This is a genomic window from Kitasatospora sp. NPDC059408 (assembly GCF_042751525.1).
GTDB lineage: Bacteria > Actinomycetota > Actinomycetes > Streptomycetales > Streptomycetaceae > Kitasatospora.
The window spans coordinates 71,824-187,166 of the sequence record NZ_JBHYWI010000006.1 but is presented as its reverse complement, the minus strand read 5'-3'; the positions used below and the strand labels follow the sequence as shown (position 1 = coordinate 187,166).

The 115,343-nt window shown below is 74.8% G+C and carries 32 protein-coding genes and 1 pseudogene (1 of these 33 running past the window's edge); 19 read left to right on the top strand and 14 right to left on the bottom strand.

The window, feature by feature from the left end; translation table 11 throughout:
• Window positions 1-1,554: the 5' portion of a hypothetical protein gene (locus ACFXDE_RS06900; protein WP_380491583.1), read on the bottom strand. Its footprint begins 777 nt before the window's first position; the window shows 1,554 of its 2,331 coding nt (coding positions 1-1,554); the start codon lies at window positions 1,552-1,554; its stop codon lies off the left edge, out of view.
• A 267-nt stretch (window positions 1,555-1,821) separates the two neighbouring features.
• Here ACFXDE_RS06900 and ACFXDE_RS06895 point away from each other — a divergent pair, with 267 nt between their 5' ends.
• The gene (locus tag ACFXDE_RS06895; RefSeq protein WP_380491581.1) at window positions 1,822-3,765 is read left to right on the top strand and encodes an Ig domain-containing protein; all 1,944 of its coding nucleotides are present in this window, start codon (window positions 1,822-1,824) and stop codon (window positions 3,763-3,765) included.
• Between the two features lie 155 nt (window positions 3,766-3,920).
• The gene (locus ACFXDE_RS06890; RefSeq protein ID WP_380491579.1) at window positions 3,921-4,598 is read left to right on the top strand and encodes an RICIN domain-containing protein; all 678 of its coding nucleotides are present in this window, start codon (window positions 3,921-3,923) and stop codon (window positions 4,596-4,598) included.
• Between the two features lie 95 nt (window positions 4,599-4,693).
• On the opposite strand, the gene ACFXDE_RS06885 is transcribed toward ACFXDE_RS06890, so the two are convergent.
• The 3 genes from ACFXDE_RS06885 to ACFXDE_RS06875 all read right to left on the bottom strand — a co-directional run bounded on the left by ACFXDE_RS06885 (window position 4,694) and on the right by ACFXDE_RS06875 (window position 6,461).
• Window positions 4,694-5,260, bottom strand: a complete 567-nt coding sequence (locus ACFXDE_RS06885) for a rhodanese-like domain-containing protein (RefSeq protein ID WP_380491577.1) — start codon at window positions 5,258-5,260, stop codon at window positions 4,694-4,696.
• 92 nt (window positions 5,261-5,352) lie between these two features.
• Window positions 5,353-6,105, bottom strand: a complete 753-nt coding sequence (locus ACFXDE_RS06880) for a sulfite exporter TauE/SafE family protein (RefSeq protein WP_380491575.1) — start codon at window positions 6,103-6,105, stop codon at window positions 5,353-5,355.
• Window positions 6,102-6,461: a rhodanese-like domain-containing protein gene (locus ACFXDE_RS06875; protein WP_380447422.1), complete on the bottom strand. Its 360-nt coding sequence runs from the start codon at window positions 6,459-6,461 to the stop codon at window positions 6,102-6,104. Before ACFXDE_RS06875 ends, ACFXDE_RS06880 begins: the two co-directional genes overlap by 4 nt.
• Before the next feature lie 227 nt (window positions 6,462-6,688).
• On the opposite strand from ACFXDE_RS06875, the gene ACFXDE_RS06870 reads away from it, so the two are divergent.
• On the top strand, window positions 6,689-8,065 hold the full coding sequence (locus ACFXDE_RS06870; protein WP_380491572.1) for a rhodanese-like domain-containing protein: 1,377 nt from the start codon (window positions 6,689-6,691) through the stop codon (window positions 8,063-8,065).
• A 112-nt stretch (window positions 8,066-8,177) separates the two neighbouring features.
• Here the strand turns inward: ACFXDE_RS06870 and ACFXDE_RS06865 are convergent, their stop codons facing one another.
• Entirely contained in the window at window positions 8,178-8,369 is a 192-nt protein-coding gene (locus ACFXDE_RS06865; RefSeq protein WP_380491570.1) for a helix-turn-helix domain-containing protein, read from the bottom strand.
• Window positions 8,370-8,776: 407 nt separating this feature from the next.
• Here ACFXDE_RS06865 and ACFXDE_RS06860 point away from each other — a divergent pair, with 407 nt between their 5' ends.
• The gene (locus ACFXDE_RS06860) at window positions 8,777-9,391 is read left to right on the top strand and encodes a hypothetical protein (RefSeq protein ID WP_380491568.1); all 615 of its coding nucleotides are present in this window, start codon (window positions 8,777-8,779) and stop codon (window positions 9,389-9,391) included.
• A 137-nt stretch (window positions 9,392-9,528) separates the two neighbouring features.
• Here the strand turns inward: ACFXDE_RS06860 and ACFXDE_RS06855 are convergent, their stop codons facing one another.
• The gene (locus ACFXDE_RS06855; RefSeq protein WP_380491566.1) at window positions 9,529-9,918 is read right to left on the bottom strand and encodes a hypothetical protein; all 390 of its coding nucleotides are present in this window, start codon (window positions 9,916-9,918) and stop codon (window positions 9,529-9,531) included.
• 409 nt (window positions 9,919-10,327) lie between these two features.
• Entirely contained in the window at window positions 10,328-10,807 is a 480-nt protein-coding gene (locus ACFXDE_RS06850) for a hypothetical protein (protein WP_380491564.1), read from the bottom strand.
• An 83-nt stretch (window positions 10,808-10,890) separates the two neighbouring features.
• Between ACFXDE_RS06850 and ACFXDE_RS06845 the strand changes: the two genes are divergently transcribed.
• Window positions 10,891-11,289: a heavy metal-responsive transcriptional regulator gene (locus ACFXDE_RS06845; RefSeq protein WP_380491563.1), complete on the top strand. Its 399-nt coding sequence runs from the start codon at window positions 10,891-10,893 to the stop codon at window positions 11,287-11,289.
• 281 nt (window positions 11,290-11,570) lie between these two features.
• Here the strand turns inward: ACFXDE_RS06845 and ACFXDE_RS06840 are convergent, their stop codons facing one another.
• The 3 genes and pseudogenes from ACFXDE_RS06840 to ACFXDE_RS06830 form a co-directional block, all read right to left on the bottom strand.
• Entirely contained in the window at window positions 11,571-12,191 is a 621-nt protein-coding gene (locus tag ACFXDE_RS06840) for a class I SAM-dependent methyltransferase (protein ID WP_380491561.1), read from the bottom strand.
• 325 nt (window positions 12,192-12,516) lie between these two features.
• Window positions 12,517-12,756 (bottom strand): annotated as a pseudogene (gene ilvN / locus ACFXDE_RS06835) (acetolactate synthase small subunit); the annotation flags it as partial.
• Window positions 12,753-14,483 (bottom strand): acetolactate synthase large subunit, encoded by a 1,731-nt coding sequence (locus ACFXDE_RS06830; protein WP_380447406.1) that lies wholly within the window; start codon window positions 14,481-14,483, stop codon window positions 12,753-12,755. The pseudogene ilvN and the gene ACFXDE_RS06830, both read right to left, overlap by 4 nt.
• Window positions 14,484-15,416: 933 nt before the next feature.
• On the opposite strand from ACFXDE_RS06830, the gene ACFXDE_RS06825 reads away from it, so the two are divergent.
• From ACFXDE_RS06825 to ACFXDE_RS06790, 8 genes are all read left to right on the top strand, one after another.
• A complete protein-coding gene (locus ACFXDE_RS06825) occupies window positions 15,417-16,253 on the top strand; it encodes a sugar phosphate isomerase/epimerase family protein (RefSeq protein ID WP_380447404.1) in 837 nt (278 codons plus the stop codon).
• 48 nt (window positions 16,254-16,301) lie between these two features.
• Window positions 16,302-16,973, top strand: a complete 672-nt coding sequence (locus ACFXDE_RS06820; protein ID WP_380491558.1) for a cupin domain-containing protein — start codon at window positions 16,302-16,304, stop codon at window positions 16,971-16,973.
• Window positions 16,974-17,022: 49 nt separating this feature from the next.
• Window positions 17,023-18,183 carry an FAD-dependent monooxygenase gene (locus tag ACFXDE_RS06815; protein ID WP_380491556.1) on the top strand — a complete coding sequence of 387 codons (1,161 nt, stop codon included), beginning with the start codon at window positions 17,023-17,025 and terminating at the stop codon, window positions 18,181-18,183.
• A gap of 33 nt (window positions 18,184-18,216) precedes the next feature.
• Window positions 18,217-19,983, top strand: coding sequence for an FAD-dependent oxidoreductase (locus ACFXDE_RS06810; RefSeq protein ID WP_380447398.1), 1,767 nt, complete (start codon window positions 18,217-18,219; stop codon window positions 19,981-19,983).
• Between the two features lie 70 nt (window positions 19,984-20,053).
• Complete coding sequence (locus ACFXDE_RS06805; protein WP_380491554.1) at window positions 20,054-21,121, top strand: methyltransferase; 1,068 nt, start codon at window positions 20,054-20,056, stop codon at window positions 21,119-21,121.
• A 29-nt stretch (window positions 21,122-21,150) separates the two neighbouring features.
• Entirely contained in the window at window positions 21,151-22,365 is a 1,215-nt protein-coding gene (locus tag ACFXDE_RS06800) for an MFS transporter (RefSeq protein WP_380491552.1), read from the top strand.
• A gap of 255 nt (window positions 22,366-22,620) precedes the next feature.
• Entirely contained in the window at window positions 22,621-23,010 is a 390-nt protein-coding gene (locus tag ACFXDE_RS06795) for a ribonuclease domain-containing protein (protein ID WP_380491550.1), read from the top strand.
• A 193-nt stretch (window positions 23,011-23,203) separates the two neighbouring features.
• Window positions 23,204-23,605 (top strand): VOC family protein, encoded by a 402-nt coding sequence (locus tag ACFXDE_RS06790; RefSeq protein ID WP_380491548.1) that lies wholly within the window; start codon window positions 23,204-23,206, stop codon window positions 23,603-23,605.
• A gap of 61 nt (window positions 23,606-23,666) precedes the next feature.
• On the opposite strand, the gene ACFXDE_RS06785 is transcribed toward ACFXDE_RS06790, so the two are convergent.
• From ACFXDE_RS06785 to ACFXDE_RS06775, 3 genes are all read right to left on the bottom strand, one after another.
• Window positions 23,667-25,961 carry a condensation domain-containing protein gene (locus tag ACFXDE_RS06785; RefSeq protein ID WP_380491546.1) on the bottom strand — a complete coding sequence of 765 codons (2,295 nt, stop codon included), beginning with the start codon at window positions 25,959-25,961 and terminating at the stop codon, window positions 23,667-23,669.
• A gap of 68 nt (window positions 25,962-26,029) precedes the next feature.
• Complete coding sequence (locus ACFXDE_RS06780) at window positions 26,030-26,818, bottom strand: SDR family NAD(P)-dependent oxidoreductase (protein WP_380491544.1); 789 nt, start codon at window positions 26,816-26,818, stop codon at window positions 26,030-26,032.
• 31 nt (window positions 26,819-26,849) lie between these two features.
• Window positions 26,850-27,698: a BTAD domain-containing putative transcriptional regulator gene (locus ACFXDE_RS06775; protein WP_380491542.1), complete on the bottom strand. Its 849-nt coding sequence runs from the start codon at window positions 27,696-27,698 to the stop codon at window positions 26,850-26,852.
• A 285-nt stretch (window positions 27,699-27,983) separates the two neighbouring features.
• Here ACFXDE_RS06775 and ACFXDE_RS06770 point away from each other — a divergent pair, with 285 nt between their 5' ends.
• On the top strand, window positions 27,984-29,021 hold the full coding sequence (locus ACFXDE_RS06770) for a GDP-mannose 4,6-dehydratase (protein ID WP_380445997.1): 1,038 nt from the start codon (window positions 27,984-27,986) through the stop codon (window positions 29,019-29,021).
• 50 nt (window positions 29,022-29,071) lie between these two features.
• Here ACFXDE_RS06770 and ACFXDE_RS06765 read toward each other — a convergent pair whose 3' ends face one another.
• Entirely contained in the window at window positions 29,072-29,395 is a 324-nt protein-coding gene (locus ACFXDE_RS06765; RefSeq protein ID WP_380445998.1) for a hypothetical protein, read from the bottom strand.
• 316 nt (window positions 29,396-29,711) lie between these two features.
• Between ACFXDE_RS06765 and ACFXDE_RS06760 the strand changes: the two genes are divergently transcribed.
• The 5 genes from ACFXDE_RS06760 to ACFXDE_RS06740 all read left to right on the top strand — a co-directional run.
• A complete protein-coding gene (locus ACFXDE_RS06760; RefSeq protein WP_380491595.1) occupies window positions 29,712-57,797 on the top strand; it encodes a type I polyketide synthase in 28,086 nt (9,361 codons plus the stop codon).
• Between the two features lie 12 nt (window positions 57,798-57,809).
• Window positions 57,810-67,964 carry an SDR family NAD(P)-dependent oxidoreductase gene (locus tag ACFXDE_RS06755; RefSeq protein ID WP_380491539.1) on the top strand — a complete coding sequence of 3,385 codons (10,155 nt, stop codon included), beginning with the start codon at window positions 57,810-57,812 and terminating at the stop codon, window positions 67,962-67,964.
• 36 nt (window positions 67,965-68,000) lie between these two features.
• Window positions 68,001-84,245: a type I polyketide synthase gene (locus ACFXDE_RS06750; RefSeq protein WP_380491537.1), complete on the top strand. Its 16,245-nt coding sequence runs from the start codon at window positions 68,001-68,003 to the stop codon at window positions 84,243-84,245.
• Between the two features lie 244 nt (window positions 84,246-84,489).
• Window positions 84,490-100,899 (top strand): SDR family NAD(P)-dependent oxidoreductase, encoded by a 16,410-nt coding sequence (locus ACFXDE_RS06745; protein WP_380491535.1) that lies wholly within the window; start codon window positions 84,490-84,492, stop codon window positions 100,897-100,899.
• Between the two features lie 40 nt (window positions 100,900-100,939).
• Window positions 100,940-115,343: SDR family NAD(P)-dependent oxidoreductase (locus tag ACFXDE_RS06740; RefSeq protein WP_380491593.1), on the top strand; the 14,404-nt coding region annotated here is incomplete at its 3' end.

Genomic DNA, 115,343 nt, shown 5'->3' with positions numbered 1-115,343 from the left:
GAGGGTCGCGGCGGCGAGGTAGGCCTGGTACTGGGCGCCGAGGGCGTCGCCCGCCTCGGCGTACGTGGTGGTGGCGTTCTCGGCGTAGCTCGCGGTGCCCTTGAAGATGTTGCGGCTGGCGGCCTGCGGGATCGGGACGCCGCCGTTGTCGAGGGGCCCGGGGTGGCGGGCGATGTACGGGCCGAGGGTGCCGCGGACGTAGCGGGTGAGGACGGGGTCGTCGGTGTAGTCGCGGTCGCCGGTCCAGCGGTAGGCCTCGCCGGTCTTCTCCACGAGCTCGAAGGGGGCGGGGAGTTCCCGGACGAAGCTGCTCGGGCTGCGGTAGTCGATGCTGCCCGGGGTCTTGGCGTCGAAGTTGACGGACCACACCGGGTCCAGCCCGTTGGCGTCGGTCGCGGAGGCGGCGAAGGCGCGCAGCATGGTCTTGTTCTGGGCGTCGAGCCCCAACAGGTGGGCGCCGACGAGCTGGTGGGCGAAGTCGCGGCTGTAGAAGTCGGACCGGAACGGGTAGCCGGCCCAGTAGGTGGTGTCGTAGGCCGCGGTGCCCGTGCCGTCGGGGTGGTTCTCGTCGAGGTTGAGGATGCCGGGGGCGCCGGCCTGCTGGACCCAGCTGTTGGCCTTGGTCTTGGCCCAGTCGAACAGGGCGACGACCTCGGGGTCGGAGGAGTCGATCAGCGGGTCGTTCGGGGCGGAGGGAGCGACGGCGGCCTCGTCGACGTTGACCCAGCCGGTGGGGGAGGAGCCGAAGGCGAGCGTCAGCCGGTCACCGGGCGAGAGGTGGATGCGGGGGAGGGTGTACTTGGCGTAGACGGGCTGGCCGGGGAGGGCGAGTTGGCGGACGACTGTGCCGTTGACGGTGGCCGAGAAGGTGCCGCCCGCTGCTCCGCTCGCGATCCACGCGGACAGGTCGTACGTCCCGTCGGTGACGGCGGTGACCTCCTGGCTCACCCGGTAACCGGTGCCCGCGTCGAGGTAGGCGAGGCGGGTACCGGTGTGCGGGTTGTTGGTGGCGAGGCCGGTGTGGGCGGTGAACGTCCAGCCGTCGGCGCCCAGTTCGAAGCCGGGGTTGGCGAGGAGGAGCGGCTCGGTGCGGGTGAGCGTCCAGCGCTGGGCGGGGCTCGGGGTGCAGGGCTGGACGCGGACCGGGCCGTCGTGGTGGGGCGTGAGGCAGCGGCCGCCCGTCGCGAGGGTGTGGCCGCCGGGCACGGGGGAGACGGTGAGGCGCGCTGCGCTGCCGCAGTCGGCGGCGGTGAGGTCGGCGGCGAGGCAGCGCCCGGTCGCGGCGTCGGCGAGGAGGTAGCCGTCGGCGCCGCGGCGCAGTTGCCACCGCTGGCTGAGCAGGCCCTGGCAGGCGGCGGTGACGGCGGGCGTGCCGAGGGCCGGCCGGGCGAACCGCGGGCCCAGGCAACTGCCGTCCACGGATGACGAGATGACGTAGGTGCCGCCGTCCACCGGATCGTCTCCGGCGGCGGAGGCGGGGGCCGCCCCCGCGATGACGGCGAGGGCGGCGAGGGCGGAGAAGCTGGACAGGACGGTGTTGTGCACGGGAGGCATGAGCGGCTCCTGGGCGTACGTCGGGGGCGCTTGGTCAGTGGAGTGTTGAACGTTCAAATCGCGGCGGGACGGGTGGGACAAGTGCGGGCGCGAACCTCAGGCCGAAGGGCTTGACCCATGTGATCGGTGACATGTGTCATTTCACATGGCGTCCTGAGGGCCCGTCAACGGGCGCGCAAGGGCGGCCATCGCTTTCCCGTTCCCTCTCCCCGTTCCTCGTTCCCCTTCCTCGTTCCCCTTCCTCCGACCGAGAGTCAGGACCTCCCTGTGCCTACCGCACGTTCACGTCTCGCCGGATCGCTCCGGAAACTCCTGCTCGGGGCGCTCGTCCTCGGGCTCGCCGGCACCGGCACCGCCGGTACGGCCCTCGCCCAGGGCGAGCGGCAGCCCGGGCCGGCGGGCAGCGCCGCGCCCGCCGATCCGCACCCGGCCGCCGAGGGCTGGCGGCAGATCGACGGCACCTGGGTGCAGGTCGGCGCCACCCGGCCGCACGTGATGCCCAACGCCACCACCTTCGCCCAGCGGCAGGCGGCGAAGACCACTGCGGCCGCCGCCCCGCGCAACAACTACGACCTGCAGATGACCTACCGGGGCGGCCAGGACTCGATCGGCGTCACCACGGGCCAGCCGAAGGTGTACCTGATCTACTGGGGTAGCCAGTGGGGCACCCCCGGCACCGACGCGACGACCGGAAACCTCACCCTCTCGGGTGACCCGGACGCCGCCGCGCCCTACCAGCAGGACTTCTTCAAGGGCCTGGGCAGCACGACCGACACGTGGTCCCGCGTGATGACCCAGTACTGCGAGGGCATCGCGCCCGGTTCGTCCTACTGCCCGCCCGACGCCAACCACGTCGGCATGCCGGTGGCCGGCCAGACGCTCGCGGGCGTGTGGGTGGACAACGCGGCGCCCGCGCCGAAGGCCGCCACCGAGCCGGAGATCGCGGCCGAAGTCGTCGCCGCCGCCAAGCACTTCGGCAACACGGACCCGAACCAGAACCGGGACGTGCAGTACATCATCAACACCGGCCAGGGCCTGGACTCCGACAAGTGGAAGGAGCTCGGCTACTGCGCCTGGCACACCTTCATGCGCAGCTCGGCCGGCACCCTCGCCTACACGCTCATGCCGTACCTGACCGACGTGCCCGCGTGCGGTACCAACTGGATCAACCCGGGCGCGCGCGGCCGCCTCGACGGCTACGGGATCATCGGCGGTCACGAGTACGCCGAGACGATCACCGACCAGAACGCCTCCGGCGCCTGGACGGACGCGACCGGCCAGGAGAACGGCGACAAGTGCTCCTGGATCCCGGTCGGCCGCAACGGCGGGATGTTCAACCTCCAGCTCTCGACCGGGAGTTTTCCGGTGCAGACCACGTGGTCGAACTACGACCACCTGTGCACGGGCGACGACCCGGTCTTCGCCAACGCGCAGCTCCTCGTGACCCGTCCGTGCGAGCAGACGGTCGAGAGCGGCAAGCCCGTCGACCTCGCCGTCCTCGCCTCCGACCGCGCCGGGCGCCCGATCACGTACGGCGCCAAGGGCCTGCCCGCCGGGCTGCGGATCGACGCGGCGACCGGCCGCATCACCGGGACGACGCACGCGACCGGCTGGCGCACGATCACCGTGACCGGCCGCGACGACCGGGGCAACACGCAGAGCCAGACCTTCCGGGCCGGCTTCTTCCGCGGCCCGCAGACCGGCTGCACCCCGATCGAGCAGCTCAACGACCCGGGCTTCGAGAACGGCACCGCCGACCACGGCGTGTGGAACCCGTCCGGCTACAACATCATCACGCCGTCCACCGCCCACCAGGCGCACGGCGGCGCGACGTACGCGTGGCTCGGGCAGAACACTGCGAGCGACGACTCGATCGTCCAGTGGGTCGAGACGACCCCGGGCTACACCCAGGAGCACCTGTCCTTCTGGCTGAACGTCACGGGCAGCGCCCAGGGCGCCTCCGCGCCCGGCGGCTCGGCGGTGGACACGCTCTCGCTGGAGCTGTACGACCAGTGGAGCGGCACCTACATGGCGACCGTCAAGACCTGGAGCAACCTGGACGCGACGAACGGCTACCGACTGCAGTCCTTCGACCTGACGCCGTACGTGGCGGCCGAGTTCGGCTCGACGGTGGGCATCAAGCTGGTCGCGCACTCGACGAGCGGGAAGACCGCCTTCCTGGTGGACGACGCGTCGGTGAAGCTGACCTGATTCCGCCGTTCGGCGCAGCCCTCCGGCCCCGGCCCCGGTCCCGGCCCTGGTCCCGGTCCCGGTCCCGGCCGGGGCCGGAGGGCGATCGGGAAGGGGATGTGCCACTTGTGGTGCGTCCCTTCCGAGGCGGGCTCGGACTCCCTAGCGTTGTGCGCATGACAAAATTTGGTGCGTCGGTAGCCGCTGTTCTCACCGCCCTCGCGCTCGCCGCCCCGGCCACGGCGGCCCGTGCCGAGGCGGGGCCGGCCGCGAACCCGGCCGCGAACCCGGCCGCAGGCCCCGCGGCGACCGCGACCGTCACCGCCCAGCAGGCCCTCGACCAGGTGCTGGCCGCGGCCCGCGACGGGAAGCCCGCCCTCGCGGGTGCGGCCCTCGCCGACTCGGGGCCGTTCTACTTCCACGTCCGTGCCTACGGGGACGGCTACTGCCTCGACAACTTCGCCAGCGGCGGCGGTGCGAACAACTCGCCCGCCGGCTTCTGGGCCTGCAACAACGGGCCCACCGAGCAGTGGCGGTGGCGCGTGTACGACGCGGGGGCCTTCTACGGGCTCGAACTCGTCAACAACGCCTCCGGCCGCTGCCTGGACTACCCCGAGTCGTGGGGCAACACGGTGGGCGCGCAGTTCAACGTCTACGACTGCAAGGACGGCGGCGCCCCGGGGCAGACCTTCCACTCCTACGTCGACGGTGCCGACATCTCGCTCACCTCGCCCAAGACCAGCAGCGTCGTCGCCCTCGACGGATACTCGTCGCGCTGGCAGGGCAACGGGAGCCCGGTCGGCCTGTGGTACGCGGACACCAACAACTTCAACGCCTGGCAGCGCTGGTACTGAGGCGCTCGCCGATTCCCTCCGGCCCCGGTCCGCAGCCAGCGGACCGGGGCCGGACGGGCGTCGCGGCGGGCGTCTGGGCGGGCGTCTGGCGCGGATCAGCGCCGCAGGGCGGCGAGGGTGTCGTCGAGGGTCGGGGCGCCCGGGCGGGGACGGTTGTGCGGGAGGCGGCCGAGCAGGTTGCCCATCGCGCAGGTGTTACTGAGGGCTGAGACCACCAGCCCGCCGCCGACCGCTGCCGCGAGCCAGCGGGCGCCCGGGCGGACCAGGTCCGTCAGCATGGCGCCGAGGACCAGCGAGCCTGCCACCAGCCGGACTTGACGGTCCATCGCCCACACCGCGCGGGCTCCCTCCAGCCGGTTGAGCGGGTGGCCGGCACTCGCCCAGGCGCCGGTGCCGCCGATCACCGGCACGGCCGGGATGCCGGCGGCCGTCAGGCGTTCGACCGCGGTGGTCGCGCGCGGGCCGGACGCGCAGGTGACGGCGAGTTCGCCGCGCGCGGCGGCGTCGCGCAGGGCAGTGAGGGCGTCGTCGAGGCGGTCGAGGGGGATGTTGAGCGCGCCGGGAATGTGGCCGGCGGCGTACTCGCCGGGGGAGCGGACGTCGATGAGGGTGAGCTGCTCCAGGCGGGGGCGGAGCTGCTCGACGGTCAGCGGCGTGGTCATGGGGGCCTTCCAAGGGGGGAGTTGTGTGCGGGTGAGCTGTGTGCGGGTGAGCTGTGCGCGGGGGAGTTGTGTGCGGGGGTCGGAGCGGAGCTTCAGTGCAGGGCAGTCACGAGCATGAGGCCTGCGACGCCCAACAGCGCGAAGGCGAAGGCCTTCTGGAGTGTCCGGCCGCTGAGGCGGTCGGCGAGCCGCTTGCCGTCCCACGCGCCGAGGATCGCGGCGCCGGTGAAGGGGGCGGCGACGGCCCAGTCGATAGCGGCGGTGGCACCGAGCCGGGGGACGAGGGCGGCCAGGGAGTTGGCGGTGATCACCAGCAGGCTGGTGCCGACCGCCTCGGCCATGGTGAAGGCGAGCACGGACACCAGTGCGGGGACGGCGAGGAAGCCCCCGCCGACGCCGAGCAGCCCGGTGACGGCGCCCAGGCCAGCGCCCGCCGCCGTCGAGCGGGCCGGACCGGCGGCGGAGCGCTCCTCCTCCCCGGCGTCGCGCCGCGGGGCGAGCATCCGCCAGGCGGCGAGTGCGGCCAGCACCGCGAAGGCGGCGGTGAGCAGCGCGGACGGCACGTGCGCGGAGAGCGCCCCGGCCGCGGCGGCGGCCGGCAGTCCGGCGGCGGCGAACAGGGCGCCGGTGCGCCAGCGCACCCGGCCGGCCCGGGCGTGCGCGACCAGGCCGGTCAGTGAGGTGGCGGCGACGATCAGCAGGCTGGCGGTGGTGGCCCGGGCCGGGCTGAAGCCGAGCAGGTAGACCAGCGCGGGCACGGCCAGCATGCTGCCGCCGCCGCCCAGGCCGCCGAGCGCGAGGCCGACGACGGCGCCGGCGGCGAGGGCGAGGATCAGGGCGGTCATATGACGAGTCCCGCGTCACCGCCCGGCGTGGTCACGGGCAGGCCCGCGTGCGCCCACGCGGTCATGCCGCCGGTGACGTTCAGGACGGTGGCCCCGCGCGCGGTGAGCAGCTCGGCGGCCCGCTGGGAGCGGTTGCCGGAGCGACAGATCGCGAGGACGGTCCGCCCCTCGAACACGGGCGGGAGCGGCGCGCCCGCGGCGAGGGCGACGAGGGGCAGGTGGACGGCGCCGGGGGCGTGGCCCGCGGCGTACTCGGCCGCGTCGCGGACGTCGAGCAGGACGGCCCCGGCGCTGCGGGCGAGGTCGTGGGCATCCGCGGCGGTGGTCTGCCCGGGGGCGGGCGGCTGTGCGGGCATGGGCTTCTCCAGAGGTGGGTGACTGTGTCGACGGCCCCGTACGGCTCTCGGCGACGGCGGCCGGATCCCCCCTGCGGCTCACCATAGTACCCCCGGGGGTATTATCGAAACCGTTCGGCGATACCCCTCCCGGTATTCGGCCATGGCGGCCCTATGCTGGTAGGCATACCGAGGGGGGTATCGAGATCGTCTCGCGGCGCCACTGTCGCGCCGCCCAGGAGGTGCCCGTGTACTTCGCCCAGTTCTACCTCGACTGTCTCTCGCAGGCCTCGTACCTGATCGCCGACGAGGGCACCGGCCGTGCCGTCGTCGTCGACCCGCGCCGCGACGTCGACGAGTACGTCGCCGACGCCGAGGCGCGCGGTCTGACCGTCGTCGGCGTGATCAACACCCACTTCCACGCCGACTTCCTGGCCGGCCACCTGGAGCTGGCCGACCGCACCGGCGCGTGGATCGGCTACGGGCGCCGGGCCGAGACCGAGTACCCGATTCGCCACCTCGCCGACGGCGAGCGGATCACGCTGGGCGACGTCACCCTCCAGATCATGGAGACCCCCGGACACACCCCCGAGTCGATCAGCGTCCTCGTCTACGAGCACGCCGACGACGAGGCCCCTTACGGCGTCCTCACGGGCGATGCCCTGTTCATCGGCGACGTCGGCCGCCCCGACCTGCTCGCCTCCGCCGGTGTCACCGCCGAGGACCTCGGCGCCATGCTCTACGACTCCGTCCACCGCAAGCTCATGGCCCTGCCCGACGCCGTCCGGGTCTTCCCCGCCCACGGCGCCGGGTCGGCCTGCGGCAAGAACCTCTCCACCGAGAAGCAGTCCACCATCGGCGCGCAGCGCCTGACCAACTACGCCTGCCAGCCCATGGACCAGGACACCTTCGTCCGCATCGTCACCGCCGGCCAGTCCGCCGCCCCCGCCTACTTCGGCCACGACGCCGCCCTCAACCGGCAGCACCACCCCCTGCTCGACCGCACCAACCCCGCCCGCCCCCTGTGCCCCGAGGCCTTCCAGGAGGCCCGCACCGCGGGTGCCGTCGTCCTCGACGCCCGCAACCCCCAGGACTTCGGCGCAGGACACCTCCACGGCGCCATCAACGTCCCCCTCGACGGCCGCTTCGCCGAACAGGCCGGCACCGTCCTCACCCCCGACCACGACCTCGCGATCATCGCCCCGCAAGACCGCGAGGACGAGGTCGTCACCCGCCTCGCCCGCATCGGCTTCGACCACATCGCCGGCTACCTGCGCAACCCCGCCACCGCCCTGACCGCCCTCGCCGACGACCTCACCCCCGCCAGCCGCCTCACCGCCGACCAACTCCGCACCGCCCTCACCACCGAACAGCCCCCCACCGTCCTCGACGTCCGCACCTGCGGCGAACGCGAAACAGGCTCCATCGAAGGATCCCTCCACATCCCCCTCGCCGAACTCCCCACCCGCCTGGACGAGATCCCCACCGACCACCCCCTCGTCATCCACTGCGCCAGCGGCCACCGCTCCTCCATCGCCGCCAGCCTCCTGCGCCACCACGGCCGCACCGATGTCTCCGACCTCCTCGGCGGCTACGGCGCCTGGCACACCCTCACCGACGCCTGATCACCGGAGCCGAGGCGGTCGCCCGGATGCGACCCAGCCGCGAAAGCCCTGGCCGCGGAAAACGCGCGAGGGGTCTGCCCTCATGGACACGCCCCTCGCAACCGCCATGGACCTACCCTCCAGACAGTCGCTGCTGCCGCACCCAGGCCTGCACCTCGGACACCTTGAACTGCAACTTCGCATTCGCACCGGCACCGAACCGATAAGGAACCAGCCCCACACGCTGCGCCTCGCGATACACCCACGCAACGGACATGTTCAGATACTCGGCAGCCTGCCTGACGCTCATGAACTGCTCGGACACGGCTTCTCCTCGGTGACCAGGTGGATCCAGCGGACCCCGAAGATCAGCGACAACGCACGATTTGGCTGCGCTGTAACCTCGTGGGAGCGAAGCCATCCCGGCGGCACTGTCGGGCGGTCAGGGCGATGTCCGAGCGTGTCAGCCAACGGAGTACCTCAGGCTGGCTCGTATCACCGGCGCGCGGTGGAGAGCGGGCCGCCGAAGGCAGGTTCGAAGGCGTTCGGGGTTGCCTTCGAGGGGGTCGTCCATCGCGCGGCCGGCCCCGGTCGGGCCGAGTGCCATGCAGACGCACTTCAGCGCGGCCCGGGTGAGTTTTCGGGGTTTCGGTGGCGTACGACCGGGGACTGCGGGATCCTCGTTCCCCGTCCCCGAAGAGGGCAGGGGCAGAAGGTCGTTGGAGGAATGCCATGAGTGAGCGGGAGACGTGGTCGACGGACGAGTTCGGCGCCCTGCATACAGGTGAGGTCGGTGTACTCCTGGCCGACGGCACCGTTCCGCGCCCAGTCATCTACGACACGAGCAGCAGTGGGGCAGCGCACTCCGTTTCGCACTGGAGCGTCTACGACGGGACTCTCCGTGCGCCGCGAGCGCACGCGCTGCGCGGGGTGTGCTCCTGCGGTTGGACAGGCCCTGAGCGCCTGCTGGACTGGGACGAGACCGATGACCCGAAGTTGGACCGGGCGCGTGTCGGCATGGCGATCCAATGCGAGAGCGACTGGTGGGACACGCACCTTGTCGAGGTGGAGGCGTCCGCGGTGCCTCTGCCCGAGACGATCACCGACCTGCTGAGCCGGCTGGGAGAGGAGATCGAGAAACTGGGGCACACCCAACCGCTGGCGGCCGTACGCGCGGCCCGCAAGCTGGAGATTACCGCCGGGGACGTCGCCCTCTGGCCCGCCCGCAACGCCTGGAACGACAACAGCACCGTACAGATCGCCACTGCCCTTGGTCTCAACGAAGCCGACGCCCGCCATCTGCTGCACCGCTACAGCCGCTACAGCCGTCACAACCGTTACAGCTGAGATCTCCGCGCCTGGCCATCGGCTGACCGGGGCCCGCGCCAGGTGGGCCCCACGCTCACCCGCGCAGCGAGCGGACGGGGGGCGCTTCATGGCGAGCGAGGGATCGCGCTCAGCAACCGGTGATGACGACCGGCCCTTCAGACCGTGAACCACTCCTTGCCCTCGGCGGAGCTGTACGCCAGGACGATGATGCCCGCGATCGCCATGCCGGCCAGCGAGATGATCGAGCCGGAGAAGAGCTGTCTCACGCCGGCGACGATCGTGAGCCACTCGATCACCAGCACGGTCTTCCGGGTCCACCGGGCCCCACCCGGCGCCACGGCCGCGCAGGTGCCGAGCAGGATGCCGATCAGGATCGAGAGGAAGGCGATGAACGTCACCAGGACGAGACCGTCACCGTGCCGGCCGTGAATCAGTGCGAGTAGGAAGATTCCAGCGGCGACGTTGATGACGGCGTGCAGCCAGACCCCCGCTACCACCCACTTGAGTGATGTCGGCATCCGCTCGTCCGCCAACTGGTTCGTCATCGGTGACCACCCCCGGATCGTCGGTGCGGCCGGGGCCGGTGGCCGGGCCGTAGGGGAGAGGATCCGGGTGGCCGGGTCTGCCGTCAATGGCCACGTCCGCCGCCCTTTCTCCGGTTGGCCGAAAGCTGTCGACACTCCGATGGGCAGGTTATATTGACGAAGAATCAGGTGATCCCCTTTGTCCAGTGGCACTCTGGATGCGGAGGTTGGTGAATCGCCCTCCGGCAGCGCAGCCGGGTCGCGGCGCCGCGGTTGGTGGTGTAGCTGCTGGAGAGCATCTGCCGGGCCGCGTACCGAAGGGCGCGGTTGTCGGCGCGTTCGGCGCGGACGTGGGAGCGGGATGCCTGTTCGAAGGTCCGTGCCGCGGCCAGGGGCTGGGTCCTGGTGTCGGCAGGTGCGCGGACGGCGATCACGTCGAGGATCTCGATCTCGCCGGCAGCCGGGCTGAGGGCGCCCGCGCACTGCCTGCTGGACGGCGCGCAGGCCGCCCTCCGTCGGGGTCAGTCGCCCCGCGCCCGGCACGGCCGGTCGGATCCAGTACGTCGACGTCCTCCACCGCAGCCGTTTCCGTCACCGGGGCGACGGGCTGCCCGGCGTCCTCCAGGGCCCGCCGCAGGTCGGCGACGCTCGGGGCGCCGGCGATGCGGCCTTCGGCGTCGCGGTACAGGCGGCAGGACACACTCGCGGGCGCACCGGGCACGGCGAAGGGGTCCACCCCGTCCAGCAGCACGGTGGGCGAGCCGGTCATCCCCCATCGTTCCGCTTGCGCGGTGTCGGTGACCTCGACGAACTCCACCGCTGCCTCCCGCTCGCCGAGCGCGGCCGTCAGCCGCTGCCCGACCACGGGCGCGTTCGGGCAGTCGGGAACGGTCAGTACCCGGATTCGCATCGCGCCGTCCTCCCAGCTCACACGTCCTGCTGCCGAGGCTAGACCTTCCACTGCACTGGAAGGTCAAGACGTAGGCTGGAGGCATGCGCATCGGCGACCTCGCGGCCGGCAGTGGCCTGACGGCCAAGACCATCCGCTTCTACGAGCAGGCCGGGCTGCTGCCCGACCCTCCCCGCACCCAGGGCGGATACCGGGACTACCCGCCCCAGGCCGCGGACCGGCTCGGCTTCATCCGCCAGGCCCAGGCCGCCGGGCTCACCCTCGCCGAGATCCGCTCGATCCTGGAGCTGCGCGACGGCGGCGACGCGCCCTGCACCCACGTCGCCGGCCTCATCCAGCAGCACCTCGCCGACATCGAGCACCGCCTGGCGGAGTTGCGCAAGACCCGTGCGGCGCTGCGGGAGCTGGCCGAGCGTGCAGCAGACACCGATCCGGCCGCCTGCACGGAGACCGCCATCTGCACCATCCTCAACCACACGTAGGCCGTCTACCGAAGCCCTCGCCCCGGAGAAGCACGACCATGCCGACGCCGGGGCTCAAGCCTCGCGGCCTTGTTCGGCGCGATCCCACGCGGCGCGCAGCGACTCCGCCAGGCGTCGGGGTTCGATCCGGTGGGGTGGGCCGAAGTGGTGCCGGTCTTCGAACGTCCCGAGTTGGAAATCCGGGAACACCTTCGACAACCGGACCGCCACGTCCCCGTAGTCCTCGGGGTGGCGCGGCCGTTCGAGCCCGTCGTTTCCGGGGGATGACGCTAGGAATGACGCTAGGCAGCCACGGCGGTCCCGAGGGAGTCGGCGCCCATGGACTTCGGGCCGCCCTTCTCGTAGAAGACGTCGAGGCTGGTGATGGTGAAGCCGGCGCCGGTGAGCATGTCGACGATCGGCCGGGTCAGATGGCATCCGTCGAAGAGCCGCTCCTGCAGGGGTTCGAGACGTTCCTGCCAGCGTACGACCTTCTCGTCGGGGGCCAGTCCGTGCTCGACGAAGTGCAGGGTCCCTCCGGGCTTCAGCACGCGCCGCACCTCGCGCAGGGCGGTGTCGGCGTCCGGGATGGTGCAGAGCGTCCAGGTCGACAGCGCGGCGTCGTAGGTGTGGTCCGCGAAGGGCAGCGACTGGCCGTCCAGCCCCGCTCGCTGCACGGGGACGGTCGTCGCCGCGAGCCGCTTGCCCGCCAGCTTCCAGCCGACGTCGGACGGTTCGACCGCGTCCACCCTGGTGACCGCCGCCGGGTAGAAGGGAACGTTGAGCCCGGAGCCGAACCCGATCTCCAGGACCTCGCCCTCCAGCCCCTCGCAGACCCGGCGTCGCAGCTCTTCGGCCTCCTTCATCCCGCAGAGGACGTTGATGATCCGCGGGACGACCTGCTCGCCGTAGAACCCCATCATGGCCTCCGTCGCTCAGGATCGCGGCCGTCCCCCGACCGGGACGACGGCATCACTGGAGAACTGGGTGCCCAGTCCCCGCCGGCTCATGCACGCGCTCGACAAGAGAGTGTGCTCGGTCGCGGACCCTTGACACCATCCACGCCTGATCGCAGCCACTTCGGTACCAGGGAGCGCCCAGGCACTCCCCACAGCGCCTGTCTCCGGTGATGCCGCTGCCTTCCGCGCCCGTGGGAAGGCAGGGCGCGGAAGGCAGTTTTCGACGGGGTGAGTGCTACGTCCCCGGCGCGGCTCAGTTCGTCACTGATGCGTACACGGCCTCCAGCTGCGCACGGTCGACCTCCGTGACGCTCAGCACGTTGATGAGCTTGTCGAGCTGCTTGGTCACCTGCTCCAGTGCCGTGTCGTCCGCGTTGACCACGAGGGTGACCCGGGAGAAGCCGCGCTCCTCGGCCGGGACGACGGCGAGGGAGTCGATGTTGAAGCCGCGCCGGCTGAAGAGGGCGGTGATCCGGGTGAGCGCGCTGGGCTTGTCCTCGACGAGGACCGACAACGTGTGCTTGCTCATGAGTTGTCACTCTCCCACTTCGGAGTCATGTCCCGGGCGATCATGATGTCGTCGTTGCTGGTCCCGGAGGGGACGAAGGGCCAGACCATCGCGTCCTCGTGGACCACGAAGTCGATGACCACCGGCACGTCGTTGATCTCCATCGCCTTGGCGATCGTGTCGTCCACGTCCTCGGGCCGGGTGCACCGCAGACTGACGCAGCCGTAGGCCTCCCCGAGCTTCACGAAGTCGGGGACGCGCTGGGCCGTCTGCAGATCGCTGTTGGAGTACCGCTCGCCGTAGAACAGCCCCTGCCACTGGCGGATCATGCCGAGGTTGCCGTTGTTGATGACCGCGACCTTGATCGGCACACCTTCGACCGTGCAGGTGGCCAGCTCCTGATTGGTCATCTGGAAGCAGCCGTCCCCGTCGATCGCCCAGACCACGGTGTCCGGCCGGCCCATCTTGGCGCCCATCGCGGCGGGCACGGCGAAACCCATCGTGCCCAGGCCGCCGGAGGTGATGAAGGAGCCGGGCTTCTCGAAGCCGATGAACTGGGACGCCCACATCTGGTGCTGGCCGACGCCGGCCACGTAGAGGGCGTCCGGCCCGACGAGGGAGCCGAGCCTCTCCAGGACGTACTGCGGAGCCAGCGAGCCGTCCGCGAAGTCCTCATACCCCAGCGGGTAGGTCTCCTTCAGCCCGTCGAGCAGCGCGCGCCACTTGACGTAGTCACCGGGGCGGTCGATCGCGTGGACGAGGGCGCCGATGACCTCCTTGCAGTCACCCACGATCGGCACGTCCGCCACCCGGTTCTTGGAGATCTCCGCCGGGTCGATGTCCGCGTGGATGACCTTGGCCCGCGGGGCGAACGACGCCAGCTGCCCGGTGACCCGGTCGTCGAACCGCACGCCCAGGGCGATGAGCAGGTCCGACTTCTGCAGTGCGCCCACCGCCGGGACGCTGCCGTGCATGCCGGGCATCCCCATGTGGAGCGGGTGGTCGTCGGGGAAGGTGCCCCTGGCCATCAGCGTGGTGACGACCGGAATGCCGGTCAGCTCCGCCAGGCTGAGGAGTTCCGCCGAGGCGCCGGCCTTGTGCACGCCGCCGCCGACGTACAGCACCGGGCACTCGGCCTCGGAGATGAGCCTGGCCGCTTCCTGGATCTGCTTGGCGTGCGGCCGGGTGACCGGCCGGTAGCCCGGCAGCTGCGTCGTCGGTTCCCAGTGGAATTCGGTGCGGGCCTGCAACGCGTCCTTGGAGATGTCGACCAGTACCGGACCGGGCCGGCCCGTGGAGGCGATGTGGAAGGCGTCCGCGATGGCGCGCGGGATGTCGTCGGCGTCGGTCACCAGGAAGTTGTGCTTGGTGATCGGAAGGGTGATGCCGCAGATGTCGGCTTCCTGGAAGGCGTCCGTGCCGATCATGCTGCTCGACACCTGGCCGGTGATGGCCACCATCGGGATGGAGTCCATGTACGCGTCGGCGATCGGGGTGACCAGGTTGGTGGCGCCCGGCCCGGAGGTGGCCATGCAGACACCGACCTTGCCGGTCGCCTGGGCGTACCCCTCCGCCGCGTGTCCGGCGCCCTGCTCGTGCCGCACCAGTACGTGGCGGATCTTGCTCGAATCGTAGAGCGCATCGTAGGCGGGCAGGATCTGGCCGCCGGGAAATCCGAACACGGTGTCGACTCCGGCGTGCTCCAAAGCCCTGACCAGAGCTTGAGCACCTGTCATCTGTTCGGTCATCTGCTCGTTCCTGTTGACTTGGCTCGAATGCTGGGCGTGCCTGCTGACCCGAGTTGTGCTGAGGGGAATGACGCCCGTTCGCAAGGCTGATTCGAAGGGCAGCGCGCAGCACCCGGCAGTTCCCGGACCGTGAGTCCGGGAAGTACGACGAGGTGGCGCGCTAAGAGCGGTGTCGGGTGACGACAACGCGCCCAGCGGCTCCGAGGGATCAGAACTCCCGTCGGAGCAGAGCAAGTCCGTTCGTGACGGCCCAAGCAAGTTCCCGCAGCAAGCCGCGAGAAGGTTCGGCCGCAGCCTAACTTCCCGCCGTGTGGCGGTGCAAGTCCCACGGGCTCTGGCCAGCCACTCCGCCACGTCGGCCGACAGTCGGTCAGATCTGCTCGGCTGTATCGCAGTTGGCACTGCCGCGACCTGTTCGAGAACCCCCGCCAGCCACCGCGTCGACGGACGCGCCGTCCACGCCCGCGCCGACATTACTGACGAGGTGTCAGTCGACACCTTGGCCCACCGACCCCCGGAGCCGACAACATCGCCCAAACCACCCGGCCGATCCGCGACAACCCCGACTGAGCACTCCCACTCCTGGGTATCACCGACAATCCAGACACCAACAGATCTTGACCGAGTCATGCCTTGCGCCGGCCACCTGGGTGAATTAACTTTGCGATGCATCGGCGTTGGGGGGATCTGACGTCGCCGCCCCCGGGGCCCACCCGCAGCCCGCACCGGGACCGTCACGAATGTCTTATTCAAGGCCACGGCCTCGGGCAGCTTCCCATCAGCTGCGCCGTGCGTTCCATGGACGCCCTTGGCCTTCCGCTTCGCTGCCGAGGACGGCTGCACCCGGATGACCCTCAATGCTCCACGCGACGGCAGAAGCAGTTATCGACCTGCTCTGTGACGTGTCATTCCGCTATCAAGGGGGAAGCGAAGTTGGACTACGGTATTGCCACCGTCACCTTAGGTGGCGCCCTGCCGGACAAAATCAAGGCAATCGCCGACGCCGGCTTTTCCGGTTTCGAATTAATGGAATGGGACCTGCAAGGATCCTCGGTGTCCGCCGCCCGGGCCATGGCGGACGATCTCGGCCTGAAAATCCTGAACTATCAGCCGCTCAGGGACTTCGAAGGCGGCCCCAGGGACCAGCTGGTGCCCAAGCTGGACCGGATCGAGCGGATCTTCGACCGCATGGAGCAGCTGAGGACGAGCACGCTGCTCCTGTGCAGTAACGTCACCGACGTTTCGGACCTCGACGACGGTGCCGTCGCCGATGACCTGGCGCGCCTGGGCGAACGGGCCGCGGCCAGAGGGTTTTCGATCGGCTACGAAGCCCTGTCCTGGGGCATACGCGTCAACACGTTCCGCCAGGCCTGGAGAATGATCGAGCGTTCCGGTGCCGGCAACATCGGTCTGGTGCTGGACAGCTTTCACACTCTTGCCCTGGACGACCCTTTCGAAGACCTGGCCGACGTGCCCGCCGATCGCATCACGCTGATACAGGTGTCGGACGCTCCCCGGATGGACCTGGATGTGAAGTCCTGGAGCCGGCACCACCGCTGTCTGCCGGGCGAGGGGGATTTCGACGTAGCCGCGTTCCTGGCGCCCGTGCTGGCCAACGGCTACGACGGCCCGATTTCACTCGAGATATTCAACGATCATTACAAGGCGCTGCCTCCTGCGCCGCTGGCACGGCACGGCATGACCGCGTTGCGCGACGTCACGTCGGCGGCGATGAATCCGGCAACCAGGGCAGCGACTACGAGCCCGTGATGCTACGACGGCATGTGAAATCCGGCACTTCCTGAGAAGAAAGGGAACATGGTGAGCGTAGATTACGAGGTGTTCGAGTTCCCGGAGGTCAAGCCCGGCCCGGAGAAGCCATTGGTGCTCGGCCCGGCCGGCGAGGTCTTCAACTTCGTGCAGACCGGCGAGAGCAACGGCGGCAAGTACCTGTTCTCCAAGCTGACCGTACCGCCGCACGTCGGCCCGCCGCCGCACATCCATCACCGCACCGATGAATGGTTCTATGCGCCGAACGGCGGATTCAGCATCTTCATGGGGCCCAACGAGTTCCCCGACCTGGACATCACGCCGGGCGATGGTGCCGACAAGGAAACGGTCACCATGCTGCCGATGCGCCCGAAGGAGCTGCTCTACGTTCCGCGCAACTACGTGCACGGTTTCGTCAACACCAGCGGCGTGAACCAGGAGATGTGGCTGGTCTGGTCGCCGGACACGCCCGAGAGCTCGATACTCCCGTATTTCATGAACGCGGGCAAGGTCGTGACCAGCAAGGAAGAGCTCACGGAGCCGGATTTTCTGTCCCGCATCCGCCTTGTCTCGATGGCCCGCAACTACGGCATTAATCAGAGTGCCGACTTCTGGGATTTCGTCAAGGACGTCGTCGAAGACCGGCCCGCGTGGCTGCCGGGCGACCGGCGCGCGACGCTGCTGAACCTGATCCACGATGAGATCGAGGCCCAGGCGTAGTTCCACGCCGTCGAGTCCGGGAGAAATCGCATGAAGGGTCGAGAGCTCCATGGGAATCGGTAGCAAGGATTCCATCGCCATCGTCGGCGGCGGATTGGGCGGAGCCGCGACCGCCGCGTTGCTGCAGCAGGCCGGCCATTCCGTGACGGTATTCGAGCAGGCACAGAAGTTCGAGCCCGCCGGCGCCGGGATCCATCTGACTCCCAATGTGATGCGCATCTTGGGCCACATGGGGATCGGTTCCGCACTCGTCAGGTCCGGATGCCGGCCCGAATCATTCACCAGCCGGAACCTGATGTCGAATTCCGTCAGGTGCGCGCTGCCGCTCGGTGACCGGGCGGAGGAGCGGTACGGAGCTCCCTATCTCACCGTCGGCCGCGGCGTTCTCCACCGAGAACTGATCAATGCCCTGCGGCCGGGCAGCGTGCGGTACGGCAAGCGACTGGTCCGGGTCGATGACTGCGGTGAGGCGGTGCGGATGCGCTTTGCCGATGGAAGCACCGCCGAAGCCTCCTGCGTCATCGGTGCCGATGGTCTGGGTTCTCAGGTCCGTGAAGTGATGTACGGCGCTGAGCGTCCCAGCTTTTCCGGCCAGATCGCGTACCGGGCGATCGTGCCCGCGGGCACCCGAATCCCTGTCGACAGGCGGTGCATCACCAAGTGGTGGGCTGACGACAGCTTTGTCATCGGCTACCCGACCGATTCCCAGAGCGACGACTACTACTTCGTCGCCGGCACGGTGGCCGATGCGTGGACGCATCCGCAGTCCTGGGTCGACGGCGACAAGGACGAGATGCTGGAGGCCTTCACCGGCTCTTGCGACGAAGTCCTCGGTCTGCTGAACGCGGCCGAATCCTTGAGCAAGTGGCCGCTCTTCGAGCGTCCGCCGTTGCAGGAATGGGGCCGAGGGCGAATCGCGCTCCTGGGCGACGCCTGTCATCCCATGAGGCCGCACATGGCCCAAGGGGCGGCCATGGCCATCGAGGACGGCGTGCTGCTGCTGCGTTGTCTCGAAGCCGAGGACGAGATCGAGGAAGCGTTCCGGCGTTACGCCGAGAATCGCAGGCAGCGTACCGGTCGGATCCAAGCCGTGTCGGCCGAGAACTCGTGGCTCAAGGAGCCCGAAGACCCGACCTGGGTCTTCGGCCATGACGCGATGACCATTGATCTGGTACCGCGCCGGCGGTCCAGCAGCCTCACCGTCACATGAAACGGTTGATCATGAATTCGGGGGACATTCCACGTGTACGACACTGAGGTCCTGATCGTCGGGAGCGGTCCGGCGGGGTCATCCGCAGCACTGATGCTGAGCACTCTCGGCATCGACAACCTCGTGATCACGAAGCACCGCTGGCTCGCCGACAGTCCGCGTGCGCATTACAAGAACCAGCGCACGATGGAGATCTTCCGAGACCTGGACGTGGCGGACGAAATTCTTGCCAAGGCCTCGCCCAAAGAGGTGATGGGCAATGTCGTCTTCTGCACCAGCCTGGTAGGCGATGAACTGGGTCGACTGCCCTACGGCGCCAACAGACCGCAACGGCAGAGCGACTACGCGTCGGCCAGCCCCGCCGAACACTGTGACCTGCCGCAGAACCTGCTCGAACCCATCCTGTTGTCCAATGCCGCCGAGCGCGGCAGCCACGTGCGATTCGACACGCAATTCCTGCGGCTCGAACAGGACGAGCACGGTGTCACCGCGCACGTCCTGGACAGATTGAAGGGCGAGCCCTACCAGATCCGGGCCAAGTACCTGATCGGGGCGGACGGCGGCAACAGTCTCGTGGCGGAGCAGATCGGCCTCCCCATGGAAGGCGGCATGGGGCTCGCCGGCAGCATCAGCATCATTCTGCAGGCGGACCTCTCCCACCTCGTGGCACACCGTCCCGGCTATCTCTGGTGGATCATGCAGCCGGGGGCCAATGTCGGGGGCATCGGCATGGGCCTGCTTCGCATGGTCAGGCCGTGGAACGAGTGGCAGATCGTGTGGGGCTACGACATGAGCGCGGGCGAGCCCGATGTCTCCGAAATCGACGCGGTCGGCATCGCCCGTCAACTGATCGGCGACGACTCGGTGGACATCACCATACGCTCGGTCTCGACGTGGACCGTGAATCAGATGTACGCCACGAAGTACTCCCAGGGGCGGGTGTTCTGTATGGGCGATGCGGTGCACCGTCATCCGCCGTCCAACGGCCTGGGCTCGAACACGTCGATTCAGGACGCCTACAATCTGACGTGGAAGATGGCCATGGTTCTGAAGGGGCAGGCTTCGGACCGCCTGCTGCGTACGTACGACCAGGAACGCGCGCCGATCGGCAAGCAGATCGTCGAACGTGCGAACAAGAGCATCGAGGAGTTCGGCGGAATCTTCTCCGCACTCGGACTGGACGCGAACCTGGACGCGGACCGGATGCGCGCCAACATGTCCGTCCTGAAGGAGGCCTCCGCGGCGGGCGCCGCACAACGCAAAATGCTGCGTGAGGCCATCGAGCTCAAATCCTATGAGTTCGCCACGCAAGGCGTCGAACTCAATCAGCGCTATGAATCCGACGCGGTCCGCCCGGACGGCACGGCGGAGCCCGCATGGCTGCGCGATCCCGAACTCTACTACCAGGCGTCCAGCCGGCCCGGCGCGCGCCTGCCGCATGCGTGGCTCAACCGGCAGGGTACGCAGGTTTCGAGCCTGGACGTGGTGGGCAAGGGGAAATTCACCTTGCTGACGGGGCTGAACGGGCAGATTTGGTTCGATGTCGCCAAGCGCCTTTCGGACAAGTTGAACATCGAGATTGCTGCGCATGTGATCGGCCCCGGCCATGCCGTGCAGGATCTCTACGGCGATTGGGCGGATGTCTCGGAGGTGCCGGAGGACGGCTGTCTGCTGGTGCGGCCGGATGCGTTCGTCGCCTGGCGCAAGGCGGATTCCACTGCGGCCGAGGACTCGCTGCACGCTGCCCTGCGCGAGATTCTCGGGCTGGGTTCGGAAGAGCAGACGATCGGGATGGGCTGATTCGCCCTGGCGACGAGTGGGCCTCAGCGGCTTGTCCAGGCATGGCGATGAACGAGTAGAAGAGGTGCGTATGACTGTCCAGACGTCCTTCCCGGAGGAGCCTTTCGTGCACGAAGATGCCGAGGTCGAGGCACCGGCGGCCGACAGCATCCGGAGGATGCAGGAACTGATTCGCGGCATGGCGGTCACGCAGATGATCGCCGCGGCCTGCGAAGTCGGACTGCCCGATGCGGTGGCCGGCGACGGAACGTCGCTGACTTCTCTGTCCGAGCGACTGAAGGTCGATGCGGACGTCCTGACTCGGCTTGCCCGAGCACTGTCGTCCCATGGCATATTCGAGGTCGAGGCGGACGGCGGAATCCGCCACAACGAGGCCTCGCGCCTGCTGAGGACCACGACGGCCGGCCCCTCGCTCCACTGGGCTGCACGATTCTGGGCGATGCCGGGCATCTGGCGGTCCTGGGGGGCGCTGGGTCATTGCGTCGTCACCGGCGAGGAAGCGTTCTCGCATGTCAATGATCAGGACTTCTTCTCGTACATGAACGGAAGTCCTGAAGAGGAAGCTCTCTATCAGCGTTACATGGCAAGCGGTTATCCGGGGCGCTACGCGGCGATCGCCGATGTGCTCACCGTGGCTCCGGGTGAAAGGGTGATCGACGTCGGTGGGGGAACCGGCAGCCTGGCGCGGGCGATTCTGGAGCGGAACCCGGACGCGCACGCGGTGGTGTACGACCAGGCCAGCGTGATTTCGGCCGGGCCCGGGGCCTCCGGAAACGATCGACTCAGCACGCAGGAGGGTAGTTTCTTCGACGAGGTGCCGCCGGGAGGAGACGTCTACGTCCTGTCGTGGATTCTTCACGACTGGCCGGACGAGAAGGCGGAGTCCATTCTTCGCAACTGCCGCAAGGCGATGGACGCCGGCGCCCGGCTCGTTGTCGTGGACCGCGTGCTGCAGGAGGCGCCGCAGGAGTGCGATCCGCTCGACCTTGTGCTGGATCTGCAAATGCTGGTATTGCATGGAGGGCGTGAGCGCACACTGGACGACTTCGAGAGACTTCTGAAAGCGGCAGGCTTCTCCGCTCCGCAGGTACTGTCCGCCCGTCCGGAGTTTTCGGTCATCCAGACACGTGCCGTGTAAACGTCGAGTCCCTATGTATCGAGAGAACGATGAAAACTGAGAGCGCAACCAGCCGAACGGCGCACCCGAGCATCTCGCGCGGGCTGACCTTCCTGATCGCCCTGGCCTGCGGCGCGGTCGCGGCCAACATCTATTACGCGCAGCCCGTGGTGGGTCTGATCGGCCCCGACGTGGGCCTGAGCGCGAGTGCCTACAGCCTTGTCGTGACCCTCACCCAGATCGGCTACGGCGTCGGCCTCATCGTGCTGGTTCCGTTGGGCGACATCTTCGAGAACCGCCGCCTCATCACGGTCACCCTGGTGGCCTGCATGGCGGCGCTCCTGGGTGGGGCCGTCGCATCGAACGCCGCTGTGTTCCTTGCCACTTCGCTGGTCATCGGTCTGAGTTCGGTCGTGGTGCAGATGCTGGTGCCCTTCGCGGCGCACCTCGCCCCGGACGAAACCCGTGGGCAGGTCGTCGGCAACGTCATGAGCGGCCTGCTGATGGGAATCCTGCTCGCACGGCCCATCTCCAGCATGACGACCGACCTGCTCGGCTGGCGTGCGGTGTTCGCCATCTCCGCCGGACTGATGCTGGTGCTCGCCGTGACCTTGCGCTCGGTCCTTCCGGAACGGAAGCCGAGCACGTCCGTCCACTACCCGGTGTTGCTGCGGTCGATGGGTCAGCTGCTCGTCCGCACGCCGATCCTGCGGCGACGGGCGTTCTACCACGCCTTGCTGTTCGGGGCGTTCAGCCTGTTCTGGACCGCCGTGCCGCTGATCCTGGCGAGCCCGGAGTGCGGCCTGAGCCAGGTCGACATTGCCCTGTTCTCGCTGGCGGCGGTGGCAGGAGCCTTCGTCGCGCCGATCGCGGGCCGGGTGGCCGACCGTGGTCTGACGAAGCCTGCGACGGCCTTTGCGATCCTGACCGTCGTGGCCTGTTTCCTCCTGGTGTTCGCGAGTGGCGGACACGTTGTCGCGGTCCTGTTCGTCGCGGCGCTCCTGCTCGACGTCGGGATCTCGTGCAACCTGGTGCTGGGGCAGCGTTCGATCTTCGCGCTGGGGGCGGAGATCCGCAGTCGGCTGAACGGCCTCTACATGGCGATCTTCTTCTGTGGAGGTGCGGTCGGGTCGGCCGTGGCCAGCGTGGTGTACGCGACGTACGGTTGGGTGGGCATCGCATGGTGCGGCATCGCCTTCCCGCTGGTGGCGCTCCTCTACTTCCTGACGGAGATGGTGCCGGGGCGTCCCGCGACGGCTGAGTGATCCGGACGCCACGACGGGCCGCCCGAGGGGGCGGCCCGTCGTGGTGCACTGCGCCGGCGGCCAGCGACCGCCGAGAGCCTGCCGCGCCGCCAGGGGCACCGGGAGGTCGACGACCCGTTGGAGCGGCGACAATCGGATTTCCGGCCGGCTCGTCGCTGACGTGCTCAAGTCGCCCGCGGGTAGCTTGAGTTACCCGGAAGTGAAGACTTGTCACGGGGCTTCCGTGGCGGCCGGGGGCTCGCCACACTCGTTGACATGACCAGCACTCTACGCGCGTGGAAGACTGCTGCCTCCGCCGCCACCGTCGCCCTGATCGCCCTCGCCCCCGTCGTCGCCGCCACCGGGGCGAACGCCGCCGTGAGCGGCACCGTGTGCGTCTCCGCCCTGCCCCCGCAGGCCAGAACGACGCTCAACCTCATCGCCTCCAACGGGCCGTTCCCGTACCGCCAGGACGGGATCGTGTTCCAGAACAACGGCGGCGTGCTGCCGCGCCAGTCGTACGGCTACTACCACGAGTACACCGTGGTGACCCCGGGCGCGCCGACGCGCGGCGCCCGGCGGATCGTCACCGGCAAGCGGGCCCAGGAGGACTACTACACGAGCGACCACTACGCGACCTTCCGGCTGATCAACTTCGGCTGCTGACACCGGCACCGCTCCTCGGCCCCGGCGTGGCCCCCGGCCCGCCGGGGCCGTTCGCGTGCCCGCCGGGGCCGCGCGGGGCGCTCGACGATCAGCGCCGGGTGGCATAGGGTCGTGGACGCGGCATCGCGTGTCGGTCACCGGCCGGGTGAGGCATGGAGGTGTCCGCGAGGTGCCTTACGGAGGCATTCCGCACATGTCGGTCGAGTTGAACCACACCATCGTCCACGCCCGGGACAACCGGGAATCCGCCGACTTCCTGGCGGGGATCCTGGGCCTCGAAGTCGGTCCCGAGTGGGGCCCGTTCATCCCCGTCGCCACGAGCAACGGCGTCACGCTGGACTTCGCGAGCGTCCCCGAAGAGTCGATCACCATGCAGCACTACGCCTTCCTCGTCTCCGACGACGAGTTCGACGCGGCGTTCGAGCGGATCGGGCGGGCCGGGATCACGTACTACGCCGACCCGCGCATGAAGCAGCCGGGCGAGATCAACCACCACCACGGCGGGCGGGGGCTGTACTTCCTGGATCCCGCCGGCCACGGTATGGAGATCATCACCCGCCCCTACGGCAGCCACGCGACGACCCCCGGGGCGTGACGCGGGGCCGGCCCGGTCCACTACGGCGTGGGCCGGGCCGGCCGGACGCCGTTCGGGTCGGCTACGTGCGGGCGAGGACGGCGGCGAGGGCCGCGAGGTCGGTGTCGGTGGTGGCCAGGACCACCAGGGGAGCGGTCGCGGCCGGGCCGAGGCGGGCGATCTCGCACGCGATGAGGCCGTTTCCGGCGGTGGCGACCAGGGCGACCGGCGCGCGGGACTCCAGCAGCGGGGCCAGCAGCGGGCGGTAGGCGGAGGGTGGTGCGTCGTCGTGCACCGGGCGCAGCACGGCGAGGGCCTGCGGGCCGGGCCAGGTGCGGGCGGTGGCGGGGAAGCGGGCGTCCGGTGTGCCGGGCGGGGGCAGCAGGAGCACCCAGCCTGCGCCGGGGCGGGTGGCCCGGCGCAGGACGTCGAGGTGGACGGTTTCCAGCGGCCCGGTCGGCCCGGTCGGCGCGCTCGGAGTGCTCGGAGCGGGGTCGGAGGGACCGCCCGGGTGCGGGACCGGGTGGCCGGCGAGGGTGGTGCGGAGGAGCTCGGTGGTGGCGAGGCCGCTCGGGAGGTCGGGGAAGCTGCGCAGCAGGTGTGCGCTCTGGCTGAGGAGTTCGGTCGCGTCCCGGTCGGCGAGCAGGGCGCGGTCGTGGACGGTGGTGAGGACGAGCCCGCCCGTCGCGTCGTAGTGCGCGGTGAGCGTGATCGGGTACGACGTGAAGGTGCCGGCGGGGGTGGGGGTGTCGACGTGGATGCCGTGGGCCGCCAGGCCGGTGTCCAGCCGGGGGTGGTGCGGCGCGAGCGGCAGGTGTTCCAGGACGACGAGGCTCTGCGGGCGCCGGCCGGGCGGCGTGCCGTTCCACCGGTGCGCCTGGCCGGGGGAGACCCACTCGTAGGAGGAGAGGTCGAGCACTCCGTCCCGCAGGGCCGCGAGGAGCTGCGGGACCGTCGTGCTCGGGTGCACCCGGACGGTGATCGGCAGCGGGGTGCGCAGGGCGCCGGGGAGCCGGTCGATGCCGTCCAGCGGGATCCCGCGGCCCGAGAGCGTCACGGCGAACCCGACCCGGACGGCCCGCGGGGCCACGCGCGGGTCCGGCTCCTGTGCGGCGCGGTACAGCAGCAGGGCCCACGCGGCCTGGAGGGCGCTGCTCTCGCCCGCGCCCCAGGCGGCGGCCCAGCCGCGCAGCCGCACCGCCTCGTACGGGGTGAGGCGGCGCCGGGCCCGTCCGCTGCCGCGGCCGTGGGCGATGTGGCCGGCCGGGACGACGACGGTGGCGGCGGGCCGGGTGGACCAGAACTGCCGGGCGGGGCCGGTGTCCTGGGCGCCGAGCCAGCGGGCGTGGTCGCGGAGGTCCGGGCGGCGCTCGCCGCCGGGGAGGGTGCCGCCGGTCAGGTAGGCGCGGTAGAAGGACTGGAGGAGCAGGCGCACGCTCCAGCCGTCCAGCATGGCGTGGTGGTAGGTGAGCAGCACGCGGGTGACGGGGCCCTCGTCGGACGGGCCGGTGTCGACCAGCGTGGCGCGCAGCAGGGCGGGCCGGCGCAGGTCGAAGCCGCGCCGGCGGTCGGCGTCCAGGAGCTCCTCCCAGCCGGGCGCGCCGGACGGGTGGCGGATCACCTCGGGGACGGCGCGGTCGTGGAGGACGATCCACGGGTCGTCGTGCGTGTCCTCCGGCCAGTCGAACGCGGCCCGCAGGACGAGCTCGTGGTCGAAGACGGACTGCCAGGCGGCGGTGAACCGGTCGGTGTCCAGCGGGCCGTGCCAGTTCCAGGACAGCTGCTCGACGTGCCGCCCGCCGTGGTCGGCCCCGCCGGTCGCGTCGCGCAGGAGCTCGCGCTGGAGGGCGCTGGTGGGGACGGTCACCGGCGCCGGCGGGTGGGAGAGCGCGGAACGCAGTTCCTCCAGGACGCCGAGGGTGCGGACGGGCGGCCCGGCGGCGATTCCGACGAAGAGACGCCGGGCCGCGCCGGGTCGCCCGACCAGGACGGCGCGCACGCGCGGCCCGTGCGCGAGGCTGCGGCCGAGCTCGGCGAGGACGCCGTCGAGCCCGTCCGGGCCGGCGGCCTCGCGCTCCCACAGGACGTCCGGTCCCGCGCCGGGTTCGACGGCGCGCAGGGCCGTGCGCAACACGGTGCCGGCGTAGGGCTGGTAGAGCTCGACGAGGTGGAACTCGGCGGCCCGGCGCGGCGGTTGCCGCTCCTCGGGTGCCGGGGGGCGCCACTGCCGGGTGGCGGTGCGGGCCAGTGCGGCGGTGACCGAGCCGGCGTCGAGGCGCCGCGGCGGTCGCCGTGCGGGCAGGCAGGGCGGCGGCTCCGGGGTGCCGGCGACGAACAAGGTGACCGGTGCGCTGGCGAACTGACGTGTCGTCATCATTGATCAGCGGGCACCTGGCCCGGGTCCTTTCCGTCGGTGGCCGTGCGGGGGAGGGGCTCGGGGCCTGCCTACTGCGTGGCGAGTCCGCCGCAGACGTTGAGGGCCTGGGCCGTGATGCTCGCGGCCGTGGCGGTGGTGAGGTAGCCGGCCAGGGCGGCGACCTCCTCGGGGGTGGTGTAGCGCCCGAGCGGGATCTGGGTCTGGAAGTGCTGGAGGATCGTCTCGGGCGTCGTGTTGTAGGCGGTCGCGTACTCGTGGTGGATGCGCGTGGTGTTGGGGGTGTGCACGTAGCCGGGGCAGATCGCGTTGACGGTGGTGCCGGTGGGGGCGAGCTCCTTGGCGAGGGCCTTGGTGAAGCCGATGACGGCGTGCTTGCTCGCGGTGTAGGGCGCGCCGAGGGTGACGGGCTGCTTCCCGGCGGTGGAGGCGATGTTGATGATGCGCGGGTGGGCCGTGGCGGTGATGTGCCCGTGTCTGAGGGTCTCGCGGGTGACGAGGAAGACCGCGTTCAGGTTGGTGTCGATGACGTCGTACCAGAGGTCGTCTGTGGTCGTCGCGGTGGGGCCGCCGCCGGTGCGGCCGGCGTTGTTGACGAGGACGGTGATGGGCCCGTGGCGGTCCACGGCGTCCTGGACGAGCCTGGTGACCTGGGCCGGGTCGCGGACGTCGCAGGGGGCGCCGTCGGCCTCGATGCCCTCCTCGCGGAGCGTGCCGAGGGTGTCGGTGATGTCCTGGGCCGTGCGCGCGCAGATGTGGACGCGGTGACCGCGGTTGCCCAGCTCGCGGGCGATGGCGAGGCCGATTCCGCGCGTCCCGCCGGTGATGAGGGTGAGGGGTTTGCCGGATGTGGGCGTCATGGCGGGTCCTGGGTGAGGAGGGTGTGGGTGCTCAGGCCGGATACAGGTTGTAGGTCGTCGGGTGGAGGCTGGTGGCGGGCGTGTTGAGCGTGGGGTCGAGCGTGAGGATCGCGTGGTGCAGGTGCTGGAGGTGGGGCGAGGGCTGGATGCCGAGCTCGGCGGTGAGGCGGTGGCGCAGGTGGTGGTACGTGGTGAGCGCGGTGGTCTGCCGCCCGGCCCGGTAGAGGGCGACCATCGCCTGGGCGTGCAGGCCCTCGTGGTGCGGGTGCTGGTGGGTGAGGTGGGTGAGTTCGGGGATCAGCTCGTTGTGCCGGCCCAGGCGCAGGTCGGTGTCGATGCGGCGTTCGAGGGTGACCAGGCGGCTCTCCTCCAGCCGGATGATCTCGGTGCCGAGGATCGGTCCCGGAGTGATGTCGACGAGCGCGGGGCCGTTCCACAGGGCGAGGGCCTCGTGGAAGCGGGCGTTGGCGTCCAGGTCGTGGCCGCGGTTGAAGGCCTCCTGGCCGCGCGTGGTGAGGTCGTTGTACGCCTGGAGGTCGAGGGCGTGGCGGCCGGGGTCGGCGGGCGGGAGGGTGAGCTGGTAGCCGCAGTGTCTGGTGGTCAGGACGTCCTTGGCGGTGGTGTCCTGGCCGGCCGGCGGCGCCCCGGCGAGGGCGTGGGTGATGCGGCGGCGCAGCTGGAGGATGTACGTCTGGAGCGTCGTGAGGGCCCGCCGCGGCGGGTGGTCGCCCCAGATCTCGTGGATGAGCGTGCTCGTGGGGAGGATCCGGTTCGGGTAGAGCGCGAGCAGGGCGAGGATCTGCCGCTGCTTGGCGGCCGTGGGGACGATCGAGGTGCCGTTGAGGTCGGCGGTGAGCGGGCCGAGGACCTGGATGCGCATGGCGGTTCTCCCCTGGGTGCGGGCTCGGCGTGGTCGTCGAAGGAGTGTGCGGATGCGTCCGCACACTAAGCCCGTGCCGCGGGGGCGGCGGGTTTTCTCTAGCCCGGGTCGAGCCCGCTTCCGGGCCGGCTGTGGGGGCGCGAACGTCGTGGGGCGTCGTGGTCGTGGGGGCGCGGACTTCGTGATCCGGCCCGAAGTCTCGCAAATTCCTTAGCCGTGCTTCTGGTTCGCTGGCTGTGCCGAGAACGGCCCGCGAGCCCGCGAGCGGTGGCTGAAGGGGAACGGATGTCCAAGCGTGCACTGATCACCGGGGTGACCGGCCAGGACGGGTCGTACCTGGCCGAACACCTCATCTCCCTGGGGTACGAGGTCTGGGGCCTCACCCGGGGACAAGCGAATCCGCGGAAGGACCGGGTCAGCAGGCTGATCCCGGACCTGCGGTTCGTCGACGGCGACCTGATGGACCAGGGCAGCCTGGTCTCCGCCGTCGACTCGATCCAGCCCGACGAGGTCTACAACCTCGGGGCGATCTCGTTCGTGCCGATGTCCTGGCGCCAGCCGGAACTCGTCACCGAGGTCAACGGCACCGGCGTGCTGCGGGTGCTGGAGGCGATCCGGATGGTCAGCGGGATCAACAAGCCGGCCGGCGCGGTCGGCGGTCCCGGACGGATCCGGTTCTACCAGGCCTCCAGTTCCGAGATGTTCGGCATGGTGGCGGAGACCCCGCAGGACGAGCGGACCACCTTCCACCCACGCAGCCCGTACGGCGTGGTGAAGACGTACGGTCACTACATCACCCGCAACTACCGCGAGTCCTACGGGATGTACGGCGTCTCGGGGATCCTGTTCAACCACGAGTCGCCGCGCCGCGGGGCCGAGTTCGTGACCCGCAAGATCTCGCTGGCGGTCGCGCAGATCAAGCTCGGCCTGCAGGACCGGCTGCTGCTCGGCAACCTCGACGCCGTGCGCGACTGGGGCTTCGCCGGGGACTACGTCCGGGCGATGCACCTGATGCTCCAGCAGGACGAGCCGGGCGACTACGTCATCGGCACCGGGCGGATGCACTCGGTGCGGGACGCGGCCAGGATCGCCTTCGAGTGCGTCGGGCTCGACTGGGAGCGGTACGTCGAGGTGGACCCGGGGCTCGTGCGGCCGGCCGAGGTGGAGACGCTCTGCGCCGACGCCGGCAACGCGCGGGAGAAGCTGGGCTGGGAGCCGAAGGTCGACTTCCCGGAGCTCATGCGGATGATGGTGGAGTCCGACCTGGAGCAGGCGCGCGTCGCCCGCGACTACGGCGAGGTGCTGGCCGGCGCCCGCTGGTGACACGGGCCGGGAATGCTTGAGGGCGGTGGGGACGCGAAGTCCCCACCGCCCTAGCGTTGTTCCAGAGCCGGCCCGTTCGGCGGCCGGGAGAGTTCCAGGATCGCCAGCGCGATCCCGGCGCCCTGGTCGCCCAGCCGGGCGGCGTAGCGGCGCAGCATGGCGTTCTCCTGCGCGAGGCTGGTGGTCGGCAATCCGGCGGCGCGGCGGCTGAGTTGGTGGCCCCGGGCCAGCCGGATGCGGTGGACCAGTTGGGCGATCAGCTGCTCGTCGAGCTCGCTGAGCTCGCTGAGTTCGGCCGCGGCCGGGTCCGCGGTGCCCTCGGCGGAGGGCCGCGGCACTCTCGGTGCGTCGCCGTGCGGGAACGGTTCGGGCATGGCGGTGATCCTCGTCGATGTCGGGGCGCCGCCCCGGTCGGGCCGCGCCCATGGCTCGCGGAACTGACGATCCAGCCGAACGGCCCGGCAAATCCCTAGAGTCCGGGGGGCGTTGGAGCAAGATCGACAGACCCTGGGGTCTGCCTCCGGCCTCCCGTCGTCCGCCCGGAGGCAGACCCTAGGGAAATTCGGCGCGGGCCGGATCGAGACTGGGCGCTGGAGTGCGGGAATGCGAGCGCCGCGCGTGCCGGGCACGCGGGCCGTCCTCAAGCGGATCCCTGCCGTTCGCCGGTCTTCCAGATGGGTTGCGTCGATGATGGACAAGGAACAGAAGCTCCGGGACTACCTCAAGCGGGCCAGCGCGGACCTCCAGCGCTCCCGGCAGCGGGTGGACGAGCTGGAGGCGGCCGCCCGGGAGCCGATCGCCATCGTGGGGATGAGCTGCCGCTTCCCCGGCGGGGTCGCGGCTCCCGAGGACCTCTGGGCGATGCTGGTCGCCGGCGAGGACGGCATCACCGGCCTGCCCGCCGACCGCGGCTGGGAGCTCGACCCGGCGGACGGGCCGGTCGACGTCCGGGGCGGGTTCCTGCAGGGCGCCGCCGACTTCGACCCGGGCTTCTTCGGCATCTCGCCGCGCGAGGCACTGTCCATGGACCCGCAGCAGCGCGTCCTGCTGGAGGCGTCCTGGGAGGCCATCGAGCGCGCGGGCATCGACCCGAGCAGCGTCCGCGGCACCCGCACCGGCGTGTTCGTCGGCGCGATGCCGCAGGACTACCGCACCGGGCCGGACGACGACGTCCAGGGCTTCGTCCTGACCGGCAACGCGACCAGCGTGATCTCCGGCCGCCTCTCCTACGTCCTCGGCGCCGTCGGTCCGGCCGTCACCGTCGACACCGCGTGCTCCTCCTCGCTCGTCGCGCTCCACCTGGCCGCGCAGTCGCTGCGCGCGGGGGAGTGCGGCATGGCCCTCGCCGCGGGCGTCACCGTCATGTCGACGCCCACCACCTTCGTCGAGTTCGCCCGCCAGGGCGGCCTGGCCTCGGACGGCCGCTGCCGCTCCTTCGCCGACTCCGCGGACGGCACCGGGTGGGCCGAGGGCGTCGGCGTGCTCGTCCTGGAGCGGCTGTCGGTGGCCCGGCGCAACGGGCACCGGGTGCTGGCCGTCGTGCGCGGCACCGCCGTCAACCAGGACGGCGCCTCGAACGGGCTCACCGCGCCCAACGGGCCGTCCCAGCAGCGCGTCATCGAGCAGGCGCTGCGCAACGCCCGGCTCTCCGCCGACCAGGTCGACGCGGTCGAGGCGCACGGCACCGGCACCGTCCTCGGCGACCCGGTCGAGGCCCAGGCGCTGCTCGCCACCTACGGGCGCGGGCGGGACCCGCAGCGCCCGCTGCTGCTCGGCTCGGTGAAGTCGAACCTGAGCCACACCCAGGCCGCGGCCGGCATGGCCGGGGTGATCAAGACGGTGCTGGCGCTGCGGCACGAGCTGCTGCCGCGCACCCTGCACGTGGACGAGCCGTCCACGCACGTCGACTGGGAGTCCGGCGCCGTCCGGCTGCTGACCGAGGCGACGCCGTGGCCGCAGGGCGCCGAACCGCGCCGGGCGGGCGTCTCGTCCTTCGGCCTCAGCGGCACCAATGCGCACGCCATCATCGAGGAGGCCCCGGCGGCGGAGGAGACGCCGGAGGCGGAGGCGGCCGTCGACGCCGGGACACTGCCCTGGCTGGTCTCCGGCCGCACCCCCGAGGCGCTGCGCGCCCAGGCCGAGCGGCTGGTCGCGTTCCTGGCGGCGGACGCCGAGGGCTCCGACGCCGACCTCGCCCACGCGCTCGCGACCACCCGGGCCGCCCTGGAGCACCGGGCCGTCGTCACCGCGGCCGGACGCGAGGAGGCCGTCGCGGCGCTCACCGCGCTCGCGGCCGGCGAGGGCGACGGCCGGGCCGTCCTGGGCGCCACCCAGGGCCGCGGCAAGCTCGCCTTCCTGTTCGCCGGCCAGGGCTCGCAGCGCCTCGGCATGGGCCGCGAACTGGCCGCCCGCTTCCCGGTGTTCGCCGCCGCGCTGGACGAGGTGCTGGCCGGGTTCGACCCGGCCCTGCGCGAGGTGCTCTGGGGCGCCGACGAGGAGGCGCTGAACCGCACCGGCCACGCCCAGCCCGCGCTGTTCGCCGTCGAGGTCGCGCTGTACCGGCTGCTGGAGTCCTGGGGCGTGCGCCCGGACTTCCTGGCCGGCCACTCGGTCGGCGAGATCGCCGCCGCGCACGTCGCAGGCGTGTTCACCCTCGCCGACGCGTGCGCCCTGGTCGCCGCCCGGGCCCGCCTGATGCAGGCCCTGCCGGCCGGCGGCGCGATGATCGCGGTGCAGGCGGGCGAGGACGAGGTCCTCCCGCTGCTCGGCGACGGCGTGTCGCTGGCCGCCGTCAACGGCCCGCGGGCCGTCGTCGTCGCGGGCGAGACCGCCGCGGCGGAGGCCGTCGGCGCGCACTTCGCCGCACTCGGGCGCAAGGTCCGGCGCCTGCGCGTCTCGCACGCCTTCCACTCGCCGCTCATGGACCCGATGCTCGACGAGTTCCGCGCCGTCGTCGCCGCGCTGGACCCGCAGGCGCCCGCGATCCCGATCGTCTCCACCCTCACCGGCACGCCCGCCACCGTCGAGCAGCTCACCTCCGCCGGCTACTGGGCCGACCAGGCCCGCCAGGCCGTCCGCTTCGCCGACGCCACCGGCTGGCTCGGCGGCCACGGCGCCACCCTGTTCCTCGAACTCGGCCCGGACGGCGCCCTCGCCGCGCTCGCCCAGGGCGCCCTCGACGAGCCGGTGACCGCCCTCGGCGCGCTGCGCCCCGGCCGCGACGAGACCGAGGCGCTCACCGAGGCCCTCGCCGCACTGCACGTGCGCGGCGTCCCGGTGCGCTGGGACGCCTACTTCGAGGGCACCGGTGCCCGCCGCGCCGAGCTGCCCACCTACGCCTTCCGGCACAAGCGCTACTGGCCGAAGAGCGCGCTCTCGCGCACCGGCGACGTCCGCGCCGCCGGGCTGGGCTCGGCCAACCACCCGCTGCTCGCCGCCGCCGTCTCGCTCGCCAACACCGACGGCCTGCTGCTGACCGGCCGGCTCTCGCTGCGCACCCACCCGTGGCTGGCCGACCACGCCGTCGACGGTACCGTCCTGCTGCCCGGCACGGCCTTCCTGGAGCTCGCCGTGCGCGCGGGCGACGAGGTCGGCTGCGAGCGCGTCGAGGAGCTGACGCTCACCGCGCCGCTGCCGCTGCCCGAGCAGGGCGGCGTGCAGGTGCAGGTGTGGGCCGGACGGGCCGACGCGAGCGGGCGGCGCACCGTCGGCGTCTACGCCCGTCCCGAGGTCGACGAGGACGCCCCGTGGACGCAGCACGCCGACGGCATCCTCGTGCCGGGCGAACAGGGCGCTGTTGCGACGGAGTTCACGGAGTGGCCGCCGGCCGGGGCCGAGGCGCTGGACCTGGACGGCCTGGACGAGCGCCTCGCGGGTGCGGGCTTCCGCTACGGCCCGGCCTTCCGCGGGCTGCGCGCGGCCTGGCGGCGCGGCGAGGACGTGTTCGCCGAGGTCGCGCTGGACGAGGGCGCGAGCGGCGAGGCCGGCGCGTTCGGGATCCACCCGGCGCTGCTGGACTCGGCGCTGCACGCGACGGCGTTCCTGGGGCTCGGCGGGGTGCCGTTCTCCTGGCAGGACGTCAGCCTGCACGCCGCGGGCGCGTCGGTGGTGCGGGTGCGGCTGTCCGCGACGGGGGACGACGCGGTCGCGGTCGAGGTCGCCGACGCGGCGGGCGGCCCGGTCGCCTCGGTCGGCTCGCTGCTGCTGCGGGCGCTCCCGGCGTTGGCCGGCGCGGGCGCCGGGCCGGTGCGGGACGCGATGTTCGAGCTGCGCTGGTCCCGGCCGCGCGGCGTCGCGCAGGCGCCCGCCTCGGTGGCCGTGCCGGACGCGGACCCGCTCGGCCTCGGCGTGCTGCCGACGGTCGGTGAGGGACCTGCGGAGGTGGTGCTCGTGCCGCTCGCGGGCGACCCGGCCGACCCGGTCGCCTCGGCCCACGCGCTGACGGCCCTGGCCCTGGCCCGGGTCCAGCAGTGGCTCACCGCGGACACGGACGGCCGGCTGGTCTTCGTGACCCGGGGCGCCGTCGCCACCACGGCGGACGACGAGGTCACCGACCCGGCCGCCGCGGCCGTGTGGGGCCTGGTGCGCTCCGCGCAGGCCGAGCACCCGGGCCGGTTCGGCCTGGTCGACCTGGACCCGGCGGGCGGCCCGCTGCCCGAGCGCGCCCTCGGCGGCGACGAGCCGCAGCTGGCCGTGCGCGGCGGCGCCGTGCTCGCGGCCCGGCTGGCCCGCGCGGGCGCGGTGGCCGCGACCGGCGCCGGCGCCGCGTGGGACCAGGACGGGACCGTCCTGATCACGGGTGGCACCGGCGGCCTCGGCGCCGTCCTCGCCCGGCACCTGGTGGCCGAGCGCGGCGTCCGCCGCCTGCTGCTCGTGAGCCGCCGCGGCGCTGCGGCCGAGGGCGCCGCCGACCTGGCGGCGCAGCTCGCCGAGGCGGGCGCCGAGGTCGCGGTCGAGGCCTGCGACCTCACCGACCGCGCCGCCGTCGAGCGCCTGGTCGCGGGCGTGCCCGCCGGGCACCCGCTGACCGCCGTGGTGCACGCCGCCGGTGTGCTCGACGACGGCGTCGTCGAGCAGCTCACCCCCGAACGGCTCGCCGCCGTCCTGCGGCCCAAGGCCGACGCCCTGTGGCACCTCCACGAGGCCACCCGCGGCCTCGACCTCGCCGCGTTCGTCGTCTTCTCGTCCTTCTCCGGCACCGTCGGCGCGGCCGGCCAGGCCAACTACGCCGCCGCCAACGCCTTCGCGGACGCGCTCGTGCGCACCCGCCGCGCCGCCGGACTGCCCGGACTCTCGCTCGGCTGGGGCCCGTGGGCCCCCGTCGGCGGCCTGACCGGCGGGATGGCCGGCGGGCTCACCGACGCCGACCTCGACCGCCTCGCCCGGCTCGGCACCCCGGCGCTCTCCGCGGCCGACGGCACCGCGCTGTTCGACGCCGCCCTCGCCCGCCCCGAGGCCGTCCTGCTGCCCGTCCGCCTCGACCTCCCGGCGCTGCGCGCCCGGGGCGAGGTGCCGCCGCTCCTGCGCGGCCTGATCCGCACCCCCTCCCGCCGCGCTGCCGTGACCGCCACCGAGGCGGCCGGCGCCCTCACCCGCCGGCTCGCCGGGCTGGACGAGCGCGCCCGCACCGAGACGGTCGTCGACCTGGTCCGCGCCCAGGTGGCCGCCGTCCTACGGCACGCCGACGCCGCCGAGGTCGACCCGCACCGCCCGTTCCAGGACCTCGGCTTCGACTCCCTCACCGCCGTCGAGCTGCGCAACCGCCTGAGCGCCGCCACCGGGCTGCGCACCTCCGCGACCGTCGTCTTCGACTACCCGACCGTCACCGCCCTCGCCGGGCACGTCCTGGACGGCCTGACGGGCGCGCAGGCGCCCGCCGCCGCGGCCCCCGTGCGGGCGGCGGCCGACGACGACCCGATCGTCATCGTCGGCATGAGCTGCCGCTACCCCGGCGGCGTCGCCTCGCCCGAGGACCTGTGGCGCCTGCTGCGCGAGGGCACCGACGCGATCTCCGGCCTGCCCACCGACCGCGGCTGGGACGTCGAGTCGCTCTACCACCCGGACCCGGACCACCTCGGCACCAGCTACACCCGCTTCGGCGGCTTCCTGCACGAGGCCGCCGACTTCGACCCGGGCTTCTTCGGCATGAGCCCGCGCGAGGCGCTGGCCACCGACGCCCAGCAGCGCCTGCTGCTGGAGGCCTGCTGGGAGGCGGTCGAGCAGGCCGGGATCGACCCGGTGTCGCTGCGCGGCAGCCGCACCGGCGTGTTCGCCGGCGTGATGTACAACGACTACTCCGCGCTGCTCGCGGGCGGGCGCTTCGAGGGCCACCAGGGCAGCGGCACCTCGCCCAGCATCGCCTCCGGCCGCGTGTCCTACACGCTCGGCCTGGAGGGCCCGGCCGTCACCGTCGACACCGCGTGCTCGTCGTCGCTGGTCGCCATGCACTGGGCCATGCAGGCCCTGCGCGCCGGGGAGTGCACCCTCGCCCTGGCCGGCGGCGTCACCGTGATGTCCACCCCGACCTCGCTGATCGAGTTCTCCCGCCAACGCGGCCTCGCCCCGGACGGGCGCTGCAAGGCGTTCTCCGACCGGGCCGACGGCGTCGGCTGGTCCGAGGGCGTCGGCGTGATCGCGCTGGAGCGCCTCTCGGACGCGCGCCGCAACGGGCACCAGGTGCTCGCCGTCGTGCGCGGCTCCGCCGTCAACCAGGACGGCGCCTCCAACGGGCTCACCGCCCCCAACGGGCCGTCCCAGCAGCGCGTCATCCGCCAGGCCCTGGCCACCGCCGGGCTCGCCACGGCCGACGTCGACGTCGTCGAGGCGCACGGCACCGGCACCTCCCTGGGTGACCCGATCGAGGCCCAGGCGCTGCTCGCCACCTACGGGCAGGACCGCGAACTCCCGCTGCTGCTCGGCTCGGTGAAGTCCAACCTCGGCCACACCCAGGCCGCCGCGGGCGTCGCGGGCGTGATCAAGATGGTGCTGGCGATGCGGCACGGCGTCGTGCCCCGCACGCTGCACGCGGCCGAGCCGTCCTCCCACGTGGACTGGGACGAGGGCGCGGTGGAGCTGCTGACCGAGGAGGCGGACTGGCCGGACACCGGCCGCCCGCGCCGGGCCGGCGTGTCCTCCTTCGGCTTCAGCGGCACCAACGCCCACGTCATCCTCGAACAGGCCCCGGCCGTCGTCTCGCGGGACACCGTTCCCGCCGTGGCGGAGCCCGTCCTGCTCTGGCCGCTGGCCGGCCGCAGCCCGGCCGCGCTGCGCGACCAGGCCGCCCGCCTGCGCGCGTTCGCCACCGCGGACCCGGCGGCGAGCCCGGCCGACCTCGGCCTCTCGCTCGCCACCACCCGCTCCGGCTTCGACCACCGCGCGGTGGCCGTCGGCGCCGACCGCGACGAACTGCTCGCCGCCCTGGCCGCCCTCGCCGCGGGCGAGTCCGCCGCCGGGCTGGTCGCGGGCGAGGCCGGCGCCGGCAAGCTCGCCGTGCTGTTCGCCGGCCAGGGCGCCCAGCGCCTCGGCACCGGACGCGAACTCGCCGAGCGCTACCCGGTGTTCGCCGAGGCGCTGGACGAGGTGCTGGGCGAGTTCGGCCCCCGGCTGGAGCGCCCGCTGCGCGAGGTCCTCCACGGTGACGACGAGGAGCTGCTGAACCGCACCGGCTGGGCGCAGCCCGCGATCTTCGCCGTCGAGGTCGCGCTGTTCCGCCTGGTCGCCTCGCTCGGCGTGCGCGCCGACGTGCTGCTCGGCCACTCCGTCGGCGGGATCGCCGCCGCGCACTGCGCCGGGGTGCTGTCGCTCGCCGACGCCTGCGCGCTCGTGGCCGCCCGGGCCCGGCTCATGGACGCGCTGCCCGAGGGCGGTGCCATGGTCTCCGTCGAGGCCACCGAGGACGAGGTGCTGCCGCGCCTGGTGCCCGGCGTGTCCGTCGCGGCCGTCAACGGGCCGCGGGCCGTGGTGGTCTCCGGCCTGGAGGACGAAGTCCTGCGCATCGCCGGGGAGTTCGCGGCCGAGGGCCGCCGGACGAAGCGGCTGCGCGTCTCGCACGCCTTCCACTCGCCGCTGATGGAGCCGATGCTGGAGGAGTTCCGGCGCACCGTCGCGGAGCTGGAGTTCCGCGCCCCGGCCATCCCGCTGGTCTCCGACAGCACCGGCGAGCTCGCCACCGAGGCGGAGCTGTGCTCGCCCGAGTACTGGGTCGAGCACGTCCGCCGGGCCGTCCGCTTCGCCGACGGCGTCCGCGCCGCCCGCTCGGCCGGCGCCGCCACCTTCCTCGAACTCGGCCCGGACGGCGTGCTGTCCGCGCTCGCCGAGGAGGTCCTGGCCGAGACCGAACCGATCGAGCACGGCGCCGTGGCGGCCGTCCCGCTGCTGCGCGCCGGCCGCCCCGAGGAGCGGACCGCCGCCCTCGCCCTCGCCGCGCTCCACGTGCGCGGCCACGCCCTGGACTGGGCCGCGCTGTACGCGGGCACCGGCGCCCGCCGCACCGGCCTGCCCACCTACGCGTTCCAGCACGAGCGCTACTGGCCCGAGGCCGAGCCCGAGACGGCCGCCCCGGTCGCCGACCCGGCCGACTCCGCGCTGTGGGGCGCCGTCGAGCGCGGCAGCGCCGCCGAACTCGCCGGCCTGCTCGGCCTGCGCGACGAACAGCACGCCGGCCTCTACGCCCTCCTGCCCGCCCTCGCCGACTGGCGCCGCACCCGGCACGAGAAGGCCCAGCTCGACGCCGCCCGCTACCGCGTCCACTGGCGGCCCGTCCGCCCGGCGGCCGCGCCCGTGCTGGACGGCACCTGGCTGGTCGTCACCACCGAGGCCGTCGACGACGCCGAACTCCTCGACGCCCTGCGCGGCCACGGCGCCCGCCTGGAGCGCCTGGCACTCGGCGAGGACTGCCGCGACCGCGCCGAACTCGCCCGCCGCATCGCGGACTTCGGCGATCTCAGCGGCATCCTGTCGCTCGTCGCGCTGGCCGACCGGCCCGTCCCCGGGCCCGGCCTGCCGGAGGGCGTCGCCCTCGGCGTCGTCCTTGCCCAGGCCCTCGGCGACCTGCGCTCCGCCGCGCCGCTGTGGACCGTCACCCGCGGCGCCGTCTCCACCGGGCCCGCCGACCCGCTCACCAACCCCGCCCAGGCCGCCGCGTGGGGTCTCGGCCGGGTCGCCGCCCTGGAGCGCCCGCAGGCGCCGGGCGGGCTGATCGACCTGCCGCCGGTGCTGGACGCGCCGACCGTGCAGGGCCTCGTCGGTGTCCTGGCCGGAGGTGGCCGCGGGGGAGAGGACCAGGTCGCGCTGCGCGGCAGCGCCGCCTACGGCCGCCGCCTGGTGCGGCACGCCGTCGAGGAGCTGCCCCGCGCCGAGGAGTTCACCGCCGACGGCACCGTCCTCGTCACCGGCGGCACCGGCGCGCTCGGCGCCGAGGTCGCCCGCTGGCTGGCCCGCAGCGGCGCCCGGCACCTCGTGCTCACCGGCCGCCGCGGCCCGGACGCCCCCGGCGCCGCCGAACTCGTCGCCGAACTCGCCGAGCACGGCGCCACCGCGGCCGTCGTCGCCTGCGACGTCGCCGACCGCGACGCGCTCGCCGCCGTCCTCGCCGCCGTCCCGGCCGAGCACCCGCTGACCGGCGTCGTGCACGCCGCCGGCGTCGGCCAGGCCGCCCCGCTCTCGGACACCCCGGTCACCGAGGTCGCCGCGCTCACCGCCGCCAAGCTCCACGGCGCCGCCCACCTCGACACCCTCCTCGCCGACCACGACCTGGACTTCTTCGTCCTGTTCTCCTCCGTCGCCGGCATCTGGGGCAGCGCCGGCCAGAGCGCCTACGCCGCCGCCAACGCCTACCTCGACGCCCTCGCCGAGAACCGCCGCGCCCGCGGCCTGACCGCCACCTCGATCGCCTGGGGCCCGTGGGCCGGCGCCGGCATGGCCGCCCACGAGGCCGTCTCCGACGGCCTGCGCCGCCAGGGCCTGCGCTTCCTCGCCCCAGAGACCGCGCTCACCGAGCTGCGCCGCGCGATCGTCCACGAGGACGTCGCCGTGACCGTCGCGGACGTCGACTGGGAGCGCTACGCCCCCGTCTTCACCGCCGCCCGGCCGAGCGTCCTGTTCGACGAGCTGCCCGAGGTCCGCGCCCTCGCCCGCGGCGCCGCCGCCGACGCCGGGGCCGCCTCCGACCTCGTCCGCCGCCTGCGCGGCCGCTCCGCGGCCGAGCGCGACCGCCTGCTCGTCGACCTGGTGCGCCGCGAGGCCGCCGCCGTCCTCGGCCACGGCTCCGTCGACGGCGTGCCCGAGAAGCGCGCCTTCCGCGACGCCGGGTTCGACTCGCTCACCGCCGTCGAGCTGCGCAAGCGCCTCGCCGCGCTGACCGGCCTGCCGCTGCCCAGCACGATGGCCTTCGACCACCCGACGCCGGTCGCGCTCGCCGCCTTCCTGCGCGGCGAACTGCTCGACGGGCCGCAGGACGTGACGGCGCCGCCGGTCGCCGCCGCCGACCCGGACGAGCCGATCGCCATCGTCGGCATGGGCTGCCGCTTCCCCGGCGGCGCCGGAAGCCCCGACCAGCTGTGGCGGCTCGTCGCCGAGGGCACCGACGCCATCTCCGAGTTCCCGGAGAACCGCGGCTGGGACACCGGTCTCTACGACCCCGACCCGGACACCCCCGGCCGCACCTACTCCACCCAGGGCGGGTTCCTGCACGAGGCCGGCGAGTTCGACGCCGCGTTCTTCGGCATCTCCCCGCGCGAGGCCCTCGCCATGGACCCGCAGCAGCGCCTGCTGCTGGAGACCACGTGGGAGGCCCTCGAATCCGCGGGCATCGACCCGACCTCCGTCCACGGCAGCGCGACCGGCACCTTCATCGGGTCCACGTACCAGGAGTACGGGCTCGGCATGGACGACAGCTCCGCCGGGCACGCCGTCACCGGCACCAGCCCGAGCGTGCTCTCCGGGCGCCTGGCCTACCTGTTCGGCCTGGAGGGCCCGGCCGTCACCGTCGACACCGCGTGCTCCTCGTCGCTCGTCGCGCTGCACCTGGCCTGCCAGTCGCTGCGCGGCGGCGAGAGCTCCCTCGCGCTCGCCGGCGGCGCCACCGTCATGACCAACCCGAACGCGTTCATCGCCTTCAGCCGCCAGCGCGCCCTCGCCGCCGACGGCCGCTGCAAGGCCTTCTCCGAGGCCGCCGACGGCATGACCCTCGCCGAGGGCGTCGGCGTCGTCGTCCTGGAGCGGCTCTCCGACGCCGAGCGCAACGGCCACGAGGTGCTCGCCGTCATCCGCGGCTCCGCGATCAACCAGGACGGCGCCTCCAACGGGCTCACCGCGCCCAACGGGCCCTCCCAGCAGCGCGTCATCCGCCAGGCCCTGCACAACGCGGGCCTCACCCCCGACGACGTCGACGCCATCGAGGCGCACGGCACCGGCACGGCCCTCGGCGACCCGATCGAGGCCCAGGCCCTCCAGGCCGCCTACGGGCGCGACCGCGACCCGCAGCGTCCGCTGCTGCTCGGCTCGGTCAAGTCCAACATCGGCCACACCCAGTCGGCGGCGGGCGTCGCCGGCGTGATCAAGATGGTCCAGGCGCTGCGCCACGGCGTGCTCCCGGCCACCCTGCACGCCGGGGAGCCGTCCTCGCACATCGACTGGACGCCGGGCACCGTCACCCTGCTCGACGAGGCCACGCCGTGGCCGGCCGGCGAGCGCACCCGCCGCTGCGCGGTCTCCTCCTTCGGCATCAGCGGCACCAACGCGCACGTCGTGCTGGAGGAGGCGCCCGCCGCCGTCCCGGCTCCGCTCGTCGAGGCGGCCGGCGGCGTCCTGCCGTGGGTGCTCTCCGCCCGCACCCCCGCCGCCCTGCGCGCCCAGGCCGCGCGCCTCGCCGAGCACCTCGACGCCGAGCCGGACCTGCGCCCGCACGACGTCGCCCACACCCTGCTCACCACCCGCGCCCTCTTCGAGCACCGCGCCGTCGTGCTCGGCGCCGACCCCGCCGAACTGCGCGAGGGCCTCGCCGCGCTCGCCGCCGGGGCCTCCGCGCCGAACGCCGTCCAGGGCCTCGCCGAGGACGGCGGCCGCACCGTCTTCGTCTTCCCCGGCCAGGGCTCCCAGTGGGCCGGCATGGGCGCCCGGCTGCTCGACGAGTCGCCGGTGTTCGCCGAGCGCATCGCCGAGTGCGCGGCGGCCCTGTCCGCGCACGTCGACTGGTCGCTGCTCGACGTGCTGCGCCAGGCCGAGGGCGCGCCCGCGCTGGACCGGGTCGACGTCGTCCAGCCCGCGACCTTCGCCGTCATGGTGGCCCTCGCCGACCTGTGGCGCGCCCACGGCATCCACCCGGACGCCGTGGTGGGCCACTCCCAGGGCGAGATCGCCGCCGCCGTCGTCGCCGGGGCGCTCTCCCTGGAGGACGGCGCCCGGGTGGCCGCCCTGCGCAGCCGGCTCATCGGCCGGGTCCTGGCGGGCTCCGGCGGGATGGTCTCGGTGCCGCTGTCCGCCGAGGAGGCCGAGGAGCGGCTGCGTTCGCGCTTCGACGGGCTCGCCGTCGCCGCCGTGAACGGGCCGCGGACCGTCGTCGTCGCCGGTCCGGCCGGTGAACTCGATGAACTGATGGCCGAGTTCGAGGCCGAGGGCCTGCGGGCCCGGCGGATCAGCGTGGACTACGGCTCGCACTCCGCCCAGGTCGAACTCCTGCGGGACGACCTGCTGGCGGACCTCGCCCCCGTGCGCCCGAGCGCCGCCGAGGTGCCGTTCTTCTCCACCGTCACCGGCGACTGGCTCGACACCACCGCCATGGACGCCGGCTACTGGTACCGCAACCTGCGCAACCCGGTCCGCTTCGACCCGGCCGTGCGGGAGCTGATGGCGCAGGGCCACGGCCTGTTCGTCGAGGTCAGCCCGCACACCGTGCTCACCATGGCGATCGAGGCCACCGCCGAGGACCGCGGCGACCGCGCCACCGCCGTCGGCACCCTGCGCCGCGACAAGGGCGGCACCGACCGCTTCCTCGCCTCGCTCGCCGAGGCCTTCGTCCGCGGCGGCCGGGCCGACTGGTCCGCCCGCACCGCCGGCGGGCGCCGCGTGCCGCTGCCCACCTACGCCTTCCAGCACGAGCACCTGTGGGCCGTCGCGCCGCGCCCCGGCGGGGAGCCGGAGGACGGCGAGTTCTGGAACGCCGTCGAGGAGGCCGACGTCGAGGCGCTGGCCGCCCGGCTGCGCATCGACAGCGGCGCGCTCGCACCGGTGCTGCCCGCGCTGTCCGACTGGCACCGCCGCCGGCGGGAGCGCTCGACGCTCGACTCCTGGCGCTACCGGGCGACGTGGAAGCCGCTGACCGTCGCGACCGCCCGCCTGGACGGCACCTGGCTGCTCGTCACCGCTCGGGACGGCGATGGCGAGGCCGCCGCAGGTGAGGACATCGCCGAGGCGCTGACCGCGCACGGCGCGACGGTCGAGCGGCTCGTCCTGGACGACGCCTGCACCGACCGGCAGCGCCTCGCCGCGCTGCTCACGCACGGCGAACTCGCGGGCATCGTCTCGCTGCTCGCCGCCGCCGAGCGGCCGAGCGAGCGCCACCCCGCCCTGCCCGAGGGCGTCGCGCTCACGCTCGCCCTGGTCCAGGCCCTGGGCGACGCCGGGCAGGACGCGCCGCTGTGGCTGGTCACCCGCGGCGCCGTCGCCGCCGGGCGCACCGACACCGTCGCCAACCCGGTGCAGGCGCAGGTCCACGGCCTCGGCTGGACGGCCGCCCTGGAGCACCCGCAGCGCTTCGGCGGCGTCGTCGACCTGCCCGACGCGCTCGACCGGCGCGCCGGCGAGCGGCTGGCCGCCGTGCTGGCCGCCCGCGACGAGGACCAGGTGGCGATCCGCCCCTCCGGCGCCTACGCCCGCCGCATCGTGCGCGCCGAGGCCGCCGCCCGCCGGGAGGCCGGGCCGCTGCGCGGCACCGTGCTCATCACCGGCGGCACCGGCACCCTCGCCCCGCACCTGGCCCGCCGCCTCGTGGCCGAGGGCGCGGAGCGGATCGTGCTCACCAGCCGCCGCGGCGCCACCGCGCCGGGCGCCGCCGAACTGCTCGCCGAGCTCGCCGCCGCGGGCTGCGCGGCCGAGATGGCCGCCTGCGACCTCACCGACCGCGACGCCGTCGCGCGGATGCTCGCCGAGCTCGCCGCCGCCGGCCACGAGGTGCGCACCGTCGTGCACACCGCGGCCGTCATCGAGCTGCTGTCGATCGAGGAGACCACCCACGAGGCCTTCGCCAAGGTCCTGCACGCCAAGACCGCCGGCGCCCGCCACCTCGACGAGCTCCTGCCCGACGACCAGCTCGACGCCTTCGTGCTGTACTCCTCCACCGCCGGCATGTGGGGCAGCGGCCGGCACGCCGCCTACGTGGCGGGCAACGCCTACCTCAACGCGCTCGCCGAGCACCGCCGCGCCCGCGGCGGCCGGGCCACCGCGATCTCCTGGGGCATCTGGTCCGACGACCTGAAGCTCGGCCGCGTCGACCCGGGCCAGATCCGGCGCAGCGGCCTGGTCTTCATGGACCCCTCGCTCGCCCTGGACGGGCTGCGCCAGGCCCTGGACGCCGACGAGCAGGTGCTCGCGATCGCCGACGTCGACTGGGAGCGCTACCACCCGGTCTTCACCTCCGGCCGCCCGACCGCCCTGTTCGAGGACGTCCCCGAGGTGCGCCGGCTCGCCGAGGCCGCCGAACGCCCCGCCGGGGACGGCGAGTTCGCCGCCCGGCTGCGCGCCCTGCCGGCCGCCGAGCAGGAGCGCCGGCTGCTGGACCTGGTCCGGGCCGAGGCGGCCACCACGCTCGGCCACGCCTCGCCGGACGTGCTGTCCGAGCAGCGGGCCTTCCGCGACGTCGGCTTCGACTCGCTGACCGCCGTCGACCTGCGCAACCGGCTGGCCGCCGCGACCGGGCTCACGCTGCCCAGCACCCTCGTGTTCGACCACCCCAACCCGCTCGCCCTGGTGCGCTTCCTGCGCGAGAAGATCGCCGGCGCCGCCGTCGGCGGCCCCGCCGCCACGGTGGCGGGCGCCGCGCCGGACGAGCCGATCGCCATCATCGGCATGAGCTGCCGCTACCCCGGCGGGATCGCCTCGCCCGAGGACCTGTGGCGGCTCGTCACCTCGGGCGGCGACGCCATCACCGAGTTCCCGGCGGACCGCGGCTGGGACACCGAGGGGCTGTACGACCCGGACCCGGACGCGCCCGGCCGCACCTACTCGGTGCGCGGCGGCTTCCTGGAGGGCGTCGCCGACTTCGACGCCGCGTTCTTCGGCATCTCCCCGCGCGAGGCCCTCGCCATGGACCCGCAGCAGCGTCTCCTCCTGGAGACGGCCTGGGAGGCCATGGAACGCGCCGGCCTCGACCCGTCCGCCCTGCGCGGCAGCCTCACCGGCACCTTCATCGGCGCCAGCTACCAGGACTACAGCCCCGGCGACTCCGCCCAGGACGGCGCCGAGGGCCACCTCGTCACCGGCACCATCCCGAGCGTCCTGTCCGGCCGGCTCTCCTACACCTTCGGATTCGAGGGCCCGGCCGTCACGCTCGACACCGCGTGCTCGTCCTCGCTCGTCGCCCTGCACCTGGCCTGCCAGTCGCTGCGCAACGGGGAGAGCTCGCTCGCCCTCGCCGGCGGCGTCAGCGTCATGGCCACGCCCAACGCCTTCGTCGGCTTCAGCCGCCAGCGCGCGATGGCCGTCGACGGCCGCTGCAAGGCCTACGCCGAGGCCGCCGACGGCATGAGCCTCGCCGAGGGCGTCGGCCTCGTCCTGGTCGAGCGCCTCTCCGACGCCGAGCGGCTCGGCCACCCGGTGCTCGCCGTCCTGCGCGGCTCCGCCGTCAACCAGGACGGCGCCTCCAACGGCCTCACCGCGCCCAACGGGCCCGCGCAGCAGCGCGTGATCCGCGCCGCGCTCGCCAACGCCCGGCTCGCCCCGGGCGAGGTCGACGCCGTCGAGGGCCACGGCACCGGCACGAAGCTCGGCGACCCGATCGAGGCGCAGGCGCTGCTCGCCACCTACGGCCAGGACCGCGAACTGCCGCTGCTCCTCGGTTCGGTGAAGTCCAACATCGGCCACACCCAGATGGCCTCCGGCGTGGCCGGCGTCATCAAGACCGTGCTCGCGCTGCGCAGCGGCGTGCTCCCGGCCAGCCTGCACATCGACCGGCCGTCCACGCACGTCGACTGGACGGAGGGCGCCATCGAGCTCCTCGCCGAGGCGCGTGACTGGCCCGAGACCGGGCGGGCCCGCCGCGCCGCCGTCTCCTCCTTCGGGCTGAGCGGCACCAACGCGCACGTGATCCTCGAACAGGCCCCGGCCGCCGCGGTCCCGGCCGCGCCGGCGGACGGCGACACCGTGCCCTTCGCGCTGTCCGCCCGCACCGACGAGGCCCTGCGCGCCCAGGCCGTGCGACTGCTGACCGCACTCGACGAACGGCCCGAACTGCCGCTCGCCGACCTGGCGTTCTCCCTCGCCACCACCCGCACCGCGCTCGACCACCGGGCCGCCGTCACCACCGGCGACCGCGCCGAGCTCCAGCGCGCCCTCGCCGCCCTGCGCGACGGCCTGCCGGACGCCGCCCTCGTCACCGGCCGGGCGGCCGGCGGCGGCCTGGCCTTCCTGTTCACCGGTCAGGGCAGCCAGTACCCGGCCATGGGCCGGGAGCTGTACGACCGGTACCCGGTGTACGCGGAGGCGCTGGACGCCGTCCTCGCCCGCTTCGACCTCGGCTACGAACGGCCCGTCCGGGACGTCCTGTTCGCGGTGGAGGGTTCGGCGGAGGCCGCGCTGCTGGATGACACGGGGTATGCGCAGCCGGCGCTGTTCGCGCTGGAGGTGGCGTTGTTCCGGCTGGTGGAGTCGTGGGGTCTGCGACCGGACTTCGTGGTCGGGCATTCGATCGGTGAGATCGCTGCGGCGCACGTGGCGGGGGTGTTCTCGTTGGAGGACGCCTGCTCGCTGGTGGCTGCTCGGGCTCGGCTGATGTCCGAACTCCCCGGTGGGGGAGCGATGGTGTCCGTCGAGGCGACGGAGGCGGAGGTGCTGCCGCTGCTGACGGACGGCGTCTCCATCGCCGCCGTCAACGGGCCCACGGCGGTGGTGCTCGCGGGCGACGAGGACGAAGTCCTCCGCATCGCAGGGGAGTTCACCGGGAGGCGTACCAAGCGCCTGCGCGTCTCGCACGCCTTCCACTCGCCGCACATGGAGCCGATGCTCGACGCCTACACCCGCGTCGCCGCCACGCTCACCTACGACGCCCCGGCGATCCCGCTCATCTCCACCGTCACCGGCGCCCCCGCCACCGCCGACGAGCTCGCCGCACCCGACTACTGGGCCCGGCAGGTGCGCGGCACCGTCCGCTTCGCCGACGCCGTCCAGGCCCTCGCCGGCCACGGCGCCGCCGCCTTCCTCGAACTCGGCCCGGACGGCGTCCTCACCGCCGCCGCCCGCGACACCCTCGGCGACGGCGCCCGCCTCACCGGCGCGCCCGCGCTGCGCCGCGGCCGGCCCGGAGCGCCGGCCCTCACGGCCGCGCTCGCCCGGCTGGCCGTCGGCGGCCTGCGCCCCGACTGGGCGGCCGTCTTCGCCGGCACCGGCGCCCGCCGCGCCGACCTGCCCACCTACCCGTTCCAGCGGGAGCGCTACTGGCCGGAGTCCCGGCCCGTCCCGTCGGCGGGATCCGACCCCGTGGACGCCGAGTTCTGGGCCGCCGTCGACCGCGGCGACCTCGGGGCGCTCGGCGCCGGGCTGGACCTCGACACCGACACCGTGACCGCCCTCTCCACCTGGCGCCGCGCCCGCCGCGAGCGCACCACCGTGGACGCCTGGCGCTACCGCGCCTCCTGGACGCCGCTCGACGCGACGGGCGACGCCGCGGCCCGGCCCTCCGGCCGCTGGCTGGTGCTCGCGTCGGACGACGCGCCGTGGGCGGACGGGCTGGTCGACGGGGTGGTTCTCCGGGCCTCGACCGACCGGGCCGCGCTCGCCGCACAGCTGCGCGAGGCGGAGGTCGGTGACGTCACCGGCGTCCTGTCCCTGCTCGCCCTCGGCTCTCCGGCCGCCCCGGGCGCCCCGGGCGACGACCCGCTCGCGGCCACCGTCGCCGCCGTCCAGGCCCTCGGCGAGGCGGGTGTCGAGGCCCCGCTGTGGTGCCTCACCCGCGGCGCCGTCGCCACCGGCCGCTCCGACCGGCCCGCCGACCCCCGGCAGGCCGCCGTCTGGGGCCTCGGCCGCTCCGCCGCCCTCGAACTGCCCACCCGCTGGGGCGGGCTGATCGACCTGCCGGAGCAGCTCGACGACACCGCGCTGCGCCGCCTGGCCGCCGCGCTCGCCCGCACCGACGGCGAGGACCAGCTCGCCGTCCGCGCCTCCGGCACCTTCGCCCGGCGCCTCGTGCGCCACCCGCTGGCTCACCCGTCGGGCGGGCGCCCGGCCGCCCGGCCGTACGCGCCCGCCGGCACCGTCCTGATCACCGGCGGCACCGGCGGCCTCGGCGGGCAGCTCGCCCGCCGCCTCGCCGCCCAGGGCGCCCCGCACCTGCTGCTGCTCAGCCGCCGCGGCGCGGACGCCCCCGGCGCCGAGCAGCTGCGCGCCGACCTCGCCGCGCTCGGCGCCGACGTCACCCTGGCCGCCTGCGACACCGCCGACCGGGACGCCCTCGCGGCCGTCCTGGCCGCCGTCCCCGCCGACCGGCCGCTCACCGCGGTCTTCCACACCGCCGGCGTCGTCGCCGACGGGACCCTCGACACCCTGACCCCCGAGCACTTCGCCGAGGTGTTCCGTCCCAAGGTCGACGCCGCGCACCACCTCGACGAGCTGACCCGCGACACCGACCTCGCCGCCTTCGTCCTGTTCACCTCCACCGCCGGCACCATCGGCGCCGCCGGACAGGCCAACTACGCCGCCGCCAACGCCTCCTTGGACGCCCTCGCCGAGCAGCGCCGCGCCCGCGGCCTGCGGGCCACCGCCATCGCGTGGGGCCCGTGGGCCGGCGACGGCATGGCCGGGGCCGGCGTCGAACAGCGGGTGCGCCGCGGCGGCTACGGCCCGATGGCGCCCGAGCGCGCCCTGACCGCCCTCGGGCACGCCCTCGACCACGACGACACCGCGCTCACCGTCGCCGACATCGACTGGCAGCGCTTCGCCGCCGTCTTCACCGCGCAGCGGCCCGTCCCGCTGATCGCCCCGCTGGCCGGAGCGGTCGGCCGTCCGGCCGCGGCCGCCCCGGAGTCCGGGCTGCGCCGGCGCCTCGCCGAACTGTCCGAGCAGGCCAGGGAGCGCTTCGTCCTCGACTTCGTGCGCACCCGCGTCGCGGCCGTCCTCGGCCACGCGGGCGGCGAACGCGTCGGCGCCGACCAGCCCTTCACCGACCTCGGCATGGACTCCCTCACCACCGTCGAACTGCGGAACGCCCTCACCGCCGCCACCGGCCTGAGCCTGCCCGCCACCCTGGTCTACGACCACCCGACCCCCGCGGACCTGGCCGCCCACCTCCTCGCCGAACTCCTCGGCACCCTCCCCGAACCCGACCGGGCCCCGGCCCCGCGGGACGTCTCGGACGACCCCGTCGTCATCGTCGGCATGGCCTGCCGCTTCCCCGGCGGCATCGAGTCCCCGGAGGACCTCTGGCGACTGCTCGGCGACGGCGCCGACGCCATCCGCCCGTTCCCCGCCGACCGCGGCTGGGACCTCGACGCCCTCGGCCGCGGCGGCTCCGCCACCCTCCACGGCGGCTTCCTCGACGGCGTCGGCCGCTTCGACGCCCGCTTCTTCGGCATCTCGCCCCGCGAAGCCCTCGCCATGGACCCCCAGCAGCGCCTCCTCCTGGAGACCTCCTGGGAGGCCCTGGAGCGCTCCGGCATCGCCCCCGACCGGCTGCGCGGCAGCGACACCGGCGTCTTCGTCGGCACCAACGGGCAGGACTACCTGACCGTGCTGCGCCGCGGCACCGCCGACGTCCGCGGCCACGTCGCCACCGGCAACACGGCGAGCGTCCTGTCCGGCCGCCTCTCCTACACCCTCGGTCTGGAGGGCCCGGCCGTCACCGTCGACACCGCGTGCTCCTCCGCCCTCGTCTCGCTCCACCTGGCCGCCCGCGCGCTGCGCGCCGGGGAGTGCTCGCTGGCCCTGGCCGGCGGCGCCTCGGTGATGTCCAGCCCGGACGCCTTCGTCGAGTTCACCGCGCAGGGCGGACTGGCCTCCGACGGCCGCTGCAAGCCCTTCGCCGACGCCGCCGACGGGACCGCCTGGTCCGAGGGCGCGGGCGTGCTGGTGCTGGAGCGGCTCTCGGACGCGCGGCGCAACGGGCACCCGGTGCTCGCGGTCGTGCGCGGATCCGCCGTCAACCAGGACGGCGCCTCCAACGGGCTGACGGCCCCCAACGGCCGGGCCCAGCAGCGGGTGATCCGCGCGGCCCTCGCCGACGCGGGCCTGACCGCCGCCGAGGTCGACGCCGTCGAGGCGCACGGCACCGGCACCGCCCTCGGCGACCCGATCGAGGCACACGCCCTGCTGGCCGCCTACGGTCGGGACCGCGAACTCCCGCTCCTGCTCGGCTCGGTGAAGTCCAACCTCGGCCACACCCAGGCCGCCGCGGGCGCCGCCGGTGTGATCAAGACGGTGCTCGCGATGCAGCACGGGGAACTGCCGAAGTCGCTGCACGTCGACGCGCCCTCCCGGCACGTCGACTGGACGGCCGGCGCCGTGGAGCTCCTGACGGACGCCCGCGACTGGCCGGCCACCGGCCGCCCGCGCCGGGCCGGCGTCTCCGCCTTCGGCGTCAGCGGCACCAACGCGCACGTCCTGCTGGAGCAGGCGCCTGCCGATCCTGAGGCAGCCGGTTCGGTGTCGGCCGTGGGCGCGGCGCCGTGGGTGGTCTCCGCCAAGTCGGAGGCCGCGCTGGACGCTTCGCTCGCGCGCCTCGCCGACGTGGACGGGCCGTCCGCGCTGGACGTCGCCCACTCGCTGGCCGCCGGGCGTGCGCTCCTCGGGCACCGGGCGGTGCTGCTGGACGGTGCGGAGGTCGCGCGCGGGGTGGCGGGAGAGCGCTCGACGGCGTTCCTCTTCTCCGGGCAGGGCTCGCAGCGGCTCGGCATGGGACGGGAGCTGTACGCCCGCTTCCCGGTGTTCGCCGAGGCCTTCGACGGCGTCTGCGCACGGCTGGACCAGCTGTTGGACCGGCCGCTGCGCGACGTGGTGTGGGGCGACGACGCGGACCTCGTGAACCGGACGGAGTACGCCCAGGCCGGGCTGTTCGCGGTCGAGGTCGCGCTGTTCCGGCTCGTCGAATCGCTCGGCGTGCGCCCGGAGTTCGTGGCCGGACACTCGATCGGCGAGGTGGCGGCGGCGCACGTCGCCGGGGTGTTCTCGCTGGAGGACGCGTGTGCCCTGGTGGCTGCGCGCGGCCGGCTGATGCAAGCGCTCCCGGAGGGCGGAGCGATGCTCGCCGTGGAGGCTTCGGAGGACGAAGTCCTGCCGTTGCTGGACGAGTCCGTCTCCATCGCGGCGGTGAACGGCCCGACGTCCGTGGTCGTGTCGGGCGCTGCCGAGGGCGTCGCCGCGATCGAGGCGCACTTCGCCGACCGGCGGACCACGCGCCTGCGCGTCTCGCACGCCTTCCACTCCCCGCTGATGGAGCCGATGCTGGACGGCTTCCGGGCCGTCCTCGACGGGCTCGCCTACACGGCGCCCTCGATCCCGCTGGTCTCCAACCTGACGGGCGCGCTCGCCGACGGCGTCGAGTCGCCCGAGTACTGGGTGCGCCACGTCCGCGAGACCGTCCGCTTCGCCGACGGCGTCCGGGCGCTCGAAGAGGCGGGTGCCACCGCCTTCCTGGAGCTCGGCCCCGACGGCGTGCTGTCGGCACTCGTCCAGCGGACCGTGGACGGCCCCGTCGCCGCGCTGCAGCGCCGCGACCGGCCCGAGGAGCACTCCCTGGTCACGGCGCTGGCCCGCCTGCACGTCGCGGGCGTGCCGGTCGACTGGACGCGGCTGTTCGACGGCACCGGTGCCCGCCGCGTCGACCTGCCCACCTACCCGTTCCAGCGCGAGCTCTACTGGCCCGAGCGCGCACCCGAGCCCGTCGCCGCCGGCGACCCGGCGGATGCCGCGTTCTGGTCCGCCGTCGAGCGCGCCGACACCGCTGCGCTGGGCACGACGCTGGGCCTGGACGACGACACGTCGCTCGGCGCGCTGCTCCCCGCCCTCTCGGCGTGGCGCCGCCGCCGGACCGAGCGGACGGACGCGGACCGGCTGCGCTACCGGGCGGTCTGGAAGCCGTACGCGGCTCCTGCCGGGCCGGACGCCCTGCCGGGGACGTGGCTGGTGCTCGTGGCGGAGGGGCAGGACGACTCCTGGACGTCCGCGGTGCTCGCCGCGCTGGGCGCGGATGTGGTGCGGGTGACGGGTGATGTCCTGGACTCGGCTTCGTCTGGGGGAACGGTCGGTGGAGCACTCCGCGTCGCCGTCGACCGGGACGGCGGGCCGATCGCCGGGGTCGTGTCCCTGCTCGCCGCCTCCGGCGCCGTGCCCACCGGGCTCGCCCGGCCGGACGCCCTGCTCGCCGCCCTCGGTGAGGCCGGCGTCGAGGCCCCGCTGTGGTGCCTCACCCGCGGCGCCGTCGCCGTCGGCGACACCGAGGCCCCGCAGGACGCCGCGCAGGCGGCGGTCTGGGGCATCGGCCGGGTGGTGGCGCTCGAACACCCGGAGGGCTGGGGCGGGTTGATCGACCTGCCGGAGGCGCCCGACGACTCCCGTACGGCGGCCCGGCTGCGGGCGCTGCTCGCCGCGGGCGATGGCGAGGACCAGCTGGCGCTGCGTACGGCCGGGGCCTTCGCCCGCCGGCTCGTGCGCGCCACGACGGCCGACACGGCACGGCCGTGGACCCCGCGCGGCACGGTCCTGGTGGTCGGCGACCCGGAGGGCCACGCGGCCCCCGCGGCGCGCTGGCTCGCCCAGGCGGGTGCCGAGCACGTGGTGGTGCTGACGGGAGAGTCGGTGCCGGTGGCCGGTGCGCGTGGCGACGAGTCGCCCGATGCGGCCGGGGTGCTCGATGCGGCCGGTGATCGGATCGGCGTGGATGGGATGGAACTGCGGGCCGAGCTCGGCGAGTCCGGTACCGACCTGACCCTCGTCGTCGGCACTCCCGGTGACTCCCTCCCCAAGCTGCCGGACCTCTCCGCCGTCCTCTACACCGGCCGCTCCGGCGAGCCCGGTGACCACCTCTCCGGCCTGCTCTCCGACCTCGCGGCGCTCGACGAGGCGCTCGCGGACCGGGAGCTCGACGCCTACGTGCTGTTCGGGTCGATCGCCGGCACCTGGGGCGTCAAGGGCCGGGCCGACGAGGCCGCCGCCAGTGCGCTCCTGGACGCCGTCGCCCAGTCCCGCCGCGCCGCCGGGCGGGCCGCCACCGCCGTCGCCTGGGGCGCCTGGGCGGGCAGCACGCCCGACTCGCTGGCCGCGCACCTGCGGGCCAACGGGCTGCCGCCCGTCGCCCCCGGCCGCGCCCTGGCGGCCCTCGCCGCCGCCCTCGACGGCCCCGCCGTCACCGTCGCCGACGTGGCGTGGGAGCGCTTCGCGCCCGCCTTCGCCGAAACCCGGCCGACCCGGCTCTTCGCCGACCTGCCCGAGGCCCGCGTCGCCGCGGAGCCCGAGGAGGAGACCGCGAGCCGCACCGACGCGCTGCGCGCCGGTCTGCGCGAGCGGTCGGCGGCCGAGCGCACCGAGGCGCTGCTGGCGATCGTCCGGGCCGAGTCGGCGGCCGTGCTCGGTCACGCCGACGCCGACGACGTGCCGTCCGGGCACCCGTTCAAGGACCTCGGCTTCGACTCGCTGACCGCCGTCGACCTGCGCAACCGGCTCACCACCGCGACCGGTCTGCGGCTGCCCGCGACCCTCGTGTTCGACTACCCGACCCCGGCCGCCCTCGCCGCCCACCTCCGCGCCGAACTCTTCGACGAGGCGCAGGAGCCGGAGCGTTCGGCCGTCGCCGCGGACACCGACGACCCGATCGTGATCGTCGGCATGGGCTGCCGCTACCCGGGCGGCGTCCGTTCGCCCGAGGACCTGTGGCGGCTCCTGCGGGAGGGCGCCGACGCGATCGGCCCGTTCCCGGCGGACCGCGGCTGGGACCTCGACCGGCTGGCCCACGGCGACCGCGACGGGCGCGGGCGCAGCGTCACCCAGCAGGGCGGGTTCCTGTACGACGCGGCCGAGTTCGACGCCGCCTTCTTCGGGGTCTCCCCGCGCGAGGCGATGGTCGTCGACCCGCAGCAGCGGCTCGTGCTGGAGACCGCGTGGGAGGCGCTGGAGCGCGCCGGGATCGATCCGGTGGGCCTGCGCGGCGGCGACACCGGCGTGTTCATCGGCGGCGGCAGCGGCGACTACCGGCCGGCCATCGGCCAGCTCGGGCACGTCGAGACCGCGCAGTCCGCGAGCCTGCTGTCCGGCCGGCTCTCCTACACCCTCGGGCTGGAAGGGCCCTCGGTCAGCGTGGACACCGCGTGCTCGTCCTCGCTGGTCGCGCTGCACCTGGCCGCCCAGGCCCTGCGGTCGGGCGAGTGCTCGCTGGCCCTGGCGGGCGGCGTGACGGTGATGTCGAGCCCGGTCGGGTTCGTCGAGTTCGGCGAGATGGGGGCGCTGTCCCCGGACGGGCGCTGCCGCACCTTCTCCGACGCCGCCGAGGGCACCGCGTGGTCCGAGGGCGTCGGCGTCCTGGTGGTGGAGCGGCTCTCGGACGCCGAGCGCCGGGGCCACCGCGTGCTGGCCGTCCTGCGCGGCTCCGCGATCAACCAGGACGGCGCGTCGAACGGCATCACCGCGCCCAACGGCCCGTCCCAGCAGCGGGTCATCCGCCGCGCCCTGGCCAACGCGGGCCTGACGCCCGCGGAGGTCGACGCCGTCGAGGCGCACGGCACCGGCACGAAGCTCGGCGACCCGATCGAGGCGCAGGCGCTCCTCGCCACCTACGGCCAGGACCGTGAACGGCCCGTCCTGATCGGCGCGCTGAAGTCGAATCTGGGCCACACCCAGGCGGCCTCCGGCGTGGCCGGTGTGATCAAGATGGTGCTGGCGATGCAGAACGGCGTGCTGCCGCGCACGCTGCACGTCGGCACGCCGTCCTCGCACGTCGACTGGACGGCCGGCGCCGCCGAGCTCCTCACCGAGGAGACCGCGTGGCCGGCCACCGGCCACTCGCGCCGGGCGGGCGTCTCCGCCTTCGGCGCGAGCGGCACCAACGCCCACGTCATCGTCGAGGCGCCGCCCGCGGCCGAGCCGGCCGAGGAGCGCCCGGACGACCGGCCGCTGCCCGTCCCGCTCTCCGCCGCGACGCCCGCCGCGCTGCGCGAGCAGGCCGCCCTGCTGCTCGGCCACCTCGCCGCGCACCCGGAGCGGACGGTCCGCGACCTCGGCCACTCGCTGGCCACCACCCGCACGCTGCACGACCACCGGGCCGCCGTGCTCGCCGCCGACCGCGCCGAGCTGACGCAGGGCCTGCACGCCCTCGTCGACGGCCAGGCCGCGCCGCAGCTCGTCCAGGGTTCGGCCCTGGGCGGGAAGACCGCCTTCCTCTTCCCCGGCCAGGGCTCGCAGCGCCCCGGCGCCGGGCGGGAGCTGTACGCCGCCCACCCCGTGTTCGCCGACGCGCTGGACGCCGTCCTCGCCGGTTTCGAAGGACGGCTGGCCGGGCCGCTGCGCCCGGTGCTGTTCGCGGTGGAGGGTTCGGCGGAGGCCGCGCTGCTGGATGACACGGGGTATGCGCAGCCGGCGCTGTTCGCGCTGGAGGTGGCGTTGTTCCGGCTGGTGGAGTCGTGGGGTGTGCGGCCCGATTTCGTGGTCGGGCACTCGATCGGTGAGATCGCTGCGGCGCACGTGGCCGGGGTGTTCTCGCTGGAGGACGCCTGCAGCCTGGTGGCTGCTCGGGCTCGGCTGATGTCGGAACTCCCCGGTGGGGGAGCGATGGTGTCCGTCGAGGCGACGGAGGCGGAGGTGCTGCCGTTGCTGACGGACGGCGTCTCCATCGCCGCCGTCAACGGCCCGCGCGCCGTCGTCCTCTCCGGAGACGCCGACGCCGTCGAGCGCATCGCCGCCGGATTCGCCGCCGACGGACGCAGGACTAGGCGTTTGCGGGTGAGCCATGCGTTTCACTCCGTACACATGGACGCCATGCTCGACGACTTCGAGCGGACCGCCCGGGGCATCGCCTACGCCGCCCCGCGCATCCCGCTCGTGTCCAACCTGACCGGCGACGTCGTCACCGGCGGCACCGGGGCGGAGCTCGGGGCGCGGTACTGGGTGCGCCACGTCCGCGAGGCCGTCCGCTTCGCCGACGGCGTCGCCGCCCTCACCGCCCGCGGCGTGCGCCGCCACCTCGAACTCGGCCCGGACGGCGTGCTGTCCGCACTCGTCCAGGCCAACACGGCCGAGGACGCCGACCCGGCCCGCCCGGTGGTCACCGCCACCGCGCTGCGCCACGGCCGCGACGAGCGCACGACCCTGCTCGCCGCCGTCGCCCGCCTGCACACCGACGGGCTCGCGCCGGACTGGGCGGCCGTCTTCGCCGGCACCGGCGCCCGCCGGGTCGACCTGCCCACCTACCCGTTCCAGCGGCAGCGCTACTGGCCCGAGCAGTCGTTCGCCTCGGCGGCGTCCCCGGCCGCGTCTCCGTCCGCCTCGGACGGGGAGTTCTGGACGGCGCTGCGCACCGCGTCCTTCGACGCGCTCGCCGGCACCCTGGACGTCGACGGCGACGCCCTCGCCCAGGTGCTCCCTGCGCTGCGCGACTGGCACGACCGGCGCGAGGAGCAGGCCGCCGTCGACGCCCGCCGGCGGCGGATCGTCTGGAAGCCGCTCGACCGGCCGCGCGCCGCGGCCCCGGCCGGCACCTGGCTCGCCGTCGTGCCCGCCGGCCACGGCGACCCGGCGTGGACCGACGAGGTCCTCGCCGCGCTCGGTGCGGACGGCGTCCGGCTGACCGTCGAGGCCGACGCCGACCGGGCCGGTCTCGCCAAGCAGCTCGCCGAACTCCCCTACGCGGCCGAGGAGATCGCCGGGGTGGTGTCCCTCCTGGCGCTCGACGAGTCCGTGGACGGTTCCGTCCCCGCCGGGCTCGTCCGCACCGCCGCGCTGGTGCAGGCCCTCGGCGACACCCGGATCGGCGCACCCCTGTGGTGCCTCACCCGGGACGCCGTCGCGGCCGCCCCCGGCGACCGCGTCACCGGCCTGGCCCAGGCGGCCGTCTGGGGCCTCGGTCGGGTCGCCGCGCTCGAACTCCCGCAGCGCTGGGGCGGGTTGATCGACCTGCCCGCGATCCTCGACCGGCGCGCTGCCGCCCTGCTCGCCGCCGTCCTCGCCGACCCGGACGGGGAGGACCAGCTGGCCGTCCGGCCCGCCGGGGTCCTCGGCCGGCGTCTGGCCGCCACACCGGGCGGATCCGTGAGCGATCCGGCGGACTGGGACCCGACCGGCACCGTCCTGATCACCGGCGGCACCGGCGCCCTCGGCGCCGAAGTCGCCCGCGGCCTCGCCGCCGCCGGCGCCCGGCACCTCGTGCTGCTCAGCCGCCGGGGCCCGGACGCCCCCGGGGCGGCCGAGCTCCGCGAGGAACTCGCCGCCACCGGCGCGGCGGTCACCCTCGCGGCCTGCGACGCCGCCGACCGGGAGGCGCTCGGCGCCGTCCTGGCCGCCGTGCCCGCCGAGCACCCGCTGACCGCCGTCGTCCACGCCGCCGGAGTGCTCGACGACGGCGTCATCGACGGCCTCACCCTCGACCGCTTCGAGGACGTCTACCGCGCCAAGGCCACCTCGGCGCTCCTGCTCGACGAGCTGACCAGGGACCACGACCTCGCCGTCTTCGCCCTGTTCTCCTCCGCCTCCGCGGCCGTCGGCAACCCCGGCCAGGGCAACTACGCGGCCGCCAACGCCGTCCTCGACGCCCTCGCCGAACGCCGCCGCGCCGACGGACTCGCCGCCACCTCCCTCTCCTGGGGCGCCTGGGCCGGCGGCGGCATGGCCGCCGACACCCGGGCCGGGGAGGCCGCCCGCCGCACCGGCATCCGGCCGCTCGACCCGGCCGTCGCGGTCGCCGCGCTGCGCCGCGCCGTCCTCGACACCGCGCCGACCACCCTGGTCGCCGACGTCGACCCGGAGCGCTTCGTCCGCGCCTTCACCGCCGTCCGCCCGAGCCGGCTGCTCGCCGAACTCCCCGGCTACGCCGACGTGCAGGGCCCTGGCGGCTCCGGCGAGGACAACGGGAACGGCCGCGAGCTGCGCGCCGAACTGGCCGCGCTCAGCCCGGCCCGCCGCTCCGCCGCCCTCCTCGGGCTGGTGCGCGGACGGGCGGCCGAGGTGCTCGGACTGCCCGGCATCGAGGCCGTCGGCCCCGAGAAGGCCTTCCGCGACCTCGGGTTCGACTCGCTCGGCGCGATCGAGCTGCGCAACCGGCTCGGCGCCGCGACCGGCCTCGACCTGTCCCCGACGCTGGTCTTCGACCACCCGAGCCCGACCGAGCTCGCCGCGCACCTGCTCGGCCTGCTGGCCGGTGACGGGGACGCCGTGGAGCCGGGGGACCCCGAGCGAGACCGCCTGCGGGCGCTCGTCGAGTCCGTCCCGCTGGACCGCCTGCGGCGCAGCGGCGTCCTGGACGCGCTGCTGAGGCTCGCCGACGGCGCGCCCGCCCAGGACGCCCAGGAGGCCGAGGAAGCCGACGCCATCGACGCCATGGACCTCGACGACCTGGTGCAGGCCGCCCTGCGCAACGACCCCGACCACGCCCAGGACTGACGGAGAGCACCCATGACCACGCCCCACGACAAGGTAGTCGCCGCTCTCCGGTCCTCGATGAAGGAGACCGAACGGCTGCGCAAGCAGAACCGGCAGCTCCTGGACGCGGCCGCCGAGCCCGTCGCCGTCATCGGCATGGGCTGCCGCTACCCCGGCGGCGTCGCCTCGCCCGAGGACCTCTGGGACCTCGTGGCGGCCGGCACCGACGCCACCGGCGGCTATCCGGAGGACCGCGGCTGGGACCTCGGCGCGCTGGCGGACGCCGGCGTCGACGAGCGCGGCACCCGCGTCTCGCGGCGCGGCGGCTTCCTCGACTCGGTGTCCGGCTTCGACGCCGACTTCTTCGGCATCTCGCCGCGCGAGGCCGTCTCCACCGACCCCCAGCAGCGCCTGCTGCTGGAGACCTCGTGGGAGGCGTTCGAGCGGGCCGGCCTCGACCCGGCGGGCCTGCGCGGCAGCCGCACCGGCGTCTTCCTCGGCACCAACGGCCAGGACTACGCGTACCTGCTGGTGCGCTCCCTGGCCGACGCCACCGGCGACATCGGCACCGGCATCGCCGCCTCGGCGCTCTCCGGCCGCCTCTCCTACACCCTCGGTCTCGAGGGCCCGGCGGTGACGGTCGACACCGCCTGCTCGTCCTCGCTGGTCGCGCTGCACTGGGCGGTCCAGGCGCTGCGGGCCGGCGAGTGCACGCTCGCCGTCGCGGGCGGCGTCAACGTGATGGCGACGCCCGGCTCGCTGATGGAGTTCTCCCGGCAGGGCGGACTGGCCTCGGACGGGCGCTGCAAGGCGTTCGCCGACGGGGCCGACGGGACGGGCTGGGCCGAGGGCGTCGGTGTGCTGGTGCTGGAGCGGCTCTCGGACGCCCGCCGCAACGGGCACCCGGTGCTCGCGGTCGTCCGGGGCTCGGCGGTGAACCAGGACGGCGCATCCAACGGCTTCACCGCGCCCAACGGGCCCTCGCAGCAGCGGGTGATCCGCCAGGCGCTGGCGAACGCGGGGCTGTCGGGCGCCGAGGTCGACGCCGTCGAGGGCCACGGGACGGGCACGCCGCTAGGCGACCCGATCGAGGCCCAGGCGCTGCTCGCCACCTACGGGCAGGGCCGGGAGGACGGGCGGCCGCTGTGGCTGGGCTCGGTCAAGTCCAACTTCGGCCACGCCCAGGCGGCGGCCGGGGTCGCGGGCGTGATCAAGATGGTGCAGGCGCTGCGGCACGGTGTGCTGCCGAAGACGCTGCACGCGGACACGCCGTCCTCGCGCGTGGACTGGTCGGCGGGCGCGGTGCGGCTGCTGACCGAGGCGCGCGAGTGGCCGGGGGACGAGCGGCCGCGACGGGCGGGCGTGTCCTCCTTCGGGATCAGCGGGACGAACGCGCACGTGATCGTCGAGCAGGCGCCTGTCGTGGATCAGGCGGAGGCGCCGGGCTCGGCGCCTGGCGTGGTGCCGTGGGTGGTCTCGGCGAAGTCGGGGGCCGCGCTGGACGCGCAGCTGGAGCGGCTCGGCGGCGTCGTCGGCTCGCCGGTGGACGTGGGGCTGTCGCTGGCCGGGCGGTCGCGGTTCCGGCACCGGGCGGTGCTGGTGGACGGGGTCGAGGTTGCGCGTGGGGTGGCGGGGGAGCGGTCGACGGCGTTCCTGTTTTCGGGGCAGGGGTCGCAGCGGTTGGGGATGGGGCGGGAGTTGTACGCCCGGTTCCCGGTGTTCGCGTCAGCCTTCGACGAGGTGTGTGCGGAGCTGGATCCGGATTTGCGCGAGGTGGTCTGGGGTTCTGATGCGGAGCTGTTGAATCGGACGGAGTATGCCCAGGCGGGGCTGTTCGCCGTCGAGGTGGCGCTTTACCGTCTCGTCGAATCGTTCGGTGTGGAGCCGGAGTTCGTGGCCGGGCACTCGATTGGCGAGGTGGCGGCTGCGCATGTGGCCGGGGTGTTCTCGCTGGAGGATGCCTGCACGCTGGTGAGCGCTCGCGGGCGTCTGATGCAGGCGCTGCCGTCCGGTGGTGCGATGCTCGCCGTGCAGGCGACGGAGGACGAAGTCCTGCCGCTGCTGGGCGAGTTCGTGTCGATCGCGGCCGTCAACGGTCCGACCTCCGTGGTCGTCTCGGGTTCTCTCGAAGCGGTGGCGGCGATCGAGGCGCACTTCGCCGACCGCAAGACCACGCGGCTGAAGGTCTCGCACGCGTTCCACTCGCCGCTCATGGATCCGATGCTGGAGGACTTCCGCGAGGTCCTCAACGGACTGACGTACCAGGCCCCTTCGATCCCGCTGGTCTCCAATCTGACCGGCTCCCCGGGCGAGGACGTCACGACCCCCGACTACTGGGTGCGTCACGTCCGTGAGGCCGTCCGTTTCGCCGACGGCCTCGACGCCGTGCGCGCAGCCGGCGCCACGGCCTTCGTCGAGCTCGGTCCGGACGGCGTCCTCGCCGCCCTCGCCCAGCACGAGTCGGACGCCCCCGCACTCCCGCTCCTGCGCCGCGACCGGCCCGAGGAGCAGACCCTCGTCACCGCCCTGGCACGCCTGCACGTCACCGGCGTCCCCGTCGACTGGGCCCGGCTGTTCGACGGCACCGGCGCCCACCGCGTCGACCTGCCGACGTACGCCTTCCAGCACGAGCACTACTGGCCCGCCCTGGGCAACGGCGTCGGCGACGTCGCCTCCGCCGGTCTGCTGGCGGCGGACCACCCGCTGCTCGGCGCCGCCGTGCCGCTCGCGGGCACGGACAGCGTCGTCTTCACCGGCCGGCTCGCGCCCGGCACGGCGGCGTGGGACGGCGACGCGGACGTCTTCCCGTCGGCCGGGTTCCTGGAGCTGGCGATCCGGGTCGGCGACCACGTCGGCTGCGACCGGGTCGAGCGGCTCACCGTGACCCGGCCGCTCGCGCTGGACGCGGGCACCATGCTCCAGGTCCGGGCCGGTGCGCCGGACGGGTCGGGGGCGCGGACGGTGACGTTCTTCTCGCGCCCCGACGGCGGGCTCGACGAGCCCTGGACCGAACACGCCACCGGGGTGCTGACCACGGGAGCGCGCGCCGCCGACTTCGAGGCGGCGGTCTGGCCGCCGACCGGCGCGGTCGCGGACGACGCGGTCACGGACGGTGCCGGCGTCTGGCGGCGCGGCGAGGAGACCTTCGCCGAGGCCGAGCTCCCGGCCGAACTGGCGGGCACGGCAGCCGGGTTCGGGCTGCACCCCGCGCTGCTGGCCGCCGTCCTGCGGGCGGACGGCCGGGGGCTCGTCCCCGTGGCCTGGTCCGGGGTGTCGCTGCACGCCACGGGCGCCACGGTGGCGCGCGCCCGGCTGGTGCGGACGGGCGCGGACACGGTGTCGCTGGCCCTCGCCGACGCGGCGGGCGAGCTCGTGCTCTCGGCGGAGTCCGTGGAGCTGGGTGAGCCGGCCGCCGCCTCTCACGGGGCGAACGGGTCATTGCTGCGGCTGGAATGGGTCGCGGCTGTGCCCGCCCGGCCGGTGGGCGTTCGGTCCGTAGAGGTCGCCGGGCTGTCCGAGCTCGGTGACGACGTGCCGGAGGTCGTGGTCGTGCCGGTGGCGGGCGGTTCGACGCCCGAGCGGGTGCACGAGGTGACGGCGTGGGCGCTGGGCCTGGTGCAGGAGTGGCTGGCGGAGCCGCGGTTCGCGGATGCGCGCCTCGTCCTCGTCACCCGGGGCGCGGTCGACGGGGTGTCGGACCTCGCGGGCGCTGCCGTGTGGGGCCTGGTGCGGGCGGCGGAGTCGGAGAACCCGGGCCGCTTCGTGCTCGTGGACACGGACGGCGAGCTCCCGTTGGACGCCGTATTGGCGACCGGAGAGTCGCAGGTGGTGGTCCGCGACGGTGCCGTGCGCGTCGGCCGGCTGACCCGGGCTCCCGGCGGTGGGTCGTCCGCGGGCTGGGGCGAGGGAACGGTCGTCGTCACGGGCGGCACTGGCGGTCTTGGCCGTCTCGTCGCACGCCACTTGGTGGCGGAACACGGCGTCCGGGACCTGCTGTTGCTGAGCCGCCGCGGGGGCGTCGGTGTGTGGCTGGAGGACCTGCGCGAGCTGGGCGCCGACGTCGAGGTCGTGGCCTGTGACGCCGCCGATCGCGAGGCGCTCGCCGAGGCCCTGAAGGGCCGGACGATCACGGGCGTCGTGCACGCGGCGGGTGTGCTGGACGACGGCGTCGTGAGCGCACTGACGCCCGGGCGACTCGCTGCCGTCCTGCGTCCCAAGGTCGACGCGGCGTGGAACCTGCACGAGCTGACCAAGGACCAGGACCTCAAGGCCTTCGTCCTGTTCTCCTCCATCTCCGGTGTCCTGGGCAGCGCCGGCCAGGGCAACTACGCGGCGGCGAACGTCTACCTCGACGCGCTTGCCGTCTGGCGCCGTCAGAACGGCCTGCCCGCCCAGTCCCTGGGCTGGGGTGCGTGGGTGCCGACCGCCGGCATGACGGGCACGCTCACCGAGGCCGACCTGCACCGCATCCGCTCCTCCGGCGTCCCGCCGCTCACCGAGGAGGACGGCCTCGCGCTGCTCGACGCCGCGATGGCCGTCGACGAGCCGTACCTGGTCGCGACCGGCCGCATGGCCGCGGGCGCCCGCCCGCGCGGCGAGGTGCCGACGATGTTCCGCGCCCTCCTGCCCGCCGGGCGCCGCACCGCCGTGAGCACCACGGGCACGGCCCTCGCCGCCCGCGTGTACGAGCTGCGCGAGGGCGACCGCCTGCGCCACCTCGTCGACCTCGTCCGCGCGGAGGCCGCCGGCGTCCTCGGCCACGCCTCGGGCCAGGCGGTCGACCCCGGGCGGGAGTTCCGGGACCTCGGCTTCGACTCCCTCACCGCGATCGAGCTGCGCAACCGCCTGGCCGACGTCACCGGGTTGCGGCTTCCGGCGACGATGGTCTTCGACTACCCGACCCCGCACGCCCTCGCCGCGCACCTCCTCGGGGAGCTCCTCGACGATGAGGACGAGGTGGCGGCACCGGTGGCCACGACCGCCGACGCCGGGGAGCCGATCGCGATCGTCGGCATGGCCTGCCGCCTGCCGGGCGGCGTGCGGACCCCCGAGGACCTCTGGCGGCTCCTGAGCGAGGGCCGCGACGGCATCACCGACTTCCCGACCGACCGCGGCTGGGACCTCGACGCGCTCTTCGGCACCGGCCACGGCGTGAGCGCCACCCGCCAGGGCGGCTTCCTCGCCGGCCTCGGGGACTTCGACGCGGGCTTCTTCGGGATCTCTCCGCGCGAGGCCCTCGCGATGGACCCGCAGCAGCGCCTGCTGCTGGAGACGTCCTGGGAGGCCTTCGAGCGGGCGGGCATCGACCCGACCGCGCTGCGCGGCAGCCGGACCGGCGTCTTCGTCGGCACGACGGGCCAGGACTACGCCTCGCTGGTGATGAACTCCCGGGAGGAGGTGGAGGGCCACGCGAGCACCGGGCTGGCCAACAGCGTGATCTCGGGCCGGGTGTCCTACTGCTTCGGCCTGGAGGGCCCGGCGCTCACGATCGACACCGCCTGCTCCTCCTCGCTCGTGGCGATGCACCTGGCCGCGCAGTCCCTGAACAGCGGCGAGTGCACCCTGGCCCTGGCCGGCGGCGTGACCGTCCTGTCCACACCGATGAGCTTCCTCGGCTTCACCCGCCAGGGCGGGCTGGCCCCGGACGGGCGCTGCAAGGCCTTCGCGGACGGCGCGGACGGGACGGGCTGGTCGGAGGGCGCCGGCGTGCTGGTGCTGGAGCGCCTCTCGGACGCGCAGCGCAACGGGCACCCGGTGCTGGCCGTCGTGCGCGGCAGCGCCGTCAACCAGGACGGCGCCTCCAACGGCCTCACCGCCCCCAACGGCCCGTCCCAGCAGCGCGTCATCCGCCAGGCCCTCGCCAACGCGCGCCTGTCGGCCGGAGAGGTCGACGCCGTCGAGGCGCACGGCACGGGAACGATGCTCGGGGACCCGATCGAGGCGCAGGCGCTGCTCGCCACGTACGGGCAGGCGCGTGAACTCCCGCTGTTCCTCGGCTCGGTGAAGTCCAACCTCGGACACACCCAGGCGGCGGCCGGGGTCGCGGGCGTGATCAAGATGGTGGAGGCGATGCGGGCGGGCGTGCTGCCGAAGACGCTGTACGTCGACGCGCCGTCCTCGCACGTCGACTGGTCGGCCGGCGCGGTGGAGCTCCTGACGGAGGCGCGCGAGTGGCCCGAGGCCGGGCGCCCTCGCCGGGCCGGGATCTCGTCGTTCGGGATCAGCGGGACGAACGCCCACGTGATCGTCGAGCAGGCGGCTGTCGTGGATGACGCGGAGGCGCCGGGCTCGGCGCCCGGCGTGGTGCCATGGGTGGTCTCGGGAGCGTCGGGGGCCGCGCTGGACGCGCAACTGGCCGGGCTCGCCGGGGTGGCCGGCTCGTCGGTGGACGTCGGGCTGTCGCTGGCCGGGCGGCCGCGGTTCGGGCACCGGGCGGTGCTGCTGGACGGCGCCGAGGTGGCGCGCGGTACGGCGGGAGAGCGGCGGCTCGCGTTGCTGTTCTCGGGGCAGGGGTCGCAGCGGCTGGGGATGGGGCGGGAGTTGTATGCCCGGTTCCCGGTGTTCGCGGAGGCGTTCGATGCGGTGTGTGCGCAGTTCGATCTGCCCGTCCGCGATGTGGTGTGGAGCTCGGACGAGGAGCTGCTGGACCGGACGGAGTTCGCCCAGGCCGCGTTGTTCGCGGTCGAGGTGGCGTTGTACCGGCTCGTCGAATCGCTGGGCGTGCGGGCCGAGTTCGCGGCGGGCCACTCGATCGGTGAGATCGCGGCTGCGCATGTGGCCGGGGTGTTCTCGCTGGAGGACGCCTGCACGCTGGTGAGTGCTCGTGGCCGTCTGATGCAGGCGCTGCCGTCCGGTGGTGCGATGCTCGCCGTGCAGGCCGCGGAGGACGAAGTCCTGCCGTTGCTGGGCGACTTCGTGTCGATCGCGGCCGTCAACGGTCCGACCTCCGTGGTCGTCTCGGGCTCTCTCGAAGCGGTGGCGGCGATCGAGGCGCACTTCGCCGACCGTAAGACCACGCGGCTGAAGGTCTCGCACGCGTTCCACTCCCCGCTGATGGATCCGATGCTGGCGGACTTCCGCGAGGTCCTCAACGGACTGACGTACCAGGCCCCTTCGATCCCGCTGGTCTCCAACCTCACCGGTGAGCTCGGCGGCGAGGACGTCACCACCCCCGACTACTGGGTGCGCCACGTCCGCGAGGCCGTCCGCTTCGCCGACGGGATCCTCGCCCTCGACGCAGCCGGTGCCACGGACTACCTGGAGCTCGGCCCCGGTGGCGTGCTCACCGCCCTCGCCGCGCAGAACCTCGACGAGGGCGGTGACCGCGTCGCGGCCCCCGCGCTGCGCCGCGACCGGCCCGAGGAGCACACCCTCGTCACCGCCCTCGCCCGCCTGCACGTCACCGGCGTGCCTGTCGACTGGGCCCGGCTGTTCGAGGGCACCGGCGCCCGCCGCACCGACCTCCCGACGTACGCCTTCCAGCGCGAGCGCTACTGGCCCGCCCAGGCCGCGCACACGGGCGACGTCACCGGCGCGGGCCTGCAGTCGGCCGAGCACCCGCTGCTGGGCGCGGTGGTCTCCCCGGCCGACTCGGGCAACGTGCTGCTGACCGGCCGGCTGTCGCTGAAGGCGCAGCCGTGGCTGGGCGACCACCGGGTGGGCGGCGTGGCCGTGTTCCCGCCGACGGGGTTCCTGGAGCTGGCCGTCCGGGCCGGTGACCAGGTGGCCTGCGACCGGGTCGAGCGGCTGACGCTCGCCGAGCCGCTGGTGCTGCCCGAGGACGGCGCCGTCGTCGTCCAGCTGGTGGCCGGCGCGCCGGACGAGGCCGGGACGCGTTCGCTGAGCTGCTACGCCCGGCCGGCGGAGGCCGTGGACGGCCCGTGGACCTGTCACGCCACCGGCGCGCTGGCCGTGGGCGAGCGGGAAGCCGGTTTCGACGCCTCCGCGTGGCCCCCGGCGGACGCGGTGGCGGTGGATCCGGCGTCCTGCCACGACCCGCTGGACCACGGCCCGGCGTTCCGCACGCTGCAGGCGGTGTGGCGGCGGGGCGACGAGGTGTTCGCGGAGGCCGTCCTGCCGGGCCGGGCCGAGGACGCGGCGCCGTACGGGCTGCATCCGGCGCTGCTGGAGGCGGCCGTCCAGATCGCCGCCCTCACCGGGGCGGACGACGGCGCGCGGCTGGTGCCCACGGACTGGCGCGACGTGACGCTGCACGCGACCGGCGCGGCCGTCGTGCGGCTGCGGGTCGCGAGGGCGGGCGAGGACGCGGTGTCCGTGGAGGTCGCGGACGCGGCGGGCGGCCCCGTGCTGTCGGCCGGGTCGCTGACGCTGGGCGAGCCGGCCGCCGTGGCCGAGCGGGCCGACCTGGCCGGGGCGCTGCTGCGGCTCGACTGGGTGGACGTCCCGGCGCGCGCCACCGCGCCCGTGCGGGCCGTCACGCTGGGCGAGGACGTGCTGTCGCTCGCCGACGTGCCGGGAGAGGTGCCGGAGGTCGTGCTCGTGCCCGTGGCGGGCGGTTCGACGCCCGAGCAGGCGCACGAGGTGACGGCGTGGACGCTGGGCCTGGTGCAGGAGTGGCTGGCCGAGCCGCGCTTCGCCGACGCCCGCCTGGTGTTCGTCACCCGGGGCGCGGTGCCGGGCGGGGAGGTCGCGGACCTCGTCGGCGGCGCGGTCTGGGGTCTCGTCCGGGCGGCCGAGGCGGAGAACCCGGGCCGGTTCGCCCTGCTCGACGTCGAGCGTGCGTCGGACGTCGAGGCGGCGCTGCCCGTCCTCTGTGCCCAAGTGGACGGCGGCGACTTCCAGTTCACTGCGCGGGCCGGAGCCGTCCGGGTGGGCCGGCTGGCCCGGGTGGCTCCCGGTGAACCCTCGACGGGCTGGGGCACGGGCACCGTGGTGATCACGGGTGGCACCGGCGGTCTGGGTCGTCTCGTCGCCCGGCATCTCGTCACCGAACACGGCGTGCGGGAGCTGCTGTTGCTGAGCCGCCGTGGTGGCGCGTCCGAATTGGTGGAGGAGCTGGCGGGGCTGGGTGCCCGTGCGGAGGTCGTGGCCTGTGACGCGGCCGACCGCGAGGCGCTCGCGCAGGCTCTGGGCGGTCGGACGATCACGGGTGTCGTGCACGCGGCCGGTGTGCTGGACGACGGGATCGTCACCGCGCTGACCCCCGAGCGCCTGTCGACCGTCCTCCGTCCCAAGGTCGATGCCGCCTGGAACCTGCACGAACTGACCAAGGACCAGGACCTCAAGGCCTTCGTCCTGTTCTCCTCCATCTCGGGTGTGATGGGTACGGCCGGGCAGGGCAACTACGCAGCAGCCAACGTCTACCTCGACGCGCTTGCCGTCTGGCGCCGTCAACAGGGCCTGCCCGCCCAGTCCCTGGGCTGGGGCGCCTGGGTGCCGACGGCCGGCATGACGGGCACGCTCACCGAGGCCGACCTGCACCGCATCCGCGCCACCGGAGTCCCGCCCCTCACTGAGGAACAGGGCCTCGCCCTGCTCGACGCCGCCATGGGAACCGACGAGCCCTACCTCGTCCCCATCGGCCGCGCCACCGGCCCGGCCCGGATGCCCGGCACCGTGCCCGCGCTGCTGCGCGGCCTCGTCCGCGGCGCCCGCCGCACGGCGGAGTCCTCCGGCGGCCGCACCGGCGCAGTGGCCGCGCTCGCCGCCCGCCTCACCGAACTGCGCGAGGCCGACCGCCTGCGCCACGTCGTCGACCTGGTCCGCACCGAGGCCGCCGGCGTCCTCGGCCACGCCTCGCCGCAGGCCGTCGCCGCCGACCGCGACTTCCACGACCTCGGCATCGACTCCCTCACGGCACTCGAACTGCGCAACCGCCTGACCGCCGTCACCGGCCTGCGCCTGCCCGCCACCCTGGTCTTCGACCACCCGACCTCCGCCGTCCTCGGCGCACACCTGCTCGGCGTGCTCCTCGACGAGCAGGACGCGGCGGACGGCGCCGCGCTGTTCGGCCAACTCGACCGCCTGGACGCGGCCCTGGCGGACGCGGACACCGACGAGGCGACCCGGAACGCGGTTTCCCTCCGGCTGCGCCGAATGCTGGAGAAATTGCGAAACCAGGACGCGCAGAATGCCGAGGACGCCATTGCGGAGCGGCTCGAAGCAGCGAGCGCGGACGAGGTCCTGGCCTTCATCGACAACGAGCTCGGCCGTCTGAGCGACCGCTGACCGACCCCGCCTCATCACAGGAAGGCACCACCCCCCATGTCGAACGACAGCAAGCTCGTTGACTACCTCAAGTGGGTCACGGCCGACCTGCACCAGACACGCCAACGACTGCTGGAGGCCGAGTCGGGCCGGCACGAGCCGATCGCCATCGTCGGCATGGCGTGCCGCCTGCCGGGCGGGGTGACCACCCCCGAGGAGCTCTGGCGGCTGGTCGCGGACGGGCAGGACGGCATCACCGGGTTCCCCGCCGACCGCGGCTGGGACATCGCGGCGCTGCTCGGCGAGGGCAGCGGCAGCAGCGCCGCGATCGAGGGCGGGTTCGTCGCGGCCGGCGAGTTCGACGCGGGCTTCTTCGGGATCTCGCCGCGCGAGGCCCTCGCGATGGACCCGCAGCAGCGCCTGCTGCTGGAGACGTCCTGGGAGGCCTTCGAGCGGGCGGGCATCGACCCGGCGGGCCTGCGCGGCACCCGCACCGGCGTGTTCGTCGGCACGGCGGGCGTCGACTACGTCGGCGTGGTGATGAACTCTGACGAGGACATGGAGGGCCACGCCACCACCGGCCTGACGGCGAGCGTGCTGTCCGGCCGGGTGTCGTACACCTTCGGTCTGGAGGGCCCGGCGGTCACCGTCGACACGGCGTGCTCCTCGTCGCTCGTGGCGATGCACCTCGCGTCGCAGGCGCTGCGGGCCGGCGAGTGCACGCTGGCCCTCGCGGGCGGCGTCACCGTGCTGTCGACGCCGATGAGCTTCTCCGGGTTCTCCCGGCAGGGCGGGCTCGCTCCGGACGGGCGGTGCAAGGCGTTCGCCGACGCGGCGGACGGGACGGGCTGGGCGGAGGGCGCAGGCGTCCTGGTGCTGGAGCGGCTCTCGGACGCCCGCCGCAACGGGCACCCGGTGCTCGCCGTCCTGCGCGGCTCCGCCGTCAACCAGGACGGCGCGTCGAACGGACTGACGGCGCCCAACGGCCCGTCCCAGCAGCGCGTCATCCGCCAGGCGCTGGCCGCCGCCGGGCTGTCGGCCGCCGAGGTCGACGCCGTCGAGGGCCACGGGACGGGCACGCCGCTCGGCGACCCGATCGAGGCCCAGGCACTCCTCGCCACCTACGGGCAGGACCGTGAACAGCCCCTCCTGCTCGGCTCGCTGAAGTCCAACATCGGCCACACCCAGGCCGCGGCGGGCGCGGCCGGCGTGATCAAGACGGTGATGGCGCTGCGGCACGGCGTGCTGCCGAAGACGCTGCACGTCGACACGCCGTCCGCCGAGGTGGACTGGTCGGCGGGGGCCGTCGAGCTGCTCACCGAGGCCCGGTCCTGGCCGGAGGTGGACCGGCCGCACCGCGCGGGCGTGTCCGCGTTCGGGATCAGCGGCACGAACGCGCACGTGATCGTCGAGGAGGCCGTGGAGGAGGATGCCGCGGCCGACGACCCGTCGGTCGTGCCCGGCGTGGTGCCGTCGGTGGTCTCGGCGAAGTCGGAGGAGGCGCTCGACGCGCAGCTGGAGCGGCTCGCCGGAGTCGGCGGTTCCCCCGTGGACGTCGCCCTCGCGCTCGCGGGCCGCTCGCGGCTCGGGCACCGGGCGGTGCTGGTGGACGGGGTCGAGGTTGCGCGTGGGGTGGCGGGGGAGCGGTCGACGGCGTTCCTGTTTTCGGGGCAGGGGTCGCAGCGGTTGGGGATGGGGCGGGAGTTGTATGCCCGGTTCCCGGTGTTCGCGGAGGCGTTCGATGCGGTGTGCGCTGCGATGGACGTGCCCTTGCGCGAGGTGGTGTGGGGTTCGGATGCGGAGCTGCTGAATCGGACGGACTTTGCTCAGGCGGGGTTGTTCGCGGTCGGGGTGGCGCTGTTCCGCCTGCTCGAATCGTTGGGTGTGGAGCCGGAGTTCGTGGCCGGGCACTCGATCGGTGAGGTGGCGGCTGCGCATGTGGCCGGGGTGTTCTCGCTGGAGGATGCCTGCACGCTGGTGAGTGCTCGTGGCCGGCTGATGCAGGCGCTGCCGTCCGGTGGTGCGATGCTGGCGGTGCAGGCGACGGAGGACGAAGTCCTGCCGTTGCTGGGCGAGTTCGTGTCGATCGCGGCCGTCAACGGTCCGACCTCCGTGGTCGTCTCGGGTTCTCTCGAAGCGGTGGCGGCGATCGAGGCGCACTTTGCCGACCGTAAGACCACGCGGCTGAAGGTCTCGCACGCGTTCCATTCGCCGCTGATGGATCCGATGCTGGAGGACTTCCGGACCGTCCTGAACGGGCTTACGTACAGCTCCCCTTCGATCCCGCTGGTTTCCAATCTGACCGGCTCCCTGGGCGAGGACGTCACGACCCCCGACTACTGGGTGCGTCACGTCCGTGAGGCCGTCCGTTTCGCCGACGGCCTCGACGCCCTGCGCGCAGCCGGCGCCACGGCCTTCGTCGAGCTCGGTCCGGACGGTGTCCTCGCCGCCCTCGCCCAGCACGAGTCGGACGCCCCCGCACTCCCGCTGCTGCGCCGCGACCGGCCCGAGGAGCAGACCCTCGTCACCGCCCTGGCCCGCCTGCACGTCACCGGCGTCCCGGTCGACTGGGCCCGGCTGTTCGACGGCACCGGCGCCCGCCGCGTCGACCTGCCGACGTACGCCTTCCAGCACGAACGCTACTGGCCGCGCCCGTCCCGCCGCATCGGCGACGTGACCGGCGCCGGCCTCTCGCCCGCCGAGCACCCGCTGCTGGGCGCGACCGTCGCGCTCGCGAACGCCGAGGGCACGCTGCTGACCGGCCGGCTGTCGCTGAAGGCGCAGCCGTGGCTGGGCGACCACCGGGTGGGCGGCGTGGCCGTGTTCCCGCCGACGGGGTTCCTGGAGCTGGCCGTCCGCGCCGGTGACCAGGTGGCCTGCGACCGGGTCGAGCGGCTGACGCTCGCCGAGCCGCTGGTGCTGCCCGAGGACGGCGCCGTCGTCGTCCAGATCCAGGTGGACGCCCCGGCGGCCTCCGGTGCCCGCCCGGTGCGGATCTTCTCCCGGCCGGATGCCGACGCCGACGCCGAGTGGACGGAGCACGCCTCGGGCGAGGTCGTCCGCGGCGAGCGCACCGCCGAGTTCGACGCCTCGGTCTGGCCGCCGAAGGGCGCGGTCGTCGCCGACCTGACCGGGCTCCGGGAGGAGGCGGACCTCGGTCCGGCCTTCGACGGGCTGCGGTCGGTCTGGCGGCGCGGCGAGGAGACCTTCGTCGAGGCGGCCCTGCCGGGCGACGCGGCCGACGAGGCCGCCGGGTTCGGCGTGCACCCGGCGCTGCTGGCGGCCGTGGTGAGGGCGGACGGCCAGGGGCTGGTGCCGGTCGCGTGGTCCGGGGTGTCGCTGCACGCCTCGGGCGCGTCCGTGGTGCGTGCGCGGATCGTGCGGACGGGCGAGGAGACGCTCGCGCTCGCCGTCGTGGACGCCGCCGGGGAGCCGGTGCTGTCGGCCGAGGCCGTGACGCTGGCCGAGCCGGCCGCCGTGGTGCAGGGAGCGGCCGCGGCGGGCTCGCTGCTGCGGCTGGAGTGGGTGCCCGCGCCGTCGCGTGCGGGTGAGCGCGTGACGGCGGTGACGCTGGGCGGCGAGGTCGCCGAGCTGTCCGAGCTCGGGGATGACGCGCCGGGTGCCGTGGTGGTCCCGGTGGTGGGCGGTTCGACGCCCGAGGACGTGCACGAGGTGACGGCGTGGGCGCTGGGCCTGGTGCAGGAGTGGCTGGCGGAGCCGCGGTTCGCGGACACGCGCCTGGTGTTCGTCACCCGGGGTGCGGTCGACGGGGTGTCGGACCTCGCCGGTGCTGCCGTGTGGGGCCTGGTGCGGGCGGCCGAGTCGGAGAACCCGGGCCGGTTCGTGCTCGTGGACGCGGACGGCGAGCTCCCGCTGGACACGGTGCTCGCCGTGGGTGAGCCGCAGGTGGTGGTCCGCGACGGCGTCGTCCGGGTGGGCCGGCTGGCCCGGGTGGCTCCCGGTGAACCATCGACGGGCTGGGGCACGGGCACCGTGGTGATCACGGGTGGCACCGGCGGTCTGGGTCGTCTCGTCGCCCGGCATCTCGTCACCGAACACGGCGTGCGGGAACTGCTGTTGCTCAGCCGCCGTGGTGGCGCGTCTGAGCTGGTGGAGGAGCTGGCGGGGCTGGGTGCCCGTGCGGAGGTCGTGGCCTGTGACGCGGCCGACCGCGAGGCGCTCGCGCAGGCTCTGGGCGGCCGGACGATCACGGGTGTCGTGCACGCGGCCGGTGTGCTGGACGACGGGATCGTCACCGCGCTGACCCCCGAGCGCCTCTCGGCCGTCCTCCGTCCCAAGGTCGATGCCGCCTGGAACCTCCACGAACTGACCAAGGACCAGGACCTCAAGGCCTTCGTCCTCTTCTCCTCCATCTCGGGTGTGATGGGTACGGCCGGTCAGGGCAACTACGCCGCGGCCAACGTCTACCTGGACTCCCTCGCGCACTGGCGCCGCCACCAGGGCTTGCCCGCCCAGTCCCTGGGCTGGGGCGCCTGGATGCCCACCGCCGGTATGACCGGGACCCTCTCGGAAGCCGACCTGCACCGCCTCCACGCCTCCGGCGTTCCGCCGCTCACCGAGGAGGACGGTCTCGCGCTGCTCGACGCCGCGATGGCCGTCGACGAGCCGTACCTGGTCGCGACCGGCCGCATGGCCTCCGGCGCCCGCCCGCGCGGCGAGGTGCCGACGATGTTCCGCGCCCTGCTGCCCGGCGGGCGCCGCACGGCCTCCGCGACCGGCACCGGCGCCGCCACCATGACGGCCTTGGCCGCCCGCCTCTACGAGCTGCGCGAGGCCGACCGCCTGCGCCACGTCGTCGACCTGGTCCGCACCGAGGCCGCCGGCGTCCTCGGCCACGCCTCGCCGCAGGCCGTCGCCGCCGACCGCGACTTCCACGACCTCGGCATCGACTCCCTCACGGCACTCGAACTGCGCAACCGCCTGACCGCCGTCACCGGTCTGCGCCTGCCCGCCACCATGGTCTTCGACCACCCGACCCCCGCCGCGATCGCCGACCTCGTCCTCGCGGAGGTGCTCGGGCAGCACGACGAGCCGCTGGCCCCGGCCGCGGCGGCCGCCGCCACCGCCGACGACCCGATCGCGATCGTCGGCATGGCCTGCCGTCTGCCCGGCGGGATCGGCACGCCCGAGGAGCTGTGGGCGCTGGTCGCCGAGGGCCGCGAGGGCATCTCCGACTTCCCGACCGACCGCGGCTGGGACCTCGACACCCTGCTCGGCGGCGGCCCCGGCGACCGGGGGCGCAGCGCCACCGCCAAGGGCGGCTTCCTGCACGGGGTGGCCGACTTCGACGCCTCCTTCTTCGGCATCTCGCCGCGCGAGGCGCTCGCCATGGACCCGCAGCAGCGGCTCCTGCTGGAGACGTCCTGGGAGGCCGTCGAGCGCGCCGGGATCGACCCGACGGCGCTGCGCGGCAGCCGGACCGGCGTCTTCGTCGGCACCGGTGGCCAGGACTACCTGACGCTCGTCATGAACGCCCGGGAGGACATCGAGGGCCACGCGAGCACGGGCCTGGCCGCGAGCGTGGTCTCGGGCCGGATCTCCTACACCTTCGGCCTGGAGGGCCCGGCGGTCACCGTCGACACGGCGTGCTCCTCTTCCCTGGTGGCCATGCACCTGGCCTCGCAGTCCCTGCGCAGCGGTGAGTGCACGCTCGCGCTGGCGGGCGGCGTCACCGTGATGTCGTCCTCGCTCGGCTTCCCCGGCTTCACCCGGCAGGGCGGGCTGGCTCCGGACGGGCGCTGCAAGGCGTTCGCGGACGGCGCGGACGGGACGGGCTGGTCGGAGGGCGCCGGCGTGCTGGTGCTGGAGCGCCTCTCGGACGCCCGCCGCAACGGGCACCCCGTCCTCGCCGTCGTGCGCGGCAGCGCCGTCAACCAGGACGGCGCCTCCAACGGCCTCACCGCCCCCAACGGCCCGTCCCAGCAGCGCGTCATCCGCCAGGCCCTCGCCAACGCGCGCCTGTCGGCGGCGGACGTCGACTTCGTCGAGGGCCACGGCACGGGCACGACCCTGGGCGACCCGATCGAGGCCCAGGCACTCCTGGCCACCTACGGGCAGGAGCGCGAACGCCCGCTGCTGCTCGGCTCGCTGAAGTCCAACATCGGCCACACCCAGGCCGCGGCCGGCGCGGCGGGCGTGATCAAGGCCGTGCTGTCGATGCAGCACGGTGTGCTGCCCCGCACGCTGCACGTGGACGCGCCGTCCTCGCACGTCGACTGGACGGCCGGTGACATCCGGCTGCTCACGCGGGCGGAGGAGTGGCCGCAGACCGGCCGGCCGCGCCGCGCGGGCGTGTCGGCCTTCGGGATCAGCGGCACCAACGCGCACGTGATCGTCGAGCAGGCGCCGCCGGCCGAGACCCCCGCGCCGGAGCCGTCGGTGGCGCCGGGCGTGGTGCCGTGGGTGCCGGCGGGCAAGTCGGAGGCCGCGCTGGACGCGCAGCTCGCACGACTGGAAGGGCTGGACGCCTCGCTGGTCGACGTGGGCCTCTCGCTGGCCGTAGGGCGGTCGCGCTTCGCGCACCGGGCGGTGCTGCTGGACGGCGCCGAGGTGGCCAGGGGCGTCGCCGACGGCGAGCGCAGGACGGCACTGCTGTTCTCCGGACAGGGCGCCCAACGCCTGGGAATGGGGAAGGAGTTGTACGCCCGCTTCCCCGTTTTCGCCGAGGCCTTCGACGCGGTGTGCGCGCAGTTCGATCTGCCCGTCCGCGATGTGGTGTGGGGCTCGGACGAGGAGCTGGTGAACCGGACGGAGTTCGCCCAGGCCGGGCTGTTCGCGGTCGAGGTGGCGCTGTACCGGCTTGTCGAATCGCTGAGTGTGCGGGCCGAGTTCGTCGCGGGCCACTCGATCGGCGAGATCGCGGCGGCGCACGTCGCCGGGGTGTTCTCGCTGGAGGACGCCTGCACGCTGGTGAGTGCTCGCGGCCGGCTGATGCAGGCGTTGCCGGAGGGTGGCGCGATGCTCGCCGTGCAGGCCACGGAGGACGAAGTCCTGCCGCTGCTGGGTGACTTCGTCTCGATCGCGGCCGTCAACGGTCCGACCTCCGTCGTCGTCTCGGGCTCTCTCGAAGCGGTGGCGGCGATCGAGCAGCACTTCGCCGACCGGCGGACCACGCGGCTCAAGGTCTCGCACGCGTTCCATTCGCCGCTGATGGACCCGATGCTGGAGGACTTCCGCACCGTCCTCAACGGGCTTGCCTACGGCGCCCCTTCGATCCCGCTGGTCTCCAACCTGACCGGCTCCCTGGACGGCGACGTCACCACCCCCGACTACTGGGTGCGCCACGTCCGCGAGGCCGTCCGCTTCGCCGACGGGATCCGCACGCTGCACGCCGCCGGTGCGACCGACTTCCTGGAACTCGGCCCCGACGCGGCCCTCGCCCCGGCCGTCCGTCAGACCCTCGCGGACGCCCCGGAGGCCGTCGTCGAGCCGGCCGGCCGCCGTGGCCGTCCCGAGGAGACCGTCCTGCTGACCGCGCTGGCCCGTCTCCACGTCGTCGGCGTGCCCGTCGACTGGGCACGCCTGTTCGACGGCACCGGCGCCCGCCGCACCGACCTCCCGACGTACGCCTTCCAGCGCGAGCGCTACTGGCCGCAGACGCACGCCCCGGCCGCCGGCCCCGGCGCCGCCGCGCCGGACGACCCGCTGGACGCCCGCTTCTGGGCCGCCGTCGAGGGCGAGGACCTGGACGCGCTGGCCGCCGACCTCGCCGTGGACGGCGACGCGCTCGGCGCGGTGCTCCCCGCCCTGTCCGCCTGGCGGCGCCACCACCGCGACCAGTCCCTGCTGGACGCGCTGCGCTTCCACGAGTCCTGGCGCGCGCTGCCGGGCGGCTCGACGGCCCGGCCCTCCGGCCCGTGGCTGGTGGTCACGCCGGCCGAGGACGGCGACGAGGCGTGGACGGAGGCGGCCTGCGAGGCCGTCGGACCGGACGCCCTGCTCCTGTCCGTGCCCGCCCCGCAGCGCGCCGAGCTCGCCGCGCTGCTGCGCGAACTGCCCTCGACCGGGCGCCCGTTCACCGGCGTCCTGTCCCTCCTCGCGCTCGGCCGCGGCACCGACCCGGCCGCGGTGACCCTCGCCCTCCTGCAAGCCCTGGGCGACGCGGACGTCACCGCGCCGCTGTGGAGCCTGACGCGCGGCGCGGTCGCCGTGGCCCGCACCGACGCGCCGACCGCGCCCGAGCAGGCCGCCGTGTGGGGCCTCGGCCGGGTCGCCGCGCTGGAGCACCCCCAGCAGTGGGGCGGCCTCGTCGACCTGCCCGGGGCACCGGACCAGACCGCGGTGCGCCGGCTGGCCGCCGTCCTCGCCGGCGCGGACGGCCCGGACGGCTCGGACGCCGAGGACCAGATCGCGATCCGCACGGCCGCCGTCCACGCCCGCCGCCTGGTCCCGGCCCCGGCCGGCGCAGCCGACGCGGGCTGGACACCGGGGGCGACCCCGGGCACCGTGCTGATCACCGGCGGCACCGGCGGCCGGGGCGCCGCGGTGGCCCGACAGCTCGCCGCCGCGGGCGCGAGCCACCTGCTGCTGGCGAGCCGCCGCGGCCCCGACGCCCCCGGCGCCGCCGACCTCGCCGAGGAGCTGAGCGGCCTGGGCGCCGCCGTGACGATCACCTCCTGCGACGCCGCCGACCGCGAGGCCCTCGCCGCCCTGCTGGCCGCGATCCCCGCCGACGCCCCGCTCACCGCCGTCGTCCACGCGGCGGGCACGGTCGACGACGGCGTCCTCGACGACCTGACGCCCGAGCGCCTCGCCGCCGTCCACCGGGTCCGCGCCGGGGCCGCCCTCCACCTCGACGAGCTGACCCGCGGCCTCGACCTGACGGCCTTCGTGCTCTGCTCCTCCGTCGCGGGCGCCGTCGGCACCCCCGGCCGCGCCACCCTGGCCGGCCCGGCCGCCGTCCTGGACGCGCTCGCCCAGCGCCGCCGCGCCGAGGGCCTGCCCGCCACCTCGATCGCCTGGGGCGCCTGGATCGGCGCCGAGTACACCGGCCCCGACGCGGGCACCCCGGCCGAGGAGGACGGCCGCACCCAGCGCGCCGCCGTCCCCGCCCTGCACCCCGAGCTCGCCCTGGCCGCGCTGCGCCAGGCCGTCACCCGCCCGGCCCCGGCGCTCGTGCTGCTCGACCTGACGCAGCCGCAGGTCCTGGAGAGCCTGGTCGGCCTGCGCGGCAACCCGCTGCTGCGCGACCTCCCGGCCGCCCGGCCCGCCCTTGAGGCCGCCGCCGTGGCCCGCCGCGACTACGCGAGCGCCGCCTCCGAGCTCACCGGCCGCCTGCGCGCCCTCACCCCGGCCGAGCGCACCGCCCTGCTCACCGACCTCGTCCGCACCCACGTCGCCGCCGTGCTCGGCTACGCCGACCGCTCCGCCGTCGCCCCGGACCGCAAGTTCCGCGACCTCGGCTTCGACTCGCTGACCGCCGTCGAACTGCCCGCCCGGCTCGGCGCGGCCACCGGCCTCAAGCTCCCCGCCACCTCCGTCTACGACTACCCGACCGCCCAGGCCCTCGCCGAGCACCTGCTGGCCGAGCTCCTCGACACCCCCGCCGGCCCGCTGCTGCCCGCCCCGCGGGCCGCGGCCGACGACGCCGACCCGATCGTGATCGTCGGCATGGCCTGCCGCCTGCCCGGCGGCGTCACCTCGCCCGACGAGCTGTGGCGCCTGGTCTCCGAGGGCGGCGACGGCATCGCCGGCTTCCCCGAGGACCGCGGCTGGGACCTGCGGACCCTGCTCGTCGGCGACCGCGACGGCCGCGGCCGCAGCGCCACCCTGGAAGGCGGCTTCATCGACGCCGTCGCCGACTTCGACGCCTCCTTCTTCGGCATCTCGCCGCGCGAGGCCCTCGCGATGGACCCCCAGCAGCGCCTCCTCCTGGAGACCTCCTGGGAGGCCCTGGAGCGCGCCGGGGTCGACCCGCAGCGGCTCGGCGGCAGCCGCACCGGGGTCTTCGTCGGCACCAACGGCCTCGACTACGCGACGCTCATGATGAACTCGCGCGAGGACATCGGCGGCCACGCCGGCACCGGCCTCGCGTCGAGCGTCCTGTCCGGCCGCATCTCCTACACGCTCGGCCTGGAGGGCCCGGCCGTCACCGTCGACACCGCGTGCTCCTCGTCCCTGGTCGCCCTGCACTGGGCCGCCCAGGCGCTCCGCAACGGCGAGTGCGGACTCGCGCTCGCCGGCGGCGTGACGGTGATGACCACGCCGGTGAGCTTCGCCGGCTTCACCGTCCAGAACGGCCTCGCCGCCGACGGCCGCTGCAAGGCCTACTCGGACGCCGCCGACGGCACCAACTGGTCCGAGGGCGTCGGCATGGTCGTCCTGGAGCGGCTGTCCGACGCGCGCCGCAACGGGCACCCGGTGCTCGCCGTCGTGCGGGGCAGCGCCGTCAACCAGGACGGCGCCTCCAACGGCATCACCGCGCCCAACGGCCCGTCCCAGCAGCGCGTCATCCGCCAGGCCCTCGCGAGCGCCGGACTGTCCGCCGCCGAGGTCGACGCCGTCGAGGGCCACGGCACCGGCACCGCCCTCGGCGACCCGATCGAGGCCCAGGCGCTCCTCGCCACCTACGGCAGGAACCGCGAACGGCCGCTGCTGCTCGGCTCGCTGAAGTCGAACATCGGCCACACCCAGGCCGCCGCCGGGGTCGCCGGAGTGATCAAGACCGTGCTCGCCATGCGGCACGGCGTGCTGCCGAAGTCCCTGCACATCGACCGGCCGTCCGCCGTCGTGGACTGGACGGCGGGCTCGATCGACCTGCTCACCGAGGCGCGGCCATGGCCCGAGGTCGACCGGCCCTGGCGCGCCGGGGTGTCCTCGTTCGGGATCAGCGGCACCAACGCGCACGTGATCCTCGAACAGGCGCCCGCCGCGGCCGAGCCCACCGACGACCAGCGGGTGCTGCCCGCCGTCGTCCCGTGGGTGCTCTCCGGCCGCTCCGAGGACGCGCTGGAGACCCACCTCGCCCGCGCCTGCGCGCTCGAACTCTCCCCGCTGGACATCGGGTTCTCGCTCGCCGCCGGACGCTCCGCCTTCGAGCACCGGGCCGTGCTGCTCGCGTGCAGCGAGGGCCTGACGGAGGTGGCCCGCGGCGTCGCGGCGGCCCGCTCGACGGCCTTCCTGTTCTCCGGCCAGGGCTCGCAGCGCCTCGGCATGGGCCGGGAACTGTACGCGCGCTTCCCGGTGTTCGCGGACGCCTTCGACGCGGTGTGCGCGGTGCTGGACGAGCACCTGGACCAGCCGCTGCGCGCGGTCGTGTGGGGCGAGGACGCGGAGCTGCTGAACCGGACCTCGTACGCCCAGGCCGCGCTGTTCGCGGTCGAGGTGGCGCTCTACCGGCTCGTCGAATCCCTGGGCCTGCGGCCGGACTTCGTCGCGGGCCACTCGATCGGCGAGATCGCGGCGGCGCACGTCGCCGGGGTGTTCTCGCTCGGCGACGCGTGCGCCCTGGTGGCGGCGCGCGGCCGGCTGATGCAGGCGCTGCCGTCCGGCGGCGCGATGCTCGCCGTGCAGGCGACGGAGGACGAAGTCCTGCCGCTGCTCACCGAGTTCGTCTCGATCGCGGCCGTAAACGGTCCGGCCTCCGTCGTCGTCTCGGGCTCTCTCGAAGCGGTGGCGGCGATCGAGGCGCACTTCGCCGACCGCCGGACGTCCCGCCTGCGGGTGTCCCACGCCTTCCACTCGCCGCTGATGGACCCGATGCTGGAGGACTTCCGCACCGTCCTCGACGGCCTCTCCTACGGCACCCCGTCGATCCCACTGGTCTCCAACCTGACGGGCGCGCTGGGCGGGGAGTTCACCAGCCCCGACTACTGGGTGCGCCACGTCCGCGAGGCCGTCCGCTTCGCCGACGGAGTCCGCGCCCTGCGCGAGGCCGGCGCGACCGCCTTCCTCGAACTCGGCCCCGACGGCGTCCTCACCGCCCTCGCCGACCAGAGCCTCGGCGAGGACGCGGACTGCGTCCGCGCCGCCGCCCTGCGCAAGGACCGCGCCGACGAGCGCACCCTGCTCACCGCCCTCGCCGCGCTCCACACGGCCGGCGTCCCGGTCGACTGGGCGGCCCTGTTCGACGGCACCGGCGCCCGCCGGGTCGACCTGCCCACCTACGCCTTCGACCACCGCCGCTACTGGCCGCGCCCGGCCGCCCTCTCCGGCGACGTCGCCTCCGTCGGCCTCGTCCCGGCCGACCACCCGCTGCTCGGCGCCGCGGTGCCGCTCGCCGACGACACCGACGGCGTGCTGTTCACCAGCCGCCTCGCCCTGCGCGTCCACCCGTGGCTGCTCGACCACCGGATCGGCGGCCGGCTCGCCTTCCCCGCCGCCGCCCTCGTCGAACTGGCCGTCCGGGCCGGCGACCAGGTCGGCTGCGGCAGGATCGCGGAGCTGACGCTCGGCGACCCGCTGCCGCTCGCCGAGGACGACGAACCCGTCGTGCAGGTGCGCGTCGGCGCGCCCGACGACACCGGCGCCCGCCCGGTGGCCTGTTACGCCCGCCCCGGCGACGCCGCCCCCGACGAGCCGTGGACGCGCTGCGCCACCGGCACCCTCGTGCCCCAGGACACCGACCTGCCGGACTACGCCCAGGCGGCCTGGCCGCCGGCCGGCGCGCTCGCCGTCGACCTGGACGGCTTCTACCGCGAGCCCGGGCGCGGCCCGGCGTTCCGGGGGCTGCGCGCCGCCTGGCTGCGCGGCGAGGAGGTGTTCGCCGAGGTCGAGCTCGACGGCGAACCCGCCGATGACGCCCGCTACTTCGGCCTCCACCCGGCCCTGCTCGACGCCGCCCTGCACGCCGCCGTCCTGATCGGCGTCGGCACCGAGGAGCAGCTGCCGCAGCCCCGGGCCTGGCAGGGCGTGGCCCTGCACGCCGGGGGAGCGGCCGCCCTGCGGGTGCGCGTCGCCCGCCTCGGGGAGGACACGGTGTCCGTCACCGCCACCGACCCGGCGGGCGGCGCGGTGCTGACGGTCGGCTCGGTCGTCCTGCGCGCCCCGCAGGCCGCCGCTGCCGCCGCCCGCACCGGCCGCGACCCGCTGTTCCGGATCGAGTGGGTCCCCGCCCCGGCCACGCCGCCCGCCGCCACGGCGCCGAGCTGCACCGCGCTCGGCCGGGACGCCTACGGCACGGGATCCTCGGCCGCGACCCTCGCGGACCTCGGCCGCCCGGTGCCCGACCTCGTCCTGGTCGCCCTGGACGGCCCGGCCGGCGACGTCCCCGAGGCCGTCCACGCGCACACCACGCGGGTGCTCGCCCTCGTCCAGGACTGGCTGGCCGACGACCGCGCCGCCGCCTCCCGGCTGGTGTTCGTGACCAGGGGCGCCGTCCGGGCCGCCGACGGCGAGACCGTCCGCGACCTGCCCGGCGGCGCCGCCTGGGGCCTGGCCCGCACCGCGAACTCCGAGCACCCCGGCCGCTTCGCCCTGCTCGACGTCGAACGGACCGAGGACGTGGCCGCGGTGCTGCCGCTGCTGCCCGGCCTGCTGGCCGACGGCGAGGCCCAGTTCGCCGTCCGCGGCGGCGCCCTGCGAGTGGGCCGGCTGGCCCGGCTCGCGGACGCCGCGGGGCTGTTGCCCCCGGCGGGCACGCCCTGGCGGCTGGACGTCGCCGAGGACGTGGCCCTGGTCCCGTCGCCCGAGGCGGCCGGGCCGCCCGCGACCGGGCAGGTCGCCGTCGCCGTCCGGGCCGCCGCGGTTCACGGACACGGCACCGGCGCGGCCGGCGTGGTGACGGCGGTCGGTGACGGCGTGCCGGACCTGCGCCCGGGCGACGAGGTGTTCGGCGTGCTGGCCGCCGGGCCGAAGGCGGTCGCCGACCGGCGCCTGCTGGCCCCGCTGCCCGCCGGCTGGTCCTTCGGGGCCGCCGCCGCCCTGGCCGCCGACTTCGTCCCCGCCCGGCAGGCCCTCGGCGGCCCGGCCGTCCAGGCCGGCCGGACCGGCTGGACCGTCCACGTGCACGCCACCGCCACCGGACCGGCCACCGCCGCCGTCCGGCTCGCCCTGCTCCTCGGCGCCGACGTCTCCGCCACGGCCCCCGACGGCCTGCGCGAGACCCTGCTCGGCCACGGCCTGCCGCCCGAGCGACTCCTCGGGCGTGCGGCGGCGGGCACCGACCTCGTCCTCGACGACGACGCCTTCGCCCACCTGCCCGCACCGGACGCCGACGAGCTCGCCGCGATCCTCGCGGAACTCGCCGCCCTCGCCGGACGCGGCGAACTCACCGCGCCGCCCGTCGCCGCGCGCGACATCCGCGACGCCCGCACCGCCGGGGACCCGTACCAGCGGACCGTCCTCACGATGCCCGTGGAGCGCGACCCCGACGGCACCGTCCTGATCACCGGCGGCACCGGCGCCCTCGGCCGCCACCTCGCCCGCCGCCTCGCCGTCACCGGCGCCCGCCACCTGCTGCTCACCAGCCGGCGCGGACCGGACGCCCCCGGCGCGGCCGAACTCCTCGCCGACCTGGCGGCCCTCGGCGCCGAGGCGCGCGTCGTCGCCTGCGACACCGCCGACCGTGCCGCCACCGAAGCGCTGCTCGCCGGCATCCCCGCCGAGCACCCGCTCACCGCCGTCATCCACACGGCCGGTGTGCTGGACGACGGCATCGTCACCGCGCTCACCCCCGAGCGCCTGTCCGCCGTCCTGCGGCCCAAGGTCGACGCCGTCTGGCAGCTCCACGAGCTCACCCGCCACCTCGGCCTCGCCCAGTTCGCCGTCTTCTCGTCCATCGCAGGCGTCATGGGCAGCCCCGGCCAGGGCAACTACGCCGCGGCCAACGCGTTCCTGGACACCCTGATCGACCACCGAAGGTCGCTCGGCCTCGCCGGCACCTCGCTCGCCTGGGGCCCGTGGGCCCAGGAGGCGGGCATGACGAGCGAGCTCAGCGAGACCGACATGCGGCGCATGCAGTCCGGCGGCATCCCGCCGCTCTCCGTCGAGCAGGGCCTCGCCCTGTTCGAGGCCGCGCTCGGCTCCACCGAACCGCTCGTCATCCCGATGGGCCTGGCCGCCGGGGGCATGCGCCCCCAGGGCGACGTGCCGCCGCTGTTCCGCGGACTCGTGCGCGCCGCCCGGCGCACCGCCTCCGGTGCCGGCGCGAGCGGTGCCGACGCGGCCGCCGACTTCACCCGGCAGCTGCTCGACCTGAACGAGCGCGACCGCATGCGCTACCTCGTCGACACCGTCCGCGCCGAAGCCGCCGCCGTCCTCGGCCACCCCTCCCCGGAGGCCGTCGACGCCGAACGCGACTTCTACGAGCTCGGGTTCGACTCGCTCACCGCCGTCGAACTGCGCAACCGGATCGCCGCCGTCACCGGCCTGCGGATGCCCGCCACCGTCGTCTTCGACAGCCGCTCGCCCGTCGAGCTCGCCACCTGGATCCGCAGCGAGCTCGCCAACCAGCGCACCGAGGACGGCGAGGGGGCACCCGTCCTCGTCTCCAGCGGCGAACCCGAACTCGACTCCCTGGAGCGCCTGTTCACCGACGCCCTGGCCAACGGCAAGGTGCCCGAGGCCCAACGCATGCTCGCCACCGTCGCCGCCCTGCGGCCCACCTTCGAGGCGACCGCCGAACTGGAGGACCTGCCCTGGGCGACCCGCCTCGCCGAGGGGCCCCGCCCGACCCGGCTGATCTGCGTCAGTGCGCCGACGGCCAACGCGGGCGTGCACCAGTACTCCCGGCTCGCCGCCCACTTCCGCGGCGAGCGCGAGGTGTCGGCGCTCCCGCTGGTCGGCTTCGCCACCGGCGAGCGGCTGCCCGCCACCCCCGAGGTCGCCACCCGGGTGATCGCCGAGAGCGCCCTGCGCGCCAGCGACGGCCACCCGTTCGTCCTCGCCGGCCACTCCTCCGGCGGCTCCTTCGCCTACGCCGCGGCCGGCCTGCTGGAGCACACGTGGGGCATCCGCCCGGCGGGCGTCGTCCTCTTCGACACGCTGAGCTTCCAGCACAACGCCGACGAGGGCACCGACTACACCGGCATGATGCGGCTCAACTTCACCGGCGCCGACTCGCCGGTGCGGCTGACCAACTCCCGCCTGTCCGCCATGGGCCGCTGGATGGTCCTCCTCAACCGCCTGGAGGTCCACCACACCACGGCCCCCGTCCTGCTCGTCACCTGCGACCGCGCCCTGACCGGCGTCGACGAGGCCCCCATCGAGCAGCGCGCCCAGGCCGAACCGCTCGTGCCGGGCGCCCAGGTGCGCGGCGTCGCCGCCGACCACCTGTCGATGATCCGCGAGGACTCGGCCCTCACCGCCGAGATCGTCGAGGAGTGGCTGCGCGGCCAGGAGTAGCGGCCGGGAGCAGCCGCAGGACGGACGGGCGTGCCGGGCACCTTCGGGTGCCGGGCACGCCCGTCCGCGCTTCGTGCTCCGGTGCCGTGGCTCTAGGGAAAACCGGGGCCGTCCGTGGCGAGACTGGGCGGGCGACGGGTCGGACCCGACGTCAGGAGTTCGCGCGCGCCGCCGAACCGGGCGTCCGGCCGGGCCCCACCCGCACGGCGTTCCCTGGCAGCCCCCCGGAGAGGTTGACGTCCCGATGTCGAACGAAGACAAGCTCCGCGACTACCTGAAGCGGGCGATCGCGGACCTCCACGAGACCCGCGAGCAGCTCCGCGAGGCGACCGAGCAGCACCGGGAGCCGATCGCCGTGGTCGGCATGGCCTGCCGGCTGCCGGGCGGCGTGGCCTCCCCCGAGGAGCTGTGGGAGCTCGTGCGCGACGGCGTCGACGCCGTCTCCACCTTCCCCGCCGACCGCGGCTGGGACCTGCCGGAAGGCGCCGTCACCTCCCGCGAGAGCGGATTCCTGCACGACGCCGGCGAGTTCGACGCCGGGTTCTTCGGCATCTCCCCGCGCGAGGCCCTCGCCATGGACCCCCAGCAGCGGATCCTCCTGGAGACCGCCTGGGAGGCCGTCGAACGGGCCGGTATCGACCCCGGCACCCTGACCGGCACCCCGACCGGCGTGTTCGTCGGCACCGGGCACGGCGGCTACGACAGCGCCGCCACCGCCGGCGGCCAGGTCGCCGAGACCGCCGCCGGACACCTGCTGACCGGCAACACCGTCAGCGTCGCCTCCGGCCGCATCTCCTACGTCCTCGGCCTTGAGGGCCCGGCCATCACGGTCGACACCGCGTGCTCCTCCTCCCTCGTCGCCCTGCACCTCGCCGTCCAGTCGCTGCGCCGCGGCGAGTGCTCGCTGGCGCTCGCGGGCGGCGTGACGGTGATGTCGAGCCCGCAGATGTTCACCGAGTTCTCCCGTCAGGGCGGCCTCGCCGCCGACGGCCGGTGCAAGCCCTTCGCTGCGGCGGCCGACGGCACCGCGTGGAGCGAGGGCGCCGCCGTCCTCCTGGTCGAGCGGCTCTCCGACGCGCGGCGCCTCGGGCACCCGGTGCTGGCCGTCGTGCGCGGCTCGGCCGTCAACCAGGACGGTGCCTCCAACGGGCTGACGGCCCCCAACGGCCCGTCGCAGCAGCGCGTGATCCGGGCCGCGCTGGCCGACGCCGGTCTGACGCCCGCCGAGGTGGACGCCGTCGAGGCGCACGGGACGGGCACGCGGCTCGGCGACCCGATCGAGGCCCAGGCTCTCCTTGCGACCTACGGCCAGGACCGCGAACAGCCCGTTCTCATCGGTGCGTTGAAGTCCAACACCGGTCACACCCAGGCCGCCTCCGGCGTCGCCGGCGTGATCAAGACGGTCCTCGCGATGCGGCACGGCCTGCTGCCGCGCACCCTGCACCTCGACGCCCCGACCCCGCACGTCGACTGGACCGCCGGCTCCGCCGAACTCCTGGGCGAGGCCCGCGAATGGCCCGCCAACGCGTGGCCCCGGCGGGCGGCCGTGTCCTCCTTCGGCGTCAGCGGCACCAACGCGCACGTCGTGCTGGAGGAGGCGCCGGTCGAGATTTCGGAACCCGTCGGCGAGGCCGCGCCCGGGGCGGTGCTGCCGTGGGTGCTGTCGGCGCGCAGCGGGCCGGCCCTCCAGGCCCAGGCCGGGCGCCTCGCCGCCCACCTCAGGACCCGTGGACCGCTCGACCCGGTCGACGTCGCCCACTCCCTGGCCACCGGCCGGGCGGCCATGGCCCACCGGGCCGTCGTCGTCTCCGCCGACCCCGGGGAGCGCCTGCGCGCCCTGGACGCCCTCGCGGCCGGGGGCGCGGTCCCCGGCCTCGTGACGGGCGTAGCGGAGAAGGGGGCGACGGCGTTCCTGTTCTCGGGGCAGGGGTCGCAGCGACTGGGGATGGGGCGGGAGTTGTATGCCCGGTACCCGGTGTTCGCCCGTGCCTTCGACGAGGTGTGTGCGGAGCTGGATCCCGCCTTGCGCGACGTGGTGTGGGGTTCGGATGCGGAGCTGCTGAACCGGACGGAGTTCGCTCAGGCGGGGTTGTTCGCCGTCGAGGTGGCGCTGTTCCGGCTGGTCGAATCGCTGGGTGTCCGCCCCGAGTTCGTGGCGGGGCACTCGATCGGTGAGGTGGCTGCGGCGCACGTGGCCGGGGTGTTCTCGCTGGCCGACGCGTGCGCGCTGGTGAGTGCCCGTGGTCGGCTGATGCAGGCGCTGCCTGCGGGCGGCGCGATGCTGGCCGTGCAGGCGACGGAGGACGAAGTCCTGCCGCTGCTCACCGAGTTCGTGTCGATCGCCGCCGTCAACGGCCAGACCTCCGTCGTCGTTTCCGGTGCGGAGGAGGCCGTTGACGCGGTCCGGGAGCACTTCGCGGACCGCAAGACGACGCGGCTGCGCGTCTCGCACGCGTTCCACTCGCCGCTGATGGATCCGATGTTGGAGGACTTCCGTGAGGTCCTCAACGGGCTGACGTACAACGCGCCGTCGATCCCGGTGGTCTCCAACCTGACGGGCGCGCTGGGCGGGGACTTCACCACCTCCGACTACTGGGTGCGCCACGTCCGTGAGGCCGTCCGCTTCGGCGACGGCATCCGCACGCTCCACGCCGCCGGGGTCACCCGCTTCCTGGAGCTAGGCCCCGACAGCGTCCTCACCGCGCTGGCGGCCGAGTCGCTGCCCGCCGACGCGGCCCTCGCCGCCGTGCTCCGCAAGGACCGCCCCGAGGAGCCGGCCACCCTGGAAGCCCTCGCCCGCCTGCACGTGCGCGGAGCGGGCCCGGACTGGGCGGCGGTGCTCGCCGGGTCCGGCGGCCGCCGCGTCGACCTGCCCACGTACGCGTTCCAGCGGCAGCGCTACTGGCTGCCCGAGCTCCAGCGCCGCGACGCGGGCGCCCCCCCGGCCGACCCGGTCGAGGACGCGTTCTGGACGGCCGTCGAGGCCGGGGACCTGCAGGAGGCGTCGGCCGTCCTCGGGATCGCGGAGGAGGCCGCCGAGGCCTCGCTGGACCGCCTGCTGCCCGTCCTGGCCTCCTGGCGCGGTCAGCGGCGCCTGCTCGGCGCGCTGGACGGGTGGACGTACGGGACGAGCTGGGTGCCCGTGCGCGGCCTCACCGACGCCGTCCCGGCAGGGCGCTGGCTCGCCGTCGTACCGGAGGGCGCGGAAGGCGAATGGCCCGCGGCCGTCCTCGACGCCCTCGCCGAGCGCGGCCTGCGGATCGAGCGGGTAGCCGGGACCGAGGCCCTGGCCGAGGTGCTCGCGGACGGCGTCGGCGAGCCGCTCGCCGGCGTCCTCTCCTGCCTCGCCGCCGACGGCCGCCCGCACCCCGACCACCACGTCGTCCCCCGCTACCTGCCCGCCACCGTCGAGCTGCTGCGCACCCTGGAGGCCGCCGGCGGTCCGGCGAGGCTCTGGTGCCTCACCCGGGGCGCCGTCGCGGCCGAGGGCGCGGACCGGGTGAGCGAGCCCGGGCAGGCGCAGCTGTGGGGCCTCGGCCGGGTGGCCGCGCTGGAGCACCCGCAGCGCTGGGGCGGCCTGATCGACCTGCCCGCCGCCCTCGATGCCCGCACCGCCGCGCGCCTGGCCGGGATCCTCGCCCAGACCGCCGAGGACCAGCTCGCCCTGCGCGGCTCCGGCGCCTACGCCCGCCGCCTGACCCGCCGCCACCTGCCGCCGGTCCCGGGCCGCGCGGCCGGCCTGCCGCGGCCCGCCTCCGAAGGGTGCGGGGTGGCGGAGTTGTCCGCGCCGTCGGACCGTCCGGGTGACGACGTGGTGGAGCGGAACGCGTCGGGCACCGGTGTCGATGCCAGGCCCGACACCGGTGCGGCCGCCGGCCGTCCGGCCGGTGAAGCGGCGCAGCCGAGCGCGCCGGACGCCCCCGACGGCTGGACCGCCCCCCGGGGCACCCTGCTCGTCACCGGCGGCACCGGCGCCCTCGGCGCCCATGTCGCCCGCTGGCTGGCCCGGGCCGGCGCCGAGCACCTCCTCCTCGTCGGCCGCCGTGGCTCCGGGGCCCCCGGCGCGCAGGAGCTGAGCGCCGAGCTCGAAGGACTCGGCACCCGCGTCACCGTCGCCGCCTGCGACGTCGCCGACCGCGACGCGCTCGCCGCCCTCCTCGCCGCCGTGCCCGCCGAGCACCCGCTCACCGGTGTCGTCCACGCCGCCGGCGTCCTCGACGACGGCGTCCTGGAGGGCCTCACCGCCGACCGTTTCGACGCGGTGCTCCGCGCCAAGGCGGTCTCCGCCCGCAACCTCCACGAGCTGACGGCCGGGCACGACCTCGCCCTGTTCGTCCTGTTCTCCTCGATCACCGGTGTCCTCGGCAACCCCGGCCAGGCCAACTACGCCGCCGCCAACGCCTACCTCGACGCCCTCGCCGAGCACCGCCGCGCCGCCGGACTGCCCGCCACCGCCGTCGCCTGGGGCCCGTGGGCCGGGGGCGGCATGGCGGGGGACCACCCGGGCCTCACCGGGCGGATGCGGCGCAGCGGGCTCGCCCCGATGGACCCGGAGCGGGCGGTCGCCGCGCTGCGTCGGACCCTGCTCGCGGACGCGTCCGGCCTCACCGTGGCGGACGTCGACTGGAGCGCCCTCGCCCCCGTGCTCACCGCCGCCCGGCCGAGCGCGCTGATCGCGGACCTGCCCGAGGTGCGCCGCGCGGTCACCCCCGCCCTGGCGACCGAAAAGGATTCCCCGCTGGCCGAGAAGCTGCGCGGCCGCGGTGCCGACGAGCAGGAGCGGCTGCTGCTGGAGCTCGTCCGCACGGAGGCCGCCGCCGTCCTCGGGCACGCCTCGACGGCGACCGTCGACGCCGCCCGGGCGTTCCGGGACCTCGGGTTCGACTCGCTGACCGCCGTCGAGCTGCGCAACCGCCTCACCGCCGCGACCGGTCTGCGCCTGCCCGCCACGCTGCTGTTCGACCACCCGACCCCGGCCGCCGTCGCGGCGCACCTGCGCGCCGAACTGGCGGGCACGGCCGCCGTCCTGGAGCCGGTGGCCGCCGTCGCCGCCGACGAGCCGATCGCGATCGTCGCGATGGCCTGCCGCTTCCCCGGCGGCGTCGAGTCGCCGGAGGACCTCTGGCGGCTGCTCGCCGAGGGCCGCGACGCGGTGGGCCCGTTCCCGGCCGACCGGGGCTGGGACACCGACCGCCTGCACCACCCGGACCCGGACCACGAGGGCACCAGCTACGTCGCCGAGGGCGCCTTCCTCACCGCCCCGGCCGACTTCGACGCCGCCTTCTTCGGCATCTCCCCGCGCGAGGCCCTCGCGATGGACCCGCAGCAGCGGCTCCTGCTGGAGACGGTCTGGGAGGCCGTCGAGCGCTCCGGCATCGACCCCGGCGCCCTGCACGGCTCGCGGACGGGCGTGTTCGTCGGCTCCAACTTCCAGGACTACCACCTGCTGCTGGACCCGGCCCGGGAGGGCGTCGCCGGGCACGTGATGACGGGCAACGCCGCCAGCGTGATCTCGGGCCGCGTCGCCTACACGCTCGGCCTGGAGGGCCCGGCCGTCACGGTCGACACCGCGTGCTCGTCCTCGCTGGTCGCCCTGCACCTGGCCGCCCAGGCGCTGCGCCGCGGCGAGTGCACGCTCGCGCTCGCGGGCGGCGTGACGGTGATGTCCACGCCGCAGGTGTTCGTCGAGTTCTCGCGCCAGCGCGGCCTGGCCCCCGACGGCCGCTGCAAGCCGTTCGCGGACGCGGCGGACGGGACGGGCTGGGCCGAGGGCGTCGGTGTGCTGCTCGTCGAGCGGCTCTCCGACGCGCGGCGCAACGGGCACCCGGTGCTGGCCGTCGTGCGCGGCTCGGCCGTCAACCAGGACGGTGCCTCCAACGGGCTGACGGCGCCCAACGGCCCGTCGCAGCAGCGGGTGATCCGGGCGGCCCTCGCCGACGCCGGTCTGACGCCCGCCGAGGTCGACGCCGTCGAGGCGCACGGCACCGGCACCCGCCTGGGCGACCCGATCGAGGCCCAGGCCCTGCTCGCCGCCTACGGACAGGACCGCGAACTCCCGCTGCTCCTGGGCTCGGTGAAGTCCAACCTCGGCCACACCCAGGCCGCCGCCGGCGTCGCGGGCGTGATGAGGACCGTGCTCGCGATGCAGCACGGCGAGCTCCCGAAGTCCCTGCACATCGACGAGCCGACCGCGCAGGTCGACTGGACCGCCGGCGCCGTCGAGCTGCTGAGCGAGGCCCGCACCTGGCCCGAGACCGGACGGCCGCCGCGCGCCGGCGTCTCCTCGTTCGGCGTGAGCGGCACCAACGCCCACGTGATCCTCGAAGCGGCCCTCGCGCCCGAGCCGCTGCCCGAGCGCCCGGCCGCCGACCGCCCGCTGCCCTGGCTGCTCTCCGCCCGGAGCCCCGAGGCCGTGCGCGAGCAGGCCCGCCGCCTCGCCGCCCACGTCCGGGCCGCCGAGCCCGCCCTCGACGACGTCGCCCGCTCGCTCGTCACGACCCGCGCCGCCCTGGAGCACCGGGCCGCCGTCGTCGCGCCCGACCGCGCCGGGCTCCTGGACGGCCTGGACGCGCTCGCCGACGGACGCGCCACCCCCGCCGTGTTGGAGGGACAGGCCGCGGGGGAGGGCGCCCCGGTCTTCGTCTTCCCGGGCCAGGGCTCCCAGTGGGCCGACATGGCCGTCGAACTCCTGGACACCACACCGGTGTTCGCGCAGCGCTTCGCCGAGTGCGCGGCGGCCCTCGAACCGTTCACCGACTGGTCGGCGACCGACGTCCTGCGCGGCGCACCCGGCGCACCCGGCTTCGACCGCGTCGACGTCGTGCAGCCAGTGCTGTTCGCCGTCATGGTGTCGCTCGCCGAACTGTGGCGCGCGCACGGCGTCGAACCGGCCGCCGTACTCGGCCACTCCCAGGGCGAGATCGCCGCCGCGTGCGTGGCCGGCGCGCTCTCCCTGGACGACGCCGCCCGCGTCGTCGCCCTGCGCAGCCGGGCGATCCGGCAGCTCGCCGGCCTCGGCGGCATGGTCTCGGTGGCCGAGCCGGTCGCCGCCGTCCGCGAGCGCCTCGCACGCTGGGACGAGCGCATCTCCGTCGCGGCCGTCAACGGCCCCGGCTCGGTGGTGGTCTCGGGCGACCCCGAGGCCCTGGAGGAGCTGATCGCCGACTGCGAGCGGGCCGGCGTCCGGGCCCGCCGCGTCCCCGTCGACTACGCCTCGCACTCCGCGCACGTCGAGCGCATCGAGCACGAGCTGCTCGACCTCCTCGCGCCGATCACCCCGCGCAGCGCCGACGTGCCGTTCTGCTCGACCGTCACCGGCGCCGTGATCGACACCGCCGGACTCGACGCCGCCTACTGGTACCGCAACCTGCGCCACACCGTGGAGTTCGAGCAGGCCACCCGCACCCTGCTGGCCGCAGGCCACCGGGTGTTCGTCGAGGTCAGCCCGCACCCCGTGGTGACCACCGGCGTCCAGGAGACCATCGAGGACAGCGGCCTGCCCGCCGCCGCCCTCGGCACGCTGCGCCGCGACGAGGGCGGCCCCGGCCGCTTCCTGCTCGCCCTCGCCGACGCCCGCAACCACGGCGCCCGGGTGGACTGGGACCTCCTGTTCGCCGGCACCGGCGCGCGCGCCACCGAGCTGCCGACGTACCCGTTCCAGCGGCAGCGCTACTGGCCGCGCCCCGGCGGCACCGGCGGCGACGTCACCACGGCGGGCCTGGCCGCGCCGGAGCACCCGCTGCTCGGCGCCGCCGTCGAACTCGCCCAGGGCGGCGGGCTGGTGGCCACCGCCCGCTGGTCGCTGCACACCCACCCGTGGCTCGCCGACCACGCCGTCGCGGGCACCGTCGTGGTGCCCGGCGCCGCGCTGGTCGAGGCGGTCGTCCGGGCCGGCGACGAGCTCGGCTGCGGACGCATCGAGGAACTGACCCTGCACGCGCCCGTCCTGCTGCCCGAGCGCGGCGCGCTCCAGGTGCAGATCGAGGTCGGCGCCCCGGACGACACGGGCCGCCGCCCGGTCGCCCTGCACACCCGCCCGGCCGACGCGGACGCGCCCGAGGGCTGGACCCGGCATGCCGACGGCGCGGTCACCCCCGACAGCGCCCTCGCCCCCGCGGGGGCCGAGCCCGCGCCGACGGCCGCCGCCTGGCCGCCCGCCGGCGCCGAGCCGATCGACGTCGACGGCTTCTACCCGGGCCTGCGCGAACAGGGCTACGGCTACGGCCCGGTGTTCCAGGGCGTGCGCGCGGCCTGGCGTCTCGGCGACACCGTCCACGCCGAGGTCGAGCTGCCCGCGCCGGCCCGCGCCGACGCCGCCCGCTACGGCCTGCACCCCGCCCTCCTCGACGCCGCCCTGCACCCCGCCGGGCTCGGCCCGCTGGCGGGCCGCCCCGGGCTGCCCTTCGCCTGGACCGGCGTCACGCTCCACGCCGCCGGGGCCACCGCGCTGCGGGTGACGCTCACCCCGGCCGGGCCCGACGCGGTGTCCGTCGCGATGGCCGACCCGGCCGGCCGCCCGGTGGCCGCCATCGAGGCCCTGGCCGTGCGCCCGCTCGCCGAGGGCGCCCTCGACCCGGCCGCCCGGGTGGCCCGCGAGGCGCTCTTCCACCTGGACTGGCCGGCCCTGACCCTCCCCGAGCCGGGGCCGGCCCCCGCCCGCTGGACCGTCCTCGGCGAGCCGCCCGCCCACGCGGCGGCCCTCGCCGAGGCGGGCGTCACCCTGACGGCCGCCGCCGACGCCGATCTGACGGTCGTGGAGCCGAGCGGCGACGACCCGCTCGCCGCCCTCGAACGCGCCCTCGCCGTCCTCCAGGACCAGCTCGCCGAGGACCGTCCCCTGCTGGTCCTGACCCGCCGCGCCGTCGCCGCCGATCCCGCCGAGGACGTCCACGACCTGCCCGCCGCCGCCGTCCACGGCCTGGTCCGCTCCGCGCAGAGCGAGCACCCCGGCCGCATCGTCCTCGCCGACCTGGACGACGACCCCGCCTCCTGGCGGGCCCTGCCCGCCGCGCTCGCCACCGGGGAACCCCGGCTCGCCCTGCGCCACGGCACCGCCCACGCCCCCCGCCTGGCCCGCGCCCACACCGCCGGGCCGCTGCCCGTGCCCGACGGCCCGTGGCGCCTCGACATCCGCACCAAGGGCACCGTCGACAACCTCGAACTCCTGCCGAGCCCCGACGCGGCCGCGCCGCTAGCCGGGGGCGAGGTCCGCATCGAGGTCCGCGCCGCCGGCCTCAACTTCCGCGACGTCCTCAACGCCCTCGACATGTACCCCGGCGGCGCCCGCTTCCTCGGCGCCGAGGCCGCCGGCGTCGTGCGCGAACTCGGCCCCGGCGTCACCGGACTCGCCGTCGGCGACCACGTCATGGGCATGGTCACCGGCGGGTTCGGCCCGCTCGCCGTCGCCGACCACCGCGTCCTCGCCCGCGTCCCCCGGGGCTGGACCTTCGCCCAGGCCGCCTCCGTCCCCGTCGTCTTCCTCACCGCCTACTACGCCCTGCGCGACCTCGCCGACCTCCGGGAAGGCGAACGCCTCCTCGTCCACGCCGCGACCGGCGGCGTCGGCATGGCCGCCACCCAGCTCGGCCGCCTCTGGGGCGCCGAGGTCTACGGCACCGCGAGCGAGGCCAAGCAGCACCTCCTGCGCACCGACGGCCTGCCCGACAGCGCCATCGCCTCCTCCCGCACCCTCGACTTCGAGGAGCGCTTCCGCACCGCCACCGGCGGCGAAGGCGTGGACGTCGTCCTCAACTCCCTCGCGGGGGAGTACGTCGACGCCTCGCTGCGCCTCCTCGGGCCCGGCGGACGGCTGATCGAGATGGGCCGCACCGACGTCCGCGACCCCGCCGAGGTCGCCGCCGCCCACGGCGGCGCCCGCTACCAGGCCTTCGTCCTCCAGGAGGCCGGGCCCGAGCGGATCGGGCGGATGCTCGCCGACCTGGTCGAGCTGTTCGAACAGGGCGCGCTGCAGCCCCTCCCGCTCACCTGCTGGGACGTCACCCGCGCCCGCGAGGCCTTCCGGTACATGGCCCAGGCCCGGCACACCGGCAAGATCGTGCTCACCGTCCCGCGCCCCTGGGCCGCCGACGGCACCGTCCTGATCACCGGCGGCACCGGCACCCTCGGCGCCGAACTCGCCCGCCACCTGGTCACCACGCGGGGCGTCCGCCACCTGCTGCTCGCCGGCCGCAGTGGCCCCGACGCCCCCGGCGCCGCCGAACTCCTCGCCGACCTCGCGGCCCTCGGCGCCGACGCCCGCGCCGTCGCCTGCGACACCGCCGACCGCGACGCGCTCGCCGCCCTGCTGGCCGCCGTGCCCGCCGAACACCCGCTCACCGCCGTCGTCCACGCGGCCGGCGTCCTCGACGACGGCGTGGTCGAAGGCCTGACGGCCGACCGGCTCGCCGCCGTGCTGCGCCCCAAGGCCGACGCCGCCCGCCACCTGCACGAGCTCACCCGCGGCCTCGACCTCGCCGACCTCGTCCTGTTCTCCTCCGCCGCCGGGGTCTTCGGCTCGCCCGGCCAGGGCAACTACGCCGCCGCCAACGCCTGGCTCGACGCCCTCGCCCAGCACCGCCGCGTCGCCGGCCTGCCCACCACCGCCCTCGCCTGGGGCCTGTGGGCACAGGCCAGCACCATGACCGCCCACCTCGGCGCGGGCGACCGGGCCCGCGCCGAGCAGTCCGGCGCGCTCACCCTCAGCACCCCGGACGGCCTCGCCCTGTTCGACGCCGCCCTCGCCGACCACCGCGCCCTCCTCGTCCCCGTCCGCCTCGACACCGCCGCCCTGCGCTCGCGCGGCGCGGCCGAACTCCCCGCCCTGCTGCGCTCCCTGCTGCGTCTTTCTCTCGGGGGTACTCCGGCCCGCCGCGCCGCGCAGGGCGCCCAGGCCGCCGACGGGCTGCGCGCCCGCCTGGCCGGGCTCAGCGCGGCCGACCGCGCCGCGGCGCTGCTCGACCTGGTGAGCGGCTGCACCGCGGCCGTCCTCGGCCACTCCTCGGCCGAGCAGGTCCACGCCGCGCGGACGTTCCGCGACCTCGGCCTCGACTCCCTGACCGCCGTGGAGCTGCGCAACCGCCTCAACTCCGCGACCGGCCTGCGGCTGCCCGCGACCCTCGTGTTCGACCACCCCACCCCCGGGGCGCTCGCCGGGCACCTGGCCGACGGCCTCACCGGCACCGCCGCGGCGCCCGGGACCGGCGTCGCGCTCCAGGCGGCCGACGAGCCGATCGCGATCGTCGGCATGGCCTGCCGTTTCCCCGGCGGCGTCGCGACCCCCGACGACCTGTGGACCCTGCTGTCCGCCGGCACCGACGCCATCGCCCCCTTCCCCGCCGACCGCGGCTGGGACCTCGACCGCCTCTACGACGGCATCCCCGACCACCCCGACTCCTCCCGCACCCGCGAGGGTGGCTTCCTCGCCGACGCCGCCGGCTTCGACGCCGCCTTCTTCGGTGTCAGCCCCAACGAGGCCCTCGCGATGGACCCGCAGCAGCGGCTCCTCCTGGAGACCTCGTGGGAGGCCCTCGAACGCGCCGGCATCGACCCCGGCACGCTGCGCGGCAGCCGCACCGGCGTGTTCGCCGGCCTGTCGTCGAGCGACTACCTCGACCGGGTCGCCCGCATCCCCGACGAGGCCGCGCCGTACGTCAGCACCGGCAACGCGGCGAGCGTGATCTCCGGCCGCGTCGCCTACACGCTCGGTCTGGAGGGCCCGGCCGTCACCGTCGACACGGCCTGCTCGTCGTCCCTCGTGGCGCTCCACCTGGCCGTCCGCGCGCTGCGCGGCGGCGAGTGCACGCTCGCCCTCGCGGGCGGCGTCACCGTGATGTCGACGCCGATGATCCCGGTCGACTTCGCCCGCCAGCGCGGCCTGGCCCTCGACGGGCGCTGCAAGCCCTTCGCGGACGCCGCCGACGGCACCGGCTTCTCCGAGGGCGTCGGCGTGCTGCTCGTCGAGCGGCTCTCGGACGCGCGGCGCAACGGGCACCCGGTGCTGGCCGTCGTGCGCGGCTCCGCCGTCAACCAGGACGGCGCCAGCAACGGGCTCAGCGCCCCCAACGGCCCAGCGCAGCAGCGCGTGATCCGGGCCGCCCTGGCCGACGCCGGTCTGACGCCCGCCGAGGTCGACGCCGTCGAGGCGCACGGCACCGGCACCCGCCTCGGCGACCCGATCGAGGCCCAGGCCCTGCTCGCCACCTACGGCCAGGAGCGCGAACACCCGCTCCTCGTCGGCTCGGTGAAGTCCAACCTCGGCCACACCCAGGCCGCCGCGGGCGTCGCCGGCGTGATGAGGACCGTCCTCGCCCTGCGGCACGGCGAGCTGCCGGTGTCGCTCCACATCGACCGGCCCACCACGCACGTCGACTGGACGGAGGGCGCCGTCGACCTGCTCACCGAGGCCCGCGACTGGCCCGCCACCGGACGGCCCCGGCGCGCCGGCGTCTCCTCCTTCGGACTCAGCGGCACCAACGCCCACGTGATCCTCGAACAGGCCCCCCAGCAGGAGTCCCAGCCCGGTTCCTTGACCCCCGGGCCCGAGCGCCCCGCCCTGCCCTGGCTGCTCTCCGCCCGCAGCGCCGAGGCCCTGCGGGGCCAGGCCCGCGCGCTGCTCGACCACCTCGCCGCCAGCAGCGCCGCGCCGCTCGACCACCTCTCCACCAGCAGCGCCGCGCCGCTCGACCTCGCGTACTCCCTCGCCACCGGCCGCGCGCTCCTGGAGCACCGCGCCGCCGTCGTCGGCACCGGCATCGAGGACCTGCGCGCCGGGCTCGCCGCGCTCGCCGAGGGCACGCCCGCCCCGGGCGTCGTCACCGGCCGGCACGGCGCCGGCCGCGACCGCCGGGCCGTCCTCGTCTTCCCCGGCCAGGGCTCCCAGTGGGTCGGCATGGGCGCCGAACTGCTCGACGCCTCCCCGGAGTTCGCCGAGCGGATCGCCGCTTGCGAACGGGCCCTCGCCCCCTGGACGGACTGGTCCCTCGAAGCCGTCCTGCGCGGCCGGGCCGACGCGCCGTCACTCGACCGCGTCGACGTCGCCCAGCCCGCGCTGTGGGCCACCATGATCGGGCTCGCCGCCTGCTGGCAGGCCCACGGCGTCACCCCCGCCGCCGTCCTCGGCCACTCCCAGGGCGAGATCGCCGCCGCCTGCGTGGCCGGCGCGCTCTCCCTGGAGGACGGCGCCAAGGTCGTCGCCCTGCGCAGCCAGGCCATCGCCCGCGGCCTCTCGGGCCACGGCGGCATGGTGTCGGTGCCGCTGGCCCACGCCGACGTCCTCGCCCGGATCGAGCCCCACGGCGGCCGGATCTCGGTGGCCGCCGCCAACGGCCCGGCCGGCGTGGTCGTCTCCGGCGAGAACGCGGCCCTCGACGACCTCCTGGCCGGCTGCGCCCGCGACGGCGTCCGGGCCAAGCGCATCCCCGTCGACTACGCCTCCCACTCCGCCCAGGTCGAACGGATCGAGGAGACCCTCCTCGCCGAACTCGCCGGACTGACCACGCGCGAGGCCCGCATCCCGTTCTTCTCCACCGTCACCGCCGACTGGCTCGGCGACACCCCGCTCGACGCCGGGTACTGGTACCGCAACCTGCGGCGGACCGTCCGCCTGGAGGAGTCCGTCCGCGCCCTGCTCGCCCAGGGCCACGACGCCTTCCTCGAATGCAGCCCGCACCCCGTGCTCGCCATGGCCGTCGAGGACACCGCCGCCGACGCGGGCGTCCGGGCCGTCGTGCTCGGCACCGTCCGGCGCGAGGACGGCGGCCAGGCCCGGCTGCTCGCCTCCCTCGCCGAGGCCCACGTGCACGGCGTGCGGATCGACTGGCGGCCCGCCCTCGCCGGCGGCCGGTCCGCCGACCTGCCCACCTACGCCTTCCAGCGCCGCCGCTACTGGCTCGCCCAGGACGCCGCCCGCACCGGCGCTCCCCTCGAACCCAGCGGGCTGGACGGGGTCGTCCGGTTCGCGGACGGCTCGGGGAGCGTCCTGCTCACCGGCCGGATCGGCACCGGGACGCACCCCTGGACGGCCGACCACCGCGTGCGCGGCACCGCCGTCGTGCCGGGCACCGCGCTGCTCGACTGGGCCGTGCGGGCCGGCGACGAGGCGGGCTGCCCGACCGTCGCCGACCTCACCGAGCTCACCCCGCTGACCCTGCCCGACCACGGCACCGTCGACCTCCAGCTCACCGCGGGACCCGCCGACGCCGACGGCCGACGGGCCCTCACCGTCCACGCCCGCCCGACCGGCGCGCCGGACGACCTCCCGTGGACCTGCCACGCGACCGGCACCCTGACTGGTGAGAGCGCTGACGGCGCGTCCCTGACCGCATGGCCGCCCGCCGGTGCCGAGGCGGTGGACACCCTGGACGACGCCGAGTACGGCGAGCGCTTCCGCACCGTCGCCGCACGCTGGCGGCGCGGCGACGAGCTGTTCGCCGAGGTCGCCCTGCCCGAGGAGCACCGCACCGAGACGGCCGGCTTCCGCGTCCACCCCGGACTCCTCCAGGCCCTGCTCGCCGCCCTCCCGGGCGGCACCGACCCCGCCCAGCCCACCGACTGGCGCGGCGTCACCGTCCACGCCACCGGCGCCGCCCTGCTCCGCGTCCGGCTCACCCCGGCCGCCGACGGCGGCCACGCGCTCACCGCCGCCGACGCCGACGGCGCCCCCGTGCTCACCGCCGGGGCCGTCACCGTCCGCCCGATCGCCGCCGAGCACCTCGCCCCGGTGGCGGACCCGCTCTACGCGGTCGAGTGGGCTCCGACACCGAACAGCGCCGTGTCCGCCACCGGCCTTGAGGACACGGCCGTCCTCGGCGGCGACGACGCGCTCGCCGCCGCCCTCGGCGCCCGCTCCTACGCCGACCTCGCCGGCCTCACCGCCGCCCTGGACGCCGGGGAGCCGGCACCCGCCACCGTCGTCCACCGCCTGACCGCGGCCGACGACGCCGACCCCGTCACCGCCGCGCACCGCGCCGTCCGGGCCGCCCACGGCCTCGCCCGCGCCTGGCTCGGCGAGCCCCGGCTCGCCGACGCCCGCCTCGCCCTGCTCACGCACGGCGCCGAGGCCGCGGCCCCCTCCACCGACGCCACCGTCCTCGCCCAAGCCGCCGCCCACGGACTCATCCGCTCCGCCCAGTCCGAGAACCCCGGCCGCTTCCTCCTCGTCGACCTCGACGAGGACCCCGCCTCGGACGCCGCCCTGCCCACCGCCCTCGCCGTCCCCGACGAGCCGCGCCTGGCCGTCCGCGGCGGCGAGGTGACGGCCCCCCGGCTGCGCCCGCTGCCCGCCGGCGGGGACGACCGCGCGTGGTCCTGGAATCCCGCCGGCACCGTCCTGATCACCGGCGGCACCGGCACCCTCGGCACCCTCGTCGCCCGCCACCTCGTCACCGAGCACGGCGTGCGCCACCTCCTGCTCACCGGCCGCCGGGGCCCGGACGCGCCCGGCGCCGCCGAGCTCGTCGCCGACCTCGCGGCCCTCGGAGCCCACGCCCGCGTCGCCGCCTGCGACACCGCCGACCGCGCCGCCCTCGACGCGCTCCTCGCCACCGTCCCCGCCGACCACCCGCTCACCGGCGTCGTCCACGCCGCCGGCGTCCTGCACGACGGACTGCTCGAAAGCCTGACGGACGAGCAGCTCGCCGAGGTGCTGCGCCCCAAGGTGGACGCCGCGTGGAACCTCCACGACGCGACCCGCGACCTCGACCTCTCCGCCTTCGTCCTGTTCTCCTCCTTCGCCGCCACGGCCGGTGGCCCCGGCCAGTCCAACTACGCCGCCGCCAACGCCTTCCTCGACGCCCTCGCCCACCTCCGCCGCGCCGAAGGCCGCCCGGCCGTCTCCCTCGCGTGGGGATACTGGGGAGAATCGAGTGGAATGACGTCCACGCTGGACGCCGTGGCCACCGCCCCCTGCGCCCGCCCGGGCTCGCCGCCCCCCCCGGCCCGCCAGCGCCCCGCCGCGCCGGCCCCCGCGGGCCGCCGCCCCCGACCGCCCCTCGCCCCGATCCGGCTCGACCGGCACGCCCTCGCCACGGCCGGGGCACCGCCGCTGTTCGCCGAGCTCGCGCCCCGCCGCGCCGCCGCCCGGCGCACGGCCGCCGGCCCGGCCGGGAGCACGGCGACCGGCGACCGGGGCGTGCTCGACCGGCTGCCCGGCCTCGCCGCCGTCCAGCAGGAGAAGCTGCTGCTGGACGTCGTCGTCGGCCACCTCGCCGCCGTCCTCGGCCACGGCTCGCCCGAGGCCGTCGAACCCGAGCGCGGCTTCCTCGACCTCGGGATGTCCTCCCTGACCGCCGTCGAGCTGCGCAACCGCCTCAACGCCGAACTCGGCCTGCGGCTGCCCACCACGACGATCTTCGACCACCCGTCGCCCACCGCCCTCGCCGGGCGCCTGCGCGACCTGGTCGGCGCACCCGCCGGCACCGCGGCGCCCGCCCGGCCCGTCTTCGCCGAACTCGACGAGCTGGAGAGCGCGCTCGGCGCCACCGAACTGGACGCCGACTCCCGCACCCGCCTCCTCGCCCGCCTCAAGAGCCTCCAGTGGCGGCTCGACGGCGACGCCACCGAGTCGCCCGCGGCCGCCGACGGGCCGGACGACGCGCTCGACGCCACCACGGACGACGAGATGTTCGACCTGATCGACCGCGAGCTCGGACTCGCCTGAGGCGACCCCGTAAGACGCCGGCCCGTACCACCCTTCCGAACTGCGAGGTTTCCCACCCATGGCCAGCACCTCCGAGGACAAGCTCCGCGACTACCTCAAGAAGGTCACCGCGGACCTGCGGCGCACGAAGCAGCGCCTGGAGTCCGTCGAGGCGAGGGACGCCGAGCCGATCGCGATCATCGGGATGGCCTGCCGCTACCCCGGCGGCGTCCGCACCCCGGAGGACCTCTGGCGGCTCGTCGCCGACGGCGCCGACGCCATCGGCGACCTGCCGGAGGACCGCGGGTGGGACACCGGGGGCCTCTACGACCCCACGCCGGGCACCCCCGGCAAGAGCTACGTCCGCCACGGCGGCTTCCTCGACGGCGTCGCCGACTTCGACGCCGAGCTGTTCGGCATCGCCCCCCGCGAGGCCCTCGCCATGGACCCGCAGCAGCGGCTCCTCCTCGAATCCGCCTGGGAGGCCGTCGAGCGCGCCCGCATCGCCCCCGCCGCCCTGCGCGGCAGCGACACCGGCGTGTTCATCGGCGGCGCCGACACCGACTACGGCTCCCTCGCCCGGCGGACCGAGGAGACCGAGGGCCACCTCCTCACCGGCGGAGCCGTCAGCGTCCTCTCCGGCCGCATCGCCTACACCCTCGGCCTGGAGGGCCCGGCCGTCACCGTCGACACCGCGTGCTCCTCCGCCCTCGTCGCCCTCCACCTCGCGGTCCGCGCGCTGCGCGCCGGCGAGTGCTCGATGGCCGTCGCCGGCGGCGTCGCCGTCATGCCGACCACCCGCCTGTTCACCGAGTTCTCCCGCCAGCGCGGACTCGCCCCCGACGGGCGCTGCAAGCCCTTCGCGGAGGGCGCGGACGGCACCTCCTGGGCCGAGGGCGTCGGTGTCCTGCTCGTCGAGCGGCTCTCGGACGCCCGGCGCCTGGGCCACGAGGTCCTCGCCGTCGTCCGGGGCACCGCCGTCAACCAGGACGGCGCCAGCAGCCGCCTGACCGCCCCCAACGGCCCTTCGCAGCAGCGCGTCATCCGGGCCGCGCTGGCCAACGCCCGCCTCACCCCCGACCAGGTCGACGCCGTCGAGGCCCACGGCACCGGCACGACGCTCGGCGACCCGATCGAGGCCCAGGCCCTGCTCGCCACCTACGGCCAGGACCGGCCCGCCGACCGGCCGCTCTACCTCGGCGGCGTCAAGTCGAACATCGGCCACGCCCAGGCGGCGGCCGGCGTCGCGGGCGTGATCAAGACGGTCATGGCGCTGCGCGCCGGCGTGCTGCCGGCCACGCTGCACGTCGACGAGCCGTCCTCGCACGTGGACTGGACGGCGGGCGCCGTCGAACTGCTGACGGAGGCCCGCGACTGGCCGCGGACCGGGCGTCCGCGCCGGGCGGGCGTCTCGGCGTTCGGCATCAGCGGGACGAACGCGCACGTGGTCCTGGAGCAGGCGGACGAGGTCGCGGCGGAGGAGCCGGCGGAGGCCGCGTCTGTCCCGGCCGTCGTGCCGTGGGTGCTGAGCGGCCGGACGCCGGAGGCGCTGCGCGCCCAGGCTGCCCGCCTGCGCGACATCGCGGCGGGCCGGCCCGCCGCCGACGTCGCGGTGGCACTGATCACGAGCCGCTCGATGCTCAACCACCGGGCCGTGGTGGTCGGTTCGGACCGGGACGCGCTGCTGCGCGGGCTCGACGCGCTGGCGGCGGGCTCGGGCAGGGGAGTCGAGGGCGCGGTCGTCGAGGGCGCGGTCGTCGAGGGCGCGGTCCGGGGCGGTGGGACGGCGTTCCTGTTCTCGGGGCAGGGGTCGCAGCGGCTGGGGATGGGGCGGGAGTTGTACGCCCGGTTCCCGGTGTTCGCGTCGGCTTTCGACGAGGTGTGCGCGCAGCTGGATCCGGCCTTGCGTGAGGTGGTGTGGGGGTCGGATGCGGAGCTGTTGAACCGGACGGAGTTCGCCCAGGCGGGGCTGTTCGCCGTCGAGGTGGCGCTGTACCGTCTCGTCGAATCGCTGGGCGTCCGAGCCGAGTTCGTGGCTGGTCATTCGATCGGTGAGGTGGCTGCGGCGTACGTGGCGGGGGTGTTCTCGCTGGCCGACGCGTGTGCGCTGGTGAGTGCCCGTGGCCGTCTGATGCAGGCGCTGCCCTCGGGGGGTGCCATGCTGGCGGTGCAGGCGACGGAGGACGAAGTCCTGCCGCTGCTCACCGAGTTCGTGTCGATCGCCGCCGTCAACGGCCCGACCTCCGTCGTCGTTTCCGGCACGGAGGAGGCCGTTGACGCGGTCCGGGAGCACTTCGCGGACCGCAAGACGACGCGGCTGCTGGTCTCGCACGCGTTCCACTCGCCGCTGATGGACCCGATGCTGGCGGACTTCCGTGAGGTCCTCAACGGGCTGACGTACAACGCGCCGTCGATCCCGGTGGTCTCCAACCTGACCGGCGCCCTCGGCCTCGGAGAGGACTTCACCACCCCCGACTACTGGGTGCGCCACGTCCGCGAGGCCGTCCGTTTCGCCGACGGCGTCCGTACGCTGGAGGCTGCGGGCGTCACGCGCTTCCTGGAGCTCGGTCCCGACGGTGTCCTCACCGCGCTCGCGGCCTCCTCGCTCTCCGACGACGCCGTGCTGGCCTCCGCCCTCCGCAAGGACCAGGCCGAGGACACGACCGTCCTGGCCGCCCTCGCACGCCTGCACGTCACCGGTGCGCACGTCGACTGGGCCGCCCTCTTCGCCGGCACCGGCGTCCGCCCGGTCGACCTGCCGACCTACGCCTTCCAGCACCGCCGGTACTGGCCCGACGCCGCTGCCGAAGCGGCCGGTGACCTCGGCGCCGCGGGCCTCGACAGCGCCGACCACCCGCTGCTCTCCGCCTCGCTCGAACTCTCCGACGACGACGGCCTGTTGTTCACCTCCCGGCTCTCCCGCCGGTCCCACCCCTGGCTCGCCGACCACGTCGTGCGCGGCAACGTCCTGCTGCCCGGCACCGCGTTCCTCGAACTGGCCGTCCGCGCCGGGGACGAGGCCGGCTGCGACCGCGTCGAGGAACTGACCCTGGCCGCACCGCTCGTTCTGCCCGAGCACGAGGGCGTCCAGCTGCAACTGCGCGTCGGCGCGGCCGACGAGACCGGCCGCCGCACCTTCACCGTCGCCTCCCGGCCCGAGGGCGCCGACGGCCGCGCCTGGGACCAGCACGCGACCGGCGTCCTGGCTGCGGGGGAGACGCGCACCCCGTTCGACGCGACCGTCTGGCCGCCGGCCGGCGCCGAGGCGGTCGACCTGACCGGGCTGTACGAGGGCATGGCCGACGGCGGCTACGCGTACGGTCCGGTGTTCCAGGGCCTGCGGGCGGCCTGGCGGCGCGGGGACGAGGTGTTCGCCGACGTCGCCCTCCCGGAGGGCACCGAGGGCACCGGCTACGGCCTGCACCCGGCGCTGCTCGACGCCGCCCTGCACGTGACGGCCGTCAACGGGCTGCCGCACGGCGTCGTCCCGTTCTCGTGGGAGGACGTGTCGCTGCACGCCTCCGGTGCGTCCTCGGTGCGCGTGCGCGTCACCCGGACCGGCGAGGAGTCCGTCGCGGTGGCGGTCGCCGACGCCGAGGGCCTGCCGGTGGCGTCGGTGGGGTCGCTGGCCCTGCGCGCGGTGGCGGGCGGGGAGTTGTCGGCGGCCCGGGACGGGCTGTTCCGGGTGGACTGGGTGCCGGTGAAGAGCGCTGCCGCACCGGAGTTCGCGGAGGTCGAGTCCCTGGCGGAGGTGCCGGAGGACGTGCCGCCAGTGGTGGTGATCCGACCGGCGGACGGCGACGTGCACGCGCGGACGGCGCGGGTGCTGGAGCTGGTGCAGTGCTGGCTGGCGGAGGAGCGTTTCGCGGCCTCCCGGCTGGTGTTCGTGACACGTGGTGTGGTGGCGGGCGAGGACCTGTCCGGCGCGGCGGCGTGGGGTCTCGTGCGGTCCGCGATGTCGGAGGAGCCGGGCCGGTTCGGCCTGGTGGATCTGGCGGGCTCGGAGGAACTGCCGCCCACTGCCCTGGGATTGGACGAGCCGCAGCTGCTCGTCCGCGACGGGGAGGTCCTCGCGGCGCGGCTCGTGCGCGCCGAAGCGGCGGGCGAGCCGGTCGTGTGGGCCGGCGAGGGCACGGTCCTGATCACCGGCGGCACGGGCGGTCTGGGCCGGGTCATCGCCCGGCACCTGGCCGTCGAGCACGGCGTGCGGCGGCTGCTGCTGGTCAGCCGCCGGGGCCCCGCCGCCGAGGGCACGGACGAACTGCTCGCCGAGCTCGCGGAGGCCGGCGCGGAGGCCGTCGTCGAGGCGTGTGACGTCGCCGATCCGGCGGCGGTGGCGGGCCTGTTCGCCCGGCACGAGATCCGCGCGGTCGTCCACACGGCCGGGGTGATCGACGACGGCGTGATCGGCTCCCTGACCGCCGAGCGCGTCAGCACCGTCCTGCGCCCGAAGGCGGACGCGGCCCGGAACCTCCACGAGGCCACGAAGGACCGCGCGCTGGCGGCCTTCGTCCTGTTCTCCTCCGTCTCCGGCGTCTTCGGCGGCCCCGGCCAGGCCGCCTACGCGGCGGGCAACGCCTACCTCGACGCGCTCGCGGTGCACCGCCGCTCGCTCGGCCTGCCCGCCGTCTCGCAGGCCTGGGGCCCGTGGACCCGCGACGGCGGCATGATCGGCACGCTCGCCGACGTCGACCTGCACCGGATCGCCCGCTCGGGCATGCCGGAGCTCACCCCGGCCGAGGGCGCCGCCCTGTTCGACGCCTCGCTCGCGGCGGGCGAGCCCGCGATCCTGCCCGTCCGCCTGGACCTCGCGGCACTGCGGGCCCAGGACTCGGTGCCCGCCCTGCTGCGCGGACTGGTGCGCGGCCGGGTCCGGCGCGCGGTGGTCGCGGGCTCGGCCGCCTCGGCCGGCCTCGCGCAGCGCCTGTCGGGCCTGGGCGAGGCCGAGCGCCGGGCGGCCGTCCTGGAACTGGTGCGCGATCGGATCGCCGTGGTCCTGGGCCACGAGGGCGGCTCGGTCGTCGACCCGTCCCGGGCGTTCCAGGACCTCGGCTTCGACTCGCTGACGGCGGTCGAGCTGCGCAACCAGCTCAAGTCGGTGACCGGTCTCCAGCTACAGGCCACGGTGGTGTTCGACTACCCGACGGCGAGCGCGCTGGCCGGCTTCGTTCTGGAGGGCCTGTTCGGTGCCGAGGAGGCCGAGGAGCTTCCGGCCGTTCTCCCGGTGCTGTCGGACGACCCGGTCGTCATCGTCGGCATGGCCTGCCGTTACCCGGGCGGCGTCGAGTCGCCGGAGGACCTGTGGCGGCTGGTGGCCGACGGCGTCGACGCGGTGTCCGACTTCCCGGTGAACCGAGGCTGGGACCTCGACTCGCTCTACAGCGAGGACCGGTCCGTCCCGGGCACGTCGTACACCCGGCGCGGCGCGTTCCTGCACGACGCGGGGGAGTTCGACCCCGAGTTCTTCGGCATGAGCCCGCGCGAGGCGCTGGCGACGGACGCGCAGCAGCGCCTGCTGCTGGAGACCTCGTGGGAGGCGTTCGAGCGGGCGGGCATCGACCCGGTGACGCTGCGCGGCAGCCGGACCGGCGTCTTCGCGGGCATCATGTACACCGACTACCGCTCGCTCCTCGACGGCGAGGAGTTCGAGGGCTTCCGGGGCAACGGCAGCGCCCCCAGCGTCGCCTCCGGCCGGGTGTCCTACACCTTCGGCTTCGAGGGCCCGGCGGTGACGGTGGACACGGCGTGCTCGTCGTCGCTGGTGGCGATGCACCTGGCGGCGCAGGCGCTGCGTGGCGGCGAGTGCTCGCTGGCCCTCGCGGGCGGTGTGACCGTGATGTCGACGCCGGGGACGTTCGTGGAGTTCTCGCGGCAGGGCGGCCTGTCGGCGGACGGCCGGTGCCGTTCGTTCGCGGACGCGGCGGACGGCGTGGGCTGGGGCGAGGGCGTCGGCGTCATCGTGCTGGAACGGCTGTCGGACGCCCGCCGCAACGGGCACCGCGTGCTCGCGGTGCTGCGGGGGAGCGCTGTGAACCAGGACGGTGCGTCGAACGGTCTGACGGCGCCGAACGGTCCGTCGCAGCAGCGGGTGATCCGGCAGGCGCTGGCGAGTGCCGGGCTGTCGTTCGGCGACGTGGACGCCGTTGAGGCGCACGGCACGGGCACGACGCTCGGTGACCCGATCGAGGCCCAGGCGCTCCTGGCCACCTACGGTCAGGACCGCGAACTGCCGCTGCTGCTCGGTTCGATCAAGTCGAACATCGGGCACGCGCAGGCGGCCGCCGGTGTGGCCGGCGTGATCAAGATGGTGCTTGCGATGCAGAACGGTGTGCTGCCGCGCACGCTGCACGTGGACGCGCCTTCCTCGCACGTGGACTGGACGGCCGGCGCGGTGGAGCTGCTGGCCGAGGCCCAGGAGTGGCCGGAGGCCGGTCGGCTGCGCCGGGCGGGCGTGTCGTCCTTCGGGATCAGCGGGACCAACGCTCACGTAATCCTGGAGCAGGCCGAGCCCGAGGCTGCGGGGGACGCCCCGGTGACGGCGGGGGCGATGCCCTGGGTGGTATCCGCCAAGTCCGAAGCAGCGCTGGACTCGCAGATCGCGCGACTCGGAGAGCTCGGTGAACTCCCGGCTGCGGAGGTGGCGTTCACGCTGGCGGGGCGCACGGCCTTCCCGCACCGGGCGGTGCTCGTCGACGGCGTCGAGGTGGCCCGGGGGCTCGCGGGCGAGGGCGGGACGGCGTTCCTGTTCTCGGGGCAGGGGTCGCAGCGGCTGGGGATGGGGCGGGAGTTGTATGCCCGGTTCCCGGTGTTCGCGTCGGCTTTCGACGAGGTGTGCGCGCAGCTGGACCCGACTCTGCGTGAGGTCGTGTGGGGCTCGGATGCGGAGCTGCTGAACCGGACGGAGTACGCCCAGGCGGCGCTCTTCGCGGTCGAGGTGGCGCTGTACCGTCTGGTGGAATCCCTTGGTGTGCGGCCGGAGTTCGTGGCGGGGCATTCGATCGGTGAGGTGGCTGCGGCGCATGTGGCGGGGGTGTTCTCGCTGGCTGACGCGTGTGCGCTGGTGAGTGCTCGTGGCCGTCTGATGCAGGCGCTGCCCGCCGGTGGCGCAATGCTGGCGGTGCAGGCGACGGAGGACGAAGTCCTGCCGTTGTTGGGTGAGTTCGTGTCGATCGCCGCCGTCAACGGCCCGACCTCCGTCGTCGTCTCCGGCACGGAGGAGGCCGTTGACGCGGTCCGGGAGCACTTCGCCGACCGCAAGACGACGCGGCTGCGCGTCTCGCACGCGTTCCACTCGCCGCTGATGGACCCGATGCTGGCGGACTTCCGTTCCGTTCTCGACGGGCTGACGTACAGCGCTCCGTCGATCCCGGTCGTCTCGAACCTGACCGGCGAACTGGCGGATGGCCTGACCTCGCCCGAGTACTGGGTGCGTCACGTCCGTGAGGCCGTCCGTTTCGCCGACGGCATCCGTACGTTGGAGGCCGCGGGCGTCACGCGCTTCCTGGAGCTCGGTCCCGACGGTGTCCTCACCGCGCTCGCGGCCTCCTCGCTCTCCGACGACGCCGTGCTGGCCTCCGCCCTCCGCAAGGACCAGGCCGAGGACACGACCGTCCTGGCCGCCCTCGCACGCCTGCACGTCACCGGTGCGCACGTCGACTGGGCCGCCCTCTTCGCCGGCACCGGCGCCCGCGCCGTGAACGTGCCCACGTACGCGTTCCAGCACCGGCACTACTGGCCGGCGGTCACCCTCGCGCGCGGCGGCGACGTCCGGCTCGCGGGACTCGGTGCCGCCGAGCACCCGCTGCTGGGTGCGGCCGTCGAGCTCGTCAACACGGACGGCTACCTGTTCACCGGCCGGCTGTCGACCCGGTCGCACGGGTGGCTCGCGGACCACGTCGTCATGGGTTCCGTCCTGGTGCCGGGCACGGCGCTGGTCGAACTGGCGGTGCGCGCGGGCGACGAGGTCGGCTGCGACCTGGTCGAGGAGCTGACGCTGGCCGCCCCGCTGGTCCTGCCCGAGCGGGGCGGCGTGCGGGTGCAGGTGTGGATCGGCGAGCCGGACGCGTCCGGGCGGCGTGCGCTCACGGTGCACGCCCGGCCCGACGAAGCGGACGGGACGGATTGGACCCTTCACGCCACCGGTGTGCTGGGGACGGGCGCTACGCCCGTGCCGTTCGAGGCGGCCGCGTGGCCGCCGGCCGGTGCCGAGGCGGTCGACCTGACCGGGTTGTACGAGGGCCTGGCGGAGGCCGGGTTCGGGTACGGCCCGGCGTTCCGGGGGCTCGGTGCGGCCTGGCGGCGCGGGGACGAGCTCTTCGCGGAGGTCGCCCTGCCCGAGGGCACGGAGGGCGCGGGCTTCGGCCTGCACCCGGCGCTGTTCGACGCCTGCCTGCACGCGTTCGCGCTGACCGGCTCCGACGAGCGCGGAGTGCCGTTCGCGTGGGAGGACGTGTCGCTGCACGCCTCCGGCGCGTCGGCGGTCCGGGTGCGGCTGACGCCGGCGGCGGGTGGCGGGATGGCGCTCGCGATCGCCGACACCGAGGGACGCCCGGTGGCGACCGTCGGGTCACTGGTCGTGCGCCCGGTGGCGGCGGGCGAGGCGAGCCGGGTGGGTCGGGACTCGCTGTTCCGGTTGGACTGGGTGCCGGTGAAGGCGGCCGCTGCTCCGGTGTTCGTGGCGGTCGGGTCGTTGGCGGAGGTGCCGGAGGATGTGCCGCCGGTGGTCGTGATCGAGGCGGCCGCTGGTGAGGTGCACGCGCGGACGGCGCGGGTGCTGGAGCTGGTGCAGGGCTGGCTGGCGGAGGAGCGTTTCGCCGGGTCTCGGCTGGTGTTCGTGACGCGCGGTGTCGTGGCGGGTGAGGACCTGTCCGGTGCGGCGCTGTGGGGTTTGGTGCGGTCGGCGGTGTCGGAGGAGCCGGGCCGGTTCGGTCTGGTGGATCTGGCGGGGGACGAGGTCCTTCTGCCGGAGGCTCTGGGCCTGGATGAGCCGCAGCTGCTCGTTCGCGACGGTGAGGTCCTCGCTGCGCGCCTGCTGCGTACGGAAGCAGCGGCCGAGACGGTGGTGGCGTGGCCGGGTGAGGGCACGGTCCTGATCACCGGTGGTACCGGTGGCCTCGGGCAGCTCGTGGCCCGGCACCTGGCGGCCGAGCACGGCGTGCGTGACCTGCTGTTGGTGAGCCGTCGGGGTGCGGAGGCCGAGGGCGTCGAGGAGTTGCTGGCGGAGTTGGGCGCGGGGGCAGTGGTCGAGGCCTGTGACGTGGCCGACGACGTCGCCGTCGCGGACCTGTTCGCCCGGCACGACATCCGTGCCGTCGTCCACACGGCCGGCGTCCTTGACGACGGCGTGATCGGCTCGCTCACCCCCTCGCGGCTCTCGGCCGTCCTCCGCCCGAAGGCGGACGCGGCGTGGAACCTGCACCGGGCCGCCGAGAATGTCGAAGCGTTCGTCCTCTTCTCCTCCGTCGCCGGCACGCTCGGCAGTGCAGGTCAGGCCGCCTACGCGGCGGGCAACGCCTACCTGGACGCCCTGGCGGTCCACCGCCGCTCGCTCGGTCTGCCGGCCGTCTCCCTGGCCTGGGGTCCGTGGTCCGACGTGGCCGGCATGACCGGCACGCTCACCGACGCCGAGGCCGAGCGCATCGCCCGGCTCGGCCTGCCGGCCATCGCCCCGGAACAGGGCGTCGCGCTCTTCGACGCGGCTCTCGCCGCCGGACACCCGGCCGTGCTGCCGGTCCGCCTCGACGTGGCGGCGATGGCCGCGCACGGCGAGGTTCCCACCCTGCTGCGCGGCCTGGTGCGGGGCCGCGTCCGGCGTGCCGCCGTCGCCGGTTCGGCCGTGTCGGCGGGCCTGGCGCAGCGGTTGTCGGGTCTGGGCGAGGCCGAGCGCCGGGCGGCCGTCCTCGACCTGGTGCGCGATCAGATCGCGCTCGTGCTCGGCCACGACGCCGGCGCGGCGGTCGACCCGTCGAAGGCGTTCCAGGACCTCGGCTTCGACTCGCTGACGGCGGTCGAGCTGCGCAACCGGCTCAAGTCGGTGACCGGTCTCCAGCTGCCGGCCACCGTCGTGTTCGACTACCCGACGGCGAGCGCGCTGGCCGGCTTCCTCCTGGAGGGCCTGTTCGGCGCCTCGGAGGCGGCGGAACCGCTGCCGGCGGCCGTGCCCGTCCCGTCCGACGATCCGATCGTGCTCGTCGGGATGGCCTGCCGCTACCCGGGCGGCGTCGAGTCGCCCGAGGACCTGTGGCGCCTGGTGGCCGACGGCGTGGACGCGGTGTCCGGCTTCCCGGTGAACCGCGGCTGGGACGTCGAGAGCCTCTACAACCCGGACCTGGAGCACACCGGGACCTCCTACACGCGCTCCGGTGGATTCCTGCACACGGCAGGGGAGTTCGACCACGAGTTCTTCGGGATGAGCCCGCGCGAGGCGCTGGCGACGGACGCGCAGCAGCGTCTGCTGCTGGAGACCTCGTGGGAGGCGTTCGAGCGGGCGGGCATCGACCCGGTGTCGCTGCGCGGCAGTCGGACGGGCGTCTTCGCGGGCGTCATGTACGCGGACTACGCGAGCCTGCTGGGCGGCGGTGAGTTCGAGGGCTATCAGGGCAGCGGGAGCGCGGGGAGCGTGGCCTCGGGCCGCGTCTCGTACACGCTGGGCCTGGAGGGCCCGGCGGTGACGGTGGACACGGCGTGCTCGTCGTCGCTGGTGGCGATGCACCTGGCGGCGCAGGCGCTGCGTGGCGGCGAGTGCTCGTTGGCACTCGCGGGCGGTGTGACGGTGATGTCGACGCCGGGGACGTTCGTGGAGTTCTCGCGGCAGGGCGGCCTGTCGGCGGACGGCCGGTGCCGTTCGTTCGCGGACGCGGCGGACGGCGTGGGCTGGGGCGAGGGCATCGGCATGGTGGTGCTGGAGCGCCTGTCGGACGCCCGCCGCAACGGGCACCGCGTGCTGGCCGTCCTGCGCGGCAGCGCTGTGAACCAGGACGGTGCGTCGAACGGTCTGACGGCGCCGAACGGTCCGTCGCAGCAGCGGGTGATCCGGCAGGCGCTGGCGAGTGCCGGGCTGTCGACCGCCGATGTCGACGCCGTCGAGGCGCACGGCACGGGTACGACACTCGGTGACCCGATCGAGGCGCAGGCGCTGCTGGCCACCTACGGTCAGGACCGCGAACTGCCGCTGCTGCTCGGCTCGATCAAGTCGAACATCGGCCACTCCCAGGCCGCGGCCGGCGTCGCCGGGGTGATCAAGATGGTGCTCGCAATGCAGAACGGCGTGCTGCCGCGCACGCTGCACGTGGACGCGCCTTCCTCGCACGTGGACTGGACGGCCGGCGCCGTCGAGCTGCTCACCGAGCGCACCGACTGGCCTGCCACCGGTCACGCGCGCCGGGCGGGTGTGTCGTCCTTCGGGATCAGCGGGACCAACGCGCACGTGATCCTGGAGCAGGCCGAGCCCGAGGCCGGGCTGGACGCCGCGGTGACGGCCGGGGTGATGCCCTGGGCGGTGTCCGCCAAGTCCGAGGCGGCACTGGACGCGCAGCTCGCGCGGCTCGCGGAGCTTGATGAACGTCCCACCGAAGACGTGGCGTTGACCTTGGCGGGGCGGTCGCTCTTCCCGCACCGAGCAGTGATCGTCGACGGCTCCGAAGTGGCCCGAGGGGTCGCGGTCGACGGCAAGAGCGCGTTCCTGTTCTCCGGTCAGGGCTCGCAACGGCTGGGGATGGGGCGGGAGTTGTACGACCGCTTCCCGGTGTTCGCCCAGGCCTTCGATGAGGTGTGCGACGGGCTGGAGCTTCCCGTTCGGGACGTCGTGTGGGGCTCGGACGAGGAACTGCTGAACCAGACCGCGTACGCCCAGGCCGGGCTGTTCGCCGTCGAGGTGGCGCTCTACCGTCTCGTCGAATCCCTTGGCCTGCGGGCCGATTTCGTGGCGGGGCACTCGATCGGTGAGGTCGCCGCAGCCTACGTGGCCGGGGTGTTCAGCCTGGCCGACGCCTCCGCCCTGGTGACCGCGCGCGGCCGTCTGATGCAGGCGCTGCCGTCCGGTGGCGCGATGCTGGCCGTGCAGGCGACGGAGGACGAAGTCCTGCCGCTGATCGGCGAGTTCGTGTCGATCGCCGCCGTCAACGGCCCGCGCTCGATCGTCGTCTCCGGGACGGAGGAGGCCGTCGCGGCGATCGAGGCTCACTTCGCCGACCGCAAGACGAACCGGCTGCGCGTGTCCCACGCCTTCCACTCGCCGCTGATGGACCCGATGCTGGAGGACTTCCGTACGGTCCTCAACGGGCTGACGTACAGCGCTCCTTCGCTCCCGGTGATCTCCAACCTGACCGGCACCCTGGCTGAGGACCTCACGACCCCCGACTACTGGGTGCGCCACGTCCGCGAGGCCGTCCGTTTCGCCGACGGCATCCGGACCCTCCACGAGGCCGGCGTCACTCGCTACCTCGAACTCGGCCCCGACGCCGTCCTCACCGCCCTCACCGCGAGCGCCCTGCCCGACGGCGAGGCCGAAACCATCCCGGCGCTCCGCCGCAACCGGGCCGAGGAGCGCACCCTCGTCGACGCCCTCGCCCGCCTCCACGTCCACGGCGCGACGGTGGACTGGGCCGCTCTGTTCGCCGCCACCGGCGCCCGGCCCGTCGACCTGCCGACCTACGCCTTCCAGCGCCGCCGCTTCTGGCCCGCGCCCCTCGCCGCTCGTGGCGGCGACGTCCGCTCCGCGGGCCTCGGCGTCACCACGCACCCCATGCTCGCCGCCGCCGTCGAACTGGCCGACGAGGACGGGCTGGTGCTGACCGGACGGCTGTCGACGGCCGCGTTCCCGTGGCTGGCCGACCACGTCGTCCAGGGCACGGTCCTGGTCCCCGGCGCCGGCCTGCTCGAACTCGCGCTGCGCGCGGCCGCCGAGGTGGGCTGCGAGCAGGTCGAGGAACTGACGCTGGCCGCGCCGCTGGTGCTGCCCGAGCACGGTGCGCTCCAGCTCCAGCTCCGCGTGGGAACGCCGGACGCCACCGGCGGCCGGGAGCTCACGATCCACTCCCGGCCGGACGGGGATCCGGACGCCGGGTGGGTCCAGCACGCGGCCGGATCGCTGGCCGTCGGCGGAGCCGTCGAGGCGGAGGCGTTCGGCGTCTGGCCGCCGGCCGGCACCGAGCCGCTGCCGGTGGAGGGCGCCTACGAGCGCATGGCCGAGGCCGGGTTCGGCTACGGCCACGCCTTCCAGGGCCTGCGCGCGGCCTGGCGGCGCGGGAACGAGCTGTTCGCGGACGTCGAACTCCCCGAGGACGTCGAGGCCGACGGCTTCGGCGTGCACCCGGCGCTGCTCGACGCGGCCATGCACGTCGCCATCGTGGACGCCGGGAGCGACGACACCGTGGTCCCGTTCGCGTGGACGGGCGCCGCGCTGCGCGCTGTCGGCGCGTCGGCGGTGCGGGCGCGCCTGGTGCGGCTCGACGGTGGCGGGCTGCGGCTCGACCTCGCCGACCCGGCGGGCGGCCCGGTGCTGACGGTGGCTTCCGTGAAGGGCCGGGCGGTCTCGGCGGAGCAGCTGGGCTCGGCCGACCCGCTGTACGCGGTCGAGTGGTCGGAGCTGCCGGCCGCCCCGGACGCGGGCGCGGAGTGGACGGCCTGGGACGCCCTGCCCGCCGAGGGCGCGGCCCCGGAGACCGTCGTCCTGGACTGCTCGGCCGTGCCTGCTCCGGACGGCGATGTTCCGGCGGCCGTGCGCGAGGTGACGCAGCACGTGCTGCGCGCGGTGCAGGCGTGGCTGGTGGAGGAGCGGTTCGCGGCGTCGCGTCTGGTGGTGGTGACGCGGGGTGCGGTGGCCGTGCGTGAAGGTGAGGCGGTGGATCTGGCGCAGGCTCCGGTGTGGGGTCTGGTCCGGGCGGCGCAGGCGGAGAACCCTGGCCGCTTCGTCCTGCTGGACACGGATGGGGAGGTGATCGTCACCGCTGAGCCGGAGTCGGCCGTGCGCGGCGGGGCTGTCTGCGTCCCGCGTCTGAGCCGGCTGCCGCAGCCTGGGGGCCCGCTGCCGATCAGCTCGGATGACACGGTGCTGATCACCGGTGGCACGGGTGGTCTGGGGGCTGTCGTGGCCCGGTACCTGGTCGCCGAGTGCGGCGTGCGCAGTCTGGTGCTGACGAGCCGTCGTGGTCTGGAGGCGCCGGGTGCGGTGGAGCTGGTGGCGGAGCTGTCCGTCCTCGGCGCTACCACCGACGTGCGTGCCTGTGACATGGCGGACCGCGCGGCCGTGGCCGCGCTGATCGACGCGATCCCGGGCCTGTCGGCCGTGGTCCACGCCGCCGGTGTCGGTGACAACGGCCTGGTCGGCGCGCTCACCCCGGACCGGATGGATGCCGTTCTGGCCCCGAAGGCCGACGGCGCCTGGTACCTGCACGAGCTGACCAGCCACCTCGACCTGACCGCCTTTGTGCTCTTCTCCTCCGCGGGCGGCCTGGTGCTGACCGCGG

What these genes read in the sequence shown, in the direction of transcription:
- ACFXDE_RS06745 (WP_380491535.1), top strand. Translation starts at nt 84,490, where the DNA reads ATGTCGAACGAAGACAAGCTCCGCGACTACCTGAAGCGGGCGATCGCG.
- ACFXDE_RS06790 (WP_380491548.1), top strand. Translation starts at nt 23,204, where the DNA reads ATGTCGGTCGAGTTGAACCACACCATCGTCCACGCCCGGGACAACCGG.
- ACFXDE_RS06805 (WP_380491554.1), top strand. Translation starts at nt 20,054, where the DNA reads ATGACTGTCCAGACGTCCTTCCCGGAGGAGCCTTTCGTGCACGAAGAT.
- ACFXDE_RS06845 (WP_380491563.1), top strand. Translation starts at nt 10,891, where the DNA reads ATGCGCATCGGCGACCTCGCGGCCGGCAGTGGCCTGACGGCCAAGACC.
- ACFXDE_RS06855 (WP_380491566.1), bottom strand. Translation starts at nt 9,918, where the DNA reads ATGACGAACCAGTTGGCGGACGAGCGGATGCCGACATCACTCAAGTGG.
- ACFXDE_RS06760 (WP_380491595.1), top strand. Translation starts at nt 29,712, where the DNA reads ATGGACAAGGAACAGAAGCTCCGGGACTACCTCAAGCGGGCCAGCGCG.
- ACFXDE_RS06750 (WP_380491537.1), top strand. Translation starts at nt 68,001, where the DNA reads ATGTCGAACGACAGCAAGCTCGTTGACTACCTCAAGTGGGTCACGGCC.
- ACFXDE_RS06755 (WP_380491539.1), top strand. Translation starts at nt 57,810, where the DNA reads ATGACCACGCCCCACGACAAGGTAGTCGCCGCTCTCCGGTCCTCGATG.
- ACFXDE_RS06765 (WP_380445998.1), bottom strand. Translation starts at nt 29,395, where the DNA reads ATGCCCGAACCGTTCCCGCACGGCGACGCACCGAGAGTGCCGCGGCCC.
- ACFXDE_RS06885 (WP_380491577.1), bottom strand. Translation starts at nt 5,260, where the DNA reads ATGACCACGCCGCTGACCGTCGAGCAGCTCCGCCCCCGCCTGGAGCAG.
- ACFXDE_RS06770 (WP_380445997.1), top strand. Translation starts at nt 27,984, where the DNA reads ATGTCCAAGCGTGCACTGATCACCGGGGTGACCGGCCAGGACGGGTCG.
- ACFXDE_RS06840 (WP_380491561.1), bottom strand. Translation starts at nt 12,191, where the DNA reads ATGATGGGGTTCTACGGCGAGCAGGTCGTCCCGCGGATCATCAACGTC.
- ACFXDE_RS06820 (WP_380491558.1), top strand. Translation starts at nt 16,302, where the DNA reads ATGGTGAGCGTAGATTACGAGGTGTTCGAGTTCCCGGAGGTCAAGCCC.
- ACFXDE_RS06850 (WP_380491564.1), bottom strand. Translation starts at nt 10,807, where the DNA reads ATGCGAATCCGGGTACTGACCGTTCCCGACTGCCCGAACGCGCCCGTG.
- ACFXDE_RS06860 (WP_380491568.1), top strand. Translation starts at nt 8,777, where the DNA reads ATGAGTGAGCGGGAGACGTGGTCGACGGACGAGTTCGGCGCCCTGCAT.
- ACFXDE_RS06785 (WP_380491546.1), bottom strand. Translation starts at nt 25,961, where the DNA reads ATGATGACGACACGTCAGTTCGCCAGCGCACCGGTCACCTTGTTCGTC.
- ACFXDE_RS06890 (WP_380491579.1), top strand. Translation starts at nt 3,921, where the DNA reads ATGACAAAATTTGGTGCGTCGGTAGCCGCTGTTCTCACCGCCCTCGCG.
- ACFXDE_RS06775 (WP_380491542.1), bottom strand. Translation starts at nt 27,698, where the DNA reads ATGCGCATCCAGGTCCTCGGCCCGCTCACCGCCGACCTCAACGGCACC.
- ACFXDE_RS06880 (WP_380491575.1), bottom strand. Translation starts at nt 6,105, where the DNA reads ATGACCGCCCTGATCCTCGCCCTCGCCGCCGGCGCCGTCGTCGGCCTC.
- ACFXDE_RS06875 (WP_380447422.1), bottom strand. Translation starts at nt 6,461, where the DNA reads ATGCCCGCACAGCCGCCCGCCCCCGGGCAGACCACCGCCGCGGATGCC.
- ACFXDE_RS06795 (WP_380491550.1), top strand. Translation starts at nt 22,621, where the DNA reads ATGACCAGCACTCTACGCGCGTGGAAGACTGCTGCCTCCGCCGCCACC.
- ACFXDE_RS06780 (WP_380491544.1), bottom strand. Translation starts at nt 26,818, where the DNA reads ATGACGCCCACATCCGGCAAACCCCTCACCCTCATCACCGGCGGGACG.
- ACFXDE_RS06800 (WP_380491552.1), top strand. Translation starts at nt 21,151, where the DNA reads ATGAAAACTGAGAGCGCAACCAGCCGAACGGCGCACCCGAGCATCTCG.
- ACFXDE_RS06815 (WP_380491556.1), top strand. Translation starts at nt 17,023, where the DNA reads ATGGGAATCGGTAGCAAGGATTCCATCGCCATCGTCGGCGGCGGATTG.
- ACFXDE_RS06830 (WP_380447406.1), bottom strand. Translation starts at nt 14,483, where the DNA reads ATGACCGAACAGATGACAGGTGCTCAAGCTCTGGTCAGGGCTTTGGAG.